This window comes from Legionella clemsonensis, from assembly GCF_002240035.1.
Lineage (GTDB): Bacteria > Pseudomonadota > Gammaproteobacteria > Legionellales > Legionellaceae > Tatlockia > Tatlockia clemsonensis.
Map to the genome: position 1 here is coordinate 1,232,057 of NZ_CP016397.1, position 115,343 is coordinate 1,347,399.

Sequence of the window (115,343 nt, forward strand, 5' to 3'; positions counted from 1 at the left end):
AGGTACCTGAAGATCCTGTTACAGGTTCAGCACATTGCGTTATTGCACCTTTCTGGAGCGAACGCCTGGGCAAGAAAACGATTCATGCTTTACAAGGGTTAAAGCGTCAGGGGGAACTCATTTGCGAGGTTAAAAATGACAGGGTATTATTAACAGGAGAATGTCGCTTATACCTGGAAGGGGCAATCACTTTAGCTTAAGCTGAATAGCAGCTGCTATAGGGAGAGGAATTTAGTTTCCTCTCCGATTTAGGCAAAGGTGTAACTTGCTTGTGCAAAAATACCATAACGTTTACTGTCAAAATCATTCAATGGTAAAACAATATCTGAAAATACTACGGAGCCTTTACTCATAAATTCCCAATATCTTGCTCCCAGGCCGATATTAAGCTGGTTTGTAATCGTATAAGCAGCTACCACATCTGCCATTAAGCCGTGTCCGTTGGCCTTCATCAAAATATTAGGGATTGCCCCAAGATCAAAACGCAAATGGTGGCTATCTTCATTTCTTAAATGTGCAATGGGTATATAGGCAATATCAGCATTTAGCAGAAGTTTTGAAGTTAAATGAATATCGGTAGTAATCCCCACGCGAAACGCGTCCCAGCGCGCTTTATTGCTAATGACATTGATAAAGAAAGGAATACTGACAAAACCAGGAGGACCGCATAATAAGCCACCGATATCGTCAGGATTACAGCGAGCCCCAAAGGCATGAATATTATCTCGCCAATAAAAATAGCCTGCAAGAATTCCCAAGCGCTCAAGATAAATAGTTTGATGGGGTTCAACGTTCTCATAAATATTGCCTCCCCAATTAAACGAGAGATAATCAATATTGCCATTTTTTAAGGAACTTGTCGTATCTAGAAATTTAATTTGTCCTGCTAAATAATCTTTATCCTCAAGATTGCCTTTATAAATAGAACCGGTAGCCACCAATCCTTTTACAAAAAGTCCTGAGGTATGTGCGAATTGGAAAAAAAATTCGGTTGAATTGGCACCCATTTTTTTATAATCCAGAACGGAGCCTGGGTTACCAAAAAAGGAATCAACAACGCTAGGGTCGTGATTCCAGCTAGTATTGCCAGTACTATGCCAGTATCTTATTCCAAGGGATGATTTCCAGGCAGAGGATTGGAATAAAGAATGATTTAAAGAAGAGGTGTGGGCTGAAACATTTAAAACGAATGCCCACAGCACTCCGCAAACAATTAATCTTAATTTCATAACGTTCCCTGTAATAGTGTACCACTATTGTGTGACGGCAACTTATAATAGATAAGATGCCAATTGAGTAAAGTACTTCATTCTTAGGTTTTATAACATACAATCGAGAGAATCAAGTCGTTGTTGAGTCGCCTCAATTTGTTGTTCCCGTTGAGTATGAGCAAAAAAGCAGACATTATTAAAGTGTAATTTTCCACTGTAATATCCAGTTGCTGCTTTTATAAGCATTGCTAAAAATGCTGTTCCGAACGTTCCTATTCCTAATAAAATATTGGCTAAAATAGGTTTCCATTTCTTTCGATGTGTCTGCATCTCTTCATCTTTGCTATGCAATTTAATTTTGAAATCCCTTTTAAACGCTGCAAAAATTTGCCCTTTTTTCTCATCGGAATCTGATGCTACGATATTAGTATAAAATTCATTAATTGTTTGGTTTAACTTATTGACGAGTTTAATGACGGTTTCTCCTTTTTCAGTATCTTCCTTTGCAAGTTGTTGACCATATTCTTTCAAGGGTTGAAGCAGGTTATGTAAGCTGGTGTCTTCATGAATGATCTTGTCCATTAACACAATATCTGTATGAGGGAAAACGGTTGTTATTATCTCTAACAGCTTCATGGAGTCTTGATTTGCACGAATACTTTGAAATGCCTTGAGTCTATGGAGCATGGGTAATAACATAATAAGCTTTGAAATTTTTCTTGGATGATAAGTTTCAAAGACTTGTTGCAATATTTGTGGGTCATTTTCAGTCTTTATTTGCATCATCTCGAGACGTTGTTCTTCAGGACATGCCTCTAGCAGAATGAGTAGTGAGTCCGGTTTCTTTAATACTTGAGTTAATATTTTTGGTGATCTCACCACTTGTATGAATTGTGATTGTGGCAAGAGACTAAGGGCTGCTTGCAGGGATTTGGGGTTCTGGATAGCGTTATCTAATACTGTTTGGCCTTCTTTATTTTGTTTTAATAGGATAGGCAAACGTTGCTCTTCTGGACAAAGTGCCAGGAGAGTTTCTAAAGACTTGGAATTACAAGTTGCTGTATGGAATACAGTTTGGTGCTTCTTATCTAACAGTAGTAAGTCAGCTTTAACAAGTTCTACGTCTGGATGGAATGTTAAAACAGTTTTTAATGCCTCTTCTTTTTTTACGAAACGATGCAAAACAGTTTGTCCTGTTTCATCAGGTATTCTTATCATCTCAAGAAATTGCTCTTTTGAACAAAGAGCTAACAGAATTTTCAATAGGTCCAGATTGTCTATCGCCTGATCAAATATCGTTTCCCCAGATTGATTAGTTTCCTTTAAAGCTTTTATTTTTTCATCGTCTGACCAGGAGGCTATGGTTTCATTGATTAGTACAAGGTCTTCTGTTTGTAGCAGCCAATGGAAAAAAGGTTCTTGTAAGTTAAAGCGCGAATAGTGACTTGAAATGGCCTTAATGGTGGCCTGCCTTTGTGGTAGCGTGAAAAAGCCAAGTCCGATAGCACTTGCCAGTTCGGCTAAATTATTTTGAGGGTCAGGTAAAACAATGCTTTGCCAAAGCATCTCATAGAAAGAAGGTGGGAAATTAATAATTAACGCTATCAAGTTCTCAGGCGTTAGAGTCATCCTTTCAAGAGCTTGCTTAATTAATTGAGGGGGCAACGGAATTTTTAAGTCCTCTTTTTGGACATTAAGAATAGGACGAGAGGAGGAAGGTTTAAAATTATATTTTTTTTCTAATCGGTTTAATTCCTCTTCACTCATTTTAGGAGATACGTGTAATAATTTATTTTTGTCATTAACACGAAGGAAAGCTTGGAGGTAAACAGCTGACTCCTCCACGCATTCGCCCTGTTTGATCTTGGTATCCAAAATGTAGCCTAAAGTATGGTCGGCATCATATTTGAGGGCCTTTAACTCTTCTTGTATCTCTTGCGATAAAGCTTCAAAGTAGTTAAAAAAACGACTCACAGCTTCTGTGGCTTCTTTAGTGGCAATATCACTGTCCGTAAATTTAGTACTCCCCAACCATAAACCTTGAATAAGTTGCTCAATAGCCTCTTTTGGAGTAATACCGGCGCTGTTGAACAGGGAGATATCAGCATCCAAAGAGGCTAAATCTGTATTGTGGTCATAAAGCGTTTTGGCCAACGCAGGATTCAATCGCTTTAATTTGTTTTGTAGCTTGGAATGGGTGCGTAAAGGGAGATTGGCTATATCCTGTAAATCCAGGATAACATTCTCAACAATGAGATAGTCGTTTAATTTCTTCAGGGTAGGAGAAGCTGAGAATTTTTGCAGTGAATTCTCTGTTTGTAATTGTGGCTCCCAACTCTTGTGATATTGCCTAAGCTCTTTTTTCGACAGAGTATCCGGAAGTTCGTCAGGAATGGTGACTTGAAGATGAGTATTAACAGAGGGCAACAAAATACTTAACATGACTTGCGTTGTTTGGGGTGTAAAAACAAGTTGAGCGATTTTCCAATATAATTCATTCGCTGGGCTTTCAGGTAAAATCTTGAATGAAAATGTCTCTTGGGTGTCGGTCTCACGTAGGCTGCAGCGCACTTTAAATGCTTGTTCAAATGACTCTGATAAGAGCATAGCGTTTAGTAATTTTACTTCCTTTTCTAATTCTATTTGGAGAGCAGCTTTTTTTAATCCGTTGTAGCTGTAAGGAAGGTCAGTTTGATCTATAGTTGTTGTAGCTTCTGTTAGATAGCCTTGAATTGTTTCTCTTATTATTTCATTCATCATTGTAAGGTTAACTCTTAAAAAATATTGGATGATATCAAAACTAAGGCGGAATCCCCAAAAGATAGTTTGAATCCTTCTAGTGAGGGACTTAAAGAAGGATTCAGGGGGTTTTTAAAATAGCGAGGTAGAAATACGATGATGGCGCAAACGAAACCCAATCATACTAATGAGACAAGAACCCACTAAGGCACATGTAGGAATTAACATCAGGGAGTTATGATAAGAAGCTAGGGAGTAAAGGTGAAGTCCTTCATCATTTAAAGCCCCATTCCAGGAAACATCCATTATTCGCCCTATAAAAGTATGAAAAAAAGACCCACCTAGCATATTAATGCAATTAAGAAATGCAATTGTTACACCTAATAGTTTAGCGTCGACTAAATCCGCTCCTGCCGCAAAAACAATAACTTGATAACAACACATCAAACCGAGCATAAAAAATAGTAATGCTAATCCATACCAATTATAAGTTGAAATTGAAAGTAGTAGTTTAAAAAGCAATGCCATAGTTAACCCGCATAGAGCAATCACTGTATAATTACCCCAGTGCTTACTTAAAAAAGCCAGTAAAGGGCCTCCAAATAACATGCCCACGAAAATAAATGAAATTAATTGCGCAGCACTACCTTTATCCAATGCAAATGCAGTAGTTAAATAAGATACGCCCCAGACATCAGCAAAACCTTCAAGAGAACCTACCATCAGAAGATTTGCCAGGGCTAACAATAGTATTCTTGGTGAACTTAAAAGTGTCTTAAAGTAAGAAAATTTAAAATATTGTGCAGGTTCTGTTGTAGTTGTTTTTTCCTGATGGGGTGAACGCAGAAAGCAATAACTCGCAAGTCCTAACAGTATGGCTATAGCCGCCAAGGTAAAGGCGACTTTTTGCCAGGGAAAGCTTGCAATTAGGAGACTCACTGGTTTCCCGCCGTAGATAGCGCCTAAAAGTCCGATAGAAAAGGAAAAGCCCACCATCTTTGCGTATTTAGGCTTAGGAAACCATTGAGAAATCACTTTAGACACTGAAAGAAAGCCAACCGCAGAGCCTGCTCCTACTAAAAATCGGCTCAAACAGGCAAGATACCAATTTGAAGTATAACTAAAGATCAGTGTGGACAGGCCGCAAACTAACGCAAAAATTAATACTATACCACGGACATTAAAGCGTTCAAGCATCACAGCGACAGGAATCTGCATCCCGGAATAACCATAATAATAAAGAGCAGCGAGAAAACCAAAATGACTGGCGTCAATAGAAAATTGCGTCATAATCTGCTGCATCATTAAACCGGGCCAAAGACGCAAAATAAATTGATAAGTAAAAAAGGAAAGCGGCAAAAACCACATAAAGGTAGGTAAAAAAGTCAAGTTTTTCTTAAACATATCAGCCTCATTGTTTAGGAGGGAAGGGACGTTATAGGTAAATGTGGGGCGTAAGTTATGATTCGGCTTTTCAGCCGATAATAATGTGAGCAATGATAGTGATGATGTTGATGCGTTTAGACCACATTGGAGTATTGTTCAAAAAATATAGTGTTTATATAAAAAATCACTATATCGTATTTTATAGAGATAGCCAAGACTGTTTATAAAGTTTTCTTATCATTTGAAGCTTAGTCTAGTTGTCAAAGAGAGTCTTATCACATGGAAACTCCCAACGTAATGTGTAAATCAATCCAATGGTTTTTAAATTTTAACTGAGGACCCAACAGATATTTTTGCCTCACTTCAATAAGTGTAGGGGCGTTAATAGTAAGCACATAATAGCGTTTGTGGCCAAGATCCCCTGAAACCACCTGTAATACTTTAAATTGGTGCGTTTTTCCGAGTTCCTCTTGTACACTTGCTGTGTTTTCTTCTGGATAGATAACGCTAATGTGGGCTCCAGCAGATTTTTGTCCAAAGTAATCAGGTTTAATAATGGCTGCAGAATAGTTTTTTAAAAATGGATAGAGAGCATGGATATAGCTATCTGCTATGTCCAGGTAAAGTAATCCGTCTTTGCTTTGTTTTATGTATCCTGATGCGGGTAAATTTAAAGCGGCGTCTATAAGATCAGGAATATCCAAGTGTTTTAATTTTAAGGAATTAGTAGTCATATGTATTTACAAAAGTATAGAAAATAATTGTCTTGCTTAAGGTTAGTCAATAGAATGCGCAAAGTCTTTAACAAACTCAAACTATCTCGGGAATTAAGTACTATGAATTGATTTGTTTTCAGCGGATAGACAATCTAGAGGGTGTTAAATACTTGACTATAGTATAATTAGAAAATATCAATAATTGGAAAGAGATAATGAAAACATTATGGAGCAGTTTATTATTAGCCTGTGCAACTTTCACACATGCTGACACTATGTCTTTAAATGTTAATCCGAACCAAAAGGAATTTATCATAACGCTGCCAGCTAATCCAACAACAGGATATCAATGGACAGTAGAGAAATATGACAAATCATTTTTAAAACTCTTATCCAGTAATTATCTTGCAGCAAAAACAAAATTAATAGGCGCTGGCGGGCAAATGCAGTTCACATTTCAGCTGCTAAAAGGAAAAAGCTATCCTCAAAGTACAACCATGCAATTTAAATATGCCAGGCCATGGGAACAAGAGAAGGGAACTTTGAAGCAGGTTACGGTAAATTTCAGTACCGATAAACCGTCTTCATCACAATAAGGAATGAAAGTAATGACTGCACCAGATAACAATCAGGTGCAGCAATGAAATCAATTAGGCGATTTCGACTTCTTCAGCTTGAGGACCTTTTTGTCCTTGTCCTGCTTTAAACAATACTGCAGTACCTTCAGACAAGGTCTTAAAACCACTGCTTTGAATTGCACTGAAATGTACAAAGTAATCCTTGCCGTCGCTTTCAATGAAACCAAAGCCTTTCTTATCGTTAAACCATTTTACTTTACCGCGCATTTTTTCTGACATAGTTACTCTTTTCCTATAATTGAAATCAGATTGTAGCACTCATTCTCAGATCTTTCTAAAGATTTTACAAGAGCTATAAATTAAAATCTTTTAAAGGCGGTACTGTTTATTAATGCTCAAGCACCAACCTTATCATACACGGGTATAGGATAGTTCATTTTTCAATATTTCTACAATCCTTTTAGCAGCCTCTTCCTCTGCTTCAGGACAATAGCTACGCGTCATATTCAAATACAATTTGCCATCAGAGAGTAGTTGGCTGGTTACCTGAATAATGTTATTTGTGGATGTACCTACTAGCATCCCTATACCTTCCTTGATAAGTTGAGGCTTCTCGTTACCCAAAATTAAAACCGGTTTATGTAGTATCGGCGCTTCCTCTTGCATGGTAATAGAATCTGTCAATAATAAAATGGCACGTCGCATTAAATGGACAAACTCATCATATCTAAGGGGAGGAAGCAGATGAATCTGTGGTTGATTTGAGAAAATATTTTTAAAATATTGCTCTGACTCGGAAGCCTCTGCTAAAGAAAATAGGAAATTAATATCCTCGAATCGGTTAGCTAATTGAATAATTGCCTTGCAAATGTCGCTTAAAGGTTTGCCCTTTTGTTGGGTACTGATAATAATAAAGTTATAAATTGGGCTGACTGGGTTTGTTTCAGCCTTATTTTTTATGATCCAATGCAAAGCATCTGCTACAGTGCTTCCTGTGATAAAAATTTTATTTGCAGCAATTTGTTCTTGCATTAAATTTTCTTTTTCCAGGACAGAAGGTGCAAAATGCCAGGTTGACAACAAGGTCGTTAAGGCCTGATGCTTTTCATGTAGAGAGTTTATTAATCTGTTGTTGCTTAATCCTGCCTCCATATGACCAAAAGGAATGTGGTGGTAAAATGCCACTAAAGAAGAAATAAAGACGGTGGTCGTGTTTCCTGCTGCAAGTAATGCGTCAAAATAATGTCTTTTAAAGAACACGTTGAATTTAAGAAAAACAGTGGCAATAAAATCATGCGTTGCCAGCTTTTTAGTTGTTCTGGTTAACTGACAATCTGGAGTCAAATTAAATACGGAAAGGGTCTTATCAAGTGACTCCTCAGATTCCTCAGCACTTATCAGTGAAGTTTTTGCCCAAGGTGCAGTTTTAAGTTCAAATAGTACGGGCGCCATTTTAATAATTTCTGTACGTGTACCAACAATACACCCGATAGAATAAGTTTTTGCTTTAGTCATCGCTAGTTTTCCTTAAGCAGTGGGAGCACGATGACCACGGTACCTCCTGTTTTCTTTTGGGGGTCATATAACGTTACAAAATTTTCATTCAGCCATTTAGCATCTTGTATAAACATACGAACACAACCGTGACTTGCTCGATAACCAGGCATGTCGTCGGAGCCATGCAAGGCAAAACCTTTATGAAAAAACATGCAATAAGGCATTCGAGCGCCGCCACGACCAGCGGGGAAAGCATTTGAAACACAATGTTTACCTTCCTTGCCAAAGATTTCAAATATTCCTGTTAATGTCAGGCAGGAATCCTCACTGTCTGAACATTTGTCGCTGCCTGAGGAAATGGGGCCCCATCGTACTAGATAGCCATGTTGATCATAAGCTCCCCAGGCTAATTTTGTCTGATCAACAATAATTTGTTTATTATCGGAAGGATTAATTTTTAAGGGAAATGGCGATAAATCGAATAAAGTGACTGTGGCCAACTTTTTAGGCACAGCTAACACTTTTCCATTCCATAAGCGGTTATTGGTGCGATTTAATCGTTGTACCAAATCCCTTTGAATGGGATCAGGAAATAATTTCTGCCAATTTTTTCCCCGTGTTACTTTTATGCAAGTATAAAATTTATAGTTGCAAAGGGCTGGTCCATAATATTTGGTTTTTTGTGTCTCTGCTTTTGCTAATAAAATTGCAGGTAAAAAGCAGAGTAGTAAAATACCCCTTTTCATAAATTATTCCTTCATCATCAAAATAAATGATGCATAAATTGTGCAAAAAATAACCAAATGATGTGGCCTACATTGGCAGACCGTTTAACTCATGATTTATGAGGTGGCGTGTTTGACCTGGTATTGACTATGCATGGAGTGTTTGTTGAGTCGAGAAGGAATCAATGCAGCAAAATACTCAAGAGGTTAGTAGAGGTTCTAATACGGCCCAAATATTAGAGAGTATTTTAGACTGAGCTCTGCTGTTTGGATGTAAACCATCTTGTTGCATGAATTGTGAATTTCCTGCAACACCTTCCAGAAACATAGGTATTAACGGTATTTGGTATTGATAAGCTAATTCCTCATAAACAGTTGCAAATTTTTTTAAATAAGCGGGACCATAATTAGGGGGTAATTGTGTGGCAACTAACAGTACTTTGGCATGTGCGCCTTGGCTTGTCTTAATTATTTTTTCGAGGTTTGATTTCATTTGTATAACGGGCAACCCTCTTAAGCCATCATTAGCACCTAACTGTATAATCACTATATCAGGTTGATAACGTTTGAGTGCTTGGGGGAGTTTAGCCAGGCCGTTACTGGTGGTATCTCCGCTTGTACTAAGGTTTATTATCCGGTAATTGTAGTTATTTTCTTTCAATTTTGCATGAAGCAAGTTCACCCACCCCTCTTGCGTATTAATACCATAGGCAGCGCTTAAACTGTCACCAAGAACAAGAATAGTTTTTGCCTGTACAGGTGCTATGATGAAAACTAATAGTAGTAATAAAAGGAATTTATCTTTCATGAATCACCTAGACGTTATCAGGTTGAGTAATATTAATTTTATGGTAAAAAGTGGATCTTTTGATCTTCATATCCTGAAAGATATCAGCTTTTCAATCAAGCGCGGTATCACGATTGCAGTGACTGGTACTTCAGGATCGGGAAAAACTTCTCTACTTAACATTATGGCAGGTCTGGATTTACCTACCACCGGAGAGGTTTTTTACGGAGAACAGGAAATTACCAAATTAAGCGAGGATGAACGGGCAAAACTTCGTGCCAGGCGAGTGGGATTTATTTTTCAGTCATTTCAGCTACTTCCTAATTTAACTGCTTTGGAAAATGTCATGCTGCCGCTGGAAATTAATCACTATGAAAATCCATTGAAATCAGCTGATAATTGGATGAATAAGGTGGGTTTAGGCAACAGAGCAGAGCATTATCCACTTCAGCTGTCGGGTGGGGAGCAACAACGCGTTGCAATAGCAAGAGCCTTTGCTATTGAGCCCGATATTTTATTTGCTGATGAGCCTACAGGAAATCTGGATAAGCAAACAGGTCAAACTGTTACTGATTTATTGTTCGCTTTAAATGCACAGCACAAGACAACACTGGTCATTGTCACGCATGATGAAAGACTGGCTGAACGTTGTCAGTTCCAGTGGCGCCTGAATGATGGAAAGCTTTTATGTTAAAGATTCCCTTAACCGTCAAGTCACTTATTCGTGATTGGCGAAGCGGTGAATTAACATTGCTGTTTCTTGCTTTAATCACAGCAATGACCTGTATCAGTGCGTTAAACATTTTTGCGGGACGAGTCAATGAGCAACTAACTAAACAAGCCTCTCATTTTCTGGGTGCTGATTTGGTAATTAAAAGCAGCTTTTCTATCAATGAAGCTTGGATTCAAAAAGCCCAAACTTTGGGATTAAAACAATCGTTATCCTTATCGTTTCTAACGATGGTAGAACATAATGAAAACCTGCAACTTGCCCAAGTGAAAGCCGTTAAAAATCCTTTTCCTTTATTAGGGGAGTTAAGAGTGGCGTCACAGTTACATAGCCCCGGCATTAAGTTAGTTACAGCACCCAAACGAGGAACAGTATGGTTGGCTCCCCGACTTTTTCCATCCTTAAAGCTCAAGGTAGGGCAGCAGTTAATGGTTGGTGCAGCTTCATTGACAGTAGCTGGTGTGTTAATTGAAGAGCCGGGTCAAACAGGAGACTGGTTTAATATTTCCCCCCGCATTTTAATGAATTGGCAGGACGTCCCTGGTACTCAGGTCGTACAAACCGGTAGCAACGTGGCTTACCGTTGGTTACTGGCGGGTTCTAGGGATCAGTTAATGGCATTAAAGGCTTACATAATGCCTCAGTTAACGGAACAACAAGAATTGATAGACAGCACTACCACTAATCCTTCAGTTCACCAAATTATTCAGCGAACCCTAAATTATCTTAATTTAGGCACATTAATGAGTTTGGTTTTGGCTGGAGTAGCTATTAGTATGGCTAGTATGCGCTACAGTATGAGGCATATGCAACAAGTAGCGGTGCTTCGCTGTTTTGGTGCTTCACAGTATCAGATTTTAAAAATTTATTTAGGGAGTCTTTTGCTTTTAGGGATATTGGCTTGTCTCCTTGGGATAGGGCTGGGTTATGCAGTGCAACCCTTACTAATGCAATGGCTGCGTGGATTACTACCGCAGTTCGATAATCGTATTCCATTAAAGCCAGCTTTTTTTAGTTTGGCAATTGGCTTAATCGTGTTGCTGGTCTTTTCTTCTATTAATATTCTGAAATTGCGTCATATTACCGCCGCCAATATTTTTCGCAGACAACACTTATCTGCCAGTACAACCTGGTCAGGGTATAGTTTGGCTTTCTTGCTTCTGGGGTTGTTAGCTTATTTTTACACAAATTCCTGGCGGCTTACCCTAACTGTGTTGTTTGGATGTAGTTTTTTTATCGGTTTGGTCACTAGCTCGTTATGGCTAATTTTTAATAGCCTTTCAAAAGCCAGACATTATATCCATATTAACTGGCGCTTTGGTTTTGCCAATATTGCTCGTAATTTCGGTAACAGCGCTTTACAAGTTATTGGCATCGGTTTGGCATTAACGGCTATGCTAAGTTTATTTATACTAAGAAATGATCTTTTAAAAAGCTGGCAACAACAACGGATAGAGAATAGTGCTAATTATTTCCTTATTAATATTGAGCCGACTCAAGTCAATCGCATTGCCAAATTTTTGACAGTCAAGGCGATTGACGTGTCTGCTTTCTACCCAATGGTGAAAGGACGTTTAATTGCTATTAACAATGAATCAGTACAAAAAATTTTTGGCGATAAAGTAGAGAAAATCAATGTGCTTAGAAGAGAGCTTAATCTCTCCTGGACTACCTCTCTTCCTCCTGGTAATAAAATTTTAGAGGGAGGATGGGATCCCAAGCAGCAGAAGGCTTGGGTTTCCGTTGAAAAAGGGATGATGGAAAGGCTTAATCTGGCTCTAGGAGATAAAATCAGCTTCAGAATAGGCGATAAAATTATTACTGCGGTAATAACCAGTATGCGTTCCGTTAACTGGGCTACGTTTAATCCTAATTTTTTTACGCTCTTTAAGCCGGGCCTTTTAAATGATTTACCACAAACCTATATTGCCAGCATGTATTTAATACCTGCACAGCAAACTTTGCTGAATGAGCTTGTTGTCCAATTTCCCAATATCACCATCATTGATATTGCAAGCATTCTTGAAAAAATTCAGTTCATTTTTGCAAATACGGCGAAGGCAATTAATTTTATAAGTTTTTTTGGTTTGCTCGTCGGTCTGATTATAGTGGTACTAGCAATGCTTTCATTCGCTGGAGTCAAGCAGCAAGAAACTCATATTCTTAAAATTTTGGGAATGGGGAAAAGCCAATTATTATGGATTCAAAGCAGTGAATCCTTACTTATCGGGTTTTATGCCGGATTAATGGCAGTTCTTACAGCAAGTCTTATTAATAATTATCTGGCCAAAGTAGTATTGGAGCTTGATTTTGCTTTTCCCTGGAAATTAATGCTAATTATTCCTATTGCAGCTGCACTGTTTACAGTGTTAGTAAACAGTTTGGTTTTAAGAAGTCAATATCAGCAGAAAGGATTAACTCGAATGAACAATTGGGAAGTTTAAGGATGAATAAATTTTTTGTTAATTTGCTTATCACTTGCAGGAAGAGGTATTCCTTCAGTTATAATAGGGACTGTTTATTTAAAAAGGATCTACCGTGCGTACATTAATCTTATCGTTACTTATTGGCCTACTTTCTTTTGGCTTAATTGTTAATGAAGCTGCTGCAAAGCGTTTTGGAGGTGGTAGAAGTTTTGGCGTGCAACGTTCCCATCATAGCCTTTTTGCTTCCAAGCCCAAACCCACGTCATTCAATCAACAAACCAGTAGAAGCAGATGGGGTGGTATGTTGGGCGGTCTTTTGGCAGGTGGTCTTTTAGCCAGTCTCTTTATGGGAAATGGATTAGGAAGCGGGTTGTTGTCTTGGTTAATTGTTGGCGCTTTATTGTTGTTTATTGTTAACTTCCTCCGTCGTCGTATGCAGCCAGGATTTCAATCAGCGAATACCTCAAAGCAAGCGTTTAACTGGCAAACCAATGCTCAAGCCAATACCATGCATTATCAAGCCTCAGGACATTATCAAAGAAATTCTGCAGGCTTTAACGAAGAAGAATTTTTACGTGAGGCGAAAGTAAAATTTATTCGCTTGCAAACTGCTTATGATCAAAAGAACTTACAGGATTTGCAAGCGTTTACAGCGCCAGAAGTATTTGCCGAAATCAAGATGCAATTGGATGAGCGAGGTGATGAGCCTAACAAAACAGAAGTTGTTGCTCTCAATGCCCAGTTACTTGATATTTCTGAGCAGAGTGATTCAACGATTGCCAGTGTGCGGTTTACTGGTTCTATTAAAGAAAACAACGATCCTGCAAGCGCCTTGGATGAAATTTGGCATTTTCGTAAGTTTCATGGCACAAATATCTGGGTTGTTGGGGGACTCCAGCAAGAAGTGCCTCAACCCTTATAAAATCCCCTTTGTCGCGATAGTTATCGCGACAAGCTTCTTAGCCTTTAACTAATTGGAAGCGTTTATCACTAAGAAATAGCTGGACTTATTTCTTTTTATTTACATGATTCAGTTTTTCTAAAAGGCAAATATCTGGGTTCCCAAAATAGATCATTAATGAGTTGCTCCAAATCGACATTCTGATTGATCTGCGCCAGATTTTCATTAATTGCTGTATGCGCCACGGCAATGGCAATTTGTTTGGCAACAGTTTGGGCATCATCCAATGAAGGAAGCAATGGTAAAAAGCTGTCTTTCTTACTCGGCGCATGTTCGCTTAGTGTCGATGCTGCAGCCCAAATCATTCCCTTTGAGAGTCTTTTGGCTTTAATCGCCAGAATGCCTAATCCAATACCCGGAAATACCAGTGCATTATTGCACTGAGCAATTTGTAACAGACGATTCTGATATTCAACGGCAGGAAAGGCAGTTCCTGTAGCTATTAACGCTTTTCCCTGGCTCCAATTCATAATATCAGCAGGATGTGCTTCGCATTTTTCATCAGGATTAGAGAGAGGGAAAATAATTGGTCGCTCGCAAGTGGCACTCATTGTTTCAATAATATCCTGAGAAAATGCTCCAGGCTGTGCTGAGCAACCAATTAAAATAGTTGGTTTAATTTGTCGCACCGTATCGGTTAACGACGGATACTGTCTACCCGGGTGTTCCCAATCAGCAACCTCTGCGGCTTTACGCGCATAGGGTTTTTGTGCTTCGGTTAATTCAAGATCTGAATCAATTAGCAAACCTTGGCGATCAATTAACCAAAAACGATCATACGCTTCTTCTTTACTTAAGCCGCGACGAGCCATGGCGTCAACAATCTGATCACTAATTCCTGTGCCAGCAGAACCTGCACCGAAAACAAGAATACGGTGATCCTCAAGCTTCACGCCTGTTACATCACAGGCTGCTAACAAAGCAGAAAGAGTCACAGCGCCTGTACCCTGAATATCATCATTAAAGGTACACAATTTATCGTGGAATTTATCCAGAATGCGTCTGGCATTGTTGCGTCCCAAATCTTCCCAGTGAAGAAAGGCATTGGGAAAATGCTTATGGATAGTATTGACGAAAGTATGAATAAAATCATCATACTCTGCGGTATTAATCCGTGGATGTTGACAACCCAGATAAAGTGGATCATTAAGTAAATTTTGATTATTAGTCCCTACATCCAAAAACACAGGCAGTGTTCTTATCGGATCAATGCCGCCACATAAAGAATATACCATCAATTTTGCGACAGGGATGTCCATACCACCAATACCCTGATCGCCAATTCCAAGAACGCCTTCTCCATCAGTGACAACGATTAAATCAATCTCAGGATTTGTACGATTATTAATAATTTCTTCAATTTGATTTTTGTCTGAATGAGCAATATAAAGCCCTCGAGGTTGACGATATTCATGGCTATAGCGCTTGACTGCTGTTCCTACAATAGGGGTGTAGATAGTTGGTAACATTTCTCCTAGGTGTTTACTAATTAATTTATAAAAAAGAACCTGATTTTTATCATGTAAATTATTTAGATAAATATTTTGCTGTAGCCTGGAACTGTAGCTGGAATATTGCAAATAGGCACGTTTTACTTGCTCATCCAACGTTTCAACGCGATGCGGTAATTTTCCTAATAATCCAAAAGCTCGGCGCTCTTCCTGAGTAAAAGCGGTACTCTTATTCAATTGAGGTGTGGTTAACAGGGGTTTGCCGCAAATTGAGGTTTCCATGATGAGTTCCCCGGTTTGCTCATCACGAACTACTTTAAAATCTAGCATGAGTCTATCTTACAAAATTCGGTGCGCTAACAATAGCGAATCATTCTCATTTATTCAATCTAATTAATTTATGCACGCTCTAAATCTTGCCATTGGAGTAATTTTTTTGAGACCCATTAAGATGAACCCTGCTTGAAGCGGCGCTTATTAATTTCAACATAGCGTTCACTCCACACAAATGGTAACATCGGAATCTTCTAATGTTATTGAGAGATTGCTTATGGGGAAGGTTTTTTTACTCCTAGTTTGTGCCTCCTTATTTTTAACTGCCTGTGCGGTTCATGAGGAAAGTTACTACCGTAGAAATCCACAAGCTCTACAGCAGGCAATAAAAGATTGTCCTAATAAAAAGCCGCAACAAATGAGTTGTGAGCAATTAACCATTTTGGCAGAAGGCATTAACCAGTTAGCTTATCAGCTGCAAGCTAATCCCCAAGCTTTTGGTAAAAAAATTTTGGCATTACAAGAAACACTGGCAAAACAACAAGCGGAGTTAAAAGCTAATCCCAGCCAATCCAGCCTTAAAATTTCAATCGAAAAAAATGAAAAAGAGCTGGCGGAACGTTTAGCGATTGTAAGATGGTTGGAGTCTCCTGAGAGTTAAGGTATGCGAATTTTAGTAAGTAATGATGATGGTGTTAATTCTCCGGGAATACGTGCTTTAGCCAATGAAATGTCGCATATTGGAGAGGCCATAGTTATTGCACCTGATAGAAATCGTAGTGGTGCCAGTAACTCTCTAACTTTGAGCCGGCCTCTGCGTATTCGGCAAATGGATAATGGTTATTACAGCGTTGAAGGAACTCCCACCGATTGTGTACACCTTGCTGTGACAGGATTTTTAAAACCTGCTGTAGATATCGTTGTTTCAGGAATTAATGACGGTGCTAATCTGGGGGACGATATTCTTTATTCCGGCACTGTCGCTGCTGCAATAGAAGGTCGTTTTCTGGGCCTGCCGGCTATAGCTTTCTCTATGGTTGGTGATAATATTCAAAACTATGATGCAGCTGCCATTATTGCCCGTAAATTAGTATTAAAGTTAACTGCAAATATGCTGCCTTCTCAGACTATTCTCAATGTGAATATTCCTGACTTGCCTTTGGATAAAATTAAGGGAATAGAAGTTACTCGTTTGGGTACACGGCATGGCGCTGAGCCAGTTATTAAGGAATATGACCCGCGCGGCCGCCCTATTTATTGGATAGGACCTCCTGGCATGGAGGCAGACGCTGGTCCAGGAACAGATTTTTATGCAATAAATCAATGTTATGTGTCAATCACGCCCCTACAACTTGATTTAACCCATTATAAAGTCTTTGATCAACTTTCTGCATGGGTCGAAACAATTAATCTGGAATAATAAGCCTACCCCACATTAAAGAGACTAATAAATGGTGTGCATGGAATCGGAGAGTTCAATGTATACAAGTAGTGATTGCGAGAAATCAAAGATGTATAGATTAGGTGTATTATTGCTTTTTTTGTTGTTGGGAGGGTGTGAGTCCAGAACTACCCTGGCACCCGTTGAAGAGCTGAAATGGCATCCCTATGGCAAGCAATCCTCTGTCTATACGGTTCGACGCGGTGACACGTTGTATTCTATAGCTTTTCGTTACGATACCGATTTTAGAGCGCTTGCAGCCTTTAACCATTTACGAAGCCCCTATACAGTAAGAGTAGGACAGGTTCTGCGTATAGGTTCTGCTCCTGTTCCTCACAAAACTGTTTTTCATCGACAGCAAACCGCAAGAAAACCTCTCTATTTAACAAAAAGAACTACAATTAAAAAAGGGACGTCAAAAATTATCCCTAAAGACAGGTGGACGCCATCAGCTGCTAATCAACACTGGATTTGGCCTGTGAATGGTCGTGTAGCCACCAGGTTTGCACCACAGCAGGGTAAAAAAGGCATAGATATTGCTGGTAAAAAAGGGGAGAAAATCCGAGCCGCTTCCAGTGGTATTGTAGCTTATTCAGGAAACGGTTTATCGGGGTATGGCAACTTGATTATTATTAAACATAATAACCAGTTTCTTACAGCCTATGGTAATAATTTACATAATTTAGTAAGGGAAGGACAAAAAGTTAAAGCTGGGCAAATTATTGCCGAAATGGGAGTTATTGATAGACGATTTTGGGGGGTGCATTTTGAAATCAGAAGGGCAGGAAAACCAGTAAACCCTCTGAATTATTTAGGAAGAGGTTAAGAACCTTACTGATGTTGCTGGATAGACCAAAAAGGGTGTTTTTTTCTTTAACAGATATAAACACATAGGTGATATGATGCAACCAGATGATGAATCAATAAAAGCTGATCAGATTCCAGAGGAAGATTGGGAGGCGTCTCCGAATGATGAGACCCTATTAAATGAAGATGATCTTGCTCAAGTAGAGGGCGATGATGATCTTACACCCGATTTTAGCGACGAGGAAGCATTCCCAAGTTTTCAGCGTGGTAGACAAGCAGCAAAATTAATGGACGCTACTCAAATTTATTTAAGCGAAATCGGGTTTTCACCCTTATTGTCAGCAGAAGAAGAAGTCTATTATGCCAAACGAGCGCTTAAAGGTGATGCGGCTTCACGTAAAAAAATGATTGAATCGAATTTACGCTTGGTAGTGAAAATTGCCCGTCGCTACCTCAATCGTGGCTTGCCCTTATTGGATCTTATTGAAGAGGGTAATCTGGGATTAATGAAATCTGTTGAAAAATTTGATCCTGACAGAGGTTTTCGCTTCTCTACTTATGCCACATGGTGGATTAGGCAAACGATTGAGCGTGCCATTATGAATCAAACAAGAACTATCCGTTTACCTATCCATGTGGTTAAAGAACTTAATGTTTATCTAAGGGCTGCGCGCCAGCTTACCCAAAAACTTGACCATGAACCCTCAGCTGAAGAAATTGCTGAGATGGTGGATAAACCGATTGAAGATGTTGAAAAACTATTGGGATTAAATGACAAAGTGGCTTCTGTAGATACCCCGATAGGTTATGATGAAAACAAATCCTTGTTGGATACTATTGCTGATGAAAACAGCATGAATCCGGCAGAATTACTGACTGATGAAAATTTGCGTACTCATATTGAGTCGCTACTGGATAAACTGACTGAAAACCAACAACAAGTGATAGCACGACGCTTTGGCCTGCGAGGATTTGAAAAAGCTACTCTTGAAGATGTCGGTAAAGAAATCAATCTGACACGTGAGAGAGTAAGGCAAATTCAAGTGGAGGCTTTGAAGACGCTTCGTGGATTATTAGAGCGAGTAGGTTTAACCCAGGAAGACTTATTTTAAGTCCTGGGTTATTGCTCTTTATCTTCTATGGTTGAAGTGGTTGTTTGAGAGTCATTATTGGCTGGAGAAGACATCTTACGCTCTATTTGCACATTTTCCGAACAATAGGAAGCAATATTTTTGATTGTATCGTTATATTCCTTATCGGTCATGCTGTCAGCAGTTTTTAAAAATGTGGCAAGTTTAACTTCAGCACAATGGCAATAACTAGCGGTTACTTGCCTGTTTTTATCATCCATGGTAGGGAAAACCAGCATAAATCTATCTTCGCAATATTCATTAATATCTTCGCCCGTCGCTTTATCCAAGCCTACTTCATTCTCAAGAGCGTCCATAGTATCTTGTAGAAGAGTTTGTGACATACAAAGCCGCATGGCTTTATTTATCGTCTCTTGGGTATCCAGTGAATATTGTGAGACGCACTCGCAATATTTCTCACCAAAATTTTTGTAATCCACCTTATCTCTGCTATCCATTCTTTTCATCCACGAATCAATGCAGTGAGATTGAAATGGGTTTTGAGTTGTATTATTAGTGGCTGCTGTATTGCCAAGCATTGAAATAGATCCTAAAGCTATAACTGCCAGCATATATTGGGCAAAACTTGCACGCATTGAGACTTACTCCTTTGAAAAAAAAAGATTTTTTTAGTAAATGAATATGATTTAATCTAGGTTTCAGTAAAATTGCAAGGCAAATGTTGCCAACACGTCGAATATTTTATTTCTCTTGAAGGGTGTGATAATGCTTGCTCACTCACTAACCAGGGATGTTTGGCTTCAAACATAAATGCCAGGGTATTTTGGTAGCGAGTGGGTTTCAACTCTTCCTGAATCACCTGCTTATAAGTATCAGCATCAGGTCCGTGAGCCGTCATGTAGTTATGAATACTAACGCCACCCGGTAAAAAACCTTCTTTTTTGGCGTCATATTCTCCTTTAATTAACCCCATCAGTTCACTCATGACATTTCGATGAAAATAGGGCGGTCTAAAAGTATGCTCAGCGACCATCCAGCGAGGAGGAAAAATTACAAAATCCAGATTGGCTACCCCCGGGGAATTACTCTCGGAAGTTAACACAGTAAAAATCGATGGATCAGGGTGATCAAAACTTACGGTATTGATGGTATTAAACAAAGCCAAGTCGTAGCTATAAGGTGCATAATTACCATGCCATGCGACTACATTTAAAGGGGAATGATTTGATTGTGCACTCCAAAGTTTTTGTTGGTATTTGCATAATAGTTGAATCTCCCCCTGAATATTCTCAAAGGCAGCCACAGGATAAAGAAAGTGGCGTGGATTGGCTAAACCATTGGAACCAATAGGTCCTAGTTGAGGTAAAACAAAAGGGCTTCCCATATTTTCACAGAGATAGCCTGCTGCTAACTCCGAACCTAAATCCACTCTAAATTTTATGCCCCGTGGAATAACCGCTATTTTTCCAGGTTCAATTGAAAGCTGGCCAAACTCCGTGTGAATAAGAAGTTCTCCTATATAGGGAACTAACAGCATTTCACCATCACTGTTACTGAAATAGCGTTTTTTCATGGATTGATTGCATTGGTAAATAAAGGCATTCGCCGATTTATTGCCAGCTAAGTAAAATAATCCATCTACAAAATCCTTGGACTCAGAGAGTTTGGGAAGAGGTGCCCATCGCATAGGATTCGGTGGCTGCAGACTGGCAGGGTTGATAGCAATACTTTTTTCATAAGGTTGATAATCCTCCTGCACAACAGAAGGAAGAATACGGTACAACCAGCTGCGCAAGTTGACATGTCGTGGTCGAGTAAAAGCACTTCCACTGAGCTGTTCAGCATAAAGGCCAAATGCACATTGTTGGGGAGAATTTTGCTCCTTGGGTAAAGCTCCTGAAATGGCTTCCGTTTGATGATAATTACCGAATCCTGCTAAATACACCATTGTCTCCCTGCAAAAATAAACGCCTTAGCATAGCTTGAAAACGTAAAAAATGTCGAGCCTCTTACGATGATGACTAATAAACTGCATTTTAGTCTCTATGCTTTCAGGGCAGACCCTACCATTTTGATTAATTAAACACCCTATCTTATACAAATTACCGTCATCCTTCGCTTTGCTCAGGCTGACACCTTGTTGTTATTATTTAAACAAACGTATGATTTTGCCCTCTTCATGCTTCTTGTATCAGTTCTTTTTAGTGCTTAGAGGATGTATACTTTAAGATTTGATAATCTGAAATTAGGATCCTGTTGATAGGTTATTTCCTGGTACTACTGTTTACCTACGTGCCGCGGCTTGTCCGCGACATTCTTGAAATCTCTGCATACCGTGGACAAGCCACGGTATGTGGAACTAGGTAATTGTGTCAACAGACTTAAGATGGTTTTTCTTTTTGAGGTGTAGCAATGGCAGGACATAGTAAGTGGGCTAATATCAAGTTTCGTAAAGGGGCTCAAGACGCCAAACGAGGAAAGATTTTTACCAAGCTTATTCGTGAAATTACAGTTGCGGCCAGAATGGGTGGAGGAGAGGAGTCTTCAAATCCCCGATTACGAGATGCAATTAGTAAGGCATTAAAAGCTAATATGAAGCGAGATACCATTGATAATGCGATTAAGCGAGGAGCTGGTGGTTTAGATGGCGCAAATATGATGGAAATGCGTTATGAAGGTTATGGGCCTGGTGGTGTGGCTATCCTTGTGGATTGTTTATCTGATAATAAAAATCGTACAGTATCTGAAGTTAGACATGCTTTTACAAAGCATGGAGGAAACTTGGGCACAGACGGCTCTGTAGCGTATTTATTTAACAAGCAGGGGGAAATTCTTCTTGCTGCAGGACAACCTGAAGATCGTGCTATGGAAATTGCTATAGAAGCGGGTGCGGATGATGTAGTAGTCGAAGATAATCACATTGAAATTATAACCGCAGCAGACAATTATCATCATGTTTTGGCAGCTATTCAGGAAGCAGGTTATGAGGTGGAGCAATCTCATTTAACGATGCGCGCGCAAACAACGGTTCCTTTGAATAAAGAAACTGCTGAAAGCTTAATGAAATTAGTAGATATGCTTGAAGATTTGGATGACGTACAGGAAGTTCATAGTAATGCTGAACTGCCTGAGGCTTTGTTTGAAACTGCCTGATGAGTATTATTCTGGGGATTGATCCTGGTTCTCGGGTGACAGGTTATGGGGTTATTAAGGAAGAGGGACGCAAAATCCACTATATTGACAGTGGTTGTATTCGTACCTCGGATGGGGAATTAAGTCAGCGTTTGTTGCAAATTTTTGACGGTATTTGTCAATTGATGGAGAGTTATAATCCGAATGAAGTTGCAATAGAACAGGTATTTTTGCATCAGAATCCTAACTCTGCTCTTAAACTGGGTCATGCTAGAGGAGCAGCGATGGTTGCTGCTGCATCTCATCGTATAAAGATTAGTGAATACTCCCCTCGTGAGATTAAACAGTCGGTCGTGGGTTATGGTGCTGCACAAAAAGAGCAGGTAAAGCATATGGTAGTCAAATTGTTAATGCTTAATAATGCGCCACAAAGTGATGCTGCAGATGCTTTGGCTATTGCTATCTGTCATTGTCATATGCGCCATAATTTAGCATTAACACAGCGCTCACGGCATTTCAGGAGGCGTGCACGATGATAGGTTGGCTAAATGGACAAATTGTTGATAAACATCAACCTGGGAAGTTAGTGATTAACGTGAATGGAGTAGGCTATGATGTGGAAACTTCATTACATACCTTTTTCCAGCTTGAAACCCAATCTGGTGCCATAGGTTTGCACATACACACGGTGGTTCGCGAAGATGCCTTACAGTTGTTTGGATTTTTAGATAAAGAGGAAAGAGCATTATTCAGAGCGCTCATTAAAGTAAATGGTATTGGCCCCAAATTGGCCATAGCGATATTATCCAGCATTACTCCCATTGAATTTATTCAATGCATCGAAGAGCAAAATTCCCTACTGCTAACCAAGCTTCCGGGAATAGGCAAGAAAACCGCAGAGCGATTGCTAGTTGAAATGAGAGATAGCATTAAGCAACTCTCTCCACAGATGATGATTAGCCCCCCTGGTGTACAGAAACCTCCGCTGAAGCAGGAGCAAAGTGAAGCGATTAGTGCTTTGGAAGCTTTAGGATATAAGCAGCAAGAAGCAGTGAAAGTGATTAAGAAAATTGATGATGGAAATAAAAGTTGCGAACAATTGATTCGTCAGGCGCTACAATTATTGGCTAGTCGATAAGATATCCCCTGCATACACTGCACTCGTATAGGATGAATTAGTAGTTCCTTTAGCAAAAATTACTTTGCCAGTTTCTCATAAATGTGCCCTTGATTATGCTTCCCTGCATCAGTGCTAGCTTTTCAAGACTTCGAGGCAGTGGCGTAGCCTTGATGCAGTGAAGTGCAATCAAGAGCTATCAACGCAAGCTGCCTTTATCCAGCAGAAGGCTGCTCCTCCTTAGTGGGGAAAAAAACACGCACTACAAGACCAGTTCCCTCACTGGGAGAAGCGAGCTCCACTCTACCACCATGAAGATCGGTGATTTGCCTAACAATGGCTAAACCTAAACCGCTGCCAGGGCTTTTATTGCCCAAAACACGGAAAAATCGCTCAAACACTCGACCTTGCAGTTCATCAGGAATACCTGGGCCGTTGTCTCGCACTTCGAGAATCAATTCTTTGTTTTGGGGGAAGATACGAACAGAAACCTTGCCGTTTTCTTTGCAATAGCGGATGGCATTATCCACCAGGTTACGAATTAAAATGCTTAAAGCTGTCGGATTACCTGCAAACAGAGGTAAATGTTCATCATGTTCAAATTCCAGCTCAATTTGTTTTTCCACCGCACTTGGCGCTAACATGGCAAGTACTTCGCGTGCTATTTTAACAAGATTCACCTCATCAATCTCATTAATATTGGCAGCTTCAGGAACCAGCTTGCTCATCGTTAGCAGCTGTTGGACAATGTGAGTGCTGCGATTAACACTGGCTATCAGCTTTTGTAAAGCTTGATTTTTTTCATCCATGTTATTTGTGTTGAGTGCAACTTGCGCTTGGGCTTTTAAGGCTGCTAAAGGCGTTCTCAACTCATGAGCGGCATCCGCTGCAAAACGCTTTTCCCGCTCAAAGCCCTCTTTAAGCCGATAAAACAGCTTGTTTAATTCATCAATAACCGGTTTAATTTCTTCGGGCACCTCTTGCAAATCTACAGGCTCAAGGTGGGTAGGCGCTCGGTTTGCCACCTCTTGTGCTACACGGTCCAAACTATCTAAGCCTCGACCAATAATAATCCATATTAGTAAACCTGACAGTGGAAAAGTTAGCAACATAATATAAAGATCATCTTGAGCAATACGATGACCAAGTTCGTTGCGAGTATCATAACGTTCTGCCAATACCGTACGAATTCCTGCCTGCTCATTATAGGTTGTAAATACCCGCCATTTCTGATTAGAAACTATTTTATCGCTAAAACCATCCACTTCAGCTGTTAGAGGAATTTTAGGAGCAGTGGGCGAGTGGAGCAGTAGTTTGCCTCCATTTGTCCATACTTGAAAATTAAATTTGTCCAAATAGTTTTTGGGAGGAAGATCATTTAAAAAGCGTCGTTGATAATAGTTATCTATTTTTTGTGGAATAACCTCAAGAGCATCCTGGATTTTTCCAAGAGGGCGCTGATGCAAATCATCTCCCAGCAGCGCCTGATAAGATAATGCCGAAATAGCCATTAAAGTATCCAGATGTTCTTGGATATCTTTTTGGTCAAGATAGTAATTACCTATTGCAGTTAACGTCGTTGTGATTGTTATCGCTAATAATAAATTAATCAGCAAAAACTTGCGTATAGAGGATTTCACAATTGTTAATTACTCATTTTTTTCTGCCATATATCCGACACCACGAATAGTACGAATAAAGTTGGCGTTGAGTTTTTTGCGCAGGTTGTGGATATGTACTTCCAAGGCATTAGAATCCACATCCTCATCCCAACCGTAAATACTTTGCATTAGCTGTTCACGCGATAGCACTTGCCCACTGTTTTCGAGTAGTTTCTGTAGCAAGGCAAACTCTCTGCGTGGAACATTGACGATGACACCGTCAACATAGACAGAATGAGCCGCAGGATCAAGAGTAATATTACGGTATTGAAGAACAGCATCAGCACGACCTGAAGAGCGTCTGACGAGGGCACGTACCCTTGCGCTTAATTCATTCAAATCGAAAGGCTTGGTAAGATAATCATCAGCACCGCTATCCAAACCCTTTACTCTATCTTCGACTGATTCACGAGCAGTCAGGATTATAACTGGAGTAGCATTTCCATCATGACGAATTGCTTGCAAGAAGCCTAGACCTGAAAGCTTGGGTAAACCTAGATCAAGAATAATTAATTCAAAAGATTCGGATTTTACTGCAGCGCGTGCTGCTTCACCGTCTTTCAACCAATCAACAACATAGCCAAATTGAGTGAGACCAGCTTTAACTGCATCACCTAGTAACTCATCATCTTCAACCAGTAGCAATCTCATTCTTGCTCCTAAAATATGCCTCCCTAACGGGAATCATTAGAGGGTTGTTCTATTTCTTTTTCAATTAGGTGTCTGGTTAGATAAATTGCCTGTAAGAATACAAAGAGCAACGTAAAACCAGCACCTCCAAACAGTTTAAAGTTAACCCAAACATCAGTACTATAAAAATAAGCCACATACAGATTAACACTACCCATTAAAACAAAAAATAGCGCCCAAGCATAATTTAAACGATACCAGATTTTGGTAGGTAACTTTATATTTCCATCCATCATCTTTTGGATAAGTGGTTTTTTTCCAACAAACGGTGATAAAAGAAAGACTAAAGAAGTTAGCCAATAAATGCCGGTAGGTTTCCATTTTATAAACCATGGGTTATGGAAGAATAATGTTGCTCCTCCTAAAATAAAAATTATTGCCAGACTAATTAAATGAATTTTTTCGTAACGTTGATGTTTTACTCTGTGAAAAATAACTTGAAATAACGATGCAGCCATAGCTACTGCGGTGGCATTATAAATACCGAATAATTTATAGCTAATAAAAAAAAGTAAAATTGGAAAAAAATCAAAGAGTAGTTTCATAGCGGCTATTGAAATTTAATACTTACTTAAGTATATCACAGGATTCCAAACTCTCACGCAAGCTCTTATTAATTTGGATAATTTTGCTTGTGTCAAGGCAGATTATGCCATTTTTTAATTACAGAATCTGGTCTAGACTGTCGATGTGCCGTGATTTTCCACGGCACCCATGGATCTCGCACAAGGCGTGAAATGTAAATTTTAACACGGATTGTCCAAAAAACCTAACCTATGATTAATTGTTGGCCCGGGTGAAGTAGCCTTTTATTAATGCCAGGATTTAATTTTAAAAGCACCGAAACTTTCGTGTGATTTTGTTTGGCAATCCTACTGAGGTTATCTCCGTTTTTAACAATATAAACACCGTATTTCACAGTGCGTTTCCATATTGTCAATTGTTGGCCAGGCTTTAATGGCTGTGTGGTATTAATTTGATTCCATTTTCTGATTTCTTGGGTGGATACATTGTATTTACTTTCCAATGTTTGATAGGTTTCACCTTGTTGTACAATATGTAACACTTTATAGCTTTGAATGGTTGCTGGCTGCTCCTTGATTGCCAACACCGCAGGTTTGGGTGTAGCAACAGGGGCATTTTTAGTACTGGGTATTAATACATATTGACCTGATTTCAATTTATCAGATTTCAATTGATTCAACTCTCGAAGCAGTTTTACTGTAGTGAAATTTCTGCGGGCAATTGAATTTAAGTCATCCCCGGGGCGCACTTGATAACGACTCCAGCTGACGCGCTTTTCTTCCGGAATACTGGCCAGGTTGCGGCTAAATTTTTCAACTTTATTAGCGGGTATGAGTAATTTGAAAGGTTTATAGGGTGCAGTTGCCCATCGATTGAAGCCAGGATTTAATTTTATAAGATCTTTATAAGAAATACCGGCAAGTTTGGCGGCATGATTTAAGTCGATTTGGCTGCCAATATTAACTTCTTCAAAATAGGGGACATGAGGAATGTCTGGAAGAGTAATTCTATAGCGCTGAGGGTATTTAATAATTTCAGCAAGTGCCAAAAGCCTTGGGACATACGCTTTAGTTTCAGCTGGTAAAGGCAGTGACCAGAAACGTATATTGCGTGACTGGCGGCTATTTTTAATAGCACGGGAAACAGTTCCTTCACCTGAGTCATAGGCAGCAATAGCCAGAATCCAGTTACCATTAAAATATTTATTTAAATAAGTTAAGTAATTAAGTGCTGCATCTGTCGAAGGGCGAATACTCCGACGAGCATCAAACCACCAGTCCTGCTTTAAACCCAGGTTATTCCCTGTCCCTGGCATAAGTTGCCAAAGGCCCGCGGCACCAGCGCCTGAATAGGCAAAAGGGTCATAAGCACTTTCAATCATTGGCAGCAGAGCAATTTCTCCAGGCATGTGCCTTTTTTTAATTTCAGTAACAATGTGATACATGTAAGGCTCAGAGCGTGCTAGTTTGTTTAAATAACTGGGATGGGAAACAAGCCATCGAAGCTGTGTTTGCACTTCAGGTTGTGTAACTTCGTGATTTAGACTGAATTGGCTTCGCATGACGTCCCAAACCGTCTGAGTGGCATGTGCTATGTTTGAAAACGCGTAAGAGATTGATAATAAAAGGATTAAACTAAAAATTATTGGTCTAAACTTCAATGTAACAGCCTATTACGAATTAAAAGGCTCAACAGTGTACTAAATAAAATTCCTGCAATAAACCCTTTTTGTATTTCTTATGTTCTAAAAGGTTTAAATAAGATCTTTTTGTTAAGAAAAGTTGTTTTTATCTGTGCGCAATTGTTTAAAAATTAGGAAAGGATTGCTGCTTCCTACTCGATTATCGGCGTAATTTTTCATCCCAGGATTATCAGTTCGTAGAAAAGGATTAATTTTTTTCTCTAACCCAATGGTTGAGGGCAACGAACAATACCTATTACTACTACCGAGTTCATTGGCATAATGTTGGGCTATAACATTACCAGGCTCTACAGCATTTGCAAATCGAAGATTTTGTTGGGTATATTCATGGGCGCAAAATACTTTGGTCTCGTCAGGTAGTGCTTTTAATCTTTGTAAGGACGCATACAAGTCCTCGATAGTGCCATCAAATACTCGACCGCAACCTGCTGAAAAAAGAGTATCTCCGCAAAATAGCCATTGATAATCAGGCTCATAAAGACTGATGTGGGTGGAAGTGTGCCCTGGTGTTCCTAATATTTGAAAATTACAAGGAGGTAACGATAACACGGTGTCTGGCTTAAGTGAATGAGCAACATAAGGAATGCGACTATCCTCTGGACCATAAACAACCACATCAGGGTAGTTATTTTGTAGATCCAGAACACCACCAATATGATCGTGATGATGATGAGTCAGGAGAATTGCTTGCAGTTGTAAAGATTGTTCATTTAGAAAATCAATGACAGGCTGAGCGTCACCTGGGTCGATACAGAAGGCCGTTGCCAATTTTTCATTAACGAGCATCCAAATGTAATTATCCGTAAATGCTGCAACAGGAGATACTTTCATTTTACTTCCTTGCATTTTCCATAGATGATTTATAGTGAATTATAGGAAGTATCTTTGCTACAGGAAATATCGAGAGTTAATTTTTTATTTTTATCCAATTTATTGCGTAAAAACTTAAGAGGAGAAAAGAAGGCGGAGTGCTTTCTGCTTCCCTTATTAGATTTAGGCATTACCTCAGGTAATGACGATGCAATTTTATCCGTTGTTACTTCTGATTTAATTTCCTTTTGTTTTTCAGCATTGCGTGCTGTGGTCGATGTAATCATTGAATCTTGTGATGAACAGGCGACTTTAGCACTGGTTTTTTTGGAGGGAATACCTTTTAATTGTGAACCATTTCCGATAAATAACATTCTTCCATAACCAAAAGAGAAGAAAAGAGGAAGAAATTTTAATTCTTCGCCATGTGAAAAAACAGGTTGTGGTTGCTCCATCTGATGAGCCATTTTATTCCAGTTATAGGTTCTTGTATCGGACAAAACGAGTTGGGATTCATGCATGACCGAGGCTTTTGCCATGGCTAAACCGTCAGGATAGGCGAATAAAATATCCGGAATGGCTTTAAGCAATAATGCATCAGGATTTTGAGAAAGTAAAAAGTCTCTTACCGGGGAACTTTCGTCAGGTAATCGATAGTCGCAATAAATTTCATATTGGGCGTAAATAAAGCTGCGTTCGATATCATCCAATAAGAATTTAATTTCATGAATGATATCATTTTCTGTCTTTCCTATTTGTTTTGTTCCTACACTGAGAATTTTACCTCCGAGAATCTGAGTTATTCTTAGTAAAATATCAGGACACACTTTATATTTACTATCAGGATATTTTTGGCCTTGTGCTTCATGGTATTTATGGGAATCAAAGCCGGAAGTATAGCCTAAAGGAACGGCCACAAAATCACCATTGTCGTTGTAATAATTTAAATTAGAAATATCGCCAAACTCATCTCGGCCAAATCCTATGACCGATGTGCAAGAGGGAAATAATAGAAAAACATGAGTAACATCTGCTCCACAAAAGGGATAATAAACTGAGGAAACTGACTGAGCTGAGTTAATTTCGGAGCTAGCTTTCTTTAACTCATTACAGCGTATATCGTTTAATCCTGATGCATGGAGTTTTGAATGATGCAAACGCTTCAGTAATTCACTATTACTATATTGTGTAGCTGGCTGTATGAAGGGTTCTTCCTGTTGGATCTCTTTTTCATAATCGGCAATTATCTGAGAAACAAAAAATGCTGTGGAACCATCAGTCTTCATGTTACAACCTCATTGGATTATTTAACCAATTATAAGGTGATGGGATTAAGAAAAAATTAAATTGATTAATACAGGAGGCTATTTATCAATAATAAAAGAAGAATCACCGGGATTAAAGAAGGCCTGCAACTGTCCCAGGATAGTATTCATTTCTTCTTTGAGGGTGTAGGGAGGATTAATAATCCATAAACCACATCCTGTCATACCTTTTTCATTCATGCAGGTCCAATTAAATTCAATTCGTATTGTATTTTGAGCGCCAATAGTTTCCAGCCCTCGTAGAAGCTGCTGATGCAATCTACTTTCTACCAGCGGATACCAAAGGCAAAAAGTACCTGTGGAAAATTGCTGATACGCCAGTCTAAGAGCTTTAGGGATAGTTTTGTATTCTTCTTTGATTTCATAAGAGGGATCGAGAAAGATAATTCCCCGGCGTTCAGGTGGTGGTAATAAGGCGTGCAATGCAGCTATGCCATCACTGTGGCTAAAAAAGACACGTTTTCCTGGATGAGATAATGTGTTGAGTTGTTCAAATTCGCGAGGATGTAGCTCGCAACAATACAAGCGATCCTGTGCTCGCAAAAGTTCAATTGCTACTAGCGGCGAACCGGGATAAAAACGTAACTCAGAAGAATTATTAAGAAAGTCGATGCACTTTATGTAAGGTGTAAACAGGGGGGATAAATGGTGTTTATGTTGCCATAGCAGTTTAATGCCTTGCTGAGATTCACCCGTCTTCCTAGCCTGGGAATCTTTTAAATCGTAACGTCCTTTCCCTGAATGTGTTTCAAGATAAAACAAGGGTTTTTCTTTTTTCACGAGATAAGTAAGGATACGACAAAGCGTAGCGTGTTTTACAACATCAGCAAAATTACCGGCATGATAGCCGTGTTGATAGCTAAGCATAAGAAATAATGAGGTGTAAAAGCCGAAATTATAAACATTCCAAGCGACTATGTCACTTTCAGGATGGAGTCTTTATCTATTTACCTCTCATCCAGAATGCGGCAAAGCCGCATCAAGGAGCGCTGCAAATAGAACCCTATCCCTATTGAGGATTCTTCGCTACCCAGGATAACGGACTAAAAAATATCGCCAATATATGCACTATACTTAGATTGTGTTTTAAAGGAGCAATGGAGATAAATTATGGGCTTTCCTAGAGAATATGAAGAGACCAATTCCTTTTCAGATTACTCCTATGAGGAAGAAAATAGCGAAGACTTGGATCATAAAAAACGAGTTCGCAAAATGCTTGAAGATAAGCTTGAGCGTAAACGTTTAAGGGAAGAATTAGAAGATGAGTTGGATGGTGAGTTTGATTGGGATGAGTTAGAGCGTTAATGATTCGCTTCGTAACTGTCTTGCTGCAAATAAAGTATTCTGCAGTAAGACAGCGATTGTCATCGGTCCTACGCCACCTGGTACAGGCGTAATCCATCCTACTCTCGATTTAGCGCTCTCAAAATCGACATCACCTCTCAATTTTCCATTGGGCAATCGATGGATTCCCACATCCACTACGACCTGTGTTGGATTTAACCAGGATACATCAATCACATCGCGAATGCCTGTAGCTACCACTAAAATATCCGCCATTTGCACATAGTTTTCCAGATTTTCTGTAAAACGATGACATACGGTTACAGTGGCTGCAGCCAGTAAAAATTCCATTGCCATGGGGCGACCTACAATATTTGATGCACCGATAACAACCGTATGTTTGCCTTCGAGTGGAATGTGATAATAGTCCAGTAAATTGATGATTCCATAGGGTGTGCAGGGTCTTAACAAGGGGTTACGTAGTGTTAAACGCCCCATATTGTAGGGATGAAACCCATCGATATCTTTTTGAGGAGAAATGTATTCAGTTATTTTGTTAGGGTCAATTGTTTCCGGTAAGGGAAGTTGTACGAGAATACCATCTATTTCTGGTGAATTATTTAACTGCTCAATTAGACTGATTAATTCTTCTTCTGTGGTTGCTGCAGGCAAATCAAAAGCATAAGACTTAAATCCCACTTCAGAACAGGCTTTTCGTTTGTTATTGACATAAATATGAGAGGCAGGATCATTTCCAACAAGGATAACAGCAAGCCCGGGGACAGGTTTCCCTTGACTGATCATTTCAGCAACAGCAAGTTTAATTTCTTGTTTTAACTTGGAAGAGACGAGATTACCATCTAATAAAGTTGCAGTCATAGTCAGGAACACCATAAGTTTGTAAGGATTATGAAATAGCCAATCCATTAATGCAATGATTCCTATGCAATAATACATTTCTATTTGTTGCATCAACACCCCTAGACAAACGTATTTTGGTGTTATACATTGGCCGTTTTTAGCAGGAAATGGTCATGCGTATTGCCTTAGGGGTTGAATACGATGGTAGCCAATATCATGGCTGGCAAGCGCAAACAGGCCTGCATACGGTTCAGCAAGTTCTTGAAGATGCTTTGACAAAGGTAGCTGACAGCGAAGTTAGTGTTATCTGCGCAGGTAGAACCGATACAGGTGTGCATGCTACAAACCAGATTATTCATTTTGATTGTGAAAAACAGCGAACCATTCGTTCATGGATTCATGGCGCTAATTCTTTTTTACCAAAAGATGTTTGTGTCAAATGGGGAAGAGAAATGCCGGATAGTTTTCATGCGCGCTATTCCGCCTTATCGCGACGTTATCGTTATGTGATTTACAATGCGCCAATAAGACCAGCACTTTTACGTAGTAGTGTCACCTGGCAATACCGCCAGCTTGATCATCATGCCATGCAAGAAGCCAGTCGCTGCTTATTGGGAGAAAATGATTATACTTCTTTTCGGTCAATAGAATGTCAATCAAATACTCCCATGCGGAATGTGCATAATTTACAAATCACTCGTACTGGTGATCTGGTGATGATTGATATCACTGCCAATGCTTTTCTTCACCACATGGTGAGAAATATTGCAGGTGTATTAATTGCTGTCGGTTCTGGCAAAAAGCCGGTGAGCTGGGTGAGAGAGGTTTTGCAAGCGAAAGACAGGCGTTTGGGTGCTGAAACAGCGCCACCTTATGGTTTATACTTGGTAGCAGTTGCTTACCCAAAAGAATTCGGTGTAATACAATCAAGTCCAGGACCTTTATTTTTGTGGGAGCGTTAGTTGGCAAATCGGCTACGGGTAAAAATGTGTGGCATGACACGTGCACAGGACATAGCCTATGCAGCAGCATTAGGTGTTGATGCTATTGGCTTTATATTTTATCCCAAAAGCCCGCGCTACATTTCGATTGAACAGGCAAAGCAGTTAATACATCAGGTACCTGCCTTTTTAAATATAGTGGCTGTGCTGGTTAACCCGGATGTTTCTCTTGTGCAGCAAATTATTAAAGAGTTGCCAGTTCATTATCTACAGTTTCATGGCAATGAATCGGCAAGATTTTGCACCGGATTTAAAAAGCCTTATATTAAAGCAATACAGGCCCTCTCACCGGATTTTATTGCTAAGAAGTGTTTAGAGCATACAGAAGCATCAGCCATTTTACTGGACACACCATCAGTCTCTCATGGGGGTACAGGCAAGATGTTTGATTGGAATGTTATTCCCGACACGCTAATAAAGCCTCTTATTTTAGCGGGTGGTTTAACTGCTGAGAATATCGAAAAGGCAGCAAAAGAACATTCATTTTATGCAGTGGACGTTTGTAGTGGTGTGGAAGCATCTCCGGGTATTAAGGATCATGAAAAAATGAATCAGTTTGTTAACGCATTGTGGGGTAAAGGATGAGTGAAATAAAACTCCCGGATAATCGCGGCCATTTTGGCCAATATGGTGGTATTTTTGTGGCCGATACTTTGATGCATGCGTTGCAACAATTACAGGAAGCCTATCAGAAATATGCGCAAGAGCCTGCGTTCATGGCTGAATTAACGGCTGAGTTGCGTGAATATGTAGGAAGACCAACACCACTGTATTATGCCAAACATTTAAGCACCCAAGTGGGTGGGGCTCAAATTTATTTAAAGCGCGAAGATTTAAATCATACCGGTGCACACAAGATTAATAACACGGTAGGGCAGGCTTTACTTGCCAGGCGAATGGGAAAAACAAGAATTATTGCTGAAACCGGTGCAGGTCAGCATGGTGTTGCCTCTGCCACCGTGGCTGCCAAACTCGGTTTAAAATGTGTAGTTTACATGGGCTCTGAAGACATTAAAAGACAAGCCATTAATGTTTATCGCATGAAGCTATTGGGGGCTGAAGTAATTCCAGTGACAGCAGGCTCCAGAACATTAAAAGATGCGTTAAATGAAGCAATGCGTGATTGGGTGAGCAACGTAGATGATACATTTTATATCATTGGTACTGTAGCAGGTCCTCATCCTTACCCACAAATAGTAAGAGATTTCCAGGCAATTATTGGTCAGGAAGCGCGTGAACAAATGCTTGAAGCCTCTGGACAATTACCTGATGCCTTAGTGGCCTGTGTAGGTGGGGGTTCTAATGCGATTGGATTATTTCATGCGTTTTTAAATGACCAAACGGTAGCCATTTATGGTGTAGAAGCTGGAGGGAAGGGCATTGAAACTGGTGAGCATGCAGCCTCATTAATTGCTGGAAAGCCAGGTGTTTTACATGGAAATCGAACCTATTTGTTATGTGATGAATATGGTCAGATCAAAGATACGCATTCTGTTTCTGCCGGCCTTGACTACCCTGGGGTAGGTCCTGAACATGCCTATTTAAAAGACATCGGGCGGGTAGCGTATGTCGCTATTAATGATGAGGAAGCGCTGGATGCCTTCCGTATATTAACGAAGATAGAAGGAATTATTCCCGCATTGGAATCAAGTCATGCTGTAGCTTATGCAATGAAACTGGCGAAAAAAATGCTACCTTCGCAAAGAATTATTGTTAATTTATCAGGTCGAGGGGACAAGGATATTCATACAGTAGCCAATATTGACGGATTATCTTTGTAAAGTGCTTACCTGTTTTGTTAATGTAAGCGACGGGGTGTTGGCTCTGTGGCAGATTGTGCGAAAAGTGAAAACAGAAATACTGAGGCAAAGGTAAATTATGAATCGAATTGATAAAACATTGGCACAATTGCGGACTAGCGGCAAAAAAATGTTAAGTCCCTATATCACTGCCGGTGATCCCAAGCTGGATATTACCGTTCCCTTGATGCATGAATTGGTGGCAGCGGGTGCTAATATTTTAGAAATAGGCATACCCTTTTCTGATCCTATGGCGGAAGGTCCAGTTATTCAAGCCGCAATGGAAAGAGCATTGGCACAGGGAGTGAGTTGTGATGATGTGTTTCTTCTCATAGAAGAATTTCGCACAAAAGATCAGCAAACTCCTATTGTACTGATGGGTTATGTGAATCCCATTGAACAATATGGGTATGAACGTTTTGCGACAAGGGCAAAAACAGCAGGTGTCGATGGAACAATTATGGTGGATTTGCCGCCAGAAGAGAGTGAGTTAATTGCTTCACTATGGCAATCAAATAATTTATATAGCATTTATCTTTGCTCACCGACTACTTCTGATGAGCGAATGAAATTAATCAATACTTATGGGAAGGGTTACCTTTATTATGTTTCATTAAAAGGAGTGACTGGTTCCGATAATTTTGATTTGGAGCAAGTAAAGAAACAGTATCAACAGCGAAAAGAACAAACTGATTTGCCCCTTATGATAGGCTTTGGTATTAAAACCCCTGTAATGGCAGCAAAAGTCGCAGAATTTGCTGATGGTGTTATTGTCGGAGCAGCATTAATTAATACAATTTATGAAGCGCATAATGCAGATCGTAATGCTTTAGCCGCAGGTGCCTCTCTGATGAGCGAGATGCGGCAAATGATAGATAAACATGAGTGAAAACATGACTGACGTTAGTGAAAAAAGAACCCATTTCATCAGACAATTAATTACTGAAGAATTAGCAAGCGGTAAACATCAAGAGATTATTACCCGTTTTCCACCAGAGCCGAATGGTTATTTACATATTGGGCATGCCAAATCAATTTGCTTGAATTTTGGCTTGGCTGAAGAATTTAAAGGTAAATGTAACCTGCGCTTTGATGATACAAATCCTATCAAGGAAGAACAGGAATTTGTAGATGCTATTATGGATGATGTGAAGTGGCTGGGCTTTAGCTGGGATGAACTTACTCACTCTTCAGATTATTACCAAGAGCTTTATAATTATGCAGTTTATTTAATAAAACAAGGTAAAGCTTATGTCGATAGTCTGAGTATTGACGAGATACGTGCTCATCGAGGAACACTACTTGAGCCTGGACGTGAAAGTCCTTATCGCAATCGTAGCATTGAGGAAAATTTGCAATTGTTTGAGCGAATGAAAGCAGGGGAATTTGCTGACGGTGAACATGTGCTGCGCGCCAAAATTGATATGCAGTCAGGTAATGTCAATATGCGCGATCCCGTACTTTATCGCATCCGACATGCTCATCATCAACGCACTGGTGATAAGTGGTGTATTTATCCCATGTATGATTACGCACATCCAGTTTCCGATGCGTTGGAGAGAATAACCCATTCTCTGTGTACACTTGAATTTCAAGATCATCGTCCGTTATACGATTGGTTTATTGAGAACTTGCCCGTTCCGGCAAAACCGGTACAAACTGAATTTGCTCGTCTTAATTTGTCCCATACGGTGACTTCAAAACGGAAATTGCGAGATTTGGTTGAGAAAAAAATTGTTTCTGGCTGGGATGATCCGAGATTACCGACTTTGCGCGGTATGCGTAAGCGAGGATATCCACCCGAAGCCATTCGACAATTTTGTGAAATCATAGGCATTTCACGTAGCGATTCTGTGATTGATATGTCTATTCTTGAGGAAGCGGTGCGTAATGAGCTCAATAAGACAGCAAAACGAGCACTTTGTGTACTGGATCCGCTGAAAGTAGTCATTGAGAATTACCCTCATGATCAAGTTGAACAATTGGTGGCTAAATTTAATCCACAAGATCCTGAGTCTTCAACACGTATTCTACCCTTTAGCCGTGAAATTTATATTGAACGCACTGATTTTATGGAAAATCCCCCGAAAGATTATTTTCGATTGGCTCCAGGTACAGAAGTGCGTTTAAGACAGGCGTATGTGATTCGTTGTGTGGACGTTGTGCGTGATGCAGAGGGTAAAATTATTGAGCTGCGTTGTACTTATGATGAAAATACTTTAGGGAAAAACCCGGTTGATAGGAAGGTAAAAGGTGTTATTCATTGGGTCTCGTGTAAAGAAGCGCATCCCGTAACCATTTTGCAATACGACCGATTATTTACTGATGCTAATCCGGCAAGAGAAGATGATTTTCTGCAGTTCCTTAATGAAAATTCTTTGGAAATTAAACAAGCCTTGTGCGAGCCTTCCCTGGCTATACAGCCATCTGGTGAAGTTTTTCAATTTGAACGCCTGGGTTACTATTGTGTAAATGACGTTGAAAATGGGCAGGTACGTCGTTTTCATCGTGTTGTAGGTCTTAAAGACACTTGGGGAAAAATAAGCTAAAGGGGCGGTGATGTTACATCTTTATAATTCGTTAACACGAACCAAAGAACCATTCAAATCAATACAACCAGGTAAAATTGGTATCTATGTCTGTGGGATGACAGTTTATGATCGTTGTCATCTTGGACATGCTCGTTCAATGGTTTGCTTTGATGTTATCGTGCGCTACTTACGCTCCCAGGGTTATAAAGTAACTTATGTTCGTAACATCACTGATATTGATGACAAAATTATTGCTCGAGCCAATGAGCGAAGTATTTCCATTGAGGAATTAACCTCGCAATATATTCAAGCGCTGCATAAGGATACCAGGGCTTTAAATATCTTACCGCCAGATATAGAACCCAGAGCAACAGCACATATCGAGTCCATTATAACGTTGATACAACAGTTAATTGAGAATGGCTATGCTTATGTTAGTGAAAATGGTGATGTCTGCTATGAGGTCGAAAATTTTAAAGGGTATGGCAAGCTATCCCATAAGGATCTAGAGGGGCTAATGGCTGGTGCTCGTGTTGAGGTGGTGAAAGAAAAGCGATCGCCACTGGATTTTGTGTTATGGAAAAAGGCAAAGCCAGGTGAGCCTAGCTGGTCGTCACCCTGGGGTGAAGGACGTCCTGGGTGGCATATTGAATGTTCTGCCATGGCAATGCATGAATTAGGCGAGCAATTTGATATTCATGGTGGTGGTTCAGATCTGCAGTTCCCTCATCATGAAAATGAAATCGCTCAAAGTGAGGCTGCCAGTGGAAAAACTTTTGCCAATTATTGGATGCACGTAGGGATGCTACAAGTAAACAATGAGAAAATGGCCAAATCAGTAGGCAATTTTTTTACCATTGAAGATGTGCTACAACAGTATCATCCTGAAGTTGTTCGTTATTTTCTCTTAAGCAGTCATTATCGCAGTGCACTAAATTATTCGGAAGAAAATTTATCTAATGCTGGTAAAGCTCTGACAAGACTTTATCAATCGCTAAAGGATGTGCCAACCGTTAATAATGAAATGGATGAATTTTGGCTTCAACAATTCAATCAGGCCATGGATGATGACTTCAATACCCCAGTTGCATTGGCTGTTCTGTTTCAGTTAAGTCATGAAATTAATAAAACGAGTTCCCCTAAACTGGCGAGCACGTTAAAGCATATGGCTTCACTCTTGGGACTGCTACAAAGTCCACCTGATGCATTTTTACAAGCAGGACTTGATGATCAGGAAAAAGAACAAATTGAACAATTAATTCAGGAAAGACTTGAAGCAAGGACAGCTCGAAATTGGGCGCGAGCTGATGAAATTCGTACTTTGCTTACAAATCAAGGAATTGATTTGGAGGACGGCCCTAACGGTACTACCTGGCGTAGGCGAGCTGAGTAGCCTTAATTGTGAAGCGTAGCGTAAGGTTTTAAAAGCGTTATTCCTTTGATTACGCTGCGCTGCATCAAGGTTACTACACAATTCTGCAAAGGTCGGGAATGACTAATTGCAAAGTAAAATTTTCGTTTAGCTCCCTTTATTTTGATTAGAAGGCGACAAAGAATCAAAAGTTTGATCAATGGAGTTGACCATCTTTTGACGATTGGTAGCAGAAAAAAAGGTACTCCCTGTACTTAGATATTTTGCGATCAGAGCCAAAAGACCAATGCCTGTGGCGGCAATCGCTATATTCGCTAAAATAGGTTTCCAGCGGGCGCGATGCGTTTTCATGTCCTGATAGCCTTGATTAAGGGCATCTCTAAAATCATCCTTAATATGTTGAATATCAGCATTATTGGTTTCATTGTGAGCTTTTGCAAATTGAATTGTTAAGGATTCAAATTTTTTTGCAAGAGAAATCGCCTTTTCTCCTTCTTTGCTATCGAGACTCTCTTTTTTATTCTTCCATCTTCTGGTATTGATTCCATATAACGAGATAGCTGGGCAGGAGAGTCTATTTCGCTGGCTAATAAATGACGGAGCTGAAGCGATTTGAGTTTTATTTCTGCTTGAGGCTGAATAGAAAAATAATTTTTTCAATAATTGGTGATTTCTTTGCGTGTATTAATAACGTTGCTCCCTCAATAGTCGTTTGAAAAAACTCAATAAGTTGTTTTTCTGACCACTGGGAAAGACAAAAGGTTAGTAAATCATTATTCTCAGTACAGAGGGAGTAAGTCAGTGCATTAGTGATGCCAATTTTATTAATATTGGCTTATTGCCTCATTTAGGGCTGACAATTGCTCGCTGTTAATTGCACCAGAATCAATAGCATCCAAAAGTTCATTTGGAATAGAAGGTTGACAATTAATTTTAGCGAATTTAAATAACGAGTCATAACAATTTGGAGGAAAGGCCACTAAGAAATTTAAATAATCAGTACCATTATTAATTTCAATACGACCCAAATGGGTAGCGAGATATTCCTTTGGAAGAATAATACCAGGTTCGCTACCTTCAATGAATAATCGTTTTTTGCCATATTTATTTTTAATAGTATCTATTTGTTCCTGAGTCAAATGAGGTCTGGTGTGTAGAACAGTTTTATTCAGAGGATTATTTAAAAGCTCTTTTAGATTGCTGGATGCTGTTTCAATACATTCTCGATTATTTAAATCCTTTATAATATGACCTAAGGTAATACCTGAAGAGGTTTTTAACTCCATTAGATCAGATTGCAGTTGAGGCGGTAAGGAATTTAAATAAGCAATAAATTCAGTATAAGCTACTTGCGCACCCACTGAAGCATACACTTGACCTGTGTAGCGTTCACCTCCTAATTCTAACTCTTGAGATAAGTGTTTAATCGCTTCATAAAGGGATTGATTTATTGTCATTAAGTGATGACGAAGCGTTTGTAATGATCTATTGTGCTGATAGAGTTTCTCAGAGTGGGTTTTTTCTGCAATACTTTAAATAAAGCTTGATGATGCACAAATTTAAACCTGGTAATATTATTTAAATCAAAAAGAGAGTTTTCAACCATAACAAATTGTGTCAGCTGCTGAATGTCAGGCAATTGATCCAGTAAAGACAATGATTTTTCATCGAGTCGAATGGATGGACTTTTTAAAGCAGCTTTTATTTCCTCGCTACTGGAATTCGATGGAATATCTAAGTAAAACTCTGGAATAATTAAGTTTATGTTATCGGGAAGCAATAACTTAAGCATGTCTCCTAAAGTTTTAGGCTGAAATAAATGTTCTGCAATTTGCCAATAAAACTTATTGCATTCGCCCGTTGGAAAGGCAAAAAACTAAGACAGGTCCCTTCATTACGCGTAGCTCGTTCTTTGCACAGCAATTTAAAGGCTTCTTTAAATTGCTCAGGATCTCTTCTAGCAACTGACTTAATTTTTCGAGTTCATTTTGTAACTCTTGATTAATAATTTGGGATTTAAGGCTTGCGTAGTCAAGAGGAGTCGTTTCATCAATCTTTAACGCTCTTTTTTCTTTTAATAGCTCTGTTAAAAGCGTGGTATCTTCAGGGGACATGCAACGACCAATACAATACATTTGTTCTAATAGTATACAATATGCCCGTATTATTTCTATATGGGTAATTTTACCTACATAGAAACTTTAGCTAACTGTATATATTGTCCTTCCTGGAGAGTGAACGAATCAAATTGTTGATTAATTGCATTGACCATTTTTTGACGCGTAGTCGAAGCAAAAAAGGCGCTACCTGTGGTTAAATATTTGGCTAGGATAACCAAAAGTCCAACTCCTGTAGCCGCGATGGCTATATTGGCAAGAATAGGCCTCCAGAGGATACGGTGAGTTTTCATTTCCCGATAACCGGACTCGAAAGTGGCTTTAAAGGCGTTTTTAATTCTTTGGAGTTGTTCAGGATTGTCGGTATTTTTAGCAGTCATAAATTGAAGGGTTAAATCTTCAAATTTTTCCGCAAGTTTTGTGGCTTTTTCTCCTTCCAGACGATCACGACTACCAGGCTTACTTTCTTCTTGTAACTTATTACCATGCCTTTTTAGTCGTTTTATTTGTAGATGCAACTCAATCAAAGACACCAGTTCGTTGTTGGTACTCTTAATTTTTACAGAGGGAATTTCAGGCAGTATTGACAAAATGGTTTGCAGGGCTTCAACGTCATTTGCCCCTAAATCAGCAAGCCTATGATTAGTTGAACCTACAAATTTAACCGCGTAATCTAACCAAAATCGGTGGTTTTTATTCATATATTCAATAGCTTGCAACCAATCATCCTTGGGTAGTATTGCATGAAGAGCGAATAGGCAATGTGGCTTTTGGAGCCAATCAAGAAGACATTGGCCGTTGTCATTTTTTGCGAGTAAGGCATTTAGTCGTCTATTTTTGGATAATGTGGCTAAAATTGTATTTATATCCTCTTCAGTTACATAATCTATAACGCGACAAGAATTTGCTATGAAATAATTATTTTCTACCGTTAAAAACAATACCTCCTCTCGTTGATCTTGAGATAATAAATTCAGGAGTCTTGTAAGTTCTTCCGAATTTGTAGCATGGGAGAGGCGAGGATCCTGATAATATTCTTTGAGTAACGAAACTCGATGCTTTTCGGGTAATAATAGTAACTTTTTTTCCAAGCAAGAAAAATTGGACGCATAATGTTGATAGCGAGGGATTTTTTTAAGACGCGTTATGGCTTCTAATCGTTCTTCTTCAGGTAGTATTTCCAAGAGGGAGAGATGTCGTTCCTCTAAAATCAAGTCAAGACAAGGCTTGTTCTGTTCAGCGACTGTCAGGATTGCAGTTAACCGTTTTTCTTCAGGTAACAGTTCTAACACTGGTTTTAGGGGCGCTAGTGATGCTGCGCTTTTTTCTAGCAAGGTAAAGTCATCTTTTTGTGTGCTGGTTAGGGCAATAAAGCGATCTTTCTCTGGAAGCAATTTCAATAATTCAATGCAGTCCGTAATATTTAAAAAACGTAAAAGATTTTTTCCTTCATTATTTTCCTTAAGGATGATTGAAAGGCGCCTGTCTTTGGGTAATAAGCGAAGAATCGCCATAATCGCTTGTGGTGAAACACTCTCTGAATACAGGCAGGCAAGTAGGGCAGTTTCTTCATATTTCTGCCAGAGAAGAGGAGTTCGATCGTTTTCAGGGAGTAAGAGTAAAATTTTTAATAAATCAGAAGGTGTTATCTTACCAAGATGAGCATTAACATAAGTAAGTACCGCCAATCGCTTTTCTTGAGGCAATAGGTGCAAAAGATTAATAATTTCATTGAGAGCAAGCAGCTCAATTTTTTGATAGAGGATATAAACTCGATCGCTTTCAGGTAATAAGGGTAAAATTTTTAATAAATCGGAGTATTTTATCTCACCAAAATCATTGTTACTTTTATAAGTAAATACCTCTAATCGTTTTTCGTGAGGTAATAAATCTAAAAGATCAATTATTTGATCTAGAGCAAGCCGCTCAAGAACAATACAATCATTGCTATTTTTATTAGTGAGAGCAGTCCAGCGATTATTTTCCGGTAGAAGATTTAAAATTCCTTTTAGAAAACTTGGATCAATCCGATGTAAAAGATTATTTCCTTCGTTATTCTGCTCAAAAACTACAGAAATACGCTTGTCTTCTGGCAATAGTTTAAGAATGGTTATAAGTGATGCTGTACGATAACATACCGATTGCAACAAATTGTTTCCGTCAATATCTTTTATATTGACAATTTCCAGAAGTTCACTTTCAGAGAGCTTTGCTAAAAGATTGGCAATTTTCTTTGGGTAGGATTTGTTTTGTTCCAGCAAATAACGTAGCCGAAAAGCGTTTAGCGATTTTTCGGCAGTGGGCCAAACAGAGATAATAATTTCCCAAGCTTTTGAATTTTCACATATCCTCTTCAATAGAGGATATTCATGCTTATGAAATGTATTAAATGTAGTCAGTCTCTGGGGGGGTGATGTGGAAAGTAAAGCCGTTAACAAGTCATAATTTTCTAATTTTATAGCATAGTTCAGTGACGCAATAAGGCCGAGTTTGTTGACATTATTTTTTACAGCCTCGTTTAAAGCTGATAACTGCTCATTATTGAGTATCCCGGTTTTTAGCATCTTCAAAAGTGCTTGCGGCAAGGTAGGTTGGCAGTTAATTTGGGCAAACTTTAATAAAGAGTCATAATAGCTGGGAGGGAAAGCGATTAATAAATCCAGATAGACCAACTCATCCTCAATTTTAATGTGGCCTAAAAGAGCGCATAAATAATCGTGGGGCAACTCATTAGTGGAATCTCTCCCCATGGTAGGCAGTGCTTTTTTGCCATATTGACTGTTAATTGCCTCTCTTTCCTCCTGAGTAAGATAGGGTTTGGTATTTAAAACAGTATGATTAACAGAATTATCCAGAATACCTTGCAGATGCTTTGCTGCTGTTTCGACGCAATCTCCTTTATTCAGGTCGTCTAAAATTTCACTAAAAGTAATATTATTCGCTGTTTTTAGAGTCATTAGAGAGGATTTAAGGATTGGAGGTAGGGAATTTAAATAGGAAAGAAATTCAGTATAAGCTACCTGCGCTCTGACGCTGGCATAGAGTCCCCCCGTAAAGCGCTCACCGCCCAGTGTTAATTCTCGAATTAAGAGTTTAATTTCTTCGTAAGGTGATTGTCCTTTGTTATTGACAATCAGCATTTGTTTGTAGAGCGTTTGGAAGTCGTGATTATGTTGGTATAACTTGTCTATCAATGCTGGTTTTTCTTCCCGTAGTGTTTTGAATAGAGCCTGATGATGTGTAAATTTAAACAGCACAAGGTTGTTGACATCAAAAAGACTCTTTTCTGTCATTACAAATTGTGTAAGCCGTTCAATGGTTGGAGGACTCTCTTCAGTTTCCAACACAGATAAGGCTCCTTCATGGAGTCTGGCGACTGGATTTTTTAATGCGGCTATTATTTGTTCACTAATTGGACGAGAGGTGGGTAAATCCAGAAGAAACTCAGGAGTGATCACATTAACATTATCAGAAAGGAGTAGCTTGAACATTTCCCCAAGCGTTTTAGGTTTAAACAAACGTTCTGCGATTTGCCAGTAGAGCCTATTACAGTAACCGAATGGAAGAGCAAAAAAACTAAGGCAGCTCTCTTCATTACGCTTAGCCCGTTCTTTACATAGTACTCTGAAGTGCTCTGCAAATTGTTCAGGTTTATTTTCCAATAATTCGTTGAGCTTTTTTAGTTCATCCCGTAACTCTTGATTAATAATTTGAAATTTAAGACTTGCGTAATCATGAGGGGTAATATCATCCATTAATAAAAGTGCTGTTTCTTTTAGAAGATTAGTTAGGAATTCTTTATCTGCAGATAACATAAGAGACCGCTCAATCTAACACTAAGTGATCATTAATTGTACATGTAGTGTCATTAAGTTGCTATGGGTAAAACTACCCATTCAACATTGCTATGCTTCTCGCAATGAGGCCTAGGGTTTGATCGCAATTTTAATCAACTTCAATGGCATGATCTTGCTCTGGTAAGAAGCTTGTATAACTGGCAGATTAGAAAAGAATCGTCTATATTTATAGTTAGGGCCTTACCTTTTAAGGGAATGATCTTTCTTAAAAGGAATTAAGGATAAGGCCGCGGAATTTTACAGATATAAAGCCAAATTGTGTTTCCTAAAACACCTCTTATTTCATCGTAGTATTAACTCCTTCTTGATCAAATAACTGCAAAAAATTTTAACAATTTACCCTAAAAAATTTTGGTAGTTCATCTATACTGGGATTGTAAATGAAAGAATTTAATAGATAGCAGTAATAAAATACTAATGCGAAGGAGAGCGTCATGAAAAAAATAGTTTCAATTTTGCTAGCAACATTTGGGGTAACGATGTTCGCAAACGCTAACATCAATTCCCTCAACCCTGACTCTCAACAACGAAGTCCATCAGCAAATCAGGAGAGCCAGGCAACTACTCAACTAGCCAGCAGTGATCCAGGAACTGCAACAGATTCTACTGCTACCGATGAAAGCAGTCCTACAGTAACCTCAACTGAGGACAGCGGCCCAGTGAGTGATCCGTTTGATACGAGCCTTACTACGGACAGTCCCCTTACGGTTAATCATGAGGATATGGCCACTGCAACAGGCTCAACTTCTGTAGACGGAGACAGCAGCACAATGGAGCAAGGCACTACAACCGGCATGCCAACAGACACCTCTACACCGGGCGATGCGACAACTACAGGTACTACACCAGGTACTACACCAGGTATGGATCCAACCACCCCAAGTGCTATACCTGCTGACGGAAATACTATTCCAACTGAACCCAGTACTACTGATACCAGCCCCAGTACTGATGGCACTAATTCTGGCATGGGCACAAGTGGTAGCAATAATGATATGGGAACCACAACCAATACTACTAATGGAGATTCTGATACTGGTTCTAACTCTGGCACAAGCAATTACTAAAATAATAACCTTGACGATAAGAATAACAATAACGTCAAGGTTATCTTCTCTTAAGGTTTCTTAAAATTAAAGAATTTATACCGTCACTCATCCCTGAACAGTAATCAATTTGGTAAATAAAAATTTTTGAACTAAGTTTAAAAATAGGAGGCAGGGAAAGGAAGTGTAATGAAAGACCCATTAGTGGCATTAGAGGAATCTTTAGCTTACATGTTTGAGCTGCAAACGACGAGAAGAACAGGAGAATACCTTCATCCATCAGTACAAAAACTTAAACAAGCATTGGAAAATTATAAAAATGGTCCCTCTCTCTCGTTACGAGAATTAACTGCGGCTATACAATTAGCGCTTCCCATTATTGAAAATTACGTGGAAGGGTATATCGTTAAGCTAAAAATGGAAGCATTAGCACAAGCCAATGGATCATTTATTACTTGGGATTTACCGAGGACAAAGGGCAGGGGATACCCCTATTTTCAGTTTACAATTTTTACCCCTCAGCCGGGAAATGATTTTATTTCATGGCTTTCATCTAAAGTTGGTACGGAGTTTACCTCTCTTGAACCTGAAAAACAGGTCACTGTAATGCTTAGTCAGATAAGAGAAATTGAGTTTATGACGAAACTGGCGGAATATCTGTTAAAAAAGCCCTATTTTCTTTCTAATCTTACCCTCTCTTCTCCAGATGCATTTATAAAAATAATAAGCTCCCGTCTTGGATTCGAATTAGAAAATCGGGATATTGCAAAGGCAATTGTTTATCACTGTGATTCCATGATCGAGCTTGCCGAAGAATTTCCAGATAAAATTAATAATTATTTTGACTGGTTAAATAGGCATTTGGCCTTAACAGTCCGTTCTATCGATAAACTATTGGATGATCCCTTGGCTAAAGTGGAGCTGGAGAAAAAAGAAGTTTTTCAATACTACAATGAAAACAGGACTTATCGTTATACCAGTCAATTATAATTATAGAACCCTAGGCGAGTCAGCAACCTTAGTGTTGACTTGTGACCCGCAAAATCTCTGCCAAGGCAGTATCACCTGCTAAAACTCGTTTAAAGCCATCTTCACGAATGGTAGGGACGCTTGGCCGTAAATAATTATCTATCACCTGCAAATTTTCATTTCGGTGGATCATGCCTCGAAGTGTTTCATCAATGGAAATTAATTCATAGATTCCTGTGCGACCACGATAGCCAGAATGATTGCACTGTTCACATCCTTTGGGTTCACAAATTTTCGAAATGTCTGTATCGGGTGAAAGTCGCATTAATTCAATCTCATCTTCACGTAATTGGTGAGGGGTTTTGCAGTGAGGGCATAATTTGCGGACAAGTCGTTGTGCAATTAATCCTACAATACTCGAGGCTAATAAAAATGACTCCACACCCATATCGTGCAAGCGTGTGATAGCACCAAGAGCACTGTTTGTATGTAAGGTGGAAAGCACTAGGTGACCTGTTAAACTCGCCTGAACAGCAATTTCTGCAGTTTCCAGATCACGGATTTCCCCGATCATGACTACATCTGGATCCTGACGCAAAATGGCTCTAAGTCCTTTGGCAAAAGTCATTTGCACTTTGGTGTTTACCTGTGTTTGACCAACACCAGGTAAATCATATTCAATGGGATCCTCAATGGTTAAGATATTACGGCTAACTTCATTGAGCTCAGTCAGCATGGCATAGAGGGAAGTTGTTTTACCAGAACCGGTAGGTCCTGTTACCAAAATAATTCCGTGAGGCTCGGCAATCATTTTGCGCATTGCTTTTAATGTGGATTGAGGCATTCCCAAAAGACTTAAATCAAGTTGTGCTGCTTGCTTATCTAAAATACGCAAAACAATGCGTTCTCCGTGATTAGAGGGTAGGGTGGAAACCCTTACATCAATATTATGCCCACCGATGCGTAAGGCAATACGGCCATCCTGAGGGATGCGCTTTTCTGCAATATCCAGTTTTGCCATGACTTTGACACGAGAAATCACTAAAGGAGCAATGGCACGCTGAATTTCCAGAACTTCATTTAAAACGCCATCAATCCGGTTACGCACAAGAACGCGGCTTTCGTAAGTTTCAATATGAATATCAGAAGCTTTTTGTTTAATTGCCTGGGTAAATAAGGCATTCAATAGTCGAATAATTGGAGCATCATCCTGATTATCAAGCAAGTCTTCACTCACTGGTAGTTGGTCGGCAAGCAAGGATAAATCCATATCTTCTTCCATAACTTCTGCAGCATCAAAAACCGAGGATTGAGATTGATAAATTTGGGCTAAATGCTGTTGAAATTCGGACTCATTCACTTCAGTAAATGCTAACTCACACTGAAGCAGACGCTTTACTTCGGCTAAAACAGGCAATGAAGGATTGGCAAGATGGTAAACAGTTGTAATGCCATTATCTTGCCAACTTGCTATGACGCCCTGTGTTTTAGCAAAAATATAAGGAAGACGTTTTAGTTTTTCCTGATTTTCCATATTTATTTAGTCATTAGAATACGTTGTTTAGGCTGTTGTTTAAGTATAACAGTTTGTTGCGTGGACTGACTAAATGGCCGCGGTAATGCTGTCTGATTCATGGATGGTAGTAAAATATCATTGTTTTCAGGGTTGTAAGGTTGCTCTCGTAAAAACTCTAGTTGCTCTTGCCGAACGTCTTTATATTTGTCGCTTGTTACAAAAAGTGCATCATTACGACTTCTAAGTATGCAGGGTTTGATAAATACCATTAAAACGCGTTTTTCGCGGCTTTGAATATTATGTTGGAAAAGCCGTCCTACTCCTGGCAAATCACCTATGATAGGAATGCGATTATCATCATTACCAATGCTGTCCTGGGTTAAGCCACCCAACACGACAATGTCACCACTCTCTACATGTACAGAAGTTACAATACTGGAAATTTTAAAAACGGGATTATCGGTGTTCAGTGTAGTCGACGGATCAATCGTATCGTTTCCTTGATCGATTTGTAGTTGAATGCCATTGCCCTGGGTAATTTGAGGTCTGACGTATAAATGCAGCGCCACATTGACGCGATCAAAGGTGGTATATGGGCTGGCTACAGTTGTACCCCCTGCATTATTAGGATAGCTGGTGGTGGCTACAGATACTTGACGACCTACAAGAATTTTAGCTTGTCGATTATCCAGCACTACTACAGACGGTGTGGATAAAATATTGGCTTTACGATCACGTGCCAGGGCGTAAATCTGGGCCTGGAAATCATCAATTCTGGTTTGTGAATTGATAATAGCAAAACCTGGTCTGAAATCGGCAGGATTACCAGTTTGTCGATCGCTTCCCCATTCTATTCCCAAGCTGTTAAGATCATTTTCATCTATTTCTGCGACCAGGGCTTCAATTAACAATTGAGCGGGTTTAATATCCAATTGACGAATAACGGATTTTAATGTACGAATTAAGCTGACTGGGGCATTTAGAATAATGGAGTTGGTATTCGGCTCTGCAATAATTTGCACAGTAGGTTTGGTGGTTCCTTCAGTTTGTGTAGCCGCCGCCGTAGTATTAGGGGTAGCTGCCGGATTAGTCACAGGAGGCGGAGTGGTTTGTGCAGGAGTTTGATTCCCACTGGAGGAGTTGCTAACTAGGTTTGAAGCAGGATTCGTACTATCTAATTCAGGACGAGTTATTGTGCCAATAGTGGTTCCTACGTTACCACTAAAATTTGCCTGAGCAATACCTGCTAAAATGGGTACCAAATCTTCAGCTCTTAAATAATTTAAATAAACAACTTGAGTATTGCTGTCCGTACCATAAGCGCTTCGGCGATCTAATTTTGCAATTAATAATCGCAATCGAATTCTGTCTGTTTTACTCCCACTTAATAATATGGAGTTGCTGCGATCATCGGCGGCAATCATGGTTTGAGCGTGACTGCTAAGGCCAGGTTGTGTTTTTATTAAATCTTTTAGTGTGCTGGCTACATCCATTGCCAGGGCATGTTTTAAAGGAATCATGTCAATGCCGTTAGCGGAGGAGCTATCAACCTGTCGAATAATTCTGACCAGTTGTTTAATATTGCTGGCGCGGCCGGATAAAATGAGCCTGTTGGAAGGAGCATAAGCAGAAACACTACTCCATTGTGGCATTAATGGCCGTAAAACAGGGACAAGTTGTTCGGCAGGGACATAATGCACTGGTACTACTGCTACCATCATTTCATCGCCTTGAGGGGGGCTTTTCAACAGACTTAAGCCATAAGGCGACTGAGTTTTAGCATCAATATTGGGGACAATTTTAATGACCGCGCCGCTAGGTATGGCTGCATAGCCTGAAATTTGCAGCATGGATAAGAATACTTGATACAGTTCTTTATTAGAAATAGGTGTACTTGAAACAATGGATATTTTGCCCTGGACGCGTGGATCAACAATAAAATTTCTACCGGTTACTCGCGACACTTCCGCAATGACGGCACGGATGTCTGCATTGCGTAAGTTCCACAATTTTTTGGCAGGAGGATTTATCTCCTCTTCTTCGCCACTGTCACTAACAGTAGTAACGGGAGATGCGATTGCTGAAGGTTTATTATTGGTCGCGGTATTTAGCGGCGTTGTTTTATTTTTTGTTTCTTCAATTATTTTTTTTTGCAGTTCTTGAGCCAATTTAAAATCGTGAATAGGTCCGACTTTAACAACATAATTATTTGAGTTAGCAGGTTGTTCAATCGCTATGGGTTGCTTTAATGCGGAAGACAATTTGAATTTAAGCTGCAATGCATTATTTTGATGTGCAAACCCTGTTACCTGAAGCATATAAGCCGATTGCCCATCAATAGTAATCGACTTGATATTAACTTCTGTTGCACAAGTGACTGTCAAGCAAAACAAAATCAGTATAGCAACCGCAATCTTTCGCATTCAACAACCATAAAATAATTGATAACACCATCATAACCAAATTTGAAAGGATACAATAGGTTTTTAGGATAATTAAAGGCAATTTAATGGGGAAAAGAACCATTGTCTAGCACAGATGGAGCAAAAGAATTATCCATCACTATAAGCCATTCTTCATCTGATTTTTATGCTTGTAAATGAGATGATTTAGTAGTAAGTACGTTATTTGAACTTTAGAGCAAATTTAAATCCCACTTATCAGAATAGGATTCTTATTTTATGGTGGCTATGGGTGGACTCGAACCACCGACCTCAGCATTATGAGTGCCGCGCTCTAACCGGCTGAGCTACATAGCCACAAGAGGTCGTGATTTTGTCTCTTTAAGCGTTTGATGTCAATACCAAGAAAGGAATATTTTAATTTCTTTTTTTTATTGCCCTATAAAAAATATTCCATAAAAAGCGTGATTCTATGGCTCAACTTTCGCTTGCAAAGATCCTTTATGCGGCTTTACACCGCATTCAGGATGATGGAATAGGTGGAAGGTAATTAACTACACGATAAGCAAATACAGCGCACCAGGACCACGTAGAACCTGTACCAACAATTGCTTGTTTTGTTGTTGAGCAATCGTTTGCAATGCTCTAACGCTTGGAGTAGGTTGTTTATTAGCAGAAATAATAATATCTCCGGGTCTTAATCCTGCTCGCCAGCCAGCACTGTTCTCAGCTGCACCAGAAACTTGAACACCTACAATATGGCCATGTAATGGAGAATCTTGTTCAAAGTTTTTTAAAGCTAGTCCATATAAGAATGGATTATTAGCTTGTAAATGCTGTTCATGCTTTTTAACGTCAGTTACTACAGCACTTAAGGTCATTTCTTTACCATCACGTTGAATAGTAAGTTTGGCTTCACTGCCAACACGTAATAAGCCAATGGTTGATTTAACCTGAGTAGCCTGAGTTATTTTAGTATCATTAATTTTTGTTATGATATCACCGGGTTTAAGACCTGCTTTTTCGGCAGGGGAATCCTGATTAACCTGAGCAATAATTGCACCTTGAAAATCTTCAGGATATCCCATTGCCTGAGCCAATTCAGGGGTAAGATGTTGCACAAAAATCCCCATTAGCCCTCGATGAATGGTACCAAATTTAATCAATTGCTGAGCAACGTCTTTTGCCATATTAATAGGAATGGCAAAGCCAATGCCCACGTTACCACCATAAGGTGAAATAATTGCGGTATTAATTCCAATTAACTCGCCATTGGTGTTTACCAAAGCACCTCCTGAATTTCCGGGGTTAATGGCTGCATCTGTTTGAATAAAGTTTTCCAAACCTTCAATGTTTAAATCACTACGCTTGGTTGCACTAATAATTCCAAAAGTAGCTGTCTGACTGTTACCAAAACTATTAAGTCCAAAAGGATTTCCAATGGCGACTACAAAATCACCTACTTCTGCATTGTCGGAATTGCCTATAGGAAGACTCTTGAGATTTTTTGCATCAATTTTAAGTACAGCAATGTCAGTATCGCTGTCACCACCAATTAATTTGGCTTTTAAACGGCGACCATCATTTAAAGTGACAGTGATTAAGGATGCATTACGAATCACATGGTCGTTGGTGATAATAACCCCATTTTGCGGATCAACGATGACTCCTGAACCAATGCTTTGAAATTTTCTTGGTTTTTCTGGAAGTTGTTGCGGAGCAGGGGCATCCTGACTATCTTCATTGTCTTCAGTGGTAGACGGCATACTTGGCAGATAGCCTTGTACAGCAACGTTTACAATGGCTGGCATTGTATTTTTTAAGATGGGGGCCCATGTAGCCAAGGGTTTTGCTTCTTCTGCCAACGCCTCAAAAGAAAAAAGAGTAAGCAAGATTGTAATCGCTAAACGAATTTTTTTAGTCATGTCATTTATTCCGATTTTTTTTATTAAACCAAATAAGCGTAGCCATTCTACCTGTTTGTGACTCTCTGCGATAGGAATAAAAGTCATTTTTTTGCTCAAATGTACAAATATTTGATTGGTAAACGGCCAAAACGCCTAAATTATTTAAAATTTGCTCTGCAATTCTGGGTAAATTGGCATGCCATTTTTCACCTTGGGAGTAAAAGTTTTGCGCAGAGTCAGGATAGTGATTTTGAAAGATTTGTAAAACTTCATTACCTACTTCAAAACAAGTTTGACAGATTGCAGGGCCAATCCAAGCCATTAGTTGGGCAGGTGAACTTTGCATTTTATGGAGGGTATTTTCAATAATTCCATTGACCAAACCACGCCACCCAGCATGCACTGCAGCAACTTCATTGCCTTCCAGATTGCAAAGCAAAATAGGTAAGCAATCTGCCGTCATAATAGCGAGTGGCTGATAAGGCATGCGTGTAATTGCCGCATCTGCTTCGCGGTTAGACTCCTCTTCGACAAGGACAGGAAGATTACTGTGTGTTTGATCGAGCCAGACTGGCTCATTGATAAGCTTGCAATCATTTCTTAATTGTTGACGATTTAAAATGACATCGATGCTATTATCACCAACGTGTAGCGCCAGATTATTTTTATCAAAAGGTGGTTTACTAAAACCACGACTTCGCAGCGTAGTGAAGGCACTTATATTGGCTGGTGCGGGCCAGTCAGCATAAAATTTATTCAAAATGAGTATCCAATGCTTGTAGAAGGAGTTGAAAATCATCCGGCAAAGGTGCTTCAAATGTCAATTCTTCCTCGGTCTCAGGATGCGTAAAGGATAAGCGGGCTGCATGCAAGGCTTGTCGCTGGAATTGTTTTAAATGCTCTCTTAAATCCTCAGATGCCTGAGCTGGGAAACGCATTCTGCCACCATAAAGAGGATCACCAACCACAGGATGATTAATGTAAGCCATATGCACACGAATTTGATGAGTTCGACCTGTTAAAAGCTGGACATCGAGAAGAGTATAATCGTGATACTGTTTTCGAATGGAGTAGAGAGTAATTGCTTCGCGTCCATGTTCACAAACCGCCATTTTTAAGCGATTTTTAGGATGTCTGCCGTAACAGGTATGAATTTCTCCACCCGAAATCAAATGTCCCTGTACTAAAGTGATATAGCTGCGATGAATTTCGCGAGCCTGCATTTGTCTAATAAGGCTGGTATGTGCGCTTAGAGTTTTGGCAACAACTAGTAACCCAGTGGTCTCTTTATCCAGACGATGGATTATCCCGGCACGAGGTAAATTTGCCAGAGGAGGCGCATGATGCAACAGGGCATTTACCAGCGTATGTTCCCGGTTTCCTGCCCCGGGATGAACCACCAGCCCTGCAGGTTTATTGAGTACTAATAAATGCTCATCTTCATAAACAAGAGTAAGAGGAATTTCCTCTGGCAGCGAAACAACCTGTTGAATATGTGTAGAAAAATCAATCTGCATTTCAATGTTATCACCATCCATCACCTTATCTTTTGGTTTGCAAGTCCGCTGGTTTAAGGTGATGGCACCTTGTTTTAACCAACTACTCAATTGGGAGCGAGAGTAATCGGGAAATAATTGCGCCAATACAATATCAATGCGTTGTCCGTGAAATTCACGAGGAACCACAATGTGCCTGGAGAGAACTTCAATCATGCAGAAACTAACTCATCAGTGACTCTGCCTCGTAAAGAATTGGGTAATGCTTCGCTAATGTGGACGTTAACAAACTGACCAATTAATGAGGCAGGGCCATCAAAATTTACGACGCGATTACATTCAGTTCGGCCGGCCAATTGTTGGGGATTTTTTTTGGAATTACCGGTTACCAAAATACGTTGGATACTGCCTACCATGGATTGACTATAGTTAGAGGCTTGTAAGAGCAGGCGATTTTGCAATATTTGCAGCCGCTGTTTTTTTACTTCCATTGATGTTTCATCAACCAGATTGGCGGCAGGTGTTCCCGGCCGTGGGCTATAAATAAAGCTAAAAGAGGTATCAAATCCTATCTCGTGAACCAAATCCATTGTTGCTTTAAAATCATCGTCTGTTTCGCCTGGGAAACCAACAATAATATCCGTGGATAAACGAATGTCAGGTCGCACTTTGCGAAGCTTGCGAATTTTTGATTTAAATTCCATCGCCGTGTACCCACGTTTCATCATACTAAGAATTTTGTCTGAGCCACTTTGAACTGGAAGATGCAAATGATTAGCCAGTTCAGGAACTTCTGCATAGGCATTAATTAAATTATCAGAAAAAGCAAGTGGGTGAGAGGTGGTAAAGCGAATTCGACCGATACCATCAATTGCAGCCAGATAATGAATCAACAAGGCTAGATCAGCGGTGTCTCCATTTTCCATGGCTCCGCGATAATCATTCACATTTTGCCCTAAAAGATTGATCTCTCGTACTCCCTGGGCTGCCAATTGATAACATTCAGCTAAAACATCATCAAATGGTCTGCTAATTTCTTCCCCACGAGTATAAGGGACAACACAGTAGCTACAATATTTACTACAGCCTTCCATGATGGATACAAACGCTACAGGACCCTCTGCACGAGGAGCTGGCAGATGATCAAATTTTTCAATTTCCGGGAAGCTAATGTCTACTACCGCTTTTTTAGTCGTTAAACGCTCATTTAACAGGGTGGGCAGTCGATGTAGCGTTTGTGGGCCAAAGACTAAATCAACAAATGGCGCTCGCTTGATAATATCAGCTCCTTCCTGACTGGCAACGCAACCACCCACACCTATAACAACATGGGGATTTTTTTGCTTGTACTCACGCCATTGTCCCAGTTGTGAAAATACTTTCTCTTGGGCTTTTTCACGAATGGAGCAGGTATTTAATAAAATTACATCAGCCTCTTCCACATTATCAGTTTTTTCCAAACCGTGGGAATGAAAAAGTACTTCTGCCATTTTTGATGAATCATAGTCATTCATCTGACAACCATTGGTTTTAATATAAAGTTTTTTTGCCATCTCTAATCTACTTTTATCTACTCATTGATTCACTACAGATTGACAATAGGTTTCTTTAACTCGAGGGAGAATTAATAAAGAAACAAATATCCCAGCAGGCAATAAAGCTAATGCCACATGATACGCTTCTAAAGGATAAACACGCACTTTATCAATCATTTCACCTTGCCACATTCTGTCCAAAATAAAGCCTATCATAGGTTGGGCCAAAGCAATTCCAATCATATTCATCATATTCATGAAACTTAATCCGGTTGCTACATAACGCTTACTACACAATTCTTTTGCTACGGCAAATGCAGGAAGAAAGCCAGCAGAAAAAATGCCAAAACTAAACAATAAGAATTGCATTATCCAGCCCGTTTCAATATTAGCATAAATAAAAAGCAAACTTGTAATTAAAGCTCCAATGGAGCCAATGTACATCGGCGGTTTTCTTCGTCCTATGCGATTTGAGAATAATCCCCATAAAGGACTTGCTACTGCCCATCCCACAAAAACAAGAGAGATGTAATTAGCCGCAGTTGCCTTAGCCAGATTCATTTTAAACATTAAAAAGGGAACTCCCCATAAACCGCAAAATACAGGGGTTGCCATATACATCAATCCCCCATAAATAGCTACTAGCCATAGTTGACGATTTTTTATAATTGTTATAAAGCTGGGAAGTAATGGTTCTTCTTCAATAGTGTGAGGCTGATTTTTTTTATCTGGCGAATCCTTGACAATGATTAAAATTAAAACAGCCAGAATTAAGCCTACAGATCCCATAATAATCATGCTTTCTCGCCAGCCATAATTATCGACCAAAAGGGCTAGAGGCGTTTCACCACCGATAGCTCCCAGCATCCCAATGGTAACCATCATTCCAGTTAATAGGGCAAAACGTTGAGCGGGAAACCAATTGGCAGCCAATTTCATTGCCCCTACAGCAGCAAAGGCTGAACCAAAACCAATCATGAGGCGAGCTATACAGGCCATAAAAAAATTATTAGTTAATCCAAATGCAATTGTACTAATCGCACAAATAGCAGTGGCTATAGTTAACAAGCGTTGGGGGCCAAAATAATCCATTAATACGCCACCAGGAAGTTGCATGGCAGCATAAGAATAGAAATAGATGCCTGATAAAATGCCTAAAGTTTGACTGGTCACAGCGAAATCGCGCATTAATTCATTACTCATGACACTGGGTGATACCTGCAGCAAGCACTCATAGAAATAAAACAGACAACCCAAACCCCATACTACCCAGGGTAATACTGTTTTTAAGGGGGAATGAGAGGGTACTGTGCTGCTGTAATCCATCAATCTTTTTACTCCTGTCCTCGTTGTTGAACTATAATTATTACAACTCAATGAGTTATACAATAGGCAAAATTGAAAATGTTATCACCCTGACTACTAATTGTCTATTCTGTATTCAGAAATGGTGGACTTGAATTGTGAGGATAGTGAAATGGACTTCAAGGCTAATTATTTTCCAATAGGTTATATTTGTGCTGAAACAGGAGTTAATCCTGTTACCCTAAGAGCTTGGGAGCGACGCTACGGCTTGATTCATCCTAAGAGAACTATGAAAGGACATCGTCTCTATAGTCATGACGATATTATGTTGATTAAACAAATCCTTTTTCTAATGGGCAAAGGGCATTCTGTCTCAAAAATTAAGCCACTGTTGTATGAAGGTGGTGGTAAAATATGGCATGCCATTCCAGTTGATGGTATACAATCCGGTTTTCAGGGTATTGTCCATGCATTAGAGGATCTTGATCAAAAAACGTTAAGCAATGCATTTAATACCTTATACTCTGTCTATTCGGCAGAACAGTTTGCTGATTTAGTTTATCCACAGCTAATAGAATATTTGGAAAATGAGGTCTGGCTAGGCAGGGCTTGCGTAAGTGCCCAGCGGACTCTCCTTTTGGATTCATTAGAGACCAAACTTTGGCAAAACCTTTATCAATCGAAAAAGAAAGCAGGAAAAAAACCTTATTTAGTAGTTGGTTTTCTTCCTACTACAGGACAGCAAAAAATAGCGAGCATTCACGGCTTAATGATAGCGAATATTCTGAAAGATTATGATCATAATGTTGAGTTTTTATCATCCGTGGACACGGTTGCTGAGCTATTTAATTTAAGTAAACAATTTTCCTCCAAAACGCTGGTGATATTTACTACGGCAGAACCCTTTACAGTTAAAAATATATTATATGAGATTAAGTTAAGAAATATATCCAATATGGCGGTGAGTCTGGTCTTTCCAAATAATGCCTTGCTGGAGTCGTTAGAGGTTTGGTCACTGTTACCTTCTCGTTTCACCGAGATTTATGGTGCTCTGAACCGATTAGGATCCTGGTGGCCGCAACGTGAAGCCCATCAGCCTATCACCCCCCCAAATCAGGACTAATCTCTTTTGATGCGGTGCATCAGGCACAGTGAGTAGGCAGAAGAAGTCTTTTGTGCTCAAAAATTAGAGGCGTTTGTCCTGAAGACAAATTTCTGGAAGTACAAATCTTATCTTTAAATAATTGGGGATAGAGGAAACTGTGGTATCCTAGGGATTTTGTGGTTTTAGATAGTTATCTATTAATTTTTGCTACATAGATGGGACATTAGGCTTATGCATACCGGGGCAGTGTTTTATACCATTTTCTTAATTTTTGCTGGTGCAGCCATATTTTCAACAATCGTACTGTATACCAAGCAATCATTGCTTGTTGCTTATATTCTATTAGGAGCGGCTTTGGGTCCCTGGGGATTTAAGTTGGTGTCTGATGTAAGTGTCGTTCAGCAAATTGGAGATATTGGTATTGTATTCCTGCTTTTTTTATTAGGATTGCATCTTCAGCCGCAAAATTTAGTCCATATGTTGAAGAAAATCACATGGATTGCCATTGTGAGTTCCATTTTGCTTGCTGTTATTGCCTATTCTATAGGACGCTGGTTTGGCCTGGGAGTGACCGAGTCCTGGGTTCTTGGTGCTGCCATGATGTTTTCCAGTACAATCATTGGGTTAAAGTTATTGCCCACCACGATTTTGCATCATCAGCATACGGGCGAGGTAATGATCAGTATCTTGTTGATGCAAGACGTTATCGCCATCGTGGTATTAATTTTGATTAATGGGGCTCAAGGAGGCGGTTTTGCCTGGAATGATCTTCTTTTGGTAGGAGTTGCCTTGCCGGTAATGACCTTTTTAGGCTTTGTAATTGAGCGCCATATTTTGGTTAAATTATTAGCTCGTTTTGATAGAACACAAGAGTATGTTTTTTTACTTTCCATTGGATGGTGCCTGAGCATGTCCTTCCTGGCGCAAACTTTGGGATTATCAGAAGATATTGGGGCATTTGTTGCAGGAGTAACGCTTGCCTCCAGTCCAATTTCACTTTATATCGCTGAAAGTTTAAAGCCTCTGCGTGATTTTTTCCTGGTCATGTTTTTCTTTTCTATCGGCGCCACATTTAATTTTTCATTTGCTGCTCAGGTAGTTATCCCTGCTTTTATTCTGGCATTTTTAATGTTAATTATTAAGCCATTGTTATTTAACTTTCTTCTGAGTAAATCCGGAGAAAAAAAATCGGTAGCTCGTGAAGTTGGTTTTCGGCTAGGCCAGGCGAGTGAGTTTTCCCTTTTGGTGGCCAGTATTGCCTTAAGTACCAAATTAATTTCCGAGGTAGCAGCGAATTTAATTCAAGCCACGACGATTTTAACATTTATTGTGTCGTCTTATCTGGTGGTGTTGAAGTACCCAACACCAATTGCTCTGTCTGATAAAATGCGTAAGGATTAAAAATGAAATTATTTATTATTATCCTTTGTTTACTAAGTGAACGTTATCTTGTCCATACCGTATCACACCACCGATTTTACTGGTTTTCTTCCTATTTTAATGCTATTAGTGAAAAGCTGCGCGCCACGGATAATTCTTTACTGAGTCAGAGTCTGATTTTGCTTGCTGTAGTGTTACCCCCCATCCTGTTACTCTGGATAGTTTTTTACATTTTTGGACCTATCGCTTTTGGTTTAATTGGTTTACTGCTTAATCTCGTTATTTTTTATTATTGTTTAGGTCCACAGAATCCTTTTTATCCTGTAAGAAATGAGGATGAAACACAAGATAATGAAGTCTTGGTCGGGAATTATTTTGCTAAAGTGAATGGGCAATTATTTGCTGTCATTTTTTGGTATATTGTTACAGGGCCTCTTGGCGTAGTTTTCTATCGTTTGATTTCTTTAAGTCGGGAGCAACTGTCAACCGCTCAACTTGCCCAAGTCATTATTGATGTTTTGGACTGGATACCAGCACGGTTAACCGTGCTTTTATATTTGCTTGTCGGCAATTTTCAAAAGGGTATTCACTTTTTTATGCAAATGTTTTTTGCAGCACCCGAAAAAAATGATGCTTTATTAAGTAATGGCGGTTTGTTGGCTGCCCGAACCAATGAAAATGAACCAGTACCTATACCCTATGCAGAAAGTCTGGTTGAGCATGCTTTGATTGTTTATTTGGTTTTTCTGGCATTGTTCACTCTTGTATCCTGGTTATAAATAAAAAACTAATAATAATCCAATAATAGATGAGTTAACTATGATAAAATTTATGGTCGGTGCTATATTGTGTTGTACTTTGCTGGTTTCATGCAAGACACATGTGGTGTATACTGCCAAAAGCAAAAGCCAAATTGCCGCTTGTCAATTAGCATGTGAATGTAAAGCAGCTGCTTGTAAGCAAACTTGTCGAAACAACTGTCCAGGTTGTTGTGCATCTTCGACACAAACGACAATAAAAACGTATAAACGTTATAAGCATGAAGTGTGTGTAAAGGGTGATTTTCTTACGCTTCAGTTGAATTCCTTCCGTGATCCACTACAATGCCGCAAAACTACTTGTGATTGTCGCTCTGATTATCAAGTATGCATGCAGGCATGCAGGGGAATGATTATTAAGAGCTTGCGACCAGTTTGTCCCTAAAGCTTTCGATTAATGAGGAACATTCATGTTAGACCAAAATAGTAACGATATAGATCCAATTGAAACACGTGAATGGCTGGATGCCTTGCAAGCGGTACTCTCTACTGATGGAAACGAACGTGCTGCATTTCTTTTACAAGAGCTGATGAATAAAGCAAATACGGAAGGGGTAAAGCTTAAAAGCTCAATTAATACACCTTATCGAAATACAATTAAACCTCATGAGGAAAAACTGATGCCTCCTGATGAGGGAATTGGAAAACGAATTGCTGCCCTAATTCGCTGGAATGCAGTTGCAATGGTGTTACGTGCCGGAAAATCTGCACCGGAACTGGGAGGGCATATTGCTTCCTACGCTTCTGCTGCCACTTTATATGAAGTGGGATTTAACTACTTTTTTAAAGGTCCTGAAGGCGAGAATGGCGGAGATTTAATTTATGTGCAAGGACACTCTTCTCCGGGTATTTATGCGCGCGCTTTCCTTGAAGGTCGTTTGAGTGAACAGCAGTTGGATAATTTTAGACAAGAAGTCGAAGTGAATGGACTTTCTTCTTATCCTCATCCGTGGCTGATGGGTGATTTCTGGCAATTCCCAACGGTCTCGATGGGTTTAGGTCCTTTGCAAGCAATTTATCAGGCCCGTTTTTTAAAATATCTCGAAAATCGGGGTTTAATTAAAGCGGAAGGACGCAAAGTCTGGGCTTTTCTTGGCGATGGTGAAATGGATGAGCCTGAATCGGTAGGAGCATTGTCAATTGCTGCCCGTGAAAAACTGGATAATCTGGTTTTTGTAGTTAACTGCAATTTACAGCGATTAGATGGCCCTGTTCGAGGCAACGGTAAAATTATTCAAGAGTTGGAAGGGTTATTCCGTGGAGCTGGTTGGAATGTCATAAAAGTGGTTTGGGGTGGTCGTTGGGATCCACTATTTGCGCGCGACGAAAAAGGCATAATGCAAAAGCGTATGGAAGAATGTGTGGATGGTGATTACCAGGCTTATAAAGCCAATGATGGTGCTTATGTTCGCAAGCATTTCTTTGGTCAATATCCTGAACTGAAAAAAATGGTAGAAAATATGTCAGATGATGAAATCTGGCGCCTAAATCGTGGTGGTCATGATCCTCAAAAAGTTTATGCTGCTTATGCTCAGGCGGTTGAGCACCGCGGAAGTCCAACCGTTATTTTGGCTAAAACAATTAAAGGTTATGGAATGGGCGCTGCAGGCGAGGGGCAAAATATTACTCACCAGCAGAAAAAGATGACCATTGAGCAACTTCGCGCTTTCAGAGATCGATTCAGCATTCCAGTAAGTGATGATAAAATCACTGAAATTCCATTTTATCGACCTGATGAAAACAGTCCTGAAATTCAATATTTGCGCAAGCAACGCGAAGCACTGGGAGGATATCTGCCAGCCAGAAGCAGTGACTTTGAACCTTTGAAAGCTCCAGATTTGTCTGCTTTTTCTGCTGTGACTCAGAGTACAGGTGATCGCGAAATTTCTACAACCATGGCTTTTGTGCGTATATTATCCGCTTTGCTTAAAGACAAAGAATTAGGTAAGCGTATAGTTCCCATCGTTCCTGATGAATGTCGTACTTTCGGCATGGAAGGATTATTCCGTCAGATAGGAATTTATTCACCCGTTGGACAATTGTATACGCCAGTCGATCATGAACAGGTCATGTATTATCGTGAGGCAAAAGACGGACAAATTCTTGAGGAAGGTATAAATGAAGCAGGGGCATTTTGCTCGTGGATAGCTGCTGCAACATCCTATAGTTCCAATAAATTACCCATGATTCCCTTCTATATTTACTACTCTATGTTTGGCTTTCAGCGTATTGGCGATTTGGCTTGGGCAGCAGGTGATATGCAAGCAAGGGGATTTTTATTAGGTGGTACAGCTGGTCGTACCACGCTTGCAGGGGAAGGATTGCAACATCAGGATGGACACAGTCACCTTTTGGCTTCAACCATTCCCAATTGTGTTACTTATGATCCCACCTTTGCTTATGAGTTAGCTGTTATCATTCAGCATGGCTTATATCGCATGTATGAAAAGCAGGACAATGTTTTTTACTACATTACAGTCATGAACGAAAATTATGCTCACCCTGAGATGCCTGCTGGTGTAGAAGAAGGTATTATCAAAGGAATGTATCTATTGAAGGAAACTAAAAAGCCGAGCAAAAAACATATTCAATTAATGGGTAGTGGTACTATTCTACGTGAAGTAATTGCCGCGGCGAAAATGCTTCAGGATGATTTTGGAGTTACTTCTGATATATGGAGCGTCACAAGTTTTAATGAATTACGACGAGATGGTTTAGCTGTTGAACGCTATAATCGTTTGCACCCTCAAGACAACCCAAAGCAAAGTTATGTCAGTAAGCAATTGGAAGGCCGTAAAGGCCCTATTATTGCTGCAACCGATTATATGCGGCTATATGCAGATCAAATTAGACCTTATATCACCGCACCTTTTACCAGCTTGGGTACTGATGGTTATGGACGTAGTGACACTCGTCAGCGTTTGCGCCATTTCTTCGAGGTTGATGCTAAATTTATTGCAATGACGGCCTTAGATGCTTTAGCACAGCAGGATATAGTGCCTAAATCAACCATAGTTGAAGCAATGAAAAAATATGGCATTGATAGTGAAAAACAAGATCCTGTGACTCATTAATTAATCATCTTTTAAACAGGTGGTCTGCTATGAGGCGGAGACCTGGGTTTGCTGAGGATAAATATGGCTGAGATTCAAATAAAAGTCCCTGATATTGGTGGCGCAACAGAGGTTGATGTAATTGAAGTAATGGTTAAGCCTGGGGATGAAATTAGTAAGGATACACCATTAATTACCCTGGAGTCTGACAAAGCAAGTATGGAAATTCCTTCAACTCACGAAGGGAAGATTAAATCATTAGCAGTTAAAGTGGGTGATAAAGTATCAGAAGGGGACGTTATTTTAACGCTCATTACTGAAGAGGCTAAAGATTTAGAGACTGCTCCTGAAGCAACTGAAACGGCAAAAGAAACGGAAGCTGAGAAACCAAAAGAGAAACCCTCAACGGCAACCACTGCTGGTAATCAGCGCCTAGAGGTTTGTATTCCTGATATTGGTGGAGCAACGGATGTTGATGTTATTGAAATAATGGTGACTGCTGGTCAATCGATTGAAAAAGATCAGTCTCTTATTACATTAGAAGGTGACAAAGCCACTATGGATATTCCTTCGCCGGCGGCAGGCGTCGTGGAGGACGTGGCCGTGAAAGTAGGGGATAAAGTCTCTCAAGGAAGCCTGATTCTGACTTTAAATGCACAACAGAAAGGCAAGACAGCTGAAGAGGGCAAATCATCTTTAGCAAAGGTAGATGCAAAACGAGAGCAGGAGGGTTCTGAAGAAAAACAAACTTCTGCACAGATGGCTTCCGTGCATACCTTACCTGAAAGTACTGTCGGTAAAAATATTCCTGCTGGCCCTGCTGTACGACGTATGGCTCGCGAGTTTGGTGTCAATCTGGCTGAAGTGAATGGTAGTGGACGCAAATCTCGAATTACCAAAGAAGATTTGCAAGCTTATGTAAAAAGCAGGTTAAGTGAGAAGCCTGTCGCAGGTGGTTTTGCATTACCTGCTGCGCCCACTGTTGATTTCAGTAAATTTGGTAATATTGAGACTAAACCTCTTAATAAAATTAAACGGCTAACGGGGGTTAATGTCCATCGTTCCTGGATGACGATTCCTCATGTAACACAGTTTGATGAAGCAGATATTACTGAGCTAGAAGCCTTTAGGAAATCAGCGGGGGATAATCCTGCCTTGGGTGGCCATAAACTCACTATGCTTGCCTTTGTAACTAAAGTGGTTAGTAAGGCTTTAGCTGTTTATCCTCAGTTCAATGCTTCTTTGGATTCTTCCTTAGAAAATTTAATTTATAAAAAGTATTGTCATATAGGTATCGCTGTTGAGACACCGAACGGACTTGTAGTTCCTGTTATTCGTGACGTTGATAAGTTATCTGTCGCTGAAATTGCTGCCGAAATGGGTAAACTTAGCAGTAAAGCGCGTGAAAAAGGTTTAATGCCTGCTGACATGAGCGGAGGCTGTTTTACTATTTCCAGTTTAGGGGGTATCGGAGGGACAGCATTTACTCCAATTGTAAATAGTCCAGAGGTGGCTATTCTTGGTCTTTCACGTTCAAGTATTAAGCCTGTTTATGAAAACGGTGAATTTAAGCCACGATTAATGCTGCCTTTATCGTTATCCTATGATCATCGTGTGATTGATGGTGCAGAAGCAGCGCGTTTTTCTCGATTTATTGCTGAATCTTTGGCAGATATTCGCCGGATTTTATTGTAGAAAGTTTATAAGTTTTGGATTTAAGTAGGCTACATAGAGACATATTGGTCTGTTGGTATCGCTATACCTCGAAAATAGGTTAATAAGTAGTTCATGATAATTAATGAGGCGTGAGATGAGTGGAATTAAAACAGATGTAGTTGTATTGGGAAGTGGTCCTGGTGGTTATACTGCGGCATTTCGTGCAGCAGATTTAGGCAAGAAAGTAGTGCTCATTGAGCGTTTTGATTCTTTGGGTGGGGTTTGTTTAAATGTAGGATGTATTCCGTCAAAGGCACTACTCCATATCGCCAAGGTAGTGGATGAAGCGCATGAAATGGCCGCACAGGGTGTAAGCTTTGGCGAGCCAACCTTCGATAATAAAAAACTTGTGGCCTGGAAAAACTCTGTCGTTAGTAAATTAACGGGTGGTTTAAAGGCGCTTTCCAAGCAACGTAAAGTAGAAGTAATTACTGGGGTGGCCAAATTTTCAGGAACACACCAAGTTACCGTACAAGGAAAAGACGGTAGTGCGACCACCGTTGATTTTGAAAATGCCATTATTGCAGTAGGTAGTGAATCAGTTAAATTACCCTTTATTCCTGAAGATCCACGTATTTTTAGTTCTACGGGTGCTTTAGAGTTGGCTGATATTAAAGGAAGCCTGCTTGTGTTGGGAGGCGGTATTATTGGTTTGGAAATGGCGACAGTTTATTCTTCATTGGGTGTTGACGTTACTGTTGTTGAATTTATGGATCAATTAATCCCGGGTGCTGATGCTGATTTAGTCAATGTCTTACAAAAAAGAATGGCTAAGAAAGGCGTTAAGTTCCTGTTAAAAACAAAAGTAACTGCGGTCGAAGCAAAAAAAGAGGGTATTTATGTTTCAATGGAAGGTCAGCATGCTACAGAAAAGCCGCTTTGTTTCCAACAAGTTTTAGTTTCTGTAGGAAGAAAGCCTAATGGTGGCACTATTGATGCTGAGAAAGCAGGTATTAATGTTGATGATCGCGGTTTCATTAAGGTTGATAAACAAATGCGCACCAATGTCTCTCATATTTATGCCATTGGTGATGTAGTAGGCCAACCAATGCTTGCACATAAAGCCATTCCTGAGGGAAGAGTGGCTGCTGAGGTGATAGCTGGTATGAAGCATTATTTTGATCCCAAATGTATTGCCAGTGTTGCCTATACTGACCCGGAAATTGCCTGGGCGGGATTAACTGAGAAAGAAGCAAAAGAACAAGGTATTGCTTATGAAAAAGGGGTATTTCCCTGGGTTGCAAGTGGACGTGCTTTAAGTATGGGACGTGAAGAAGGAATGACCAAGCTTTTATTCTGTCCAGAGACAAATCGTATTCTTGGTGCTGGAATTGTGGGAGTCAATGCAGGAGATCTCATCGCTGAAACTGCTTTGGCAATTGAAATGGGCTGTGATGTAGAAGATATTGCGTTAACTATCCATCCACATCCAACTTTATCCGAATCAATTGCCTTGGCATCAGAAGTGTTTGAGGGCACTATTACCGATTTATATATGCCTAAGAAGAAGAAAGATAAATAACAGCTATTCGCTATGCTGCATAAGTCTAGTTTTGTATGAAGAGAGATGTCGTTAGAAATTGGAGTGTGGGTTGGGCGAAACGACCTAACCAACGACGCTTTTTGTAACCATCTCTCAAGACTTGTTCGCAGTTTAGGATTTGAGACCAAACTAACTATGTTCTCATGATGCTGGACAAGCAGCAGTAGAGAAAACTCAACAGTTCATTATAACCCATTCGGCACTTTGGGCTGAATAATCCATTTATCTTCTCTAAAATTTTTTCCAAAATAACTTCCTCTTTTGCTTGATAAACAGCCATACTATTTTAAGTGTTGCTTTATTTCTGGAATATTTGGCAGGAGTGAATATGACATTTAAAATACGCCCTATGCAGCAAAATGACATCGCTAGAGTGTATGAAATTGAAAAAATATCTCATCGCGCTCCCTGGAGTCGAGATATTTTAAGTGATTGTGTACTGGTGGGTTATGATTGTCGTGTATTAGAAGTGACAACCACCTCAGGCAAGCAAATTATTGGCTATGTTATTTGCCGTAAAAGTTTCAATATTTGCCATATTCTTAATTTATGCGTGGTTGTTTCTGAACAAAGAAAAGGTTACGGTGAAAAATTACTGCAAGCGGTATTAAACTCACTGGTTAACTCGAATTCAGATACCGTTATTCTGGAGGTTCGACCCAGTAATAGCGCGGCGCTTAAATTATATGAAAAGTATGGTTTTCAAAAAGACATTATAAAGGAAAATTACTATCAGGATGAACACGGTGAAGAGGATGCGATCTTGTTAAAAAAAACAATTTCACAATCAAGCCTTTCCTCTTAAATCATTAATTATTGGCAGCAATAATCTTATAAGATTGGTATTCAGGTTGCTTAATAGCTATTAGTGCATAGTGAAGGAATAGGGAATGAATGGAGTAAAGTTTGTTTTAAAAACCCTGATCATTTTATTTCTAAGCTATGGTCTAACTTCCTGTGAGAGCTCTCCTCCCTCCACAAAACCTCCTTTGGCAGAAGTTGATGTGGCCTATCCCTTAAAAAAGAGAGTTATAGAATGGGATGAATACACTGGGCGTTTCCAGGCAATTGAAGAAGTGGATATCCGCTCTCGAGTTACAGGCTATCTAGATGCGATTAAATTTAAAGATGGGCAACTGGTTAAAGCTGGAGATATTTTGTTTATTATTGATCCGCGTCCCTTTGAATATGCATTGGAACGAGCGAAAGCACAATATGAATTAGCTAAAAAACAATATGAAAGAGCGATAAAATTAAAAAAAGAGAGCTTCATTGCTGCAGAGGCAATTGATCAACGATTCCAAGAAATGCAAGTGGCTGAGACGAGACTTAATGAGGCTAAGTTAAATCTTGAGTTTACGCAAGTAAAATCCCCAATTAATGGCAAAATCAGTCGTAATTACGTCAGTGTTGGCAATTTGGTGCGTGGTAATGAGACAGTATTAACGAAAGTAGTCTCGATAGATCCCATCTACTTTTACTTTGAGGCGAGTCAGAATGATTTATTGAAATATATTCGTCTGGCTAAAGCAGGAAAACGTCCTGATGAATATAGTGCTGTCCCCATTACTATTAAATTACAGGATGAAAAAGATTACCTTCATCAGGGGACAATGAATTTTTTTGATAATGTGGTTGATACTGGTACGGGAACTATTTTGGGTCGAGCAACAGTGCCTAACCCGGATAGTTTAATCTATCCTGGGCTGTTTGGGCGCGCCAGGTTAGTGGGTAGTGAGGAATATGAGGCACTGTTATTACCTGACTTGGCCATTAATACGGATCAGACTCGAAAATTTGTTTATATTGTTGATAAAAATAACAAGGTGCAACGCGTCTATGTTGAATTAGGGCCTATTCGAGGTAGTGGTTATTACATTATTCGTCAGGGTCTTGAAGGGGATGAGCGTGTGGTTGTCAATGGAGTACAACGTATTCATGTTCCAGGCCAGGAAGTCAAGCCGATCATGGTTCAGTTGCAGGAATAGAGCACTTACAGGAAGTAGGAAATGAAAACAGCTCATTTTTTTATAGATAGACCCATATTCGCGACGGTAATTTCCATTATTATTGTCCTTATCGGCGGTCTTTCCTACTTTAATCTTCCTGTTGAGCAATACCCTCGCGTTGTTCCACCCACAATACAGGTTATGACTTCCTATCCTGGGGCTAATGCCAAGACGGTGGCTGAAACTGTAGCGACCCCTATTGAACAAGAGGTTAACGGGGTAGAGGGCATGCTCTATATGGATTCTCAATCCACTGACGATGGACAAATGCGTCTGACAATTACCTTTAAACAGGGGATGGATTTGAATTTGGCTCAGGTATTGGTGCAAAATCGCGTGGCAGTCGCTGAGCCTCGCTTGCCTGAAGAGGTGCGCCGCATTGGTATAACCACAGTAAAGAATACTCCTGACCTGATGTTAGTAATTAATCTTTTCTCACCTGATGGTCGGTATGATCAAACTTATCTGGGCAATTATGCTGTTTTAAACATCAGAGATAAAATCAGGCGTATTGAAGGAGTAGGGAATGTCCGTCTGGTGGGAGCAAGTGAATACGCAATGCGTATATGGCTTGATCCCGACTTAATCAATTCCTATGATTTAACGGCTAATGATATCGTTGATGCACTACGCTCGCAAAATGTGCAAGTTGCCAGTGGCACCTTAAACAGCCAACCGCAGAAAAACCAGTATGGTCTTCAATATAATATTGAAACCCAGGGACGACTCCTCAATCCGAAAGAATTTGAAAATATTATTGTGAAATCAGGGGAAGAAGGTCGAATTGTACGTTTAAAGGATGTGGGACGAGTTGAATTGGGCGCTCAGGATTATTTTACAACCGGTTATCTTGGCAGCTTTCCAGCAGTAGCGCTCCCTGTATTTCAAAGACCAGGCACGAATGCTCTGGCAACGGCAAAAGAAATTATTGCGACAATGAAAGAAATCTCCAAGGATTTTCCCCCTGGAATTCATTATAAAATTGCCTATAACCCTACAGAGTTCATTGCAGAATCCATCGACGCTGTTTTTCATACTATCTATGAAGCCATTGCTTTAGTTGTATTGGTAATTATTATTTTTTTGCAATCCTGGCGAGCCGCAATTATTCCTATTATTGCTATTCCCGTTTCATTAATTGGTTCATTTGCAGTAATGCAGTTTATTGGGTTTTCACTGAACTATCTAACGCTTTTTGGCTTGGTGCTGGCCATCGGTATTGTAGTGGATGACGCCATCGTCGTTGTTGAAAATATGGAGCGTAATATTCGTGCTGGCATGATGCCTAAAGAGGCAGCAAGAAAAACAATGAATGAAGTAGGAGGGGCTCTCATAGCGATAGGTCTTGTACTTGTGGCTGTATTTCTGCCTACCCTGTTTTTAGAAGGAATCTCTGGGCGCTTTTACCAGCAATTCGGCACAACAATTGCTGTCGCAACGGTTATTTCCGTCTTTGTCTCATTAACATTGAGTCCAGCACTGGCAGCAATATTGCTGAGACCTCATAAAAGAAAAAAGACAACAACGAATGCTTTCTGGCGGCCTGTGTATGCTTTCAGGAATGGCTTTAATAATGCCTTTGAAAGTGTTTCTCGTCGCTATGGCAAGCTTGTGGCGAAGGTAACACGCCACACGGCCATTATGCTGGTTATTTATGCAATTTTGATTGCAACGACATTTTTTTTGTTCAGGATTGTTCCTACTGGCTTTATCCCAAGGCAAGATCAAGGCTATTTTATTATCTCTGTCCAATTACCACCTGGAGCGTCGCTAGATAGGACCGAGCAGGTTGTTAAGAAAGCTCTGAGTAAAATATTGGCTATTCCTGGCATCAGTAATGCCGTAGGTTTCACGGGGTTTGCCGGAGCAACGTTTACGAATTCTTCCAATGCTGCGGCGATTTTCCCAGTACTTGATTCATTCGAAAAACGTCGGGAACAAGGATTAACTTATGAGTCTCTACTAGGAAAATTAAGACAAGAAATGGCCAGTATTAAAGAAGCTATGATTGTTGTAATACCTCCTCCTCCTGTTCGTGGGATTGGTAATGCTGGCGGCTTTAAAATGATGGTTCAGGACAGAGGTGGTCGAGGAATTAATGTGCTTTCTGAAGCGGTGGCTAATTTAGCGCTTAAGGCGAATCAGGCAGAGGCCACTACTTCTGTCTTCACTTTTTTTGAAAACAGCACACCGCGGGTGCATTTGGCATTGAGTCGGGAAAAAGCAGAGCGCCTTGGAGTCCCGGTGGCAAGAGTGATTGAAGCTTTAGAAGTCTTTCTGGGTTCAGCTTTCATTAACGAATTTAATTATCTGGGAAGGACGTTTCGCGTTATAGCTCAGGCTGATGCCGAATATCGCCATACTCCAGATGACATTTTACGACTAAAAATCCGAAATGCTGATGGAAAGATGGTTCCTATTGGTTCTGTAGCCACTGTTGAAAACGATGTGGGGCCCTCACGATTGCCACGTTATAATCTTTATCCCGCTATTGATCTCATTGGCGATGTGAAACCGGGTTACAGTACGGGCGAAGCATTGGCTACTATGGAAAAATTGGCGGCTGAAACTTTACCTGATGGTATCGGGTATGAGTGGACTGAACTGGCTTATCAGCAAAAAATGGTAGGCAATACAGCAACCATTGCTTTCATCCTCGGGGTTGTTTTTGTTTTTTTACTTTTGTCTGCACAATATGAAAGTTGGATTTTGCCTATCGCTATTATTTTGATTGTACCCATGTGTTTATTTTCTTCCCTTATTGGTATCAGAATTCTGGGCATGGAAAATAATGTGATGACCCAACTTGGATTTATTGTGCTCATTGGCCTCGCGTCGAAGAATGCTATTTTAATTGTTGAGTTTGCTCGGCAACTCGAAAACAGAGGAATCAACCGCTTAAAGGCAGCTATTCAGGCGGCCCGGTTAAGACTCCGACCCATTCTTATGACTTCATTTGCCTTCATTTTGGGAGTATATCCTCTGGTTATTGCATCGGGAGCAGGGGCTGAAATGCGTAGAGCACTAGGGGTAGCAGTGTTTAGTGGAATGATTGGTGTTACCTTTTTTGGCTTGATCTTTACTCCCGTTTTTTATGTATTAATGAGTAATTTTTCTCATTATTTGCGGCGAAAAAGAAGTGGAAATTCTGAGGCAGTAAGAGAGTAATATAGGACTCTTTTTTTACCTGAGTTTGTTAGGTCGAAAGGCGATTCATAGCGTCCACAAGTGTAAACTAGGCTGCATAAGCGCAGTTTCTCGCTTGCATTAAAGTTAGCTCATGCGTTGTAAAAATTCCTGCAAATGATTCTTCTCGGATTGACTTAATAAATAGCTGCGTAAATTTTCTATCTGCTTGATATATTCTTCTTGATTAAGTGCCCCTCGCATTAATTCAAAGCGCAAGTAAACACAGTAAGTGTTTAAAACATCTGTTTCACAATAATCTCGAATTTTTTTTAAATTGCCTTGGGAGTATTCTTCCCACACTTTGGCACCGCTCATCCCCATTTTCCCAGGGAACCCAAGCATGGAGGCTATTTCATCCAAGGGGGCAAACGCTTTATTTTGATAGGCTGCAAGAATATCCATTAAATCAAGGTGACGATAATGAAAGCGATTTAAGTAATTGTTCCAGCGGAAGTGTTGATGATTTTCACCATTTTCCCAATAAGTAGGTGCTGAAATCCCGTGTAAAAGAGAGCGATAATGAAGTACGGGTAAATCAAAACCACAGCCATTCCAACTAACAAGTGTCGGTGTATATTTTTCTATGCCTGAAAAGAAGCGTTGAATCAGATCTTTTTCATCAGCTAGTTTTTCATCTCCCAATGACCACACTTTTAGTTGTGAACCCTGACTAAGCACGAGCGAGATAGCCACAATTTTCTGTAGGTAATGCGGAAGAAAATCATTACCTGCTTTAATACGGCGCAGAGTACAAAGCGCTGAGACGGTGTCTTCGTCGGACAGATTTTGCAGGTCATATAATTTTTTGCCAGCTTCAACATCCGGAATGGTTTCAATATCGAATACAAGAATGCTCATTTAATTGGGGATGAATAACAGTTTTGCAACAAACTAACATAGCTTAATCCATTTGTGAATGATTACAGAATCTTTTAAAAAATGTTTAAATTTAGTGGTATTTTTGCTACTAATATGCGGCATAAAAATCAACTAATAAAAAAAATGAAGCTAAAACAATTTGGGTTAATTCTTTGTTCTATACTGCTTGCTTCCTGTGCTACTCGACCTCCTCGTGATGTTAATAATATCTGTAATATTTTCCATCAATACCCCAAATGGTATCGCGATGCGGCTGATGTAGAGCGTCGATGGAAAGTTCCTGTTGCAGTGCAAATGGCAATCATTCATCAAGAGTCAAAATTTAACGGGACTGCAAAACCACCACGCACGAAATTATTATGGATTATTCCCTGGAAGAGACCATCGACTGCCTACGGTTACACACAGGCGCTTCGTTCAACGTGGGCCTTGTATAAACGTTCTTCAGGAGGCGGGGGACTTTGGGCCTCGCGTGATGTTTTTTCGGATGCAGTCGATTTTGTGGGTTGGTATGCCAACCAGGCAAATCGTACTGCTGGTATTCCCCGTAATGATGCTTATCGCTTGTATCTTGCCTATCATGAAGGAATCGGAGGGTATCAACGGAAAACTTATTTAAGGAAACCATGGCTGATTCAAGTCTCTCGTAAGGTGAAGGCGAGATCAGCACTATTTCAGGCTCAGCTAAATCATTGTCGCGGCTCATTACCGCGGCGATCATGGTTTGGATTATAGAGAGGCGCATGAAGGCGGGAACTTTATCTGAGAATAGAGTAGGTTCTGGAGTTCTAGAATAGATTCCCACTGACGTGGGAATGACCGCAACTGTGACAGTTTATCATCATGCAATTTGGGATTTTAGTAATATTTGTCTGATGACATCCAGGTCTTGAAGAGGTAGGATGAAGATTATTTTTAAGTAGGAGCTAATGAATGCGTTTAATGCTATTGGGTGGTCCAGGTGCAGGAAAAGGAACTCAAGCGAAAAAATTGGTTGATCATTTTAATATTCCCCAAATCTCCACAGGAGATATGCTTCGTTCAGCAATTGCTGCGGGCACTGAACTGGGTAAAAGTGCAAAGAAAGTAATGGATGCTGGTGAATTAGTTTCAGATGCGATTATTATTGAACTTGTCAAAGAGCGCCTGCAGCAACCGGACTGTCAAAACGGTTTTTTATTTGATGGCTTTCCACGCACCATTCCTCAAGCTGATGCTTTAAAAAACGCACATATTAAGCTTGATCATGTGATTGAAATAGCTGTACCGGATGAGGAAATTATTGGTCGCATAAGTGGGCGTCTTGTTCATTTACCTTCGGGGCGGATCTATCATATGAAATCGCAGCCACCAAAGAAGAATTTAGTAGACGATATTACGGGAGAGCCATTAGTTCAGCGGGATGATGATAAGGAAGAAACGATTAAACAACGCTTGGCTGTTTATCATCAACAGACAGAACCATTAATTAATTATTATCAGGAGTGGGCTAGAACAGGAAATCCAGAGGCGCCTGAATTTCATCGTGTTGAAGGTGTAGGTTCAGTGAATACTATCTTTGCCAAAATTTTAGCCTGCATTAATCAGGAGAAATCTCATGCCACTTCATGAGTTGAAAACTAAAGAGTTTGAAGCTTTTATTGAAAAAAATCCCCTTGTGTTTATTGATTTTTGGGCTGAATGGTGCGCTCCATGTAAGGAATTTGGGCGAGTGTACCAAACAATAGCTGAACAATATCCAACCATTCAGTTTGCCAAATTAAACATAGAAAGCGAACCTGAACTTGCTGAGGTTTTTCAGATACGTTCTATTCCTCATCTTATGGTTTTTAAGGAAGGTATAGCGATTTATTCAGAGGCGGGCAGTATGCCTGAGTCTGTACTAAAAGATTTAGTAGAACAAGCTATTCAAGTCGATGTCAGTGAAATACGAGCCCAGATAGATCAAGAGAAAAGTTAGATTAAATTAGTCATTCCTCCATACGAAGGAATGACTTTACTTCTTTTTATGCAGTAAATATTCTGTGAGACTCTGTCTGCTTTGCGGGGAGAAATTTAGTCCAAGCTTCGTGCGTCGCCATAGGATATCTTCACAGGTTTGAGCCCATTCTTCATGACACAAATAGTCTACCTCAATCTGATAAAGGCCATGTCCAAAATCATAACCAAGGTCAGCTATTTTTTTACTATCTGCTAATAGTTTTTCAGTGTCTGTACCATAGCTGGCAAGATAGCGATCTCTAATATCATCTGCCAACCAAAAATATTTTTCTTTAGCATAAGGGACGTAATCCTTGTAAGACATAGTCTTTAACCTTGAGCCAGGAAGAGGGGCATGCGCTGTTTGAGAGGCTTTTAAGTAGGGAAAAACAGCCTGTAATTTATTAATTGTTTCTGAAGCTAACTGACGATACGTGGTAATTTTTCCACCGTAAATTGCCACTGCTGGTGCAGGAGAATCAGTGTATAAATAAGTATAATCGCGACTTAGGGCTTTAAGTTCTCCTGGGGCTGCTAATAAGGGTCTAACGCCACTCCAGGTATTAATAATATCTCCTCGTTGAATGGGTGTGCGAAGATAGTGATTTACCAGAGCGCACAAGTAATCAACTTCTGCATTGGATATATGGATTTCATCAAGTGAACCTTCAAATTCAACATCGGTGGTTCCAATCATAGTGTAGCCTTGATAAGGAACTATAAATACAATACGTTTGTCTTCATGTTGCAAAAGATAGGCATGTTTGCCTTCATAGAGCTTATGGACCACAAGATGACTTCCCTTTACTAATGACAATTTGCATTGATTAGTAATTCCAAGTAAATCATTGCATGACTCAACCCAGGGGCCTGTAGCGTTAATCACTGCTTTTGCTCTAAAAAACTTTTCCTCTCCTTGGGAGGTTTGTGCAGTTAACACCCAGATCCCATTTTCCACTCTGGCTTTTGTAGCCTTCATATAATTGTAAATAGTAGCCCCATGCTCTTTTGCAAGCAATGCGTTAGCAATCGTTAAGCGGGAATCATCTGTTGTACAATCATAAAATAAAAAACCTTTATCATATTGAATCTTCAGTGGAGAGAAATAAGGACCTTGTTTGCGTCGAATAAATTTACTTTTTGGTAATCGGTTATTACGGCTTAAATTATCATAGAAAAATAAGCCTGTACGTAATAACCATGTGGGTCGCATGTTTTGCTGATAAGGCAATACAAATAACTGGGGTCGAACAAGATGTGGCGCCAATGTTAACAAGCGTTGACGCTCATCCAACGCTTTTTTTACCAGGCCAAAGTCATAATATTCAAGATAACGCAAGCCACCGTGGATGAGTTTACTGCTACTCGATGATGTTTTTGAAGCAAGATCGCCCTGTTCTAACAGAACAACAGATAAACCGCGCAGGGCAGCATCTGCAGCAGCACCACAGCCATTAATTCCGCCGCCTATCACTGCGACATCAAAAACCTGCTCCATGCTGTTCCTTATAAAAAGTCAATGGTATTGTGTTAATGATACAGGATAAGAGAAATTAATTATAAATTAACTACTAATTCTAGTATTTTAAAAGAAGATTGTTATAGATCTCCAATGGATTAAAAAATTTATAGGAAATTAGCCATGAATTATCTTCTTGCGATTGATCAGGGTACGAGTAGCACCAGGGCTATGATATATACAACCTCCGGTCAACTTATAGCAACGAGTCAATACACACTTACCCAATTTTATCCCAATCCTGGGTGGGTAGAACATGATCCTGAAGAAATTTGGGCTAAGACGCTTAAAGCAATGCAGGATGTTGTGGTTCAGGTAAAGGGTGAAAAAATTCTTGCTTGCGGTATTACTAACCAACGAGAAACTACAGTAATCTGGAATAAAAAAACTGGTCACTGTTTAGCACCAGCAATTGTATGGCAAGATCGCAGGACGGAAGTATTTTGTCAATCTTTAGCTGATTACACTATGTTGCTACAAGAAAAAACCGGTTTATTGCCTGATCCTTATTTTTCGGCAAGTAAACTACACTGGCTTTTAGAGTCGATTCCTGATGCACGCGCTTTAGCTGCTAAAAATGAGCTTGCGTTTGGGACTATGGATACTTTTCTGCTATGGCGTTTAACAAATGGTCGGGCCCATTTAACGGATGTAAGTAATGCCTCGCGCACCTTATTATTTAATATTATTGAGCAGCGATGGGATGATGAATTACTTGCTTTATTTAAAATACCTGTTTCTATCTTACCTGAGGTATGTGCAAGTGATGCCTACTTTGGTGAAATAAACAAGATACATTTGGGAGTCAATATTCCTGTGACAGGCATGGCAGGCGATCAGCAATCGGCATTAATTGGTCAACGGTGTTTTAGTGATGGCATGATTAAGGCTACATTTGGCACCGGCGGATTTTTGCTGATGAATACAGGTGAGAAACCAGTGAAATCTTCTCATCAACTGTTAACAACCATTGCTTATCGGATAAAAGAACAAACAATTTATGGATTGGAAGGTAGTCTCTATCATGCAGGTACTACCATAAAATGGTTACGTGATGAGATGAAAATAATTGATACTGCTGCTGAAACTGAAACACTTGCCAAGCATTTAAAGAGCAATGATGGTGTCTATCTTGTACCTTCTTTTACAGGGCTTGGAGCTCCTCATTGGATTTCTACCCCTGGAGCGGTCATTGTGGGTTTAAGCCGCACGACTAGCCGCGCTCATTTCGCCCGTGCTGCCTTGGAAGCAGTGTGTTATCAAACACGAGATGTGCTTGAGTGTATGAGACAAGACAGCCGTCTCGATGTCTCATTGTTACGTGTTGATGGAGGTATGGCTGCAAATCAGTGGTTTTTACAATACTTGGCCTCTCAATGTCATTTAAGGGTGCAACAGCCGGTAGATATAGAAACAACTGCTCAGGGAGCGGCTATGCTGGCTGCTCTTGGTTGTGGGTTGATTAACTCATTACATGAATTGCAAAAGACTTGGCAATGTGAGAAGGAATTTTTCATGGAAGAGACAGAGGCTATTGAAAGAGAGTATGCGGGCTGGAGAAGAGCTTTGAGAATGGTAAAGGCGGGATAAATAATTGCTTTCTGCCTAAAGAGGGGGCAACAACCCTGGCAGAGCATAGAATCTTAGCTTGAATTATTCATATCCTGCTTTATTTGGTATTTTGGGCTTTGGCGTTGGACCTCATTATTATTACTTAACCTCAGGATACTCTACTTTATAAAATTTTAATGCATTTAAATAAAGCACTTTTTCAACGTGTAAAGGTTCAATAGTATCAAGAATAAGCTGTATATCTTCATCCATAAAGGGACGAGGAGCACGGGTTGAGGGTAAATCGGTACCAAACATTAAGGTATCAGGATTGGCAAGGTTAATGTCTCTTAATACCTGAGGTACGTTAAAATTAACGCGTCCAAACCCTGTTGCTTTTACCTTAACACCATGTTCAGCCAATTTCAAAAGAATGGATAAACCTTCTTTAGATAAACCAAGGTGATCAATACTGACGGCGGGTAGCGCTAGCAAAGTTGAGGATAATTCTTTCAGATCACGTGCGTCGATATACAATTCCACATGCCATTGGGCTAATTCATAAATCCTTGCTGCAAAAGACTGAAGATGAGTTACACTTTCAGAGCCTCCCCGTTTTATATTAAACCGAACACCCCGGATACCTGCTGCTTTTAAAGTTAAAATATCATCGTCTGAGACGGAGTAAGGTAGTTGAATTATTCCCACGAAAGCAGGACCTAATTCTTGTAAGCAGGTTAAAAGATAACTCTGATCAAAGCCCTGAAATGAACCAGAAACAACGAGTCCTCCCAGTAAGTTAAAACGTTTAAGTCGTTGATAATAATCAGCAATAGTAAAAGATGAAGGTAGATAATTATTGTTTGGAACTAGAGGAAAGCGCGGGTCAATGAGATGAAAATGACTATCAAAAAAGCAAATCCTTTGCATTAAATATTCCTGCCAGAGATTAGCAGCCAACGGCTGCTAGTAATTAACCTATTTCACATCGCGTTTGGGTTCACCGGTGTAAAGTTGGCGGGGTCTGCCAATTTTTGATTTGTTTTCGACCATTTCCATCCAGTGAGACATCCATCCTACAGTTCTTGCCAATGCAAAAATTACGGTGTACATATTGGTAGGAATACCAATAGCACTTAAGGTAATTCCGGAATAGAAATCAACATTGGGATACAATTTTTTCTCAATGAAATAATCGTCTTCCAGGGCAATACGCTCAAGTTCCAAAGCCAGCTTGAACAAGGGTGCCTCATGAGCACCAACTGCATTCAGTACTTCGTAGCAAGTTTTACGCATTACTTTTGCACGAGGATCATAGCTTTTATAAACACGATGACCAAAACCCATTAAACGGAAAGGATCATCCTTATCCTTGGCACGCTTGATATAGTGATTGATGTGTTTAATATCGCCAATTTCCTTTAACATGTTTAGGCAAGCTTCATTGGCACCACCATGAGCAGGCCCCCATAATGCTCCGATTCCGGCAGAAATACAGGCATAAGGATTGGCTCCGGTTGAACCTGCGAGTCGCACTGTGGATGTTGACGCGTTTTGTTCATGATCGGCATGTAGCGTAAAAATTGTATCCATTGCATTTACAATAACCGGATCGGGCAACACATCCTCAGAAGGCACACCAAACATCATGTGTAAAAAATTCTCTGCATAAGACATTTTATTCTGGGGGTACATATAAGGCTGACCTATGGAATATTTATAGCTCATTGCAGCCAGAGTAGGCATTTTGGCAATTAAACGAATTGCAGAAATGTAACGATCCTTATGGTTGGTTAAATCAATAGAATCGTGATAAAACGCAGATAATGCACCGACAATTCCGACCATGATTGCCATAGGATGAGCGTCTCGACGGAAGCCATTTAGAAAATTATACATCTGTTGATGCACCATCGTATGGTTGTTAATCAAATTAACAAAGTCCTTTTTTTCTTTTTCGTCAGGAAGCTCCCCATTGAGCAGCAAATAACTCACATCAAGAAAGTCTTTTTTCTCGGCTAATTGCTCAATCGGATAGCCTCTGTAAAGTAATATTCCTTTCTCTCCATCAATATAGGTAATTTTTGATTCACAGGAAGCAGTGGCAACAAAGCCTGGATCAAAGGTAAAGTAGCCTTGTGTAGCCAATTTGTTTATATCAATTACATCATTACCAAGTGTTGGGCTATAAATTGGAAGCTCAATCGGATCATGGGCGTCTATACTAAGTTGTGCAACTTTTTGAGTCATCGCGTCTCCTAAGTTATGGCTTCATAGCCTCTCGCTTGCATTAGTGCGCAGAACTATATAAAAATGGCCCTTTACAGTCAATTTATCTGTATGCAAATTCAATTTTAACATGCGATAATTTTAGCTTTTTAGTAGGGAATTAAGAATGATAAAGCCAGCGGAATTACCGTTTAATAAGCGCGGAGCCGTTTATCACCTGGATTTGAGGGAGGATGAACTGGCTGATTTTATTATTACGGTAGGCGATCCAGGGCGTGTTCAATTAGTTAGCCAATATTTTGATAAATTGGAATTTCAAGGCTCACATCGCGAATTTATAACCCATACCGGTTATATTGGTTCACGCCGATTAAGTGTGATCTCGACGGGAATTGGCATGCCTAACATTGATATTGTCATGACAGAGCTTGACGCTTTAGCGAATATTGATCTGGCAACGCGAACAATGCGAGACAAACCGCGCTCATTAACGATTATTCGTCTCGGTACAACAGGAGGAATTAAGCCAGATTGTAAACCTGGTGACATTATGATTAGTCGTTATGGAATTGGATTTGATAGTTTGCTGAGCTATTACGACTATGAATTATCTTCCGATTTAAAAGATTTAAAAGCAGCACTACTCAGTCATTTAGGCACAGAAACAGGGCCTTTCTTCGTAGCTGATGCGGATGAACTGTTGGTTAACCATTTTAAAAGTCTTGGTACAGTAGGTATTACTGCCACTTGTGGTGGTTTTTATGGTCCCCAATGTAGAAGTATACGTCTGCCTTTGCGATATCCCAATTTTTTAAATCAATTGAGCAAATTTAGTTTTGCTGGCTTAAGCGTAACCAATCTTGAAATGGAAACTGCTGCAATATTAGGTTTGGGAAGTTTATTGGGCCATCAATGTTTGTCAGTCAGTGTGATTTTGGCTAATCGTATGACGGGTGAGTTTTTGCATAACATTAAATTAAGTGTTGACAAATTTATTATTAGTTTCTTGGAGAGAATTTCTTATTTACCACAGAATCAGGCGTAAAATTAGAGGCGCGATTAAGCAAATTGTCTTGCTGGGTCTCGCTGTTGACCCTGAGCAATCCTCAAAAAATTTTATACCTCTTTACGTACCGTGGCAACCTTTGAATTACTCATTTTGTTTTGTGACTATCTCTTAGTGTTTGACCGCAGCGGTTCATGCCTCGTTAAGTTTACTGAATCTGCGATGAAGTCTGGATGTGTCGAGAATTATTGAGAACAGATCTAATCATTAAACTCGCATTTTAATCGCAGCCAAAGTTAGGATATTGATTCAATTGAAGCGCCCTGTGTGCTATCATTCCAAGTTAATTTATCTGCAAATAACGCATAAGGATACGTCCTAGCATGGTTTATTTAGCCAAAGAAGTCATACCCGTCAATATTGAAGACGAATTAAAACAATCTTACCTCGATTATGCGATGAGTGTTATCGTGGGTCGAGCCTTGCCTGATGTGCGTGATGGTTTAAAGCCTGTACATAGGCGTGTGCTTTTTGCCATGAGTGAATTAGGCAATGATTGGAATAAACCTTATAAAAAATCAGCTCGTGTTGTGGGGGATGTCATTGGTAAATACCATCCTCATGGAGATACGGCCGTGTACGATACGATTGTTCGTATGGCTCAACCTTTCTCCATGCGTTACATGCTGATTGACGGACAGGGTAACTTTGGTTCTGTTGATGGTGATTTTGCTGCCGCTATGCGTTACACCGAAGTTAGAATGTCAAAGATTGCTCATGCTTTGCTAGCCGATCTGGAAAAAGAAACGGTTGATTTCAGTCCTAACTATGATGAAACTGAATTTGCTCCCGTTGTTTTACCAGCAAGAATTCCTAATCTTTTAGTGAATGGCTCCTCGGGTATCGCAGTAGGGATGGCAACCAATATTCCGCCTCATAATTTGACTGAAATTCTTAATGCTTGCGTGGCTTTGGTCGATAATCCAGAGCTGTCATTTGAGGATTTAATGGAATATATTCCAGGGCCGGATTTTCCGACAGCCGCTATTATTAATGGTAAAGCAGGGATTGTTCAGGCTTATCGTACCGGTCGTGGTCGTATTTATGTACGTGCCCGAACTGAGATTGAAACAGAAAATCAGACAGGCCGACAATCCATTATTATTACGGAGCTACCTTACCAGGTGAATAAAGCTCGCCTGGTTGAAAAAATCGCAGAACTGGTACGGGAAAAGCGTATCGAGGGCATTTCCGGCTTACGAGATGAGTCAGACAAGCAAGGAATGCGTGTTGTAATTGAACTGAAACGTGGTGAGGTTCCTGAAGTTATTTTGAATAATCTGTATGCCCATACGCAAATGCAAAATGTATTTGGCATCAATATGGTGGCTTTGGTTGATGGGCAGCCTCGTACTTTAAATTTAAAGGAAGTTCTGGAATATTTCATTAAGCATCGCCGCGAAGTAGTTACCAGGCGTACGATTTTTGAACTTAAGAAAGCAAGAAATCGTGCCCATATTTTGGAAGGATTGGGTGTTGCGCTGGCAAATATTGATGAAATGATTGAATTAATCAAAAAATCAGCGACACCTCAAGAGGCTAAAGAGGCCCTATTAGCACGTGTCTGGGAGCCAGGATTAGTGATGGCAATGCTTAAGAACACAGGGAGTGATGCTTCGCGTCCTGATGGCTTGGGCAGCGACTATGGCTTAACAGACGCAGGTTATCGTTTGTCAGCAGAGCAGGCTCAAGCCATTCTTGAGTTAAGACTACATCGGTTAACTGCTCTGGAACAGGATAAAATTATTAATGAATTTGAGGAGTTGCTGAAAGTTATTAAAGAGTTGCTGGAAATTCTGGCATCTCCTGAACGTCTTATGCAGGTTATCCGTGAAGAGTTATTAGAGGTTAAATCTCAATTTGGTGACGCTCGTCGCACTGAAATTATTGCTTCTCAAGAAGATTTAACTATCGAAGATCTCATTACTGAGGAAAATGTTGTTGTTACTTTATCCCATCAGGGTTATGTTAAATATCAACCTATCTCTGCCTACCAGGCACAACGCCGTGGTGGTAAGGGTAAATCAGCGACCAATGTTAAAGAGGAGGATTTTGTCGAACGGTTGGTGATTGCAAGTACTCACGATACGTTGCTATGCTTTTCAGATTATGGAAAATTATACTGGTTAAAAGCCTACCAGTTACCACTTGCCAGTCGAATTTCACGAGGTAAGCCCATTGTTAATATTCTTCCTCTTGCAGAGGATGAGTCTATCAACGCCATGTTACCCGTTCGAGAGTTTACTGAAGGCTACTTTGTTTTCATGGCAACCAAACATGGTACTGTTAAAAAAGTACCGCTTGAAGCATTTAGTCGTCCCCGTTCCAGCGGAATAATTGCCGTAGATTTGGATGAAGGTGATCGCCTTGTAGGTGTTGATATCACCGATGGCAGCAAAGACATTATGCTATTCACTGATGCTGGCAAGGTTGTCCGGTTTGATGAGAATCTTGTGCGTCCAATGGGTAGAACTGCTCGCGGGGTCCGTGGCATTCGACTACAAGAAAACCAATCGGTCATTTCCTTAGTAGTCGCTAAACCACAAGGGACGATATTAACAGCTACTGAAAATGGTTATGGTAAACGTACTAATATTGAAGAATATCGTATTTCAGGCCGGGGCGGACAAGGTGTGATTTCTATTCAGGTTAATGAACGAAATGGCAAGGTAGTACGTGCCTTACAAGTTGAAGAGAGCGATGAGGCCATGCTAATTACTGATAAAGGCACTTTGGTACGCTTTAAAGTGGCTGAACTATCCATTATCGGGCGTAATACGCAAGGTGTTCGTCTTATTAATGTGAGCCCCGGGGAGCATGTGGTTGGAATGCAGCGTATAGAAGATCTGGGTGAAGGTGACGAGGATTCTGATTTGTCTGAACAAGCCCATGCTTATGATGCATTTTCTTCCGATGAAACTCCTGAAGGCGATAATGAGTAGGGCTTATAATTTTGGTGCAGGCCCTGCTATGTTGCCTGAGCCCATTTTAAGAGAAGCGCAACAGGAACTATTAAATTGGCACAATTCAGGGATGTCAGTTATGGAAATAGGCCATAGAACTCCCGAATTTATACAGTTAATGATACAGGCAGAGCAGGATTTACGCGAGCTTTTAGCCATCCCTGCCAATTACCATGTTTTATTTTTAGGGGGGGCTGCGCGTACACAATTTAGTATGATTCCTCTAAATTTTTTAGAGGATGGACAACAAGCTGGCTATTTAATCACTGGGCTTTGGTCTTCAATCGCTTATCAGGAGGCTTTAAAACTTAAAAAAGCCTATTGTGTTGCAACTGATGAAAAAAACGGCTTTGTTAAAGTTCCGGCCGCCTCAGAATGGCAGCTTAAGGAAAACACAAGCTATTTTTATTTTACCTCTAATGAAACAATCAATGGCGTGCGTCTTTCGCAAAAACCTGCTGTCTCAGGAATACCTCTCATTGCAGATATGACATCCAGTTTGCTAAGTGAGCCTATCGCTGTTCAGGACTATGATTTAATTTTTGCCGGTGCACAAAAAAATATTGCTAATGCAGGTTTAACTGTAGTCATACTGAAAAAGGAATGGCTCGATACCACCAGCAACAGCATAATTCCTACTATGCTAGATTATCGCGTTCATGTGAGAGAAAATTCAATTTATGCGACGCCACCTACATTTAACTGTTATTTGGCAGCGAAGATGTTTCAATGGATTAAAGAGCAAGGGGGTATAGCGGCACTTTATGCTGAAAATTGTAAAAAAGCAGCTAAACTTTACCATTATATTGATTCCTCTGATTTTTATTATTGTAAAGTAGACACAGAATATCGGTCATTGATGAATGTCTGTTTTAACTTAAGAAATCCATCTCTTGAGCCCTTGTTTCTGAAGCAGGCTCAACAACGTAATTTGTTGGCTTTGAAAGGACATCGTGCTGTAGGTGGGATACGAGCCAGTATTTATAATGCGATGCCTATGGACGGAATCACTGCCCTTATTGAATTTATGCGCGATTTTGCTAAGGAACACAACTGATGAAGCCGGTAGATTTTTTAAGTAGCCCTGTAAACACCTTGCAAGGTGATATCACTGTCCCCGGTGATAAATCTATTTCTCACCGTGCCATAATTTTAGGTGCCATTGCTAAGGGTACAACAACTATAAGTGGCTTCCTTGATGGCGAGGATTGTTTAGCCACGTTGAAAGCTTTTCAATCGATGGGGGTGGCGATAGAAGGACCTGTTGCTCAACGTGTCGTGATTCAGGGTGTAGGTAAATATGGTTTACAAAAACCAGCAGACGCTATTGACTGTGGAAATTCCGGAACTTCCATGCGATTACTAGCGGGTCTTCTTGCCGCTCAACCCTTTGATAGCGAATTGACCGGAGATACAAGCTTATTGAAAAGACCAATGGAAAGAGTAAGCCGACCATTAGCACAAATGGGCGCTGAAATAAGGACAACCGGTGGCAAACCTCCTTTATATATTCATGGCGGGCGCAAACTGAATGGTATTACTTACGAAATGCCTGAGGCCAGTGCTCAGGTTAAATCTTGCTTGTTGTTGGCTGGAATGTATGCAGAAGGAGAAACAAGAATAATTGAGCCTGGTTTTACTCGTGATCATACAGAGCGAATGCTTACCACGTTTTCTTATCCTATTCAAAAAGCTGAGGATGCAATTATTATTAACTCAGAAAGTGAATGTCTGGGTACTGATATTATTGTGCCAGGGGATATTTCATCTGCGGCATTTTTTATTGTAGCAGCCACACTTATTCCAGAATCCGAAATAGTTATACGTAATGTTGGCATTAATCCTACCCGAACGGGGATTATCCACATACTGACTAATATGGGAGCAGACATCAGCTTAAATAACAAACGCCTGTGTGGTGAGGAATTGGTGGCCGATCTTCATGTCAAGCATGCTCCGCTTGAAGGAATAGATATTCCTTCTGAACTGGTTCCAATTGCTATTGATGAATTTCCAGTTATCTTTATTGCCGCAGCTTGTGCGAAAGGACAAACTTTACTGCACGGAGCAAGAGAATTGCGTTGTAAGGAAAGTGATAGAATTGGTGCGATGGTTGAAGGTTTACAAAACTTGGGGATTGAAGCTCAAGCGTTTGATGATGGTTTATATATTAATGGTGGTGAGCTGCAAGGTGGTGAAGTTAATAGCTACTCCGATCATCGTATTGCGATGGCTTTCGCAATTGCCGGTGCTGTTGCGAAAAATTCAGTTACAATTAAAAATTGTGCAAATGTAGCAACTTCATTTCCAACGTTTGTGCAAACAGCCAATAAAATCAATTTGGCTATCAAGGAAATTAATGATGAAGTCAGATAACAATGTACCAGTAATAACTTTGGATGGGCCCAGTGGCACAGGTAAAGGAACCATCTGTCATATGCTGGCGAATCACTTACACTGGCATGTTTTGGATAGTGGTTCCATCTATAGAGTGCTAGCACTTGCTGCCAAAAAGAAAAGAATAGACTTTAGCAATCAAGAAGCACTGGCTGAACTTGCTTCTAACTTGAATTTAAAGTTTGAAACTGATCCTGAACAAAAGGCGCAGGTGCTTTTGGATGGAAAAAATGTTGTTGATGAAATTAGAAGCGAAGAATGTGGCCAAGATGCTTCTAAAATTGCTATTTTGCCTGAAGTAAGAACAGCATTGCTTGCTCGACAGCGAGCATTTGCCATGCCTCCTGGTTTGGTGACTGATGGCCGAGATATGGGCACAGTGGTTTTTCCAGATGCTGTTTTAAAGATTTATTTACATGCCACACCCGAGGAAAGAGCATTTAGGCGTTATTTACAGTTGAAAGAAAAGGGAATTGATGCTAGCCTCGCCGAAGTTGTTGATGAATTGGCTAAACGTGATGCAAGAGACACATCTCGGACACATGCGCCATTAAAACCTGCAGAGGATGCGGCTTTTATTGATACGACTGGATTAACGATTGTACAAGTGTTCGATAATGTATTAAAATTGGTCGATGAACACTTGTTTTTTCGTTAACTAATTTTGGGGGAAAGGCGAGAGGATCTCGCTCTTTCATTTTTTTACTAAAGAGTTTATTAATATGTCTGAAAGTTTCAAAGAATTATTTGAGCAAAGTATTGTTGGTGCACAGTTTTATCCTGGAGCGATTATCACAGCAAAAGTCATCGGAATCGATGATGATTACGTAACCCTGAATGCAGGCTTGAAATCAGAAGGTATCGTTGCTGTCGAGGAATTTCAAGATAAAAATGGTCAATTGGAAATTCACTTAGGCGATACTGTCGAAGTAGCCCTCGATTCTGTAGAAGATGGCTATGGTGAAACATTGCTCTCCAGAGAAAAAGCAAAACGCCAGGAAGCATGGCGTAAACTGTCTAAGTGCCATGAAAACAACGATACAGTGACTGGATTGATTTCTGGTAAAGTTAAAGGTGGTTTCACTGTTGAAATCGGCTCAATCCGCGCATTTTTGCCAGGTTCTTTGGTTGACGTCAGACCTGTTCGCGATCCTTCCTATCTTGAAGGTAAAGAATTAGAGTTTAAAGTTATCAAAATGGATCTGAAGCGCAATAATATTGTTGTTTCGCGTCGTGCTGTTGTTGAAGAAGAAAGCAGTGCAGACAGACAAGCGCTTCTTGAATCATTACATGAAGGCCAGGTGCTCAATGGTATTGTCAAAAATCTCACTGATTATGGTGCATTTATTGACTTGGGTGGTATCGATGGCTTATTACACATTACTGATATTTCCTGGAAACGCGTTAAGCATCCAAGTGAAGTACTCACAGTAGGTCAGGATGTTCGTGTTAAAGTATTAAGCTTTGACAGTGAGCGTAACCGTGTTTCGCTAGGTATGAAGCAATTAGGCAACGATCCTTGGGTTGATTTGGTTGAACGTTATCCTGTTGGTAAAAAACTCCAAGGTAAAGTGACTAATATTACTGATTATGGTTGCTTCGTTGAAATTGAAGAGGGCGTGGAAGGTTTAGTTCATATGTCTGAAATGGATTGGACTAACAAGAACGTTCATCCAAGTAAAGTTGTTTCAATGGGTGATATTGTTGACGTGATGGTTCTTGAAATTGATGAGGAACGCCGTCGTATCTCCCTTGGCATGAAACAATGTGTTGGTAATCCCTGGCATCAGTTTTCACAAACTCACAGCAAAGGTCAAAAAGTTAAAGGCAAGATCCGCTCAATCACCGACTTTGGTATATTTATTGGTCTAGATGGTGATATTGATGGCTTGGTTCACTTGTCTGACATCTCCTGGAACACTCCGGGCGAAGAAGCTGTAAAACAATTCAAGAAAGGTCAAGAGTTGGAAGCAGTTATTCTGGCTATCGATGCTGAGCGTGAGCGTATTTCTTTAGGTTTAAAACAACTGGAAGGTGATGCTTTCACTACCTATGTTGAAGAGAATACTAAAGGCGCAATCGTTAAAGGTAAAGTGATTGCTGTTGAACCTAAGACTGTAACCATTGAACTGGCCCCCGAAGTTGTTGGTACTATTCGTGCTAATGAGTTATCTGAGGAAAGAGTTGATGATGCAACTACTCTCTTTAAAGAAGGTGATGAGGTTGAGGCAAAAATTATCAATATTGATAAGAAAAACCGCACCATCGCACTTTCTGTTAAAGCGAAGGATGCTCAAGATCAAGCTGAAGCTATCAAAAAATATTCACGAAGTGGTGATGTGGCTTCAACTACATTGGGTGATTTGCTTAAAGAAAAAATGGCAAGTAAAGAAGGCGAATAATTTTGTCTGAACTAAAAAAAGCGTAGATATCTACGCTTTTTTTTTATTTTGATTGTCAAATTTTTTCGGAATGGTAGAGTATTACGATGTCTTTGGGTTTTCTAGCAAACCATTCATTATAGGAATAATGCATGCGTTTATTTATGATGATATTTTATTTGCTATTGATTCTGTTAGGAGTAACATTTGCTGCCTTGAATGCTTCTTCAGTTGCCGTTAACCTTTATTTCACAAAGGTAACCATGCCTATATCTGTTTTGATGACAATCATGCTTGGAATTGGCTTGTTATTAGGTTTTCTTTTGTTTTTGTATCGGTATTGGCGCCTTAAGGTAGAACATTTACGATTAAAAAATCAATTTAAACTGACGGAAAAAGAAATTAAAAATTTAAGGTCGATTCCCTTACAAGATCAGCACTAGCGTTGAATGATTAATGGATAATTACGTTATCATTGGCATAATTTGGCAGATGACACATAGACTTTGGACAAACGAAATAATGGAGAGCTTTAATGATTAATTTATGGCCATTATTGTTACCTGCTGCCGCTTGGTCAGGTTGGTGGGTTGCTAGCCGTAATTATTCTGGCAAAGAAGCAGAGTTCAATAACCGTTTATCTCGTGAATATGTGGTCGGTTTAAATTATTTGTTAAATGAGCAACCGGATAAAGCAGTTGATGTTTTTATTAAACTTCTTGAAGTGGACAGTGAGACGGTGGAAACACATCTTGCTTTAGGAAGTTTGTTTCGCCGTCGCGGCGAAGTAGACAGGGCTATTAGGATTCATCAGAATTTGATTGCTCGGCCTCAATTAAGTTTAAGGGAAAGAAAAGAAGCATTAATGGCGCTTGGCCAGGATTATATGAGTGCGGGAGTTTTTGACCGTGCTGAGCGTATTTTTTTGGAAGTTGTTGAAATGGGTGGAGGTAATGAAACTTGTAGTTTGCAAGGATTACTGGCCATCTATCAGCAAGAAAAAGCTTGGGAAAAGGCTTTGGATATTATCAAAAAAATAGAATTGTCATTAGGGCAGAGCATGCATATCCAGGCTGCGCATTACCATTGTGAAATTGCACATCAAGCCTTAAAAAATAATTTAATAGAAAAAGCACAAAATGCGATTAAACAGGCGCTGGTGGTAGATAAAATGTGTGTTCGCGCTAGTTTAATGCAAGCCTCACTGGAGATGCTTCAGGGGCGATACAAACAAGCCATTCGCTCCTTAAGGCGTGTTCCTCAACAAGATCCTGACTTTCTTAGCGAAATAATAGAACCTCTGGTAACCTGTTACCGCGAGCTCAATGAGATGCAAGAATGCGTCACTTTTTTGCAAGATACACTCGCTGAGCATCCGCGTGCTTCTACCATCTTTGTGATTGCTGAGTTTTTGCGTCACGAAAAAGGTGTGGATGTGGCTATCGACTTTGTCTCAGAAAAGCTCAGCGTCCATCCTTCCATCAGAGGACTAAATCGTCTTATTTTTTGGCATCTTGAGACAGCGCATGGCAAAGTTAAAGAGAAATTACAGATGCTCTATGATATTACAAGTAAATTTTTAGATAACAAGCCAATTTATCGTTGTGGCCATTGTGGGTTTGGCGGAAAACATTTGCATTGGCATTGCCCAAGTTGTAAGCAGTGGGGTAGAATGAAGCCAGTTCATGGTTTGGAAGGAGATTAATTCCAAGCTTAGGTATGAAAGCTAAAGTTAACTTAAATTCTACGTCCCGCGACTTGTTTGCGAGATTCAGAAACCTTTCAGCATCACTGGGATCTGCGTAAACCCGCGGAAGGTAGAAGGCAAGATGCCATGGTAATTAGTTAAAAATGCGCCTTAATTGTCTTCTTGGCGAATGAGAGAAAAAAATGCAATTTATTGATCTGAAAAAACAATACAAGTTGATAGAAAATGATGTTCTACGTAGTATTCAGGCTGTTCTAGAACATGGACAGTATATTATGGGGCCTGAAATAGAAAAATTAGAAGAGCAATTGGCAAAATTTTTAGGGGTTAAACATGCCATTGTCAATTCTAGTGGTACAGATGCGTTGCTTATGGCGCTACTGGCATTAGAATTAGAACCTGGAGATGAGGTCATTACAAGTCCCTTTAGTTTTTTTGCTACTGCTGAAGTGATTGCCCTTTGTCAGGCCAAACCTGTGTTTGTGGATATTGATCCTCTGACTTACAATATTGACTCTACTAAAATTGAATCAAAAATTACGCCAAAAACTAAAGCAATTATGCCAGTTAGTTTGTACGGACAGTGTGCCGACATGCATGCTATTAATCGCTTAGCCAAACGTTATGGTTTGCCGGTAATCGAAGATGCAGCTCAAAGTTTCGGAGCCACCTACCATGGTCTTTATTCCGGCGCCTTAACAACCATCGGTTGTACCAGTTTCTTTCCTTCCAAGCCTTTAGGAGGATACGGTGATTCCGGTGCATGTTTCACAGATGATGATATTTTGGCAGAAAGAATGCTTGAGATCCGAATCCACGGTCAAAATGCTAGGTATTGTCACCGCAGAGTAGGAATTAACGGGCGCATGGATACTATTCAGGCAGCCATTCTAATCGAAAAATTGAAACTATTTCCAGACGAAATTGCCCTTAGGCAGAGAGTAGCACAGCGTTATGAGCAATTGTTGTCAGGTATCGTCAAGATACCAGTTATTATGCCAGAAAATACTAGCGTTTTTGCTCAGTATACCATTGAAGTTCCTAATCGTGATGATTTTCAGAAGAAAATGCAGGCACTCGGTATCCCTACTGCTGTTCATTATCCTGTTGCAATGCATCAACAGGAGGCGTTAGCCTATTTAGGCTATAAATTGGCGGATTTTCCCCATGCCGAAAGAGCCAGCAAGCACGTCGTCAGCTTACCTATGCATCCTTACCTGACCTTAGAGGAACAGCAAATGGTGGCTGGTGCAGTCAAATCTTGTTTAGCGACGGAATTCGCGGGAGCATAGGTTGAATTCAAAACTTATTGTTGCTCTTGATTTTCATCAGCAGGAAGATGCATTGGCGTTGGTAAATCAGTTAAATCCGACGCAGTGTGCGTTAAAGGTCGGTAGTGAAATGTTTACCTTATTTGGTGTACATTTCATTAAGCAACTTATTCAGAAAGAGTTTAAAATTTTTCTGGATCTAAAATTCCACGATATTCCAAATACAGTGGCGAAGGCCTGTAAAGCCTGTGCAGAACTTGGTGTGTGGATGATTAATGTTCATGCTTCAGGCGGTTTAACAATGATGCAAGCGGCCAAAGAAGCCATAGCCAGCTATGGTTCTCTGCGCCCCTTGCTGATTGCTGTAACCATTTTGACCAGCTTAAATCAACGTGATCTGTTGTCAATCGGAATAGATCATTCGTTAGAAACTCAGGTGGAGAAATTAGCGAGATTAGCACATCAGGCGGGATTAGACGGTGTAGTGTGTTCCGCACATGAAGTCGCAGCGATAAAAAAAGCCTGTGGAAATTCGTTTCTTACTGTTACCCCAGGAATTAGGCTATCAGATAGTAAAAAAGATGATCAAAGTCGAACAATGACGCCTTCGCAAGCTATCGCACTTGGTAGTGATTATCTGGTAGTGGGCCGTCCAATTACCAGTTCATCTGATCCTGTAACAATCATTGACCATATTAATTCTGCTATTAGTCTCTAATCTGCTTGCGCGGCTAATGTCTTCTGTCATTTTGAAATGCTTTGTCCTCAAACGATTCAATAATGGGATTTATTTATCCATAGATTTATGATAATTATAAAAATAGTCAAATTATTTAACAAAAACTACTCTCCATTTCACGAACACAGGATTGTCGTGTAAGGTAACTCGCAACTAAAGGAATAGACTATGCCACGAGAGGAAGTGTTGAGTGCATTGTTGCACCAGGATATAGTGCTTCAACCGAATATTCTTTTATTAAAGAAGTTCTTACTTACCGTTCATCAAGGCTGGTTTCGTATTAATGGTTTACCCCCGGATAAAAAATATACCTTAGCTGATTATCTATTGGATGATGAAAAACTTATTATCGATTTCACTCGCATGAGTGAACAATCTCGAGACGAATTTTTAAAATGGTTTCTAAAGCCACACCGCAGTAATGCACATGAAGCTTTACTAAGCGGGGTTACAACGAATAATTACCGTGGTTATACCGCTGAAGTGGGCTTAAGCAAATGGGGGCGAATCATTAATTTCTTGCTTTATCGTAAAAAATCCTATCATTGGAATCTGGTTTCTCAAGGGAAATTTGATGATTGTGAATCTTCAGGCATAGAGCTCTGTCAGGATTCTCATGGTCTATTAATTGGTTTAAACCAATTTTTTCTTAAAGATACGGACACCAAATACCATGAACTCCATGATAACCAAAGTAAACCACTGCGAAATTGCAAGCGCATATTGTTAACTGATGCAATGGTAAAAAAATTAATTGCTACTGATTTAACTTCCTATGATTTTGCATCAGCAATTTCTCAACCCCATCCCTTTTCGATTCACGTGGTTTCAGAAGCCAAGCGAATACAAGCGATGCTCGAATATCGAGAAACTCAGCGATTAATTAGAAAAAAAGCCTGGTATAAGCGCTTGTGGGATTGGTTTCAATCCCTATTTGTGAGAGGGACTTCTCAAGACATTGAAATGACAGAAATAGATTCAGGTTGCAAAAAATATCACCTGTTATTTGCTGAAAAAGATGTTCAAGTGTTTAAGCGTAATAGCGATGGAAAAATTTTTGTAACAGAGAAGCGACCCGATTTAGACAGTATGGTATTTTGTGGTGGAGGAGCAAAAATTTTTGCCCACGTTGGTGCACTAAAGGCATTTGAGCAAGTAGGAATTAAGCCGACTAAATATGCAGGAAGTTCAGCTGGTGCTATTATGGCGGCGCTTTGTTATCTGGGATACTCTTCTGAAGATATTCTGAAATTTTTTCAGTGGTTTAAGCAAGATAATATTATTCATTATGAAATAGACAGCTCAGGACTTTCTGATGCACGCGCTATGAAGGCTGCTCTTGATTATATGGTGATCAAAAGAGTTGATGAAATCATTCAACAATACGAAGTTGATAAAACACCTGAAGGCCGAAGGTTTTTAGCTGAAAAAGTGTTTAAACATGGAAAAATTACTTTTGAGTCGCTTCATTTTCTTAAGGAACGTTATCCAGATTGTAATCTGGGAGAGAAATTAATAGTTACTGCCACTAATGTAAGGAGCAGAAAAACGCGTTACTTTTCCTATGCTAGCACCCCATGGATGGAAGTCAGCGAAGCGGTAAAAACCTCAGCCAGTTTTCCTGTTGTTTTTAAACCAACTATCGTTGAGGGTGATACACACAAAGATGGAGGAATTTTAAATAATTTCCCCACAGAAGTATTTATGGGGGATTTATCCACCTTGCTTGAATCTGAGCATGGTAATTGTCTAAGTATGGTCGCCTTTCAATTTGATCATGGGTATGAGCGAAGTTTGTTAGACAAGGTAGTGGATAGAGTTTATCGTGAAAATTTTTTTTGGAATTGGCTTTATGGACTTTTTACTGGTGTCAAAGATCCGGTAAGTGGCTGGGAACGAGATCGTCTAAAGTTATTGCAACACAGTAATCAGGTTGTTCTTATTCCGGTAGGCAATGTTTCATCAACACAATTCGATCTGGATAAAAAAGCCCAAACCACCTTAGTGGAAAATGGTTATCAAGCTGCAAAAAACTATGTAGATGCACGTTACAAAACGGTAAGCCCAACGGTAGCAAAAAATGATGAACTAATTTATTCCACGTTTACCTCGATTGAAGAGTTACTCTATTTTTCCTGTTATAGAGGGCACGCTAATTGGTTTGAAAAGCTGGCCGTAGAAGCCCAAAAAGAAGGGATGACTGAGCAAAAAGTACGGCAATTAAGAGAGAATTATTTTTCTTCACGGGTAATGGCCAAAAAAGAAAACAGGCCTACGGCACATAATAGCTATTTTCCAACAAAATTATCTGGAAATATTTTGGAAAACCAATGGATTACCAAAAATATGCGATTGTTTGAAGCAATTTATCCAGTTTTTCATAAGTTACCTGAGATGTTCCTAACCAATACCTCTGATTTAAAGCTATTCAAACTGGCACGACATTCGCTTTCTCTTCATAAACCTCTGGAAGGTTTAAAATACTTGCAAGAAATCAAGGGAGAAACTCATGTGCTTTTATTTATTTTTATTCAAATTTTAAGTACGGCTCATTTGGATAAAGTTGATCAGGTTGTTGATAAATTAAATTTCTTTATAGCAACCTTGCAACATTTGGAGACAGAGAAATTACAACATCCTTCATTTTATAGTAAATGGAGCTTATTAAATAGACAAAGTAACCGCGTTTTAAACTTACTCAATAAACAGAGTTGGAATGAGGTTTTTGACCTCTGCTCATCTTTAATGAAAAGAGAAGAGCCTTTAGAAACTATAATAATAAAGGATACCTTGGAGGATGGAGAGGAAGATGGCTACGCTAATAACTGGTTCTTCGAAGGGAATAGGCCATGCCTTGGCGCTTGAGTTTGCTAAAAACGCCCATAATTTAGTACTTTGTGCTCGAGATAAAATACGTTTGGAACAATTATCCTCTGAGATAAAAGATGCTTATTCGGTTGAAGTGGATGTGATCTCTTTAGATTTGGCACAAAGCCATAGTGCCTTTCAATTAATTGAGGCGCTTGAAGAGAAAAATTGCAATATAGATTGTCTGGTGAATAATGCAGGTATGGGATATTTAGGTGATTTTATATCCATGGATCCACAAACTTTAAATCAAATGCTCCAACTTAATATGGTTACTGTGAGCGAGTTAACGCGTTATTTTGCAAAAAAATTTGCGCAACAGGGTAAAGGTAAAATCCTTCAGGTTTCTTCGACAGCCGCTTTCCAACCTGGCCCATTTATGGCAGCTTATTATGCCTCTAAAGCTTATGTGACCTCATTATCGGAAGCATTGGCGTATGAACTTAGAGATTCAGGCGTTATGATTTCAATTCTTTCTCCTGGTCCAACCCAAACCCATTTTTTCCATGAGGCGGGTATGGATGAAAGTCATCTTGCCAGAGGGGCCTTGGGTGTCATGAGCGCCGAGAAAGTCGCAAAATTAGCCTACAAAGGATTGCAACGCGGTAAATTATTTATAATTCCCGGTACAATTAATAAACTACTGGCCTATAGTGCTTCAATGTCTCCATTTAGAATGACGCGCCGAATTACCGCATTTCTCCATGGAAAATAGGTGTTGTAATAGGATAATGCTTCGCAAATTTACCTTAATTTGCAATAATTACCACGTTTACACTACTAGTTTTCATCTATGTCAAACGCACTACATCATTATTATTTGCAAACCATGGGGATAGAGGTTTGGATTCCGCGAGAAAAAAATGTTTCCTGTGGGAGGAACTTATCTCAACTGGCAGATGAAATAGCTGCTTGTTCACGTTGCGTTCTCCATAAAACCCGCACACAAACGGTATTTTCTCGAGGTAATCCACTTGCTAAATTAATGATTATTGGTGAAGCGCCCGGTTTTTACGAGGACAAACAAGGATTACCTTTTGTTGGTAAGGCCGGCATGTTGTTAAATCAAATGCTGCAAAGTATTGGATTTTCTGAACAAGATGTTTATATTGCCAATGTTTTAAAATGTAGACCTCCTGATAATCGTGATCCCAAGCCTGAAGAGATTGTTCATTGCAGCGGCTATCTGTCAGAGCAAATTCAATTAGTTAATCCTCATTTGCTGCTTGCGCTTGGGCGCTTTGCCGGGCAGTTTTTGGCAAATAAAATCGCACCTCTTAACCAGCTCCGACAAAAATTTCACTCCTATAATAATATTCCTTTTTTAGTGACCTATCATCCTGCTTATCTATTACGCAATCCCTTGGATAAAAAAAAGACCTATGCTGATCTTTTAACAGTAAAAAAGTTTTTGATGGAAAGAGTAACGTGAAAACAATAGGTGGTATGACTTTATTGGAATTAGTTTGCTGTTTACTCTTAATTTGTGTTTTATTTTTTACGACTGTTCCTGCCCAGTTTTCATTAATGCAACACAATCAGCTAAAGGTCATGGAAGATGAAATCAGTAATGCTATTCGTTATGCAAGAAAAATGGCACTCTTGCATGGTGTTCCTTTAGCATTAACGCCACTACAAAGCTCCAACGATTGGTCAAAAGGAATGATTCTTTTTATTGATAATAAACAACATCAATATCGTTCGGGAGATAAACTATTGCATCAATGGCAATGGCAGAAGCCTGGTCTGCAGATAAGTTGGAAAGGATTTTTATCCAATTCCTATCTTTTATTTTCAAATAACTTAAAACATGCAGCAACGAGCGGTCATTTTGATCTTTTTACTGCTGATTCAAAACATGTAAAATTAATTGTTAATCGTTTTGGACGTGTAAGTAAACCTGTATCAATCCGTGATGGGAAAGATCTTCATTGATACATTAAGGTTATCAACGAGGAGATCAGTTAGGTTTATGGTATAATTCGCCAAATCTTGCTTTGATTCCCTACTATGTTTGCTCAAACTGTAAATCCTCCAGAAAAATTATTACCCTGGCTTAATCACCAACGTTCTTTAACCGCTAAATTAAAAAAAGAGAGAGGGGAGGCTATTCTGAGTATTCTTAAACAGGAATGGAGAAATTGCAGTTGGTGGGATAGATATGTTTTGGGTTTAGCTATAAATTCAGTGATGCACAGAGATATTATAATGACAGCACAGAACAAGGCGTGCTGGTATGCTAGAACGATAATTCCCTGTGATTGCTATGAGAAAAATGCCTCGTTTTTTATGCGATTAAAAGAGGAGGCATTGGGTGTTATTATTTTTGATACCCCCGAAATACAGCGTGATCGAATGATTCATTATTCAATTGATAGCGCTTCACTGGAATATTATTGGCTGCCTCATCATTTAAGAGGAACAGGGGAGCGTTTGTGGGTGAGATTATCTAAATTTATCTTGCCTCAGAGTACTTTTTTTTATCTTGTGGAAATTCTCTTGCCTGAACTTTTAAGGATGAAAAATTGAGATTGCTTCATTATTTTCGCTTAATGCGTCTTCATAAACCAATTGGCATTTTGCTTTTATGGTGGCCGACAGCATGGGCACTTTGGTTGGCGAGTGAAGGAAAGCCCCCTTTCTCTTTAACCTTATTATTTTTAGCAGGTACAGTCTGCATGCGGTCCGCTGGCTGTGTGATTAATGATATTGCTGACAGACATGTGGATTTGCATGTCAAGCGTACGAAGACACGACCGTTAACAGCGGGACAGGTAAATTTAATTGAAGCTTTTTGCCTGCTTTTCATTTTATTACTTCTGGCATTGACTATTTTGCTGCAATTACCAAAACCATGTTTTTACTATGCTTTGGTGGCAGTCGTTGTCACCCTGTTGTACCCTTTTTGCAAGCGATTTATTCAAAGTCCGCAGCTGGTTTTGGGTATTGCTTTTTCAATGGGAATTCCCATGGTTTATGCTGCCCTGGATCATCTTGTAGATAAAACCATGATGATATTACTATTCATTAACTTTATATGGGTAGTGGCCTACGATACAGAATATGCCATGGCTGATCGAGAAGATGATTTGCGTATTGGCATTAAGTCGACAGCTATTCTTTTTGCCTCCTATGACAAATTAGCCATTGCCTTGTTGCAAGTATTATTACATTTATTGTGGCTTCCTCTGGCATTTACTTTAAATTCACTCTTTTTCTGGGGTTGCTGGTTTTATGCGGCTCTGAATTTAGTTTATCAACAAAGACTCATTCGCCAACGCGAAGCAGTGAATTGCTTCAATGCTTTTACTAGTAACAACTGGTATGGATTAAGCATGTGGATTGGGATTGTTGGCGCTATGGGGAGGTAATCTTCATTATAGCCCATCAAATTAGGTTAATGTGATTGAAACTGATTGATGCATATTAATCGCAATCAGTGCTTCATGTCTCTCTTCAACTTTCGCTTTAATATTATTTTCAATCGGAGTACTCACCACATCACTAAATTCTTGGAGTACTTTTAATTGAGTATCCCTATAAAATGAAGTGTCTCTATAGACTCCGACCAAGCCCAGGGTAAATACAAGATCCCCCACAATGACTAAGCCAACCGCTAAAGCGCCTATACCCAAAGGTCCTGCAATTGCCAGAATTCCGGCTCCAACTAAACCACCAGCAATAAAAGCACAGAAAAAACCCGTCCCCAAGATTAAAATTCCGGCAGCCATAACAGCAGAATTTACCGCTATTCGTGTCTTAATAATCTTATGGTTAGCCAGTTTATTTTCTTCTAAATCGTGCTCTAAAAGACTAATATTTTTTTGTAGTTCTTCATAATTGGCTAGTGATGGATCTTGTAGCGTTTTAATTGCTGCGACTGAAATGGCAATCAAAATTTCTGTCGAGGGAAAACTCAGTGCCTCTAGCTCATCAAGACTAATTTTAAGTTTCCTGGCACAGGATAAGATATATTTTTTTCGCTTTGTTTCTTTGTTAGAAAACATTCGCTGCATAAGCAATTGATTTTTTTGTTTTTCTAACTCTCTTTCAAACAACTTACTTTGTTTTTCAAAAAGCGACATAGGTCCTTACCCAAGGAAAAATATTAATGCATTATTTTTCGAATTATCTCAATTGGGATAAATGCACTCAATAGCGCAACTAATTAAAAATGTCTTCATTACGCACTTTCAGGGTAAGAACATACCATATGTTAATTAATTTAACACCATTATCTTGCGCAAATTACATTATCCTGAAGCATTGTAAGTCTAAAAGTGGTTATATTAGGAACTAAGAGGGTTGCCCTTTGCAAAAACAAAGGGCGCGGGCATGAGCGACCGTTGAAGGATTGGTTTAACCAACCGTCATCATCATGGTACTCTAGCCCAGCTCTCGAAACGTTTGAATAGTTGCTTGGGTCTGATTACACACCCGCTTACAATCCTAACAATTTTTATTTCGAGGCTATGATGCCATTGTACAATAATTTTGTAGGTGTTGATATTGGGAAGTTTAGTTTCGTAGTAGCAGTTGCCAATGCAAGATTAAAACCTTTAGTTACTGGGGGGCTTGATCAACTTGCTTAAAAAAATATTTTTTAGACTTATAATTTCTCGCTTCACGTATCATGGGTGTGATTAAAATAGCTCAAGCCCACCGGCGTCATTGCGAGAAGCGTAGCGACGAAGCCATCCCGAGATACGAAGCAAGAAATCTGATGCTTAAGGATATCAACATAAATAAGATCTTCAGCCTGGATTTATTAAGCAATAGAGTGGTGTAAAGTTAGTTTACGGGTTCTATGCGGATAGGCTTTCAGTCATTACTCAACCCAACAAATTTAAAGAGGTTCAAGAAAGAAAAAATTGATTTTAACCCAAAGCATAAATTGCGATGGTTAGATTTTACGAAATTTAATCCAAAACACATTGCTCCTTGCTTCGCATCCCTGGATTGCTTCGTCGCTACGCTTCTCGCAATGACGCCGGTGGGATTGAGCGCAATTTTAATCAACCCAAGTCATCGTCAATTCAGCCCCCGAACAATGTGAAGGGGAAACATAGTTGATCTCCAGCAGATAAACCTCCCGCTTTTTTGAACAAAAAAAGATCCTTCGCTTTGCTCCCAGGATGACGTAATTGCAATGCTCCTTGTAGTTTAAGTAAACATCATTCTGAACGTAAGGAGCAGTTACATTTAAAGTGTGATCTTGACGTCCTTGGAATCCTCAATTTTAGATTCTTTCCTCTTTTCGGATTCTAAATACTCTAAGTAGTCAGGTTGATTGAAGAGTTGCATAATCATTAATTCTTTCGCATTTGGCAATTTTAGTCTGTTGCCTGATTTCTCATAAAGAGACTTTATTTCTTCAGCCGCTTGACCGATCAATGCCTCAGCATCCATCTGTAACATCAGCTCAGCAAAAATAGTTGCATTAAGGGCTCGAAAAGATTCATGATGGGTGACGCTCATCACACCTGAACTACAAAAGCTTTCCTCTTCAATATGAGCTACTTCATGAGAAAGCATCTCAATTAAATCATCGATGAGCTTTCTAATAGAATCGGTAGATGCCTTACCTCTAAACCATGATGCGAGTTGCTCTTGCCAGTTGAATGGGTTAATAAAAATACTGGCTTGCTTTATTTGTTTTCCATGTTTTATTCTCTTATTAAATTCAGCTGGTTCAACATGGGCTAGAGCAGAGGGCGCCCTGAACTCCTTTAAATCCATTGATTCTTGCAAGTTCCAGTAGATCTCTCACATCATAAACTTCACCCACAGCTGAATCTAATTGCTTGGCTTGTTGCCTTAAGCTTTTAAACTTATGATGATTCCCAATAAAATGTTGTTTTCTTATATTAAATTGTGTTGGATAAGGTGGGGCAGGATTTACCGTTGGGGCATTTTGATAGCGTAAATGTAATCCCGCACTGAGAGCATTTAGTTTACACGTTTGACCTTTTTGCTTAAATCCCGGCGGTAATAGGTCAAGTACTTTACATTCGTAACCTTTGGCTTTTAATTGAACAATTAGGTCATCGAGATATTGGAACAACATATTATCATAATGTAAATAAATAGGTCGCGTATAATACAGTGGATGTAAATTTCAATCAAACTGTTGTACTCATAAGTGTCAATGAAACCATAGGAATGAATATACTGGATTGTAAAAAATTTGCTGCTATCACTGTAGTAATTACAGATCTCGTGCTTCAGCGATATCTGAAAAAATTCATTCGTGGTATTAGTGGACAGAAGGATTTACTAATTCATCCAGTAAACTACTAGCGCCAATACGAAACCAGGCTTTATTCACATTACTTTTAAGTACATGCTCGGCAAGACACATATAAGTAAAGGCTTGAGCAGGCAATTTAATGCCTCCTGAAACTTTCAAACCGCAATGGATATCACTTGCTTCGATTGCTTTTAAAATTGCAAACGCAGCAGAGGGTGTGGCACCTTGTTTGAATTTACCAGTTGAAGTTTTTATAAAATTGCAGCCATTATCAATAAGTCTGCAACTGACATCATAAATTGATTCTAATGTGGGAAAAGCCCCAGTTTCTAAAATTACCTTAAAGGTAATTTTTTGTTGCTCGCAAAGCGTATAGACTTGTTGACAATGAGTTAAAGCTTCTTGCTCGCGATTATGGAGATAATTTTGATAAGGAAAAACATAATCAATTTCCTGAATAGGGAAATTGCTAAGTAAGTGATTGGTTTCAGCGAGAGTCTCTGTCAGAGAGTGATTGCCTGTTGGAAAATTTACTACGGTTGCTAATTTAATGTCGGCAAGTGCTGTCATCGCTTTAACATGCTGGGGCAAGACACAAATAGCCGCAACATGATAAAAGTTTGCTTTTTTCATTAGCATGTCTAATGCCTCGGAAGAGGCATTTTCATGGAGTAGCGTCAAATCAATTAATGAAATAGCTTCTGTCTTTAGAATTTCACTATCTTTGACGTTTTCATTGATTTCGCCAATAGCGATTAGAAATTCAGCTTCTAAATTCACGCCAGGCTCGCAATAAATTGCTTAATCAAACGATTTAATTTTTCTGCTGCTTTTGATGCCATCAATACCACTGCTTCATGGCTGTGGCTCGTGCAAGCAAGCCCTGTTGCATAGTTGGTTATCGTAGCGATAACAGCAACCTTCATACCGCAATGATTGGCAACCAATACTTCGGGTACAGTAGACATGCCTACTGCATCAGCGCCCAAAATACGAAATGCTCTGATTTCGGCAGCGGTTTCGTAGTTAGGACCCAGAACGGAGATATAAACACCCTGATTAAGAGTAATGTTCTCTTTATGGGCAATTTGCAATAACTTATCGCGCATTTCCTTATCATAAGCATTATCCAAAGGAAAGAATCGAGGACCAAATTCGTCATCATTGGGTCCTACCAAAGGATTTCCTGGTTGCAGGTTGATGTGATCAGTGATAAGCATTAATTCACCAGGGCCTACATCTTCGCGTAGTGAGCCGGAAGCGTTTGTTGCGAAAAAATAATCACAGCCAAGCAGTTTCAATGTTCTCACATAGGTTTTGACTACTTCGTAATCAACACCTTCGTAAGTATGAGCTCGACCTTGCAAACAAACGACACCAACACCTGACAAATAGCCTAAGACTACATTGCCCCCATGACCATGCACGGTAAGCTTTGGAAAGCCTGGTAATTGTTCATAGCCAATAGATACAGCATCTTCCAGCTGATCAGCAAAACTGCCTAAACCTGAACCCAAAACAATACCCAATGTGGGTTTAAAATTGGGGAGCTGGTCTTGAATTTGTTTGGCGGCTAAATGAGCCGATGTAAGGGTTGTTTTCATCATACGATTTAATCCTGATTAAGGCTTAAGTTTAAATGCTTCGGGTAAAAGTTCAATAATGGTTAATGTTTTTATAATGGTGTGGTTATTGCACAGGTGAATCGACGTATTCGGTTCTGAAAACTCTATAATTCGCTGGCGACAAGCACCGCAAGGGGGGCAAAGGGTGTTTTCACCATTAAGCACAACCATGCTTTTGATTTTCCTTTGCCCAGCTGTAATCATATGACAAATCGCAGCCGTTTCTGCGCAAATGGATAAACCATAGGAAGCATTTTCAACATTAACTCCGGTATATAAGCTGCCATTTTCACTACAAAGACAGGATGCCACTTTAAAATTAGAATAGGGAGCATAGGCATGTGTTAAGGCTTGCCTTGCCTGATTGATCATTGATGTTTCCAAGTTAACCATGAATACTCCTAAGCTGGGAAAGACTATACTCATTATCCATTAGGCTTACAAGTCATCACTTTATTATATATAGCTGGAATAATAAAAGAGTACTACAAAGTCAAAAATAGCGTTTGCCTCTAATGTATTTGTATTACACTATATGATTATAAATTATGTAAAATAGTGGTATTTTATACTTATTTATTCCCCACCCTTAAAGTGAAAGAGAGTTGAGATTGAATTGTTGCAATGAGTTGGTGGGTAATGTTACCCATTTAGTGCGCTCCTCAAGGGATTTATAATTGAGCATATTGTTTAATTTAGATCATCATCGATTGCTTCACCATAAAAGAAAGAATAAGCCTGCGTGCCATTAGCTTTCTGTCCGCAAATTAGGGATGAAGTCCTAAAAGTCTGGTGTTAAGTTTGATGAAAAGAGAGAGCGTATGGAATTAAGTAAAGATGGCAAGACCCTATTAAAGGTAACTGATAATGATATCAAAAAAGATGGATCTTATAACATTCCTGAAGGGGTGACCTCTATTGGTGAAGAGGCATTTAGCGATTGCAGTGGTTTGCAGTCCATTACTATCCCTGAAGGGGTCACCTCTATTGGTAATTGGGCATTTTGGAGGTGCAGTGGTTTACAAGCTGTCACTATCCTTAAAGGGGTCACCTCTATTGGTAATTGGGCATTTAGTGGTTGCAGCAGCTTACAATCCATCACTATCCCTGAAGGGGTCACCTCTATTGGTGATTCGGCATTTAGGAGTTGCAGTGGTTTACAAGCTATCACTATCCCTAAAGGGGTCACCTCTATTGGTGAAGGGGCATTTAGTGGTTGCAGCAGCTTACAATCCATCACTATCCCTGAAGGGGTTGTCTCTATTGGTGATTGGGCATTTGATCGTTGCAGCAGCTTACAAGCCATTACTATCCCTGAAGGGGTCACTTCTATTGGTGCTTTTGCATTTAGCTATTGCAGTGATTTGCAGTCCATTACTATCCCTGAAGGAGTTGTCTCTATTGGTGATTGGGCATTTGGCTATTGCAGCAGTTTGCAATCCATTACCATCCCTGAAGGGGTCGTCTCTATTGGTGGAGGGGCATTTTACAACTGCTCGAGCTTACACAGCATCATGATTGCCGGCAAGGATGCTGCTTCTATAGAACGAATTATCAATTTATTACCAAATAATATAAGAGATAAAGTACTCTCAAAGGAGATGGTTGACTCCATTTTTCAAAAGCGTAAGGCTCAGCTTTCCAGAGTGGCACTGGCGCCGGAAGTAAATCCGCTGTATCGCTATTTTAATGCGAAGGCCCCGTATATTTCCAAGGTTGAGGTTGAAGTAGAAGTAAAAAATAAGGATGGAACAAAGGAAATTAAAATTATAGAAGAAGAATGTAGCAAGCTTCCCAATGACTTGTTTCGGTACATGAACCACTTTTTAGTGAGCGAGAGTCCTTATTACAAGAAAGCAAACACTCGCATGTCTCAAGTGCCCTTGCCCAAAAATCAAGAGGAGCTACAGGCCTATGAAAATGCCTTGGAAAGAATAGTCAATGAAAGCATTATAAAAGCGACAGCGTTTAGTCAATCACTCTTTTTACTGTTACCAAAAGAATTAAGAATATCTTTAGCGCAATTGAAAGCAGTTACCCTTAAAAAAGAAGACGGCAAGCCGGATGGCTATCTTAACGTCGCTGATGCGATAGATACTCTCCATCAAAAATTACTGCAAAGTTTTGAGAAGACCTTCCCCGCTGATCTCACCCAATTTAAAAAAGAGTGTAAGGAGATCATTAAGGAGGCTCATCTTGTTCTGATTGATGAAGGGTACCCACCTGTCGCAGTTACAGGCCAGCATTTCTCTTTCTTCAAAGCAGAAGTTGCTGAGAAGGTCAGTGCTCTGGAGATGACGGTACAGGGCCTCAAAAACTTCTAATGTAAAGAAAGCATGAAGCCTGCGTGCTATTTGCTTCTGTTCGCAAATTAGGGATGAAGTCCTAAAAGTCTGGTGTTAAGTTTGATGAAAAGAGAGAGCGTATGGAATTAAGTGATGATGGCAAGACCTTATTAAAGGTAACTAATAACGATATTAAAAAAGAGGGGTCTTATGATATTCCTGAAGGGGTGACCTCTATTGGTGATTGGGCATTTGAGAGTTGCAGCAGCTTACAAGCCATTACCATCCCTAAAGAGGTCGCCTCTATTGGTAATGGGGCATTTGAGGATTGCAGCAGCTTGCAAACTATTACCATTCCTGAAGGGGTTACTTCCATTGGTGAGGGGGCATTTTGTGGTTGCAGAAGTTTGCAGGCCATTGCTATCCCTGCAGGGATAACCTCTATTAATAATAGGGTATTTAGGGGTTGCATTGATTTGCAATCCATTACTATCCCTGAAGGGGTTGTCTCTATTGGTAATGGGGCATTTAGTGGTTGCAGTGGTTTACAGTCTATTACTATCCCTGAAGGAGTTGTCTCTATTGGTGATTGGACATTTGAAAATTGTAGCAGTCTGCAGTCCATTACCATCCCTGAAGGGGTCACTTCTATTGGTGCTTTTGCATTTAGCTATTGCAGTGATTTGCAGTCCATTACTATCCCTGAAGGAGTTGTCTCTATTGGTGATTGGACATTTGAGTATTGCAGCAGTTTGCAATCCATTACCATCCCTGAAGGGGTCGTCTCTATTGGTGAAGGGGCATTTTACAACTGCTCAAGCTTGCACAGCATCATGATTGCCGGCAAGGATACTGCTTCTATAGAACGAATTACCAATTTATTACCTAATGATGTAAGAGATAAAGTACTCTTAAAAGAAGTTGGGGAAGCTGCTTTTCAAATTCACAAGCATCAACTTTCCAGAGTGGCACTGGCGCCGGAAATAAATCCGCTGTATCGCTATTTTAATGCGAAGGCCCCGTATATTTCCAAGGTTGAGGTTGAAGTAGAAGTAAAAAATAAGGATGGAACAAAGGAAATTAAAATTATAGAAGAAGAATGTAGCAAGCTTCCCAATGACTTGTTTCGGTACATGAACCACTTTTTAGTGAGCGAGAGTCCTTATTACAAGAAAGCAAACACTCGCATGTCTCAAGTGCCCTTGCCCAAAAATCAAGAGGAGCTACAGGCCTATGAAAATGCCTTGGAAAGAATAGTCAATGAAAGCATTATAAAAGCGACAGCGTTTAGTCAATCACTCTTTTTACTGTTACCAAAAGAATTAAGAATATCTTTAGCGCAATTGAAAGCAGTTACCCTTAAAAAAGAAGACGGCAAGCCGGATGGCTATCTTAACGTCGCTGATGCGATAGATACTCTCCATCAAAAATTACTGCAAAGTTTTGAGAAGACCTTCCCCGCTGATCTCACCCAATTTAAAAAAGAGTGTAAGGAGATCATTAAGGAGGCTCACCTTGTTCTGGTTGATGAAGGGTACCCACCTGTCGCAGTTACAGGCCAGCATTTCTCTTTCTTCAAAGCAGAAGTTGCTGAGAAGGTCAGTGCTCTGGAGATGACGGTACAGGGCCTCAAAAACTTCTAATGTAAAGAGTTATTCCAGCTGCGAAGCGGGCGATTTATTTCTTGTCAAAGTCACTATAGTCAATGTCTCATCATTTTCTCAAGTTATTTTCCTCTATACAGAACAGGTTTTTGTGATGTGCAGAGCTATCAAGCGCGCCCTTGATATAACTAATCCCACATCCATCAGTTCAGGCTGATCAAAAATTATCAGTCAGTCCAAAACCAACTTGTGCAATATGAGGTCTTATTTTGGTGTTTGATGACTGTTCCGAAGAGTTCAAATACATTACTTTTTACACTCTGATGAATAATTTGGCTATACAAAGTCAAATAGCGTTTGCCTCTAATGTATTTGTATTATACGATGTGATTCTAAATTGTATAAATAGAGGTACTTATGGCATTTGTCTATATTGCTCTTCCTGATGGATGGGATTTTGAAGGGAAAAAAGAATTACCTGAAGGAAAGAAAGATGTGCTGGTTCAGCATCAAGGAAAACAGGTTATTGGTTTGCAAGATATTATTAAAGAATGCTTGCGGTGTAAAAAAAGAAATGTGCCTTCAATGACTATTGCATTAAAAAATTCTGACCTTGAATCCATTACGATTTATTTTAAAGTGCCACCACCCACCGAGAAAATCTATATTCAATATGAACCTCAAAATAATGCTAAATGTCCTGCTGAAAGAGTAAGCATTGCTAAGGGCACAGAATTTACGAAGTCAAAAAATATTCAAACTACATATGGGCAGCGCTGGTATAGCATGTTTTATTTTACCCCAGAAAAAATGGCAGCAATTAAAGCGGCTGATAAAGAACAACGTGATAATCGACGTCATGTTGGCGATAGTCCCTATGCTACTTAAAGGTAGCTTAATGCTATTAGCGCTGCCGGATTCTCTAACTAAGCCCGAAAGTGCCAATACAACAAATTTATTGATGAGAGAATGATAGCTTAGCGGTAATGAGTTGGATGAGGCATGTAGTGGGGCTGGGAATCAGGAGCATTGTGAGAGGGAATAATCCAATTAGGCTGCAGTTTGTGACGAATATCTTTTTCAGTGCCTGTGTCATCGACAGGAGTGGTATCCATGTAGTTATGTGTCTCAAAGGTCGTTGTTGCTTCGTCATTTCCTGTAGTAATATTATTTTGCGGGGGTCGATTGAAAGGATTTAATTCGTGGCCTTTTTGCAAATGAGGATAGTAAAGATAACTGGGGTGCTGTGGCATTGTACTGTTGGGTTGGAATGCAAAGCTTAACAGGGGAATTAATAATAAAATTCCTGGCATCCATTTCATGTTACACCCCCTAACTGCATTTCTTATTATAACTATAGTTAATTCTACCGATTTTGGCTTTGCGCGCACCCTTCTTCAGAGAAACATTTCCTATATCAAATAGCAGCCGAAATGATTGCGTGCTTCGGCCAGTTCCTCATTCAAATGCGAGATTAAATCGCGACTCAACTAAAGAAGAAATTACTTTTCTACGACACCATCCTGCTTTTTGAGTCACTATTGACTACCTACCGTCATTGCTGCTCCAAAATTAGCAGCGTCAAACGTTTCTTTAAGAGCGATTGAATTCGCAAATATTCCACCCTTAGATGCCTTACTCCCTTTAAAACTAGCCTCGGATAGGGCATTTAAAGCCTCTTTTTCAAGAAAGCGATTATAGCGCTCTCTAAGATTCTTAAATTTTTTAGCTGTTGCTAACTGTGAGGCTACCGTTTGTCCTCCTAAGATAGGAGTTTGTATTTTTTCAACAGTTTCTACGGGTGAAGTATAATTTAGCTTGGCATCACAGTAGCTTACGAGATTCGATGAATTTTTATTGCCGCCAAAACCATAAAACCAGCACCGTTTTATAAAGCGGATAATAGAGAAAAACCACGAACTTAGATAATTGTTTAATTGCGATTCTACCTGGGCTTCGAGGTTAATTTTTTGTAAAAGTTTTTCATGTGATTTGTCGGGTTGAGATGCCATTAACAAGTCACAGCAGCGCTGAACCAGAGAGTATTTTTTTTGTAAACCAAAATGTTTTATTAAGTTAATTTCCAGTTGAGGAGATTGGGGCACTGTTTTTAAGTGCTTATAGTTATAAAACCGGGCCATATGATGAAGAATAGTACCATCCAATAGTAATGGATTTTTGCTAAAAATTTCTTCTAAAGTAGAGAATAAACAAACACTTACGTTCCTATCGGGAAATTTTGCCATAACTTGTGAAACAGCGTGCAATTTAGCTGGCTCTTTTTGAAATTCCCTGGAAGAAAAATAATCTTTTACCAATTGACTCAGGGGCTCAGTTTCACCTGAATAATTAAGCAGAAAGGCACTAATAATTGGCAAGGTAGTCATAGAAGTACTCATTGACCAACTCTCTTCATTAAGTTGTTTCCAGTCTACCAAAGCTTGATTTTCTTTAAGCAGTTCAGTAATTTCTTCTGTTTTGGGGTGTTCGTCATCAAACCACCCCTTCATTTTTGAGATAATGTCTGTGACAGTTTTTTTGACTTGAGGTGGTATATATTCTCGTGCAGCAATCGCATGCAGATAAGAGCGCTCCATTACCTTTCCAGCAGTGGCGGGGTCAAATTTGCCTTGGCTATTATAGAAAAGCTGGGTTTGCCCGAAATTAGCGCAACGAAAGACTAGTTCACTCATTAATTTTTTACCAATAATATACTGCTTGTCTGGATTGTCTAACTGATGAAAATGTCGTCTTATAAAATCACTCATTTCTTTTAATTCAGCGCTGGACCATGACAGCTTTTCGCTATAGCGAAGCTCCTGTTTTTGAAATATTTGTTGGCGCTGCTTTGTCAGAATAAGAAGCAATAGACGGTATTGCGTACTTTGAGACCAATGTTTTTGCTCATTGACTGCCTTTACAAGTGGCATACAGTGATGTTTATAAAAGAAACCAGTAAGACTATCAGCCAACTGACCTTCTACTTCTTTGATGGCTGTGGTTTCTGATGCATGTAAAAAAACTTTCCACAGGATATTCGCGTAGTCTTCTGAGGAAACGAGTGTGGTTAATAACGCGTCATAGCTTATTTCTGTAACTAGTTTTTGTTCGAAACATCGTTCCTGCAATAATTGCAAAGATGCACCAAGTAATTGGGATTGATTTTCTTCCTGCGCAAATTGGGCAAATAGTTGAAAACCGTCTTTAAACCATGGCTTTTGATAATGGTTCTGCAGGTAGTCTGCAAAAATTTTTTTACTATTTCCTTGCTTGAAGAATGCAAAAATTGCTTGTTGATGTTCTAATTTAAATAATTCATGACGTCTGGTGTCATCCTGTAAAATTGCTTCAAATAATTGCTCGGCATTTTCAATAAGAGTTATGGTTTGCAATAACGAAAAAAGCATTTCTGAGGAAAGATTTTTTACAATAACTTGTAAATTCTCTTTGGGAACAGGTTTTTTGGCTTCTGCCATATGGGTATGAATTTGCAGTTCTAGCCAGGAATGTTTCTCTGGCTCACAATTTGAATAGAGCACTTCTAAAGTATTTTCTGTAAAAATATCTGTCATTAATAACTCAAGCGCTGCAGGTGATTGAGATAACTGAAGAGTAGGAACTTTAGCGACAAGCAAAGCGCTGGTATTTTTTTGGAAAAGATTTTCTCTTTTCAACTCCCCAGTCATTGTTAAAGTACCCATTTGACAACGATTCTCATCATATAATGCCATGCCAGGATAGACGCTTGAAAGCTTAAGAAGTGAACAGGGTATATCATCAATAAAAGTCATTGCCTGATTGGCTTCATTAACAAAACCAATTTTTTCTCCTTCGGCATTATAGATGGTGACGTTTGATTTTCTAGTTAATTCGAGTTGTTCGAAATTTTTATAAGGCAAATAGTGTGTTAGCCACTTTGATAAGGTATTCTGAGCAATGTCGATGTCTCCTTTATTACGCAGAGCGCGACTCACTACAAAATCAGCAACTTTAAATAAAAAATCTGACCTTAAACTTATTAAGCTGCTATTGTAGTGTGTATAAAGCACGCTTAATGCAGCATCAGCGAGTTCAGGCTCATTTTTCTTTAAATCAGTACAATTATCTTCTAATTGATTAAGCAAGGCTCTAATGCTGTCATCTGCGCGGAAGCTTAAAAGCCGCTCACGTTTCTTTAAGAGATGCTCCAGACGTTTAGGATCGGACAATAGCGATTTTTCAACCCGACTTAACATTTCCTGATGATGTTCATAAAAAGCTAGTTTAGTTTTCAACCATTGATTTAAATGTTCAAATTCATCTTGCTTCAGCGTTAATGAAATAAAGCGGTAACGTTCAATCAGTGTCTGAATAACCGTAGGAGTACTGGCAGCTATAAATCGAGGTGATGTCAATAAACGCTGTATCCACACACCATCCGCAGTTAATAAATTTAAATCGGTGCTGTTGCCACCAAGAATGTCAATAGCAATTTCTCTTAACTGCTGATCGGCTAATAGTGTTAAATCTTGCTGTCCCAACTGCATTTTAATCGTATTTAAAACGTGTGGGTTTGAGGAGGATTGCAATTGGCATAATTTGGTTAAAAGTGTTCTACAAGCGATGTCATAGGAACTGTCATCACTATTTAAACCTGCCAGACAATGCGCTACTAATTGCTCAGTAGTTTCAGGAGTTATTTGGGAGAGGGCCTCATTAGTATGTTTTGCTCCCATAGTATTCAATAAATGACTTAAACTAATCACAAATGCCCGGCTTTCAGCGGTTGGTTTTTTTTGTAAAACGGCACTGTAAGAAGCCACCAGAATAGTGATAGCGGCAGGACTTGGAGTGCTTACATGCTCATCGATTATTTGGTTAAGCTTTTCAAGCTTAGCACACGTGCTTCCTTCATTACTCAATAAACCTGCTTTAAGTAGTTTAAAAGAGATGACTTTTGTAGAATAAGCTTCCAACACTTCTAGTCGCTGTTGTAGCCAGACTGAGGATTCTTTCGGCAGCGATAGATTATTTTGCATAGCTAGTATCTTTAATGGCATCTGTTGCTGCTTGCCTGTCAAAACATAGGCTGCAATGCTTTTTAGATCCATTAATTGTGCCTGTGCACAAAGTTGTATAAATTGTGCAAGTCTCTCTTCATCGGCTTCATAAAATGTGGTTAGCAAGTCAGTAGGATTAAAGTCCGATAAACTTAAAACCCGCAAATCGATCATTAAGGGGGAAATTTTGTCCCGTAAGCTTAGATATTCATTAATTTGATTATCCACTAAAACCCAATCTTCTCGTACTGTAGTTCTTAGGAGATCAGACATATTGTTGAATAAAAATTCTTGCTCACTGCTTGCGCCACAAGTTAAAACCCAGTGGAACAAAAAGCCCAGTAATTGGTCACGCCCAGGGTTTGCTAGTACGCCAGAAACAATACTTTGATTATATTGTTCCAGAATTTGCTGAGTTTGTGATGCTTGGCGACATGTGGTATCAAAAAGTTCTTTTGAAGGTATTTTTGTGTTTAATAATTGTCCAAATGTGATTGTAGAGTCATCAAACAGTATTGTTTCGGCATATTCGTTACTGTCTTTTTCAATCTGTGCACAAATGAGCTGGGTTTGCTGGCAAAGAGAATGAATTTCATTAGGGGAAAATAGACGTTCAAATTCTTTAATCGCATTGCCATATTTGGCTTTTAGTGAAGGAGTATTTTTAATGGATTTGCATGCCAGGGTGGTTTGCGAGAAATTCAGCTCCAGTGTTTTTAAGAGCGGAATAAGTTTATCGTTTAATAATAAGGGACTTGAACCAAGATGAAATAAAAACAAGTGAGAGGCTATTTTATCAAATTCTGCTATTAAATTTAGCAAGGTAACTTTAAGAGAGAGGGGCGGCTCATTGTCGAAAAAAGATAATAATTGCTGTGCTTGCTCACGAAATTGATCGAAATGATTAATCAATACGGCAAGATTAAATCGCTGCTTTTTATTTTCCAGATCACAAAGGGTGGTTAAAAATTCTAGCCTTTGTTGCGAATCACTTGCAGGAGCGGAGTTTAAGAGTCCAGTAACCAGCAATCGAGATTGGAAAATTTTTTGCAATCTCGTAATGAGTTGCTTGGCATCAGCCGGCTTACATGTGGCAAGAAAGGCAGCAAACGCGGGTTGATTTGCTGTAATACTGGTTATTTTATAATCCAGAGCAAACGCCATAAACAGATCGTACAGTAAGCCATTAGGAATTAATGGATCACTCTCCCTATATTTGGTAAAAATAGCTTGTACTCGTTGATTTAATGAAAGTTCTTCCTTGCTTAATACGGCCTTAATATATTGTTTAACTTTAGGATGGTGCGCCACATTTAGCGTACATTGAAGTTGTGCATCTGCTAGTAAATTGCCCTTATCAAGCAGTTGCAGTTCTTTTTCAAGTTGAGAAAACAGTTGAGTAATTTTCTCCTGATTGACGGGTGTGGTGCTTAACAATTTTTCAATAGTTAATACAATTAAGGAGGGATTAAGGCGCTGTTCACATAAGGATAAAAGTGTTTGTCCTGACAAATTAGCCGCCAATTCCTTAAGAATCTCAGGTGGCAGGTGTGTTAAAGGTGATTTTTGAAAATGTACTGTAGCAATTGTTTCCAATGCATTGATATTATTGCCTGCCAAATCTTCGAGTAACTTATAATGGGCCTGATGTTCTGCAGTGGTTAATTGTGAAAAAATTGCAGGTTGAAGCAGTCCTCGAGAGAGTAACAAATGCAACGTTTTTCTGGTGTTTTCATTTAACTCAAGTGAATATAAAAGCGCAAAAAAATGAGGTGAATTTAATGAGAACAATACTACTATTAATTGAAGTTGTAAGGCATTACGTTGAAGATAACGATCTTCCTCCTGCTGCAATCTTGTTAAATTTTCTAATACAAATTTTTTGATAGCCTGCAAGATTACTTCCTCACTGGTATTATTCGATAACAATTTTGCAATACCCTGCAGTAATAAAATGTAGCAATCATTTCTTTGAAGGGAATATTGTTTCAGCACAGAAGAAAGGGAGGAGGTACTTGAGGTTTGTTGCAATGTTCGTTGTAATTCTTCATAACTATAAACTGGAGGATTTATTGCAAGAAAAGTCTTTATAAGGGTTTTCAGAATACTTTCATTCGAACTTGCTGCCTCAATAAACGTTTGTAAAACGGCCGCATGATTATTTGCTATAGTTTCATCAATCGCTGTTCGACCATGAGTATCCGGCTTGAGCAAAGCGCCTTTGGCAAGTAAGAGAGAGACTAAACTAACATGACCTCTACTGGCTGCATGCGACAACAGTGTTTTTTGTTCGCCCCAGCGACAATGAATTAAATCAGGATGTTGTGTAAGCAACTCATGAATCCAGCTCAAGTCATGACAGGTTAAAGATGAAGGGTTCTCCTGATAGATAAATTTATAAATGGGTGTGGCAATTAAAAGATTGCTTACGTCTTCTTGATTTGCTTCCTGAGCAACCTGCAGCATTCCCTTGGACGTAGAATACACGCAATGATTAACAGGTGCATCAGGTTGTTGTACAAAAAATGCCACTACTTCGGTATTATTGCTTTTGGCGGCCAGATGCATGATGGAATTAAATTGTGAAACAGAAACCTCACTTAATAGCGGTTTTAAAAGGGGTTCGCGATAAATTTTTTGTGCTATTTTTAGAGCTACTGTTTTGTTATCAGTACGTTGAAAGGCGAGTTCCAAGGGTGTCTTGTTTGACCCATTGGTTCTACGGGAGGTTAATAATTTCTCAATATCGGTAGTTGGAAATTGCTGTAACAAAAAAGATAAAAGTTCTGATACCACATTGTCAGGTTGATATTCAAAAATACCGTGCAATAAATTTGCACTGCTACCGGTAAAATAACTACCGCCAAAGACTAATCGGTATAACCAATTGCCATCATATTTATAGAGTAACTGTAAAACTGCAAGTGTTATTGGTTCCGGTGGATTCTCAGCAAAAAAATCAATTAGCGCCTCATAGGTAGGTGGAAAAGGACTTGTTTTAAAGAATTCAAACAGGATTTTTTTATTCAAGTGATTTAGTGCTTCGATCAAAACAGCAGAAGTATGTGTATCTTTAAAATTAAGAATTCTACGTAGAGTAGAAAAATCATTGGAATAAGTTTCAGTAAACAGGCACTTTATGATGTGTTTTTCGTTAAGAGAGGTAATTTTTTGTGCGAGGAGTAGTCGGCAGTGTTCTGGGGCATGATGCATAATAGTTTCCATGACCCACTCGTTGGCTTTTGGGTCACTATGATGCTGATAAACCTGGGATAACAAACCAGCGATTTCTTCATGTGAAGATTGTAGTAAAATTTGGGTGATTTCCTGACACACCACTGATGGGGCAAAAACAAAAATGGTGTTTAAAAGCAAACGATAGCTTAGCCCATTCGTT

The 115,343-nt window shown here is 39.6% G+C and carries 97 protein-coding genes and 1 tRNA gene (2 of these 98 running past the window's edge); 54 read left to right on the top strand and 44 right to left on the bottom strand.

Annotated elements, in window-relative coordinates:
* On the top strand, nucleotides 1–200 hold the end of the coding sequence (locus clem_RS05305) for a PhzF family phenazine biosynthesis protein (RefSeq protein ID WP_094090675.1). Its footprint begins 589 nt before the window's first position; only the last 200 of its 789 coding nucleotides appear in the window; its start codon lies off the left edge, out of view; its stop codon occupies nucleotides 198–200.
* Nucleotides 201–248: 48 nt separating this feature from the next.
* Here clem_RS05305 and clem_RS05310 read toward each other — a convergent pair whose 3' ends face one another.
* The 4 genes from clem_RS05310 to clem_RS05325 form a co-directional block, all read right to left on the bottom strand.
* On the bottom strand, nucleotides 249–1,229 hold the full coding sequence (locus clem_RS05310; RefSeq protein ID WP_094090676.1) for a hypothetical protein: 981 nt from the start codon (nucleotides 1,227–1,229) through the stop codon (nucleotides 249–251).
* A 90-nt stretch (nucleotides 1,230–1,319) separates the two neighbouring features.
* On the bottom strand, nucleotides 1,320–3,971 hold the full coding sequence (locus clem_RS05315) for an ankyrin repeat domain-containing protein (protein WP_094090677.1): 2,652 nt from the start codon (nucleotides 3,969–3,971) through the stop codon (nucleotides 1,320–1,322).
* Between the two features lie 111 nt (nucleotides 3,972–4,082).
* Complete coding sequence (locus clem_RS05320; RefSeq protein ID WP_094090678.1) at nucleotides 4,083–5,354, bottom strand: MFS transporter; 1,272 nt, start codon at nucleotides 5,352–5,354, stop codon at nucleotides 4,083–4,085.
* A gap of 257 nt (nucleotides 5,355–5,611) precedes the next feature.
* On the bottom strand, nucleotides 5,612–6,070 hold the full coding sequence (locus tag clem_RS05325; RefSeq protein ID WP_094090679.1) for a hypothetical protein: 459 nt from the start codon (nucleotides 6,068–6,070) through the stop codon (nucleotides 5,612–5,614).
* A 197-nt stretch (nucleotides 6,071–6,267) separates the two neighbouring features.
* Here clem_RS05325 and clem_RS05330 point away from each other — a divergent pair, with 197 nt between their 5' ends.
* Nucleotides 6,268–6,648, top strand: coding sequence for a protease inhibitor I42 family protein (locus clem_RS05330; protein ID WP_094090680.1), 381 nt, complete (start codon nucleotides 6,268–6,270; stop codon nucleotides 6,646–6,648).
* A gap of 54 nt (nucleotides 6,649–6,702) precedes the next feature.
* Here the strand turns inward: clem_RS05330 and clem_RS05335 are convergent, their stop codons facing one another.
* From clem_RS05335 to clem_RS05350, 4 genes are all read right to left on the bottom strand, one after another.
* Nucleotides 6,703–6,909 carry a cold-shock protein gene (locus clem_RS05335; RefSeq protein WP_094090681.1) on the bottom strand — a complete coding sequence of 69 codons (207 nt, stop codon included), beginning with the start codon at nucleotides 6,907–6,909 and terminating at the stop codon, nucleotides 6,703–6,705.
* 132 nt (nucleotides 6,910–7,041) lie between these two features.
* Complete coding sequence (wecB, locus tag clem_RS05340; protein WP_094090682.1) at nucleotides 7,042–8,145, bottom strand: non-hydrolyzing UDP-N-acetylglucosamine 2-epimerase; 1,104 nt, start codon at nucleotides 8,143–8,145, stop codon at nucleotides 7,042–7,044.
* A 2-nt stretch (nucleotides 8,146–8,147) separates the two neighbouring features.
* Nucleotides 8,148–8,873, bottom strand: a complete 726-nt coding sequence (locus tag clem_RS05345; RefSeq protein ID WP_094090683.1) for a L,D-transpeptidase — start codon at nucleotides 8,871–8,873, stop codon at nucleotides 8,148–8,150.
* Between the two features lie 178 nt (nucleotides 8,874–9,051).
* Nucleotides 9,052–9,660 (bottom strand): arylesterase, encoded by a 609-nt coding sequence (locus clem_RS05350; protein ID WP_094090684.1) that lies wholly within the window; start codon nucleotides 9,658–9,660, stop codon nucleotides 9,052–9,054.
* Between clem_RS05350 and clem_RS05355 the strand changes: the two genes are divergently transcribed.
* The 3 genes from clem_RS05355 (at nucleotide 9,659) to clem_RS05365 (ending at nucleotide 13,717) form a co-directional block, all read left to right on the top strand.
* Nucleotides 9,659–10,333 (top strand): ABC transporter ATP-binding protein, encoded by a 675-nt coding sequence (locus clem_RS05355; protein ID WP_094090685.1) that lies wholly within the window; start codon nucleotides 9,659–9,661, stop codon nucleotides 10,331–10,333. The genes clem_RS05350 and clem_RS05355 overlap by 2 nt on opposite strands.
* Nucleotides 10,327–12,813 carry an ABC transporter permease gene (locus clem_RS05360; RefSeq protein ID WP_094090686.1) on the top strand — a complete coding sequence of 829 codons (2,487 nt, stop codon included), beginning with the start codon at nucleotides 10,327–10,329 and terminating at the stop codon, nucleotides 12,811–12,813. The genes clem_RS05355 and clem_RS05360 overlap by 7 nt, the downstream gene beginning before the upstream one ends.
* Nucleotides 12,814–12,907: 94 nt before the next feature.
* A complete protein-coding gene (locus clem_RS05365; RefSeq protein WP_094090687.1) occupies nucleotides 12,908–13,717 on the top strand; it encodes a Tim44 domain-containing protein in 810 nt (269 codons plus the stop codon).
* Between the two features lie 95 nt (nucleotides 13,718–13,812).
* Here the strand turns inward: clem_RS05365 and clem_RS05370 are convergent, their stop codons facing one another.
* Nucleotides 13,813–15,537, bottom strand: coding sequence for an NAD-dependent malic enzyme (locus clem_RS05370; protein WP_094090688.1), 1,725 nt, complete (start codon nucleotides 15,535–15,537; stop codon nucleotides 13,813–13,815).
* A 220-nt stretch (nucleotides 15,538–15,757) separates the two neighbouring features.
* Here clem_RS05370 and clem_RS05375 point away from each other — a divergent pair, with 220 nt between their 5' ends.
* From clem_RS05375 to rpoS, 4 genes are all read left to right on the top strand, one after another.
* Entirely contained in the window at nucleotides 15,758–16,141 is a 384-nt protein-coding gene (locus tag clem_RS05375) for a hypothetical protein (RefSeq protein ID WP_094090689.1), read from the top strand.
* Nucleotides 16,142–16,144: 3 nt separating this feature from the next.
* Complete coding sequence (gene surE, locus clem_RS05380) at nucleotides 16,145–16,900, top strand: 5'/3'-nucleotidase SurE (RefSeq protein ID WP_094090690.1); 756 nt, start codon at nucleotides 16,145–16,147, stop codon at nucleotides 16,898–16,900.
* 91 nt (nucleotides 16,901–16,991) lie between these two features.
* Nucleotides 16,992–17,747, top strand: a complete 756-nt coding sequence (locus clem_RS05385; RefSeq protein WP_408606890.1) for a peptidoglycan DD-metalloendopeptidase family protein — start codon at nucleotides 16,992–16,994, stop codon at nucleotides 17,745–17,747.
* A 76-nt stretch (nucleotides 17,748–17,823) separates the two neighbouring features.
* Nucleotides 17,824–18,840, top strand: coding sequence for an RNA polymerase sigma factor RpoS (gene rpoS / locus clem_RS05390; protein WP_094090692.1), 1,017 nt, complete (start codon nucleotides 17,824–17,826; stop codon nucleotides 18,838–18,840).
* A gap of 8 nt (nucleotides 18,841–18,848) precedes the next feature.
* Here the strand turns inward: rpoS and clem_RS05395 are convergent, their stop codons facing one another.
* Both clem_RS05395 and hmgA read right to left on the bottom strand, forming a co-directional pair.
* Complete coding sequence (locus tag clem_RS05395; protein WP_094090693.1) at nucleotides 18,849–19,454, bottom strand: hypothetical protein; 606 nt, start codon at nucleotides 19,452–19,454, stop codon at nucleotides 18,849–18,851.
* A 56-nt stretch (nucleotides 19,455–19,510) separates the two neighbouring features.
* Nucleotides 19,511–20,764 (bottom strand): homogentisate 1,2-dioxygenase, encoded by a 1,254-nt coding sequence (gene hmgA, locus clem_RS05400; RefSeq protein ID WP_094092276.1) that lies wholly within the window; start codon nucleotides 20,762–20,764, stop codon nucleotides 19,511–19,513.
* Nucleotides 20,765–21,231: 467 nt separating this feature from the next.
* On the opposite strand from hmgA, the gene clem_RS05405 reads away from it, so the two are divergent.
* The 3 genes from clem_RS05405 to ruvA are packed head-to-tail and all read left to right on the top strand — an operon-like array spanning nucleotide 21,232 to nucleotide 23,089.
* Nucleotides 21,232–21,972, top strand: a complete 741-nt coding sequence (locus tag clem_RS05405) for a YebC/PmpR family DNA-binding transcriptional regulator (RefSeq protein ID WP_094090694.1) — start codon at nucleotides 21,232–21,234, stop codon at nucleotides 21,970–21,972.
* A complete protein-coding gene (gene ruvC / locus clem_RS05410; protein WP_094090695.1) occupies nucleotides 21,972–22,487 on the top strand; it encodes a crossover junction endodeoxyribonuclease RuvC in 516 nt (171 codons plus the stop codon). Before clem_RS05405 ends, ruvC begins: the two co-directional genes overlap by 1 nt.
* Complete coding sequence (gene ruvA, locus clem_RS05415) at nucleotides 22,484–23,089, top strand: Holliday junction branch migration protein RuvA (protein WP_094090696.1); 606 nt, start codon at nucleotides 22,484–22,486, stop codon at nucleotides 23,087–23,089. Before ruvC ends, ruvA begins: the two co-directional genes overlap by 4 nt.
* A 194-nt stretch (nucleotides 23,090–23,283) precedes the next feature.
* Here ruvA and clem_RS05420 read toward each other — a convergent pair whose 3' ends face one another.
* The 7 genes from clem_RS05420 to clem_RS05450 all read right to left on the bottom strand — a co-directional run bounded on the left by clem_RS05420 (nucleotide 23,284) and on the right by clem_RS05450 (nucleotide 30,648).
* Nucleotides 23,284–24,708, bottom strand: coding sequence for an ATP-binding protein (locus tag clem_RS05420; protein ID WP_094090697.1), 1,425 nt, complete (start codon nucleotides 24,706–24,708; stop codon nucleotides 23,284–23,286).
* Nucleotides 24,709–24,717: 9 nt separating this feature from the next.
* A complete protein-coding gene (locus clem_RS05425; protein ID WP_058448607.1) occupies nucleotides 24,718–25,380 on the bottom strand; it encodes a response regulator in 663 nt (220 codons plus the stop codon).
* A 23-nt stretch (nucleotides 25,381–25,403) separates the two neighbouring features.
* A complete protein-coding gene (locus clem_RS05430) occupies nucleotides 25,404–25,964 on the bottom strand; it encodes a septation protein A (RefSeq protein ID WP_094090698.1) in 561 nt (186 codons plus the stop codon).
* Nucleotides 25,965–26,188: 224 nt separating this feature from the next.
* Nucleotides 26,189–27,505 (bottom strand): lytic transglycosylase, encoded by a 1,317-nt coding sequence (locus clem_RS05435; RefSeq protein ID WP_094090699.1) that lies wholly within the window; start codon nucleotides 27,503–27,505, stop codon nucleotides 26,189–26,191.
* Nucleotides 27,506–27,715: 210 nt separating this feature from the next.
* Nucleotides 27,716–28,477: a hydroxyacylglutathione hydrolase gene (gloB, locus tag clem_RS05440; RefSeq protein WP_094090700.1), complete on the bottom strand. Its 762-nt coding sequence runs from the start codon at nucleotides 28,475–28,477 to the stop codon at nucleotides 27,716–27,718.
* A gap of 29 nt (nucleotides 28,478–28,506) precedes the next feature.
* Nucleotides 28,507–29,742 carry a hypothetical protein gene (locus clem_RS05445; RefSeq protein ID WP_094090701.1) on the bottom strand — a complete coding sequence of 412 codons (1,236 nt, stop codon included), beginning with the start codon at nucleotides 29,740–29,742 and terminating at the stop codon, nucleotides 28,507–28,509.
* 78 nt (nucleotides 29,743–29,820) lie between these two features.
* A complete protein-coding gene (locus tag clem_RS05450; RefSeq protein ID WP_094090702.1) occupies nucleotides 29,821–30,648 on the bottom strand; it encodes a 23S rRNA (adenine(2030)-N(6))-methyltransferase RlmJ in 828 nt (275 codons plus the stop codon).
* Between the two features lie 243 nt (nucleotides 30,649–30,891).
* Here clem_RS05450 and clem_RS05455 point away from each other — a divergent pair, with 243 nt between their 5' ends.
* Nucleotides 30,892–31,086 (top strand): PA3496 family putative envelope integrity protein, encoded by a 195-nt coding sequence (locus clem_RS05455; protein ID WP_094090703.1) that lies wholly within the window; start codon nucleotides 30,892–30,894, stop codon nucleotides 31,084–31,086.
* Here the strand turns inward: clem_RS05455 and folD are convergent.
* Entirely contained in the window at nucleotides 31,075–31,944 is an 870-nt protein-coding gene (gene folD, locus clem_RS05460; protein ID WP_094092277.1) for a bifunctional methylenetetrahydrofolate dehydrogenase/methenyltetrahydrofolate cyclohydrolase FolD, read from the bottom strand. The two genes, clem_RS05455 and folD, sit on opposite strands and share 12 nt — an antisense overlap.
* A 155-nt stretch (nucleotides 31,945–32,099) precedes the next feature.
* Between folD and truA the strand changes: the two genes are divergently transcribed.
* The 6 genes from truA to cysS all read left to right on the top strand — a co-directional run bounded on the left by truA (nucleotide 32,100) and on the right by cysS (nucleotide 38,650).
* Entirely contained in the window at nucleotides 32,100–32,888 is a 789-nt protein-coding gene (gene truA / locus clem_RS05465; protein WP_094090704.1) for a tRNA pseudouridine(38-40) synthase TruA, read from the top strand.
* Nucleotides 32,889–32,912: 24 nt separating this feature from the next.
* The gene (locus tag clem_RS05470) at nucleotides 32,913–33,512 is read left to right on the top strand and encodes a phosphoribosylanthranilate isomerase (protein ID WP_094090705.1); all 600 of its coding nucleotides are present in this window, start codon (nucleotides 32,913–32,915) and stop codon (nucleotides 33,510–33,512) included.
* Nucleotides 33,509–34,708 (top strand): tryptophan synthase subunit beta, encoded by a 1,200-nt coding sequence (gene trpB, locus clem_RS05475; RefSeq protein ID WP_094090706.1) that lies wholly within the window; start codon nucleotides 33,509–33,511, stop codon nucleotides 34,706–34,708. Before clem_RS05470 ends, trpB begins: the two co-directional genes overlap by 4 nt.
* Nucleotides 34,709–34,805: 97 nt before the next feature.
* Entirely contained in the window at nucleotides 34,806–35,615 is an 810-nt protein-coding gene (gene trpA / locus clem_RS05480) for a tryptophan synthase subunit alpha (RefSeq protein WP_094090707.1), read from the top strand.
* A gap of 4 nt (nucleotides 35,616–35,619) precedes the next feature.
* Nucleotides 35,620–37,275, top strand: a complete 1,656-nt coding sequence (locus tag clem_RS05485) for a glutamine--tRNA ligase/YqeY domain fusion protein (RefSeq protein ID WP_094092278.1) — start codon at nucleotides 35,620–35,622, stop codon at nucleotides 37,273–37,275.
* A 10-nt stretch (nucleotides 37,276–37,285) separates the two neighbouring features.
* Nucleotides 37,286–38,650: a cysteine--tRNA ligase gene (gene cysS, locus clem_RS05490; RefSeq protein ID WP_094090708.1), complete on the top strand. Its 1,365-nt coding sequence runs from the start codon at nucleotides 37,286–37,288 to the stop codon at nucleotides 38,648–38,650.
* A 126-nt stretch (nucleotides 38,651–38,776) separates the two neighbouring features.
* Here the strand turns inward: cysS and clem_RS05495 are convergent, their stop codons facing one another.
* The 5 genes from clem_RS05495 to clem_RS05515 form a co-directional block, all read right to left on the bottom strand.
* On the bottom strand, nucleotides 38,777–39,289 hold the full coding sequence (locus clem_RS05495) for a hypothetical protein (RefSeq protein ID WP_094090709.1): 513 nt from the start codon (nucleotides 39,287–39,289) through the stop codon (nucleotides 38,777–38,779).
* Nucleotides 39,290–39,453: 164 nt separating this feature from the next.
* Nucleotides 39,454–40,086: a hypothetical protein gene (locus tag clem_RS05500; protein ID WP_094090710.1), complete on the bottom strand. Its 633-nt coding sequence runs from the start codon at nucleotides 40,084–40,086 to the stop codon at nucleotides 39,454–39,456.
* Nucleotides 40,086–40,421, bottom strand: a complete 336-nt coding sequence (locus tag clem_RS05505) for a hypothetical protein (RefSeq protein ID WP_094090711.1) — start codon at nucleotides 40,419–40,421, stop codon at nucleotides 40,086–40,088. The genes clem_RS05500 and clem_RS05505 overlap by 1 nt, the downstream gene beginning before the upstream one ends.
* Before the next feature lie 52 nt (nucleotides 40,422–40,473).
* Complete coding sequence (locus clem_RS05510) at nucleotides 40,474–40,743, bottom strand: hypothetical protein (RefSeq protein WP_094090712.1); 270 nt, start codon at nucleotides 40,741–40,743, stop codon at nucleotides 40,474–40,476.
* Between the two features lie 74 nt (nucleotides 40,744–40,817).
* Nucleotides 40,818–44,561, bottom strand: a complete 3,744-nt coding sequence (locus clem_RS05515; RefSeq protein ID WP_094090713.1) for a hypothetical protein — start codon at nucleotides 44,559–44,561, stop codon at nucleotides 40,818–40,820.
* Nucleotides 44,562–45,037: 476 nt separating this feature from the next.
* Here clem_RS05515 and clem_RS05520 point away from each other — a divergent pair, with 476 nt between their 5' ends.
* Both clem_RS05520 and clem_RS05525 read left to right on the top strand, forming a co-directional pair.
* Nucleotides 45,038–45,670, top strand: coding sequence for a hypothetical protein (locus clem_RS05520; RefSeq protein WP_094090714.1), 633 nt, complete (start codon nucleotides 45,038–45,040; stop codon nucleotides 45,668–45,670).
* Between the two features lie 168 nt (nucleotides 45,671–45,838).
* Nucleotides 45,839–46,639 (top strand): hypothetical protein, encoded by an 801-nt coding sequence (locus clem_RS05525; protein WP_094090715.1) that lies wholly within the window; start codon nucleotides 45,839–45,841, stop codon nucleotides 46,637–46,639.
* A gap of 28 nt (nucleotides 46,640–46,667) precedes the next feature.
* Here clem_RS05525 and lspE read toward each other — a convergent pair whose 3' ends face one another.
* From lspE to clem_RS05565, 8 genes are all read right to left on the bottom strand, one after another.
* A complete protein-coding gene (lspE, locus tag clem_RS05530; protein WP_094090716.1) occupies nucleotides 46,668–48,152 on the bottom strand; it encodes a GspE family T2SS ATPase variant LspE in 1,485 nt (494 codons plus the stop codon).
* Between the two features lie 2 nt (nucleotides 48,153–48,154).
* The gene (gene lspD, locus clem_RS05535) at nucleotides 48,155–50,557 is read right to left on the bottom strand and encodes a GspD family T2SS secretin variant LspD (protein WP_094090717.1); all 2,403 of its coding nucleotides are present in this window, start codon (nucleotides 50,555–50,557) and stop codon (nucleotides 48,155–48,157) included.
* Nucleotides 50,558–50,816: 259 nt separating this feature from the next.
* Nucleotides 50,817–50,893, bottom strand: a tRNA-Met gene (locus clem_RS05540).
* A gap of 197 nt (nucleotides 50,894–51,090) precedes the next feature.
* Nucleotides 51,091–52,461 (bottom strand): Do family serine endopeptidase, encoded by a 1,371-nt coding sequence (locus clem_RS05545; protein ID WP_094090718.1) that lies wholly within the window; start codon nucleotides 52,459–52,461, stop codon nucleotides 51,091–51,093.
* 1 nt (nucleotide 52,462) lies between these two features.
* A complete protein-coding gene (gene pgeF, locus clem_RS05550; RefSeq protein ID WP_198333194.1) occupies nucleotides 52,463–53,203 on the bottom strand; it encodes a peptidoglycan editing factor PgeF in 741 nt (246 codons plus the stop codon).
* Nucleotides 53,196–54,155, bottom strand: coding sequence for a 23S rRNA pseudouridine(1911/1915/1917) synthase RluD (gene rluD / locus clem_RS05555; protein ID WP_094090720.1), 960 nt, complete (start codon nucleotides 54,153–54,155; stop codon nucleotides 53,196–53,198). Before rluD ends, pgeF begins: the two co-directional genes overlap by 8 nt.
* Complete coding sequence (miaB, locus tag clem_RS05560) at nucleotides 54,152–55,492, bottom strand: tRNA (N6-isopentenyl adenosine(37)-C2)-methylthiotransferase MiaB (RefSeq protein WP_094090721.1); 1,341 nt, start codon at nucleotides 55,490–55,492, stop codon at nucleotides 54,152–54,154. The genes rluD and miaB overlap by 4 nt, the downstream gene beginning before the upstream one ends.
* 21 nt (nucleotides 55,493–55,513) lie before the next feature.
* Nucleotides 55,514–56,800 (bottom strand): MFS transporter, encoded by a 1,287-nt coding sequence (locus clem_RS05565; protein WP_094090722.1) that lies wholly within the window; start codon nucleotides 56,798–56,800, stop codon nucleotides 55,514–55,516.
* A gap of 151 nt (nucleotides 56,801–56,951) precedes the next feature.
* Between clem_RS05565 and clem_RS15285 the strand changes: the two genes are divergently transcribed.
* The 10 genes from clem_RS15285 (at nucleotide 56,952) to clem_RS05610 (ending at nucleotide 71,571) form a co-directional block, all read left to right on the top strand.
* Complete coding sequence (locus clem_RS15285; protein ID WP_198333196.1) at nucleotides 56,952–57,902, top strand: MerR family transcriptional regulator; 951 nt, start codon at nucleotides 56,952–56,954, stop codon at nucleotides 57,900–57,902.
* A gap of 213 nt (nucleotides 57,903–58,115) precedes the next feature.
* The gene (locus tag clem_RS05575; RefSeq protein WP_094090724.1) at nucleotides 58,116–59,285 is read left to right on the top strand and encodes a cation:proton antiporter; all 1,170 of its coding nucleotides are present in this window, start codon (nucleotides 58,116–58,118) and stop codon (nucleotides 59,283–59,285) included.
* Between the two features lie 2 nt (nucleotides 59,286–59,287).
* The gene (gene ampE, locus clem_RS05580) at nucleotides 59,288–60,043 is read left to right on the top strand and encodes a regulatory signaling modulator protein AmpE (protein WP_094090725.1); all 756 of its coding nucleotides are present in this window, start codon (nucleotides 59,288–59,290) and stop codon (nucleotides 60,041–60,043) included.
* Nucleotides 60,044–60,083: 40 nt separating this feature from the next.
* On the top strand, nucleotides 60,084–60,467 hold the full coding sequence (locus tag clem_RS14785; RefSeq protein ID WP_157698186.1) for an acyltransferase: 384 nt from the start codon (nucleotides 60,084–60,086) through the stop codon (nucleotides 60,465–60,467).
* Nucleotides 60,468–60,492: 25 nt separating this feature from the next.
* Nucleotides 60,493–63,156 (top strand): pyruvate dehydrogenase (acetyl-transferring), homodimeric type, encoded by a 2,664-nt coding sequence (aceE, locus tag clem_RS05585; RefSeq protein WP_094090726.1) that lies wholly within the window; start codon nucleotides 60,493–60,495, stop codon nucleotides 63,154–63,156.
* Nucleotides 63,157–63,219: 63 nt separating this feature from the next.
* Nucleotides 63,220–64,830 (top strand): dihydrolipoyllysine-residue acetyltransferase, encoded by a 1,611-nt coding sequence (gene aceF / locus clem_RS05590; protein ID WP_094090727.1) that lies wholly within the window; start codon nucleotides 63,220–63,222, stop codon nucleotides 64,828–64,830.
* 115 nt (nucleotides 64,831–64,945) lie between these two features.
* Nucleotides 64,946–66,373, top strand: coding sequence for a dihydrolipoyl dehydrogenase (gene lpdA / locus clem_RS05595; RefSeq protein WP_408606879.1), 1,428 nt, complete (start codon nucleotides 64,946–64,948; stop codon nucleotides 66,371–66,373).
* Nucleotides 66,374–66,722: 349 nt separating this feature from the next.
* The gene (gene rimI / locus clem_RS05600) at nucleotides 66,723–67,199 is read left to right on the top strand and encodes a ribosomal protein S18-alanine N-acetyltransferase (RefSeq protein ID WP_094090729.1); all 477 of its coding nucleotides are present in this window, start codon (nucleotides 66,723–66,725) and stop codon (nucleotides 67,197–67,199) included.
* A gap of 85 nt (nucleotides 67,200–67,284) precedes the next feature.
* Nucleotides 67,285–68,382: an efflux RND transporter periplasmic adaptor subunit gene (locus tag clem_RS05605; RefSeq protein ID WP_094090730.1), complete on the top strand. Its 1,098-nt coding sequence runs from the start codon at nucleotides 67,285–67,287 to the stop codon at nucleotides 68,380–68,382.
* 21 nt (nucleotides 68,383–68,403) lie between these two features.
* A complete protein-coding gene (locus clem_RS05610; RefSeq protein WP_094090731.1) occupies nucleotides 68,404–71,571 on the top strand; it encodes an efflux RND transporter permease subunit in 3,168 nt (1,055 codons plus the stop codon).
* Nucleotides 71,572–71,676: 105 nt separating this feature from the next.
* Here clem_RS05610 and clem_RS05615 read toward each other — a convergent pair whose 3' ends face one another.
* Entirely contained in the window at nucleotides 71,677–72,450 is a 774-nt protein-coding gene (locus clem_RS05615) for a 3'-5' exonuclease (protein ID WP_094090732.1), read from the bottom strand.
* A gap of 144 nt (nucleotides 72,451–72,594) precedes the next feature.
* Between clem_RS05615 and clem_RS05620 the strand changes: the two genes are divergently transcribed.
* The 3 genes from clem_RS05620 to clem_RS05630 all read left to right on the top strand — a co-directional run bounded on the left by clem_RS05620 (nucleotide 72,595) and on the right by clem_RS05630 (nucleotide 74,431).
* A complete protein-coding gene (locus clem_RS05620) occupies nucleotides 72,595–73,206 on the top strand; it encodes a transglycosylase SLT domain-containing protein (RefSeq protein WP_094092279.1) in 612 nt (203 codons plus the stop codon).
* A gap of 198 nt (nucleotides 73,207–73,404) precedes the next feature.
* Nucleotides 73,405–74,082 (top strand): adenylate kinase, encoded by a 678-nt coding sequence (gene adk / locus clem_RS05625; RefSeq protein ID WP_094090733.1) that lies wholly within the window; start codon nucleotides 73,405–73,407, stop codon nucleotides 74,080–74,082.
* Entirely contained in the window at nucleotides 74,069–74,431 is a 363-nt protein-coding gene (locus clem_RS05630) for a thioredoxin family protein (protein WP_094090734.1), read from the top strand. Before adk ends, clem_RS05630 begins: the two co-directional genes overlap by 14 nt.
* A gap of 36 nt (nucleotides 74,432–74,467) precedes the next feature.
* Here clem_RS05630 and glpD read toward each other — a convergent pair whose 3' ends face one another.
* Nucleotides 74,468–75,949 (bottom strand): glycerol-3-phosphate dehydrogenase, encoded by a 1,482-nt coding sequence (gene glpD / locus clem_RS05635; RefSeq protein ID WP_094090735.1) that lies wholly within the window; start codon nucleotides 75,947–75,949, stop codon nucleotides 74,468–74,470.
* A 144-nt stretch (nucleotides 75,950–76,093) separates the two neighbouring features.
* Here glpD and glpK point away from each other — a divergent pair, with 144 nt between their 5' ends.
* Nucleotides 76,094–77,560 carry a glycerol kinase GlpK gene (gene glpK, locus clem_RS05640; RefSeq protein ID WP_094090736.1) on the top strand — a complete coding sequence of 489 codons (1,467 nt, stop codon included), beginning with the start codon at nucleotides 76,094–76,096 and terminating at the stop codon, nucleotides 77,558–77,560.
* Between the two features lie 120 nt (nucleotides 77,561–77,680).
* On the opposite strand, the gene clem_RS05645 is transcribed toward glpK, so the two are convergent.
* The gene (locus tag clem_RS05645; RefSeq protein ID WP_094090737.1) at nucleotides 77,681–78,451 is read right to left on the bottom strand and encodes an amidohydrolase family protein; all 771 of its coding nucleotides are present in this window, start codon (nucleotides 78,449–78,451) and stop codon (nucleotides 77,681–77,683) included.
* A gap of 48 nt (nucleotides 78,452–78,499) precedes the next feature.
* Nucleotides 78,500–79,771 (bottom strand): citrate synthase, encoded by a 1,272-nt coding sequence (gene gltA, locus clem_RS05650; protein ID WP_094090738.1) that lies wholly within the window; start codon nucleotides 79,769–79,771, stop codon nucleotides 78,500–78,502.
* Nucleotides 79,772–79,916: 145 nt separating this feature from the next.
* Here gltA and clem_RS05655 point away from each other — a divergent pair, with 145 nt between their 5' ends.
* The 16 genes from clem_RS05655 to clem_RS05730 all read left to right on the top strand — a co-directional run bounded on the left by clem_RS05655 (nucleotide 79,917) and on the right by clem_RS05730 (nucleotide 98,514).
* The gene (locus clem_RS05655; protein WP_094090739.1) at nucleotides 79,917–80,795 is read left to right on the top strand and encodes a nucleoside phosphorylase; all 879 of its coding nucleotides are present in this window, start codon (nucleotides 79,917–79,919) and stop codon (nucleotides 80,793–80,795) included.
* 344 nt (nucleotides 80,796–81,139) lie between these two features.
* Nucleotides 81,140–83,758, top strand: a complete 2,619-nt coding sequence (gyrA, locus tag clem_RS05660) for a DNA gyrase subunit A (protein WP_094090740.1) — start codon at nucleotides 81,140–81,142, stop codon at nucleotides 83,756–83,758.
* Nucleotides 83,748–84,836, top strand: a complete 1,089-nt coding sequence (gene serC / locus clem_RS05665; protein ID WP_198333259.1) for a 3-phosphoserine/phosphohydroxythreonine transaminase — start codon at nucleotides 83,748–83,750, stop codon at nucleotides 84,834–84,836. The genes gyrA and serC overlap by 11 nt, the downstream gene beginning before the upstream one ends.
* On the top strand, nucleotides 84,836–86,155 hold the full coding sequence (gene aroA / locus clem_RS05670; protein ID WP_094090741.1) for a 3-phosphoshikimate 1-carboxyvinyltransferase: 1,320 nt from the start codon (nucleotides 84,836–84,838) through the stop codon (nucleotides 86,153–86,155). The genes serC and aroA overlap by 1 nt, the downstream gene beginning before the upstream one ends.
* Complete coding sequence (cmk, locus tag clem_RS05675) at nucleotides 86,142–86,834, top strand: (d)CMP kinase (protein WP_232505601.1); 693 nt, start codon at nucleotides 86,142–86,144, stop codon at nucleotides 86,832–86,834. The genes aroA and cmk overlap by 14 nt, the downstream gene beginning before the upstream one ends.
* A gap of 64 nt (nucleotides 86,835–86,898) precedes the next feature.
* Nucleotides 86,899–88,578 (top strand): 30S ribosomal protein S1, encoded by a 1,680-nt coding sequence (gene rpsA / locus clem_RS05680; RefSeq protein WP_094090743.1) that lies wholly within the window; start codon nucleotides 86,899–86,901, stop codon nucleotides 88,576–88,578.
* 131 nt (nucleotides 88,579–88,709) lie between these two features.
* Complete coding sequence (locus clem_RS05685; RefSeq protein WP_094090744.1) at nucleotides 88,710–89,000, top strand: lipopolysaccharide assembly protein LapA domain-containing protein; 291 nt, start codon at nucleotides 88,710–88,712, stop codon at nucleotides 88,998–89,000.
* 92 nt (nucleotides 89,001–89,092) lie between these two features.
* The gene (gene lapB / locus clem_RS05690) at nucleotides 89,093–90,262 is read left to right on the top strand and encodes a lipopolysaccharide assembly protein LapB (protein WP_094090745.1); all 1,170 of its coding nucleotides are present in this window, start codon (nucleotides 89,093–89,095) and stop codon (nucleotides 90,260–90,262) included.
* A 185-nt stretch (nucleotides 90,263–90,447) separates the two neighbouring features.
* Nucleotides 90,448–91,557, top strand: coding sequence for a DegT/DnrJ/EryC1/StrS family aminotransferase (locus tag clem_RS05695; RefSeq protein ID WP_094090746.1), 1,110 nt, complete (start codon nucleotides 90,448–90,450; stop codon nucleotides 91,555–91,557).
* A gap of 1 nt (nucleotide 91,558) precedes the next feature.
* Nucleotides 91,559–92,254 carry an orotidine-5'-phosphate decarboxylase gene (pyrF, locus tag clem_RS05700; protein ID WP_094090747.1) on the top strand — a complete coding sequence of 232 codons (696 nt, stop codon included), beginning with the start codon at nucleotides 91,559–91,561 and terminating at the stop codon, nucleotides 92,252–92,254.
* A 189-nt stretch (nucleotides 92,255–92,443) separates the two neighbouring features.
* On the top strand, nucleotides 92,444–95,140 hold the full coding sequence (gene vpdC / locus clem_RS05705; RefSeq protein ID WP_094090748.1) for a Dot/Icm T4SS effector VpdC: 2,697 nt from the start codon (nucleotides 92,444–92,446) through the stop codon (nucleotides 95,138–95,140).
* The gene (locus clem_RS05710; RefSeq protein ID WP_094090749.1) at nucleotides 95,085–95,858 is read left to right on the top strand and encodes an SDR family NAD(P)-dependent oxidoreductase; all 774 of its coding nucleotides are present in this window, start codon (nucleotides 95,085–95,087) and stop codon (nucleotides 95,856–95,858) included. The genes vpdC and clem_RS05710 overlap by 56 nt, the downstream gene beginning before the upstream one ends.
* Before the next feature lie 78 nt (nucleotides 95,859–95,936).
* Nucleotides 95,937–96,575 carry a uracil-DNA glycosylase gene (locus clem_RS05715; RefSeq protein WP_094090750.1) on the top strand — a complete coding sequence of 213 codons (639 nt, stop codon included), beginning with the start codon at nucleotides 95,937–95,939 and terminating at the stop codon, nucleotides 96,573–96,575.
* A complete protein-coding gene (locus clem_RS05720) occupies nucleotides 96,572–97,078 on the top strand; it encodes a GspH/FimT family protein (RefSeq protein WP_094090751.1) in 507 nt (168 codons plus the stop codon). The genes clem_RS05715 and clem_RS05720 overlap by 4 nt, the downstream gene beginning before the upstream one ends.
* Before the next feature lie 75 nt (nucleotides 97,079–97,153).
* The gene (locus tag clem_RS05725; protein ID WP_094090752.1) at nucleotides 97,154–97,672 is read left to right on the top strand and encodes a chorismate--pyruvate lyase family protein; all 519 of its coding nucleotides are present in this window, start codon (nucleotides 97,154–97,156) and stop codon (nucleotides 97,670–97,672) included.
* A gap of 23 nt (nucleotides 97,673–97,695) precedes the next feature.
* Nucleotides 97,696–98,514, top strand: a complete 819-nt coding sequence (locus tag clem_RS05730) for a 4-hydroxybenzoate octaprenyltransferase (RefSeq protein ID WP_232505602.1) — start codon at nucleotides 97,696–97,698, stop codon at nucleotides 98,512–98,514.
* Between the two features lie 21 nt (nucleotides 98,515–98,535).
* On the opposite strand, the gene clem_RS05735 is transcribed toward clem_RS05730, so the two are convergent.
* The 6 genes from clem_RS05735 to cdd form a co-directional block, all read right to left on the bottom strand.
* Nucleotides 98,536–99,228, bottom strand: a complete 693-nt coding sequence (locus tag clem_RS05735) for a hypothetical protein (RefSeq protein WP_094090754.1) — start codon at nucleotides 99,226–99,228, stop codon at nucleotides 98,536–98,538.
* A 1,117-nt stretch (nucleotides 99,229–100,345) separates the two neighbouring features.
* Nucleotides 100,346–100,882 (bottom strand): hypothetical protein, encoded by a 537-nt coding sequence (locus clem_RS05740; protein WP_094090755.1) that lies wholly within the window; start codon nucleotides 100,880–100,882, stop codon nucleotides 100,346–100,348.
* Nucleotides 100,836–101,210 (bottom strand): hypothetical protein, encoded by a 375-nt coding sequence (locus clem_RS14970; protein ID WP_094090756.1) that lies wholly within the window; start codon nucleotides 101,208–101,210, stop codon nucleotides 100,836–100,838. Before clem_RS14970 ends, clem_RS05740 begins: the two co-directional genes overlap by 47 nt.
* 189 nt (nucleotides 101,211–101,399) lie before the next feature.
* On the bottom strand, nucleotides 101,400–102,173 hold the full coding sequence (gene deoC / locus clem_RS05750) for a 2-deoxyribose-5-phosphate aldolase (RefSeq protein WP_232505571.1): 774 nt from the start codon (nucleotides 102,171–102,173) through the stop codon (nucleotides 101,400–101,402).
* Nucleotides 102,170–103,000, bottom strand: a complete 831-nt coding sequence (locus clem_RS05755) for a purine-nucleoside phosphorylase (RefSeq protein WP_408606880.1) — start codon at nucleotides 102,998–103,000, stop codon at nucleotides 102,170–102,172. The genes deoC and clem_RS05755 overlap by 4 nt, the downstream gene beginning before the upstream one ends.
* Nucleotides 103,001–103,015: 15 nt before the next feature.
* A complete protein-coding gene (gene cdd / locus clem_RS05760; RefSeq protein WP_094090757.1) occupies nucleotides 103,016–103,411 on the bottom strand; it encodes a cytidine deaminase in 396 nt (131 codons plus the stop codon).
* 428 nt (nucleotides 103,412–103,839) lie between these two features.
* On the opposite strand from cdd, the gene clem_RS05765 reads away from it, so the two are divergent.
* From clem_RS05765 to clem_RS05775, 3 genes are all read left to right on the top strand, one after another.
* Entirely contained in the window at nucleotides 103,840–105,342 is a 1,503-nt protein-coding gene (locus clem_RS05765; protein ID WP_094090758.1) for a leucine-rich repeat domain-containing protein, read from the top strand.
* 101 nt (nucleotides 105,343–105,443) lie between these two features.
* Complete coding sequence (locus clem_RS05770; RefSeq protein ID WP_094090759.1) at nucleotides 105,444–106,946, top strand: leucine-rich repeat domain-containing protein; 1,503 nt, start codon at nucleotides 105,444–105,446, stop codon at nucleotides 106,944–106,946.
* A gap of 378 nt (nucleotides 106,947–107,324) precedes the next feature.
* Nucleotides 107,325–107,795, top strand: a complete 471-nt coding sequence (locus tag clem_RS05775) for a hypothetical protein (RefSeq protein ID WP_094090760.1) — start codon at nucleotides 107,325–107,327, stop codon at nucleotides 107,793–107,795.
* An 89-nt stretch (nucleotides 107,796–107,884) separates the two neighbouring features.
* Here clem_RS05775 and clem_RS05780 read toward each other — a convergent pair whose 3' ends face one another.
* Both clem_RS05780 and clem_RS05785 read right to left on the bottom strand, forming a co-directional pair.
* On the bottom strand, nucleotides 107,885–108,229 hold the full coding sequence (locus tag clem_RS05780) for a hypothetical protein (RefSeq protein ID WP_094090761.1): 345 nt from the start codon (nucleotides 108,227–108,229) through the stop codon (nucleotides 107,885–107,887).
* 216 nt (nucleotides 108,230–108,445) lie between these two features.
* Nucleotides 108,446–115,343, bottom strand: the 3' portion of a protein-coding gene (locus clem_RS05785; protein WP_094090762.1) for a hypothetical protein. It continues 173 nt past the right edge of the window; only the last 6,898 of its 7,071 coding nucleotides appear in the window; the start codon falls outside the window, past its right edge — the gene reads right to left on this strand; its stop codon occupies nucleotides 108,446–108,448.

Bases quoted from the DNA above. Each gene is read 5' to 3' on its own strand.
- clem_RS05310 (WP_094090676.1), bottom strand. From the start codon at position 1,229: ATGAAATTAAGATTAATTGTTTGCGGAGTGCTGTGGGCATTCGTTTTA.
- clem_RS05315 (WP_094090677.1), bottom strand. From the start codon at position 3,971: ATGATGAATGAAATAATAAGAGAAACAATTCAAGGCTATCTAACAGAA.
- clem_RS05320 (WP_094090678.1), bottom strand. From the start codon at position 5,354: ATGTTTAAGAAAAACTTGACTTTTTTACCTACCTTTATGTGGTTTTTG.
- clem_RS05325 (WP_094090679.1), bottom strand. From the start codon at position 6,070: ATGACTACTAATTCCTTAAAATTAAAACACTTGGATATTCCTGATCTT.
- clem_RS05330 (WP_094090680.1), top strand. From the start codon at position 6,268: ATGAAAACATTATGGAGCAGTTTATTATTAGCCTGTGCAACTTTCACA.
- clem_RS05335 (WP_094090681.1), bottom strand. From the start codon at position 6,909: ATGTCAGAAAAAATGCGCGGTAAAGTAAAATGGTTTAACGATAAGAAA.
- wecB (WP_094090682.1), bottom strand. From the start codon at position 8,145: ATGACTAAAGCAAAAACTTATTCTATCGGGTGTATTGTTGGTACACGT.
- clem_RS05345 (WP_094090683.1), bottom strand. From the start codon at position 8,873: ATGAAAAGGGGTATTTTACTACTCTGCTTTTTACCTGCAATTTTATTA.
- clem_RS05355 (WP_094090685.1), top strand. From the start codon at position 9,659: ATGAATCACCTAGACGTTATCAGGTTGAGTAATATTAATTTTATGGTA.
- clem_RS05350 (WP_094090684.1), bottom strand. From the start codon at position 9,660: ATGAAAGATAAATTCCTTTTATTACTACTATTAGTTTTCATCATAGCA.
- clem_RS05360 (WP_094090686.1), top strand. From the start codon at position 10,327: ATGTTAAAGATTCCCTTAACCGTCAAGTCACTTATTCGTGATTGGCGA.
- clem_RS05370 (WP_094090688.1), bottom strand. From the start codon at position 15,537: ATGCTAGATTTTAAAGTAGTTCGTGATGAGCAAACCGGGGAACTCATC.
- clem_RS05375 (WP_094090689.1), top strand. From the start codon at position 15,758: ATGGGGAAGGTTTTTTTACTCCTAGTTTGTGCCTCCTTATTTTTAACT.
- surE (WP_094090690.1), top strand. From the start codon at position 16,145: ATGCGAATTTTAGTAAGTAATGATGATGGTGTTAATTCTCCGGGAATA.
- clem_RS05385 (WP_408606890.1), top strand. From the start codon at position 16,992: ATGTATAGATTAGGTGTATTATTGCTTTTTTTGTTGTTGGGAGGGTGT.
- rpoS (WP_094090692.1), top strand. From the start codon at position 17,824: ATGCAACCAGATGATGAATCAATAAAAGCTGATCAGATTCCAGAGGAA.
- clem_RS05395 (WP_094090693.1), bottom strand. From the start codon at position 19,454: ATGCGTGCAAGTTTTGCCCAATATATGCTGGCAGTTATAGCTTTAGGA.
- clem_RS05405 (WP_094090694.1), top strand. From the start codon at position 21,232: ATGGCAGGACATAGTAAGTGGGCTAATATCAAGTTTCGTAAAGGGGCT.
- ruvC (WP_094090695.1), top strand. From the start codon at position 21,972: ATGAGTATTATTCTGGGGATTGATCCTGGTTCTCGGGTGACAGGTTAT.
- ruvA (WP_094090696.1), top strand. From the start codon at position 22,484: ATGATAGGTTGGCTAAATGGACAAATTGTTGATAAACATCAACCTGGG.
- clem_RS05425 (WP_058448607.1), bottom strand. From the start codon at position 25,380: ATGAGATTGCTACTGGTTGAAGATGATGAGTTACTAGGTGATGCAGTT.
- clem_RS05430 (WP_094090698.1), bottom strand. From the start codon at position 25,964: ATGAAACTACTCTTTGATTTTTTTCCAATTTTACTTTTTTTTATTAGC.
- clem_RS05435 (WP_094090699.1), bottom strand. From the start codon at position 27,505: ATGCGAAGCCAATTCAGTCTAAATCACGAAGTTACACAACCTGAAGTG.
- gloB (WP_094090700.1), bottom strand. From the start codon at position 28,477: ATGAAAGTATCTCCTGTTGCAGCATTTACGGATAATTACATTTGGATG.
- clem_RS05445 (WP_094090701.1), bottom strand. From the start codon at position 29,742: ATGAAGACTGATGGTTCCACAGCATTTTTTGTTTCTCAGATAATTGCC.
- clem_RS05450 (WP_094090702.1), bottom strand. From the start codon at position 30,648: ATGCTTAGCTATCAACACGGCTATCATGCCGGTAATTTTGCTGATGTT.
- clem_RS05455 (WP_094090703.1), top strand. From the start codon at position 30,892: ATGGGCTTTCCTAGAGAATATGAAGAGACCAATTCCTTTTCAGATTAC.
- folD (WP_094092277.1), bottom strand. From the start codon at position 31,944: ATGACTGCAACTTTATTAGATGGTAATCTCGTCTCTTCCAAGTTAAAA.
- truA (WP_094090704.1), top strand. From the start codon at position 32,100: ATGCGTATTGCCTTAGGGGTTGAATACGATGGTAGCCAATATCATGGC.
- clem_RS05470 (WP_094090705.1), top strand. From the start codon at position 32,913: ATGTGTGGCATGACACGTGCACAGGACATAGCCTATGCAGCAGCATTA.
- trpB (WP_094090706.1), top strand. From the start codon at position 33,509: ATGAGTGAAATAAAACTCCCGGATAATCGCGGCCATTTTGGCCAATAT.
- trpA (WP_094090707.1), top strand. From the start codon at position 34,806: ATGAATCGAATTGATAAAACATTGGCACAATTGCGGACTAGCGGCAAA.
- clem_RS05485 (WP_094092278.1), top strand. From the start codon at position 35,620: ATGACTGACGTTAGTGAAAAAAGAACCCATTTCATCAGACAATTAATT.
- cysS (WP_094090708.1), top strand. From the start codon at position 37,286: ATGTTACATCTTTATAATTCGTTAACACGAACCAAAGAACCATTCAAA.
- clem_RS05500 (WP_094090710.1), bottom strand. From the start codon at position 40,086: ATGACAATAAATCAATCCCTTTATGAAGCGATTAAACACTTATCTCAA.
- clem_RS05505 (WP_094090711.1), bottom strand. From the start codon at position 40,421: ATGCTTAAGTTATTGCTTCCCGATAACATAAACTTAATTATTCCAGAG.
- clem_RS05510 (WP_094090712.1), bottom strand. From the start codon at position 40,743: ATGTCCCCTGAAGATACCACGCTTTTAACAGAGCTATTAAAAGAAAAA.
- clem_RS05515 (WP_094090713.1), bottom strand. From the start codon at position 44,561: ATGTTATCTGCAGATAAAGAATTCCTAACTAATCTTCTAAAAGAAACA.
- clem_RS05520 (WP_094090714.1), top strand. From the start codon at position 45,038: ATGAAAAAAATAGTTTCAATTTTGCTAGCAACATTTGGGGTAACGATG.
- clem_RS05525 (WP_094090715.1), top strand. From the start codon at position 45,839: ATGAAAGACCCATTAGTGGCATTAGAGGAATCTTTAGCTTACATGTTT.
- lspE (WP_094090716.1), bottom strand. From the start codon at position 48,152: ATGGAAAATCAGGAAAAACTAAAACGTCTTCCTTATATTTTTGCTAAA.
- lspD (WP_094090717.1), bottom strand. From the start codon at position 50,557: ATGCGAAAGATTGCGGTTGCTATACTGATTTTGTTTTGCTTGACAGTC.
- clem_RS05545 (WP_094090718.1), bottom strand. From the start codon at position 52,461: ATGACTAAAAAAATTCGTTTAGCGATTACAATCTTGCTTACTCTTTTT.
- rluD (WP_094090720.1), bottom strand. From the start codon at position 54,155: ATGATTGAAGTTCTCTCCAGGCACATTGTGGTTCCTCGTGAATTTCAC.
- miaB (WP_094090721.1), bottom strand. From the start codon at position 55,492: ATGGCAAAAAAACTTTATATTAAAACCAATGGTTGTCAGATGAATGAC.
- clem_RS05565 (WP_094090722.1), bottom strand. From the start codon at position 56,800: ATGGATTACAGCAGCACAGTACCCTCTCATTCCCCCTTAAAAACAGTA.
- clem_RS15285 (WP_198333196.1), top strand. From the start codon at position 56,952: ATGGACTTCAAGGCTAATTATTTTCCAATAGGTTATATTTGTGCTGAA.
- clem_RS05575 (WP_094090724.1), top strand. From the start codon at position 58,116: ATGCATACCGGGGCAGTGTTTTATACCATTTTCTTAATTTTTGCTGGT.
- ampE (WP_094090725.1), top strand. From the start codon at position 59,288: ATGAAATTATTTATTATTATCCTTTGTTTACTAAGTGAACGTTATCTT.
- clem_RS14785 (WP_157698186.1), top strand. From the start codon at position 60,084: ATGATAAAATTTATGGTCGGTGCTATATTGTGTTGTACTTTGCTGGTT.
- aceE (WP_094090726.1), top strand. From the start codon at position 60,493: ATGTTAGACCAAAATAGTAACGATATAGATCCAATTGAAACACGTGAA.
- aceF (WP_094090727.1), top strand. From the start codon at position 63,220: ATGGCTGAGATTCAAATAAAAGTCCCTGATATTGGTGGCGCAACAGAG.
- lpdA (WP_408606879.1), top strand. From the start codon at position 64,946: ATGAGTGGAATTAAAACAGATGTAGTTGTATTGGGAAGTGGTCCTGGT.
- rimI (WP_094090729.1), top strand. From the start codon at position 66,723: ATGACATTTAAAATACGCCCTATGCAGCAAAATGACATCGCTAGAGTG.
- clem_RS05605 (WP_094090730.1), top strand. From the start codon at position 67,285: ATGAATGGAGTAAAGTTTGTTTTAAAAACCCTGATCATTTTATTTCTA.
- clem_RS05610 (WP_094090731.1), top strand. From the start codon at position 68,404: ATGAAAACAGCTCATTTTTTTATAGATAGACCCATATTCGCGACGGTA.
- clem_RS05615 (WP_094090732.1), bottom strand. From the start codon at position 72,450: ATGAGCATTCTTGTATTCGATATTGAAACCATTCCGGATGTTGAAGCT.
- clem_RS05620 (WP_094092279.1), top strand. From the start codon at position 72,595: ATGAAGCTAAAACAATTTGGGTTAATTCTTTGTTCTATACTGCTTGCT.
- adk (WP_094090733.1), top strand. From the start codon at position 73,405: ATGCGTTTAATGCTATTGGGTGGTCCAGGTGCAGGAAAAGGAACTCAA.
- clem_RS05630 (WP_094090734.1), top strand. From the start codon at position 74,069: ATGCCACTTCATGAGTTGAAAACTAAAGAGTTTGAAGCTTTTATTGAA.
- glpD (WP_094090735.1), bottom strand. From the start codon at position 75,949: ATGGAGCAGGTTTTTGATGTCGCAGTGATAGGCGGCGGAATTAATGGC.
- glpK (WP_094090736.1), top strand. From the start codon at position 76,094: ATGAATTATCTTCTTGCGATTGATCAGGGTACGAGTAGCACCAGGGCT.
- clem_RS05645 (WP_094090737.1), bottom strand. From the start codon at position 78,451: ATGCAAAGGATTTGCTTTTTTGATAGTCATTTTCATCTCATTGACCCG.
- gltA (WP_094090738.1), bottom strand. From the start codon at position 79,771: ATGACTCAAAAAGTTGCACAACTTAGTATAGACGCCCATGATCCGATT.
- clem_RS05655 (WP_094090739.1), top strand. From the start codon at position 79,917: ATGATAAAGCCAGCGGAATTACCGTTTAATAAGCGCGGAGCCGTTTAT.
- gyrA (WP_094090740.1), top strand. From the start codon at position 81,140: ATGGTTTATTTAGCCAAAGAAGTCATACCCGTCAATATTGAAGACGAA.
- aroA (WP_094090741.1), top strand. From the start codon at position 84,836: ATGAAGCCGGTAGATTTTTTAAGTAGCCCTGTAAACACCTTGCAAGGT.
- cmk (WP_232505601.1), top strand. From the start codon at position 86,142: ATGAAGTCAGATAACAATGTACCAGTAATAACTTTGGATGGGCCCAGT.
- rpsA (WP_094090743.1), top strand. From the start codon at position 86,899: ATGTCTGAAAGTTTCAAAGAATTATTTGAGCAAAGTATTGTTGGTGCA.
- clem_RS05685 (WP_094090744.1), top strand. From the start codon at position 88,710: ATGCGTTTATTTATGATGATATTTTATTTGCTATTGATTCTGTTAGGA.
- lapB (WP_094090745.1), top strand. From the start codon at position 89,093: ATGATTAATTTATGGCCATTATTGTTACCTGCTGCCGCTTGGTCAGGT.
- clem_RS05695 (WP_094090746.1), top strand. From the start codon at position 90,448: ATGCAATTTATTGATCTGAAAAAACAATACAAGTTGATAGAAAATGAT.
- vpdC (WP_094090748.1), top strand. From the start codon at position 92,444: ATGCCACGAGAGGAAGTGTTGAGTGCATTGTTGCACCAGGATATAGTG.
- clem_RS05710 (WP_094090749.1), top strand. From the start codon at position 95,085: ATGGCTACGCTAATAACTGGTTCTTCGAAGGGAATAGGCCATGCCTTG.
- clem_RS05715 (WP_094090750.1), top strand. From the start codon at position 95,937: ATGTCAAACGCACTACATCATTATTATTTGCAAACCATGGGGATAGAG.
- clem_RS05725 (WP_094090752.1), top strand. From the start codon at position 97,154: ATGTTTGCTCAAACTGTAAATCCTCCAGAAAAATTATTACCCTGGCTT.
- clem_RS05730 (WP_232505602.1), top strand. From the start codon at position 97,696: ATGCGTCTTCATAAACCAATTGGCATTTTGCTTTTATGGTGGCCGACA.
- clem_RS05735 (WP_094090754.1), bottom strand. From the start codon at position 99,228: ATGTCGCTTTTTGAAAAACAAAGTAAGTTGTTTGAAAGAGAGTTAGAA.
- clem_RS05740 (WP_094090755.1), bottom strand. From the start codon at position 100,882: ATGGATTTAAAGGAGTTCAGGGCGCCCTCTGCTCTAGCCCATGTTGAA.
- clem_RS14970 (WP_094090756.1), bottom strand. From the start codon at position 101,210: ATGTTGTTCCAATATCTCGATGACCTAATTGTTCAATTAAAAGCCAAA.
- clem_RS05755 (WP_408606880.1), bottom strand. From the start codon at position 103,000: ATGATGAAAACAACCCTTACATCGGCTCATTTAGCCGCCAAACAAATT.
- cdd (WP_094090757.1), bottom strand. From the start codon at position 103,411: ATGGTTAACTTGGAAACATCAATGATCAATCAGGCAAGGCAAGCCTTA.
- clem_RS05765 (WP_094090758.1), top strand. From the start codon at position 103,840: ATGGAATTAAGTAAAGATGGCAAGACCCTATTAAAGGTAACTGATAAT.
- clem_RS05770 (WP_094090759.1), top strand. From the start codon at position 105,444: ATGGAATTAAGTGATGATGGCAAGACCTTATTAAAGGTAACTAATAAC.
- clem_RS05775 (WP_094090760.1), top strand. From the start codon at position 107,325: ATGGCATTTGTCTATATTGCTCTTCCTGATGGATGGGATTTTGAAGGG.
- clem_RS05780 (WP_094090761.1), bottom strand. From the start codon at position 108,229: ATGAAATGGATGCCAGGAATTTTATTATTAATTCCCCTGTTAAGCTTT.